The sequence below is a fragment of the Aeromonas sp. MTB genome (assembly GCF_056632455.1).
In genome coordinates this window covers 1278872-1394214 of the sequence record NZ_CP147026.1, presented here as the reverse complement: position 1 = coordinate 1394214, position 115343 = coordinate 1278872, and the positions used below count along the sequence as shown (strand labels likewise).

At 59.5% G+C, this 115343-nt stretch carries 97 protein-coding genes, 1 tRNA gene, 1 other RNA gene and 2 riboswitches (1 of these 101 cut by a window edge); of the genes, 42 read left to right on the top strand and 57 right to left on the bottom strand.

Going from position 1 to position 115343, the window contains the following annotated elements:
- Window positions 1-190: the 5' end (the start) of a 3,4-dihydroxy-2-butanone-4-phosphate synthase gene (ribB, locus tag WBR25_RS06530; RefSeq protein WP_206901512.1), read on the bottom strand. 464 nt of this gene lie to the left of the window's left edge; 190 of the gene's 654 nt are visible here — the first part of the coding sequence; its start codon is at window positions 188-190; the stop codon falls past the left edge of the window.
- Between the two features lie 104 nt (window positions 191-294).
- A riboswitch (FMN riboswitch) is annotated at window positions 295-451 on the bottom strand.
- Window positions 452-710: 259 nt separating this feature from the next.
- Here ribB and purU point away from each other — a divergent pair.
- Window positions 711-1547 (top strand): formyltetrahydrofolate deformylase, encoded by an 837-nt coding sequence (gene purU, locus WBR25_RS06525; protein WP_479749590.1) that lies wholly within the window; start codon window positions 711-713, stop codon window positions 1545-1547.
- Between the two features lie 79 nt (window positions 1548-1626).
- Here the strand turns inward: purU and WBR25_RS06520 are convergent, their stop codons facing one another.
- Both WBR25_RS06520 and cls read right to left on the bottom strand, forming a co-directional pair.
- A complete protein-coding gene (locus tag WBR25_RS06520) occupies window positions 1627-2889 on the bottom strand; it encodes a DUF945 family protein (RefSeq protein ID WP_479749589.1) in 1263 nt (420 codons plus the stop codon).
- A gap of 107 nt (window positions 2890-2996) precedes the next feature.
- Window positions 2997-4478 (bottom strand): cardiolipin synthase, encoded by a 1482-nt coding sequence (cls, locus tag WBR25_RS06515; RefSeq protein WP_005334350.1) that lies wholly within the window; start codon window positions 4476-4478, stop codon window positions 2997-2999.
- Between the two features lie 97 nt (window positions 4479-4575).
- Between cls and WBR25_RS06510 the strand changes: the two genes are divergently transcribed.
- The gene (locus WBR25_RS06510; protein WP_005353308.1) at window positions 4576-5118 is read left to right on the top strand and encodes a YceB family lipoprotein; all 543 of its coding nucleotides are present in this window, start codon (window positions 4576-4578) and stop codon (window positions 5116-5118) included.
- A 5-nt stretch (window positions 5119-5123) separates the two neighbouring features.
- Here the strand turns inward: WBR25_RS06510 and WBR25_RS06505 are convergent, their stop codons facing one another.
- The gene (locus WBR25_RS06505; protein ID WP_041980377.1) at window positions 5124-5564 is read right to left on the bottom strand and encodes a GNAT family N-acetyltransferase; all 441 of its coding nucleotides are present in this window, start codon (window positions 5562-5564) and stop codon (window positions 5124-5126) included.
- Between the two features lie 328 nt (window positions 5565-5892).
- Here WBR25_RS06505 and WBR25_RS06500 point away from each other — a divergent pair, with 328 nt between their 5' ends.
- Window positions 5893-6642: a lytic transglycosylase domain-containing protein gene (locus WBR25_RS06500; RefSeq protein ID WP_421268728.1), complete on the top strand. Its 750-nt coding sequence runs from the start codon at window positions 5893-5895 to the stop codon at window positions 6640-6642.
- Window positions 6643-6734: 92 nt separating this feature from the next.
- Here WBR25_RS06500 and aqpZ read toward each other — a convergent pair whose 3' ends face one another.
- The gene (gene aqpZ, locus WBR25_RS06495) at window positions 6735-7424 is read right to left on the bottom strand and encodes an aquaporin Z (RefSeq protein ID WP_005334357.1); all 690 of its coding nucleotides are present in this window, start codon (window positions 7422-7424) and stop codon (window positions 6735-6737) included.
- A 270-nt stretch (window positions 7425-7694) separates the two neighbouring features.
- On the bottom strand, window positions 7695-7907 hold the full coding sequence (locus WBR25_RS06490) for a DUF1653 domain-containing protein (protein ID WP_005334366.1): 213 nt from the start codon (window positions 7905-7907) through the stop codon (window positions 7695-7697).
- A gap of 381 nt (window positions 7908-8288) precedes the next feature.
- Between WBR25_RS06490 and WBR25_RS06485 the strand changes: the two genes are divergently transcribed.
- Complete coding sequence (locus WBR25_RS06485) at window positions 8289-9503, top strand: pyridoxal phosphate-dependent aminotransferase (RefSeq protein WP_479749588.1); 1215 nt, start codon at window positions 8289-8291, stop codon at window positions 9501-9503.
- Window positions 9504-9566: 63 nt separating this feature from the next.
- Here WBR25_RS06485 and WBR25_RS06480 read toward each other — a convergent pair whose 3' ends face one another.
- The 6 genes from WBR25_RS06480 to WBR25_RS06455 form a co-directional block, all read right to left on the bottom strand.
- Window positions 9567-11042 (bottom strand): YfcC family protein, encoded by a 1476-nt coding sequence (locus WBR25_RS06480; RefSeq protein WP_193859987.1) that lies wholly within the window; start codon window positions 11040-11042, stop codon window positions 9567-9569.
- Between the two features lie 162 nt (window positions 11043-11204).
- Window positions 11205-12398: an enoyl-ACP reductase FabV gene (fabV, locus tag WBR25_RS06475; RefSeq protein WP_005361765.1), complete on the bottom strand. Its 1194-nt coding sequence runs from the start codon at window positions 12396-12398 to the stop codon at window positions 11205-11207.
- Between the two features lie 150 nt (window positions 12399-12548).
- Window positions 12549-13136 (bottom strand): histidine phosphatase family protein, encoded by a 588-nt coding sequence (locus WBR25_RS06470; RefSeq protein WP_279486819.1) that lies wholly within the window; start codon window positions 13134-13136, stop codon window positions 12549-12551.
- Between the two features lie 153 nt (window positions 13137-13289).
- Complete coding sequence (locus WBR25_RS06465; protein WP_005334376.1) at window positions 13290-13943, bottom strand: helix-turn-helix transcriptional regulator; 654 nt, start codon at window positions 13941-13943, stop codon at window positions 13290-13292.
- Between the two features lie 64 nt (window positions 13944-14007).
- Complete coding sequence (locus tag WBR25_RS06460) at window positions 14008-15297, bottom strand: L-cysteine desulfidase family protein (protein WP_479749587.1); 1290 nt, start codon at window positions 15295-15297, stop codon at window positions 14008-14010.
- 22 nt (window positions 15298-15319) lie between these two features.
- On the bottom strand, window positions 15320-15703 hold the full coding sequence (locus WBR25_RS06455) for a Rid family detoxifying hydrolase (RefSeq protein ID WP_005344164.1): 384 nt from the start codon (window positions 15701-15703) through the stop codon (window positions 15320-15322).
- Window positions 15704-15954: 251 nt separating this feature from the next.
- Between WBR25_RS06455 and WBR25_RS06450 the strand changes: the two genes are divergently transcribed.
- The 3 genes from WBR25_RS06450 (at window position 15955) to WBR25_RS06440 (ending at window position 20016) form a co-directional block, all read left to right on the top strand.
- Complete coding sequence (locus tag WBR25_RS06450) at window positions 15955-17250, top strand: SLC5/6 family protein (RefSeq protein WP_005334398.1); 1296 nt, start codon at window positions 15955-15957, stop codon at window positions 17248-17250.
- 203 nt (window positions 17251-17453) lie between these two features.
- The gene (locus tag WBR25_RS06445; RefSeq protein ID WP_479749586.1) at window positions 17454-19460 is read left to right on the top strand and encodes a methyl-accepting chemotaxis protein; all 2007 of its coding nucleotides are present in this window, start codon (window positions 17454-17456) and stop codon (window positions 19458-19460) included.
- 268 nt (window positions 19461-19728) lie between these two features.
- Window positions 19729-20016, top strand: coding sequence for a hypothetical protein (locus WBR25_RS06440; protein ID WP_108613157.1), 288 nt, complete (start codon window positions 19729-19731; stop codon window positions 20014-20016).
- A gap of 80 nt (window positions 20017-20096) precedes the next feature.
- Here the strand turns inward: WBR25_RS06440 and WBR25_RS06435 are convergent, their stop codons facing one another.
- Window positions 20097-20285: a hypothetical protein gene (locus WBR25_RS06435; RefSeq protein ID WP_005334402.1), complete on the bottom strand. Its 189-nt coding sequence runs from the start codon at window positions 20283-20285 to the stop codon at window positions 20097-20099.
- A gap of 234 nt (window positions 20286-20519) precedes the next feature.
- Here WBR25_RS06435 and WBR25_RS06430 point away from each other — a divergent pair, with 234 nt between their 5' ends.
- Together WBR25_RS06430 and WBR25_RS06425 are read left to right on the top strand one after the other, a co-directional pair.
- On the top strand, window positions 20520-22517 hold the full coding sequence (locus WBR25_RS06430; protein WP_479749585.1) for an alkyl/aryl-sulfatase: 1998 nt from the start codon (window positions 20520-20522) through the stop codon (window positions 22515-22517).
- Window positions 22514-23038: a hypothetical protein gene (locus WBR25_RS06425; protein WP_371178069.1), complete on the top strand. Its 525-nt coding sequence runs from the start codon at window positions 22514-22516 to the stop codon at window positions 23036-23038. The genes WBR25_RS06430 and WBR25_RS06425 overlap by 4 nt, the downstream gene beginning before the upstream one ends.
- A 67-nt stretch (window positions 23039-23105) precedes the next feature.
- On the opposite strand, the gene WBR25_RS06420 is transcribed toward WBR25_RS06425, so the two are convergent.
- Window positions 23106-24325 (bottom strand): IS3 family transposase gene (locus WBR25_RS06420; protein WP_479749584.1). Its coding sequence is split into 2 segments (ribosomal slippage): window positions 23106-23977 and window positions 23977-24325, totalling 1221 coding nucleotides; the frame shifts between segments, so codons are not numbered across the junction.
- Between the two features lie 122 nt (window positions 24326-24447).
- A complete protein-coding gene (speA, locus tag WBR25_RS06415) occupies window positions 24448-26349 on the bottom strand; it encodes a biosynthetic arginine decarboxylase (RefSeq protein WP_164537221.1) in 1902 nt (633 codons plus the stop codon).
- A 1014-nt stretch (window positions 26350-27363) separates the two neighbouring features.
- Between speA and pepT the strand changes: the two genes are divergently transcribed.
- A complete protein-coding gene (gene pepT / locus WBR25_RS06410) occupies window positions 27364-28587 on the top strand; it encodes a peptidase T (RefSeq protein WP_479749583.1) in 1224 nt (407 codons plus the stop codon).
- Between the two features lie 202 nt (window positions 28588-28789).
- Entirely contained in the window at window positions 28790-30499 is a 1710-nt protein-coding gene (gene olsF / locus WBR25_RS06405; RefSeq protein WP_479749582.1) for a bifunctional ornithine lipid synthase OlsF, read from the top strand.
- Window positions 30500-30613: 114 nt separating this feature from the next.
- Here the strand turns inward: olsF and WBR25_RS06400 are convergent, their stop codons facing one another.
- The 4 genes from WBR25_RS06400 to WBR25_RS06385 form a co-directional block, all read right to left on the bottom strand.
- The gene (locus WBR25_RS06400) at window positions 30614-30922 is read right to left on the bottom strand and encodes an Rdx family protein (RefSeq protein ID WP_019445942.1); all 309 of its coding nucleotides are present in this window, start codon (window positions 30920-30922) and stop codon (window positions 30614-30616) included.
- 76 nt (window positions 30923-30998) lie between these two features.
- Window positions 30999-32123 (bottom strand): adenosylhomocysteinase, encoded by a 1125-nt coding sequence (locus tag WBR25_RS06395; protein ID WP_479749581.1) that lies wholly within the window; start codon window positions 32121-32123, stop codon window positions 30999-31001.
- Between the two features lie 182 nt (window positions 32124-32305).
- Window positions 32306-33043, bottom strand: a complete 738-nt coding sequence (locus tag WBR25_RS06390; protein WP_479749580.1) for a hypothetical protein — start codon at window positions 33041-33043, stop codon at window positions 32306-32308.
- Entirely contained in the window at window positions 33043-33603 is a 561-nt protein-coding gene (locus tag WBR25_RS06385) for a YceI family protein (RefSeq protein ID WP_005334411.1), read from the bottom strand. The genes WBR25_RS06390 and WBR25_RS06385 overlap by 1 nt, the downstream gene beginning before the upstream one ends.
- 109 nt (window positions 33604-33712) lie before the next feature.
- Between WBR25_RS06385 and WBR25_RS06380 the strand changes: the two genes are divergently transcribed.
- On the top strand, window positions 33713-34615 hold the full coding sequence (locus WBR25_RS06380) for a LysR family transcriptional regulator (RefSeq protein ID WP_040065176.1): 903 nt from the start codon (window positions 33713-33715) through the stop codon (window positions 34613-34615).
- A gap of 41 nt (window positions 34616-34656) precedes the next feature.
- Here the strand turns inward: WBR25_RS06380 and WBR25_RS06375 are convergent, their stop codons facing one another.
- Window positions 34657-35085 (bottom strand): hypothetical protein, encoded by a 429-nt coding sequence (locus WBR25_RS06375; RefSeq protein WP_335812984.1) that lies wholly within the window; start codon window positions 35083-35085, stop codon window positions 34657-34659.
- Window positions 35086-35152: 67 nt separating this feature from the next.
- Between WBR25_RS06375 and WBR25_RS06370 the strand changes: the two genes are divergently transcribed.
- Window positions 35153-36883: a formate--tetrahydrofolate ligase gene (locus tag WBR25_RS06370; protein ID WP_479749579.1), complete on the top strand. Its 1731-nt coding sequence runs from the start codon at window positions 35153-35155 to the stop codon at window positions 36881-36883.
- Window positions 36884-37008: 125 nt separating this feature from the next.
- Here WBR25_RS06370 and WBR25_RS06365 read toward each other — a convergent pair whose 3' ends face one another.
- Window positions 37009-38664, bottom strand: coding sequence for a methyl-accepting chemotaxis protein (locus WBR25_RS06365; RefSeq protein ID WP_479749578.1), 1656 nt, complete (start codon window positions 38662-38664; stop codon window positions 37009-37011).
- 411 nt (window positions 38665-39075) lie between these two features.
- Window positions 39076-39732, bottom strand: a complete 657-nt coding sequence (gene folE, locus WBR25_RS06360) for a GTP cyclohydrolase I FolE (RefSeq protein WP_005334419.1) — start codon at window positions 39730-39732, stop codon at window positions 39076-39078.
- Between the two features lie 308 nt (window positions 39733-40040).
- Here folE and moeA point away from each other — a divergent pair, with 308 nt between their 5' ends.
- Window positions 40041-41267: a molybdopterin molybdotransferase MoeA gene (gene moeA / locus WBR25_RS06355; protein WP_279487259.1), complete on the top strand. Its 1227-nt coding sequence runs from the start codon at window positions 40041-40043 to the stop codon at window positions 41265-41267.
- Complete coding sequence (gene moeB / locus WBR25_RS06350; RefSeq protein WP_279486807.1) at window positions 41264-42019, top strand: molybdopterin-synthase adenylyltransferase MoeB; 756 nt, start codon at window positions 41264-41266, stop codon at window positions 42017-42019. The genes moeA and moeB overlap by 4 nt, the downstream gene beginning before the upstream one ends.
- A gap of 70 nt (window positions 42020-42089) precedes the next feature.
- Here the strand turns inward: moeB and WBR25_RS06345 are convergent, their stop codons facing one another.
- The 16 genes from WBR25_RS06345 to moaA all read right to left on the bottom strand — a co-directional run bounded on the left by WBR25_RS06345 (window position 42090) and on the right by moaA (window position 55002).
- Window positions 42090-42866 carry an alpha/beta fold hydrolase gene (locus tag WBR25_RS06345; RefSeq protein ID WP_416014117.1) on the bottom strand — a complete coding sequence of 259 codons (777 nt, stop codon included), beginning with the start codon at window positions 42864-42866 and terminating at the stop codon, window positions 42090-42092.
- 91 nt (window positions 42867-42957) lie between these two features.
- Window positions 42958-44061: a molybdenum ABC transporter ATP-binding protein gene (gene modC / locus WBR25_RS06340; RefSeq protein ID WP_274160341.1), complete on the bottom strand. Its 1104-nt coding sequence runs from the start codon at window positions 44059-44061 to the stop codon at window positions 42958-42960.
- Complete coding sequence (gene modB, locus WBR25_RS06335) at window positions 44058-44738, bottom strand: molybdate ABC transporter permease subunit (protein WP_005361814.1); 681 nt, start codon at window positions 44736-44738, stop codon at window positions 44058-44060. Before modB ends, modC begins: the two co-directional genes overlap by 4 nt.
- A 111-nt stretch (window positions 44739-44849) precedes the next feature.
- Complete coding sequence (gene modA / locus WBR25_RS06330; protein WP_107685091.1) at window positions 44850-45578, bottom strand: molybdate ABC transporter substrate-binding protein; 729 nt, start codon at window positions 45576-45578, stop codon at window positions 44850-44852.
- Window positions 45579-45665: 87 nt separating this feature from the next.
- Window positions 45666-46139, bottom strand: coding sequence for a molybdopterin synthase catalytic subunit MoaE (moaE, locus tag WBR25_RS06325; RefSeq protein WP_064340972.1), 474 nt, complete (start codon window positions 46137-46139; stop codon window positions 45666-45668).
- Between the two features lie 2 nt (window positions 46140-46141).
- On the bottom strand, window positions 46142-46387 hold the full coding sequence (gene moaD / locus WBR25_RS06320; RefSeq protein ID WP_179902149.1) for a molybdopterin synthase sulfur carrier subunit: 246 nt from the start codon (window positions 46385-46387) through the stop codon (window positions 46142-46144).
- On the bottom strand, window positions 46384-46908 hold the full coding sequence (moaC, locus tag WBR25_RS06315) for a cyclic pyranopterin monophosphate synthase MoaC (protein ID WP_479749577.1): 525 nt from the start codon (window positions 46906-46908) through the stop codon (window positions 46384-46386). The genes moaD and moaC overlap by 4 nt, the downstream gene beginning before the upstream one ends.
- 9 nt (window positions 46909-46917) lie before the next feature.
- Entirely contained in the window at window positions 46918-47424 is a 507-nt protein-coding gene (gene moaB, locus WBR25_RS06310) for a molybdenum cofactor biosynthesis protein B (RefSeq protein WP_005344126.1), read from the bottom strand.
- Between the two features lie 242 nt (window positions 47425-47666).
- A complete protein-coding gene (locus WBR25_RS06305; protein ID WP_107685087.1) occupies window positions 47667-48257 on the bottom strand; it encodes a cytochrome c3 family protein in 591 nt (196 codons plus the stop codon).
- 11 nt (window positions 48258-48268) lie between these two features.
- A complete protein-coding gene (locus WBR25_RS06300) occupies window positions 48269-48724 on the bottom strand; it encodes a nitrate reductase cytochrome c-type subunit (protein WP_106842664.1) in 456 nt (151 codons plus the stop codon).
- Window positions 48724-49599, bottom strand: coding sequence for a quinol dehydrogenase ferredoxin subunit NapH (gene napH, locus WBR25_RS06295; RefSeq protein ID WP_479749576.1), 876 nt, complete (start codon window positions 49597-49599; stop codon window positions 48724-48726). Before napH ends, WBR25_RS06300 begins: the two co-directional genes overlap by 1 nt.
- The gene (napG, locus tag WBR25_RS06290) at window positions 49596-50333 is read right to left on the bottom strand and encodes a ferredoxin-type protein NapG (protein ID WP_479749575.1); all 738 of its coding nucleotides are present in this window, start codon (window positions 50331-50333) and stop codon (window positions 49596-49598) included. The genes napH and napG overlap by 4 nt, the downstream gene beginning before the upstream one ends.
- A gap of 16 nt (window positions 50334-50349) precedes the next feature.
- Window positions 50350-52839, bottom strand: coding sequence for a nitrate reductase catalytic subunit NapA (gene napA / locus WBR25_RS06285; protein WP_479749574.1), 2490 nt, complete (start codon window positions 52837-52839; stop codon window positions 50350-50352).
- Between the two features lie 101 nt (window positions 52840-52940).
- Window positions 52941-53195: a chaperone NapD gene (locus tag WBR25_RS06280; protein WP_026035134.1), complete on the bottom strand. Its 255-nt coding sequence runs from the start codon at window positions 53193-53195 to the stop codon at window positions 52941-52943.
- A 29-nt stretch (window positions 53196-53224) separates the two neighbouring features.
- Entirely contained in the window at window positions 53225-53767 is a 543-nt protein-coding gene (gene napF, locus WBR25_RS06275; protein ID WP_088869499.1) for a ferredoxin-type protein NapF, read from the bottom strand.
- 239 nt (window positions 53768-54006) lie between these two features.
- The gene (gene moaA / locus WBR25_RS06270) at window positions 54007-55002 is read right to left on the bottom strand and encodes a GTP 3',8-cyclase MoaA (protein WP_100653337.1); all 996 of its coding nucleotides are present in this window, start codon (window positions 55000-55002) and stop codon (window positions 54007-54009) included.
- Window positions 54990-55130, bottom strand: a riboswitch (molybdenum cofactor riboswitch). Its footprint overlaps the gene before it by 13 nt.
- A 78-nt stretch (window positions 55131-55208) precedes the next feature.
- On the opposite strand from moaA, the gene narQ reads away from it, so the two are divergent.
- The 3 genes from narQ (at window position 55209) to WBR25_RS06255 (ending at window position 58238) form a co-directional block, all read left to right on the top strand.
- Window positions 55209-56921, top strand: a complete 1713-nt coding sequence (narQ, locus tag WBR25_RS06265; RefSeq protein WP_245095403.1) for a nitrate/nitrite two-component system sensor histidine kinase NarQ — start codon at window positions 55209-55211, stop codon at window positions 56919-56921.
- Window positions 56921-57559 (top strand): two-component system response regulator NarL, encoded by a 639-nt coding sequence (gene narL / locus WBR25_RS06260; protein ID WP_005334471.1) that lies wholly within the window; start codon window positions 56921-56923, stop codon window positions 57557-57559. The genes narQ and narL overlap by 1 nt, the downstream gene beginning before the upstream one ends.
- Window positions 57560-57662: 103 nt before the next feature.
- Window positions 57663-58238 (top strand): LON peptidase substrate-binding domain-containing protein, encoded by a 576-nt coding sequence (locus WBR25_RS06255; protein ID WP_005334473.1) that lies wholly within the window; start codon window positions 57663-57665, stop codon window positions 58236-58238.
- 249 nt (window positions 58239-58487) lie between these two features.
- Here WBR25_RS06255 and WBR25_RS06250 read toward each other — a convergent pair whose 3' ends face one another.
- Complete coding sequence (locus WBR25_RS06250) at window positions 58488-60584, bottom strand: hybrid sensor histidine kinase/response regulator (RefSeq protein WP_479749573.1); 2097 nt, start codon at window positions 60582-60584, stop codon at window positions 58488-58490.
- Window positions 60585-60615: 31 nt separating this feature from the next.
- On the bottom strand, window positions 60616-61800 hold the full coding sequence (locus tag WBR25_RS06245) for an FIST signal transduction protein (RefSeq protein WP_247823141.1): 1185 nt from the start codon (window positions 61798-61800) through the stop codon (window positions 60616-60618).
- Window positions 61801-61913: 113 nt separating this feature from the next.
- Here WBR25_RS06245 and WBR25_RS06240 point away from each other — a divergent pair, with 113 nt between their 5' ends.
- Entirely contained in the window at window positions 61914-62828 is a 915-nt protein-coding gene (locus WBR25_RS06240; RefSeq protein WP_040065206.1) for a gluconeogenesis factor YvcK family protein, read from the top strand.
- Between the two features lie 39 nt (window positions 62829-62867).
- Here the strand turns inward: WBR25_RS06240 and WBR25_RS06235 are convergent, their stop codons facing one another.
- From WBR25_RS06235 to lpcA, 3 genes are all read right to left on the bottom strand, one after another.
- Window positions 62868-63203: an Hpt domain-containing protein gene (locus WBR25_RS06235; protein WP_021229360.1), complete on the bottom strand. Its 336-nt coding sequence runs from the start codon at window positions 63201-63203 to the stop codon at window positions 62868-62870.
- Between the two features lie 290 nt (window positions 63204-63493).
- Window positions 63494-64303: a class II glutamine amidotransferase gene (locus WBR25_RS06230; RefSeq protein WP_005353514.1), complete on the bottom strand. Its 810-nt coding sequence runs from the start codon at window positions 64301-64303 to the stop codon at window positions 63494-63496.
- A gap of 164 nt (window positions 64304-64467) precedes the next feature.
- A complete protein-coding gene (gene lpcA, locus WBR25_RS06225; protein ID WP_005334485.1) occupies window positions 64468-65046 on the bottom strand; it encodes a D-sedoheptulose 7-phosphate isomerase in 579 nt (192 codons plus the stop codon).
- 255 nt (window positions 65047-65301) lie between these two features.
- Here lpcA and fadE point away from each other — a divergent pair, with 255 nt between their 5' ends.
- Window positions 65302-67758 carry an acyl-CoA dehydrogenase FadE gene (gene fadE / locus WBR25_RS06220; protein WP_479749572.1) on the top strand — a complete coding sequence of 819 codons (2457 nt, stop codon included), beginning with the start codon at window positions 65302-65304 and terminating at the stop codon, window positions 67756-67758.
- A gap of 181 nt (window positions 67759-67939) precedes the next feature.
- Window positions 67940-69214 carry an amidohydrolase gene (locus tag WBR25_RS06215; RefSeq protein ID WP_479749571.1) on the top strand — a complete coding sequence of 425 codons (1275 nt, stop codon included), beginning with the start codon at window positions 67940-67942 and terminating at the stop codon, window positions 69212-69214.
- An 80-nt stretch (window positions 69215-69294) separates the two neighbouring features.
- Here WBR25_RS06215 and WBR25_RS06210 read toward each other — a convergent pair whose 3' ends face one another.
- Together WBR25_RS06210 and WBR25_RS06205 are read right to left on the bottom strand one after the other, a co-directional pair.
- A complete protein-coding gene (locus WBR25_RS06210; RefSeq protein ID WP_005334494.1) occupies window positions 69295-69642 on the bottom strand; it encodes an RnfH family protein in 348 nt (115 codons plus the stop codon).
- On the bottom strand, window positions 69635-70069 hold the full coding sequence (locus tag WBR25_RS06205) for an SRPBCC family protein (RefSeq protein ID WP_005334496.1): 435 nt from the start codon (window positions 70067-70069) through the stop codon (window positions 69635-69637). The genes WBR25_RS06210 and WBR25_RS06205 overlap by 8 nt, the downstream gene beginning before the upstream one ends.
- Before the next feature lie 169 nt (window positions 70070-70238).
- Here WBR25_RS06205 and smpB point away from each other — a divergent pair, with 169 nt between their 5' ends.
- From smpB to fdhF, 5 genes are all read left to right on the top strand, one after another.
- The gene (smpB, locus tag WBR25_RS06200; RefSeq protein ID WP_005334498.1) at window positions 70239-70727 is read left to right on the top strand and encodes an SsrA-binding protein SmpB; all 489 of its coding nucleotides are present in this window, start codon (window positions 70239-70241) and stop codon (window positions 70725-70727) included.
- A gap of 166 nt (window positions 70728-70893) precedes the next feature.
- Window positions 70894-71253, top strand: a transfer-messenger RNA (tmRNA) gene (gene ssrA / locus WBR25_RS06195).
- 295 nt (window positions 71254-71548) lie between these two features.
- The gene (locus WBR25_RS06190) at window positions 71549-75793 is read left to right on the top strand and encodes an ATP-binding protein (RefSeq protein WP_479749570.1); all 4245 of its coding nucleotides are present in this window, start codon (window positions 71549-71551) and stop codon (window positions 75791-75793) included.
- Window positions 75786-76997, top strand: coding sequence for an EAL domain-containing response regulator (locus tag WBR25_RS06185; RefSeq protein ID WP_005353540.1), 1212 nt, complete (start codon window positions 75786-75788; stop codon window positions 76995-76997). The genes WBR25_RS06190 and WBR25_RS06185 overlap by 8 nt, the downstream gene beginning before the upstream one ends.
- A 522-nt stretch (window positions 76998-77519) precedes the next feature.
- A complete protein-coding gene (fdhF, locus tag WBR25_RS06180) occupies window positions 77520-81686 on the top strand; it encodes a formate dehydrogenase subunit alpha (protein WP_479749569.1) in 4167 nt (1388 codons plus the stop codon).
- Window positions 81687-81781: 95 nt separating this feature from the next.
- Here the strand turns inward: fdhF and WBR25_RS06175 are convergent, their stop codons facing one another.
- From WBR25_RS06175 to WBR25_RS06165, 3 genes are all read right to left on the bottom strand, one after another.
- Window positions 81782-82639 (bottom strand): aldose 1-epimerase, encoded by an 858-nt coding sequence (locus WBR25_RS06175; protein ID WP_479749568.1) that lies wholly within the window; start codon window positions 82637-82639, stop codon window positions 81782-81784.
- The gene (locus WBR25_RS06170; protein WP_033136275.1) at window positions 82636-84087 is read right to left on the bottom strand and encodes a sugar porter family MFS transporter; all 1452 of its coding nucleotides are present in this window, start codon (window positions 84085-84087) and stop codon (window positions 82636-82638) included. Before WBR25_RS06170 ends, WBR25_RS06175 begins: the two co-directional genes overlap by 4 nt.
- Before the next feature lie 81 nt (window positions 84088-84168).
- Window positions 84169-87447: a DUF5107 domain-containing protein gene (locus WBR25_RS06165; protein ID WP_479749567.1), complete on the bottom strand. Its 3279-nt coding sequence runs from the start codon at window positions 87445-87447 to the stop codon at window positions 84169-84171.
- A 119-nt stretch (window positions 87448-87566) separates the two neighbouring features.
- Here WBR25_RS06165 and WBR25_RS06160 point away from each other — a divergent pair, with 119 nt between their 5' ends.
- Window positions 87567-88763, top strand: coding sequence for an ROK family transcriptional regulator (locus tag WBR25_RS06160; RefSeq protein WP_235695653.1), 1197 nt, complete (start codon window positions 87567-87569; stop codon window positions 88761-88763).
- Window positions 88764-88802: 39 nt separating this feature from the next.
- Here WBR25_RS06160 and WBR25_RS06155 read toward each other — a convergent pair.
- Together WBR25_RS06155 and WBR25_RS06150 are read right to left on the bottom strand one after the other, a co-directional pair.
- Window positions 88803-88878 (bottom strand) — tRNA-Thr (locus tag WBR25_RS06155).
- Window positions 88879-88967: 89 nt separating this feature from the next.
- Window positions 88968-89708: a phosphatase gene (locus WBR25_RS06150; protein WP_201998000.1), complete on the bottom strand. Its 741-nt coding sequence runs from the start codon at window positions 89706-89708 to the stop codon at window positions 88968-88970.
- Window positions 89709-90176: 468 nt separating this feature from the next.
- Between WBR25_RS06150 and psrA the strand changes: the two genes are divergently transcribed.
- From psrA to ruvC, 5 genes are all read left to right on the top strand, one after another.
- Window positions 90177-90830, top strand: coding sequence for a TetR family transcriptional repressor PsrA (gene psrA, locus WBR25_RS06145; RefSeq protein ID WP_005334507.1), 654 nt, complete (start codon window positions 90177-90179; stop codon window positions 90828-90830).
- Window positions 90831-90878: 48 nt separating this feature from the next.
- A complete protein-coding gene (locus WBR25_RS06140; protein ID WP_479749566.1) occupies window positions 90879-93218 on the top strand; it encodes an acyl-CoA dehydrogenase in 2340 nt (779 codons plus the stop codon).
- Between the two features lie 167 nt (window positions 93219-93385).
- Window positions 93386-96448 (top strand): efflux RND transporter permease subunit, encoded by a 3063-nt coding sequence (locus WBR25_RS06135; RefSeq protein ID WP_479749565.1) that lies wholly within the window; start codon window positions 93386-93388, stop codon window positions 96446-96448.
- 15 nt (window positions 96449-96463) lie between these two features.
- Window positions 96464-97513, top strand: coding sequence for an efflux RND transporter periplasmic adaptor subunit (locus tag WBR25_RS06130; RefSeq protein ID WP_206901444.1), 1050 nt, complete (start codon window positions 96464-96466; stop codon window positions 97511-97513).
- A 115-nt stretch (window positions 97514-97628) separates the two neighbouring features.
- Complete coding sequence (gene ruvC, locus WBR25_RS06125; protein WP_005334512.1) at window positions 97629-98150, top strand: crossover junction endodeoxyribonuclease RuvC; 522 nt, start codon at window positions 97629-97631, stop codon at window positions 98148-98150.
- Window positions 98151-98292: 142 nt separating this feature from the next.
- Here ruvC and WBR25_RS06120 read toward each other — a convergent pair whose 3' ends face one another.
- Together WBR25_RS06120 and malX are read right to left on the bottom strand one after the other, a co-directional pair.
- Window positions 98293-99483: a MalY/PatB family protein gene (locus tag WBR25_RS06120; protein ID WP_479749564.1), complete on the bottom strand. Its 1191-nt coding sequence runs from the start codon at window positions 99481-99483 to the stop codon at window positions 98293-98295.
- Window positions 99484-99570: 87 nt separating this feature from the next.
- Window positions 99571-101142, bottom strand: a complete 1572-nt coding sequence (gene malX / locus WBR25_RS06115; protein ID WP_115522584.1) for a maltose/glucose-specific PTS transporter subunit IIBC — start codon at window positions 101140-101142, stop codon at window positions 99571-99573.
- Between the two features lie 280 nt (window positions 101143-101422).
- Here malX and WBR25_RS06110 point away from each other — a divergent pair, with 280 nt between their 5' ends.
- From WBR25_RS06110 to WBR25_RS06085, 6 genes are all read left to right on the top strand, one after another.
- Window positions 101423-102460 (top strand): Mal regulon transcriptional regulator MalI, encoded by a 1038-nt coding sequence (locus tag WBR25_RS06110; protein WP_103252222.1) that lies wholly within the window; start codon window positions 101423-101425, stop codon window positions 102458-102460.
- A 252-nt stretch (window positions 102461-102712) separates the two neighbouring features.
- Window positions 102713-102976: a hypothetical protein gene (locus WBR25_RS06105; protein WP_042656185.1), complete on the top strand. Its 264-nt coding sequence runs from the start codon at window positions 102713-102715 to the stop codon at window positions 102974-102976.
- 533 nt (window positions 102977-103509) lie between these two features.
- A complete protein-coding gene (locus WBR25_RS06100) occupies window positions 103510-105048 on the top strand; it encodes an ATP-dependent nuclease (RefSeq protein ID WP_479749563.1) in 1539 nt (512 codons plus the stop codon).
- Between the two features lie 277 nt (window positions 105049-105325).
- Window positions 105326-105616, top strand: coding sequence for a GNAT family N-acetyltransferase (locus WBR25_RS06095; RefSeq protein WP_235666684.1), 291 nt, complete (start codon window positions 105326-105328; stop codon window positions 105614-105616).
- A gap of 87 nt (window positions 105617-105703) precedes the next feature.
- On the top strand, window positions 105704-106231 hold the full coding sequence (locus WBR25_RS06090; RefSeq protein ID WP_129503569.1) for a P-loop NTPase family protein: 528 nt from the start codon (window positions 105704-105706) through the stop codon (window positions 106229-106231).
- On the top strand, window positions 106231-106497 hold the full coding sequence (locus tag WBR25_RS06085; protein ID WP_129503568.1) for a hypothetical protein: 267 nt from the start codon (window positions 106231-106233) through the stop codon (window positions 106495-106497). The genes WBR25_RS06090 and WBR25_RS06085 overlap by 1 nt, the downstream gene beginning before the upstream one ends.
- A gap of 40 nt (window positions 106498-106537) precedes the next feature.
- Here the strand turns inward: WBR25_RS06085 and WBR25_RS06080 are convergent, their stop codons facing one another.
- From WBR25_RS06080 to WBR25_RS06060, 5 genes are read right to left on the bottom strand one after another with little or no spacing between them, the layout of a single operon-like run.
- Window positions 106538-107029, bottom strand: a complete 492-nt coding sequence (locus WBR25_RS06080) for a Dps family protein (RefSeq protein ID WP_005334596.1) — start codon at window positions 107027-107029, stop codon at window positions 106538-106540.
- A gap of 4 nt (window positions 107030-107033) precedes the next feature.
- Window positions 107034-107471, bottom strand: coding sequence for a PaaI family thioesterase (locus WBR25_RS06075; protein WP_234784134.1), 438 nt, complete (start codon window positions 107469-107471; stop codon window positions 107034-107036).
- Window positions 107472-107487: 16 nt separating this feature from the next.
- Window positions 107488-107862, bottom strand: coding sequence for a carboxymuconolactone decarboxylase family protein (locus tag WBR25_RS06070; protein WP_267528431.1), 375 nt, complete (start codon window positions 107860-107862; stop codon window positions 107488-107490).
- Window positions 107863-107866: 4 nt separating this feature from the next.
- The gene (locus WBR25_RS06065; RefSeq protein ID WP_479749562.1) at window positions 107867-108853 is read right to left on the bottom strand and encodes an SLAC1 anion channel family protein; all 987 of its coding nucleotides are present in this window, start codon (window positions 108851-108853) and stop codon (window positions 107867-107869) included.
- A gap of 35 nt (window positions 108854-108888) precedes the next feature.
- Window positions 108889-109392, bottom strand: coding sequence for a NifB/NifX family molybdenum-iron cluster-binding protein (locus WBR25_RS06060; RefSeq protein ID WP_479749561.1), 504 nt, complete (start codon window positions 109390-109392; stop codon window positions 108889-108891).
- 758 nt (window positions 109393-110150) lie between these two features.
- Here WBR25_RS06060 and WBR25_RS06055 point away from each other — a divergent pair.
- The 4 genes from WBR25_RS06055 (at window position 110151) to WBR25_RS06040 (ending at window position 115320) form a co-directional block, all read left to right on the top strand.
- Window positions 110151-112058, top strand: a complete 1908-nt coding sequence (locus WBR25_RS06055; RefSeq protein WP_479749560.1) for a PTS fructose transporter subunit IIABC — start codon at window positions 110151-110153, stop codon at window positions 112056-112058.
- Window positions 112059-112622: 564 nt separating this feature from the next.
- Window positions 112623-114029, top strand: a complete 1407-nt coding sequence (gene uhpT, locus WBR25_RS06050; protein WP_005334609.1) for a hexose-6-phosphate:phosphate antiporter — start codon at window positions 112623-112625, stop codon at window positions 114027-114029.
- 218 nt (window positions 114030-114247) lie between these two features.
- Window positions 114248-114553 (top strand): PTS fructose transporter subunit IIB, encoded by a 306-nt coding sequence (locus WBR25_RS06045; RefSeq protein ID WP_005334611.1) that lies wholly within the window; start codon window positions 114248-114250, stop codon window positions 114551-114553.
- On the top strand, window positions 114553-115320 hold the full coding sequence (locus tag WBR25_RS06040; protein ID WP_479749559.1) for a PTS sugar transporter subunit IIA: 768 nt from the start codon (window positions 114553-114555) through the stop codon (window positions 115318-115320). Before WBR25_RS06045 ends, WBR25_RS06040 begins: the two co-directional genes overlap by 1 nt.
- Window positions 115321-115343 lie beyond the last annotated feature (23 nt).

Here is a 115343-nt window from a genome sequence, read left to right as displayed (position 1 = left end):
CGGAGCACTCGCGGATCATCAGCGCCATCTGTTCATTGGTCATGGATTCGGCGGCGAAAATGAGGTCGCCCTCGTTCTCCCGATCTTCATCGTCGGCCACCAGCACGCCGCCTCCGGCACGCAAGGCAGACAAGGCCGCTTCGACACGGGCAACGGGATCACCGAATTCACTGAGTAGAGACTGATTCATGGTAAAACTCCTAAACAAGACAAGGACCAGAATCAGGGCATGGAAAGGCAGACAGAGATGGGCATGCGGCGGCCAGCCCACAAGGGCCAACACGGCAAGGTCTGTCTTATCCTCTTTCATCCGGACTATGACCGTCGGCTCCGGCATCTCACCGGATCTGCTGACCCCGACCCGGCAATCAGCCAAGTCGGGCGCTCGCGGGCTCCCCGAGTCAATCGGGATACCGCCGGTGGGGAATTGCACCCCGCCCTGAGAATAAGCGCAGACAGCCTAAAGAAAAACGGTTGCAGATACCAGCCAAAATCCCCCGCAGGCTGAAAAGCGTTTCAACATTGCGCCCGGGATCCCGCTCTGCGGCCCACTCGCCAGCGCGAGAGGCTATGACTGGCGAATTTCTTTATGGCTCGGATCGGTTTATGGCATAGTTCCCGAAACAAAAAAACAGGGCCCGAAAAGAGAGCCTGAACAACGCTGCCGGCGCAGACAGCAGCGCCAACACCACAAACGGAAAATGACAGAGATGGAAAAGAAAATACTGCTCACGGATTGCCCGGATGCCAAAGGGCTCATCGCCAAGATCACCAACATCTGCTATAAGCACCAGCTCAACATCATCAAGAACGATGAGTTTGTGGATCACGAGAATGGCCGCTTCTTTATGCGTACCGAGCTGGAGGGGCGCTTCAACGACGAAACCCTGCTGGCCGACCTCGATGATGCCCTGCCCACCGGCGCCCAGCGCCGTCTGGTCAAGGCGGGCAAGAAGCGCATCGTCATCCTGGTGACCAAGGAGACCCACTGCCTCGGCGATATTCTGATGAAGAACTACGCGGGCGCGCTGGATATGGATATCGTTGCGGTGATCGGCAACTACGATACCCTGGCCGAGCTCACCGGCAAGTTCGATATCCCGTTCCACACCGTCAGTCACGAGGATCTGAGCCGGACCGAACATGAAGAGCAGGTACGCGCCATCATCGACAGCTATGAGCCTGACTATGTGATCCTGGCCAAGTACATGCGGGTGCTGACCCCGAGCTTCGTCGAGGCCTATCCGCGCAAGATCCTCAACATCCACCACTCCTTCCTGCCCGCCTTCATCGGTGCCCGCCCCTACCGACAGGCGTTTGATCGCGGCGTCAAGCTGATCGGTGCCACCGCCCACTTCGTGACCGACGACCTGGATGAAGGCCCCATTGTCGAACAGGACGTGATCCACGTCGGTCACGCCTTCAGTGCGGACGACATGGCCAAGGCGGGTCGGGATGTGGAGAAATCGGTGCTGAGCCGCGCGCTGGAGCGGGTACTGAACGAGCGGGTGTTCGTCTACGGCAACAAGACGGTGGTCTTCAAGTAATCCGCCCACATGGCTCGTATGCAAACGCCAGAAACAACAACGGCTCCTGCGGGAGCCGTTGTTGTTTCTGCGCCGAGTGTCAGAGCGGCAGATCGTTTACCGTCACCGCGCCCTTCTCCAGCTTCAGCTCGGAGGTCAGCGCTTGCTTGTCGGCCTTCAGATAACCCATCAGGGTCAGCTGATCGAGCATGGGGGCCAGTTGCGGCACCGCCTTGCCCAGCTTGTCGCTGAGGCTGGCATGCAACACGCCGGAGAGGGCCTGCATCCCCGCGTCGCTGTTGAACAGCTGCTCCAGCGAGGTGGAGGCCAGCTTCACGTCCCCCTTCATGGTCACCGCCTCACCGTTGAGCTTGGCGCTGAGATCGGCCAGTTCAAGGGTCGCGCCACGTTTGAGCATCTTGTCCAGCGCCTGCTGGATAGCGGCATCTTCAACTCCCTTGCCACCGGCGGCCTGCAGCCCCTGATACCCTTCCAGATCCAGACCGTTGAGGTTGAGCGCCAACTTGCTGTCGGTCACCGCTAGGGTGTCGGTCTCGTTCTCCAGATCCAGCTTGGCAATTTTCATCTGATAGCTGCTGGAGAGGGTCTGGGCATCATCACCGGTCAGCTGAGTCTCGGTAGTCATCCCCTGCAGGGCAACCTTGACGCTGTCAGGCAGTTGTACCGTGAGGGCCGAGAGGGTCATCTCGCTCTGGGGCGAGAGGAGCACACCGCTGATCTCGGCAATGTCGGCACTCCCTTTCAGATCGGCCAGCACCAAGTCCATCTTGCTCTGCTCTTCGTGAACTGTCATCCCCTGCCAGGTCATGGTGAGGTGACCATTCCCCTCCAGATTGCCGTGGAACTCGCCGCTCAGAGGCAGGAAGCTGAACTCGTCCAGCCCCTGTTTGATCTTGAATTCATTGGCCCAGAAACGGCTGCTGTTACCCTGGGTCCAGAGACTGGTGACCGACTCCAGACCGAGTTCCCACTGCTCCATGCCCAGTGCAGTGAAAACCGGCGCTAGCGTGCCATTATGGGTATCGAGCAGGAAGTGGCTCTTGATGTAGAGCGGCAGGAGCTGGCTCTTGACCACAAGTTGCAACTCGATGGGCTGACTGCCCTCCAGCTCGCTGTCAATGGCAGCCAGTTCCTCCGGCGTCACCACGACCTTCAGGATCCCGTCACGGGTGAAGAGGTTGCTGCTGCCCGGCAGCCACTGCATGTCTAGCCCGCTCTCTTTCTCCACCTTGGCGATCTGTTCCGCCATGATGTTGTCGAAGCTGTTGCCCGTGTACCAGCACGCAGCCAGACCACCACCTACCAGTGCCGCACCCACGGCGAGGGCCACTATCTTTTTCATATATCCATGTGTCTCCAGGGAGTTGTCACTGCACTCTACGGGGCGGACTCGGGGCTAGGCAAGTCCAATCAGATGGCGAGTCCACTTTCTTGCGGCTCGCAACAACATCACAGCAAGGGGCTGAAGAGATAGAAGATGTTCTCCATCGCCTTCTTGTACCAGGGGCGGGCCTGCCATTGGGCCAGGGTCATCGGGGTGGCTTCCGCCATATAGCCCTGTACCAGCCGGGTCATCTGGGCCACGAACGAGGGGTTATCCACCAGCAGGGTCACCTCGAAGTTGAGCCAGAGGCTGCGCCGATCCAGATTGACCGTCCCCACCAGCGCGAAGTCATCATCCACCAGCACGCTCTTGGTATGGAGCAGACCGGCATCGTAGCGGTAGATCTCCACCCCGGCCGCCAGCAGCTCCTCCATAAAGGCGTTGCAGGCGTAATTGGCCATGATGGAGTCGTTGCGTGCCGGCAACACCAGCTGCACCTGCACTCCGCGCGCCGCTGCCGAACTGAGTGCGGCCGCCAGCGGATCGTCGGGCACAAAGTAAGGGGTCGTCAGCACCAGATGGCTGCGCGCCTGATAGATGGCCAGCAGCAGGCTCTGCTGGATGCAGTCGCCGCCGACGAAGGGGCCGGACGGGATCAGCTGGGCGCGGTAGTTGGTCTGGGGCCAGGCTTCCGGCTCATGCTGCAGACTGTCGAGCAGCCGCTCGCCGGTCTCCATCTCCCAATCCCAGACGAAGATCGACCACATCAGCGGCACCATGGGCCCCTGCACCCGGATCATAATGTCGACCCACTGGCCGACCCCTGCATCCTGCTTGAAGAAACGGGGATCCACCATGTTCATGGAGCCGGTGTAACCCACCCTGTCATCGATCACCACCAGCTTGCGGTGCATCCGCAGATCCTGACGCTGGAACAGAATGCGCCAGGCGCCGACCGGCAGCACCTCAACCAGCTTGACCCCCGCCTTGCGCAGCTTTTTGGGCCAGTGGGAGCGGAAGAACTGTTTACTGCCCACCGAATCAAGCAGCAAGCGACAATCCACGCCGCGTTGCGCCACTTCAATGAGCGCCTCGCACACCTCGTCGGCATCACCGCCCGGATGCCAGATATAGAACTCCAGATAGCAGGAGAGCGTCGAGCGACGGATATCCTGGGCAATCTCGCGCAAGATCCAGTCCGGCCTGTTGAGCAAGGTCATGCGGTTGCCAGAGAGCATCGGCATGGCGAGCCGTCCCTGGATGAGATCGTGCAGCGGCTGTGCCTTGGCGCCCACTTCGCAGCAGTGCTGCGGGAACAGACGGGCCAGTTGACGGATCCAGATGGCATAAGGGCGATACATGGCCTGGGCGCGCTCGGCACGGCGGCGCCCCAGCTTTATTTCACCAAACAGCACATAGAAACCCACCCCGGCAAACGGAATGGCATAGATCAGCGCCAGCCAGGCCAGCGACACCCCGATGGGACGGCGTTTCATCACCACCCGAAACGACACACCGGTGACAATCACGGTATGAAAAAGCAGTAGCAGCCAACCCAGAAAACGGGAAAACAGCAGTTGAAGATCGTGTTCCAGACCGTTAAACAACGGGGACTCCTTCTAATCGACAAACAGCGCGGTGGGCAGACCCCAACCGGCCAGGATGGTATGCTGTAAGGCAAATCCATTCTATCAGGTCGCACGCATGATCCTGCAATCTATGCTGCTCAGCCTGGCCATGCTAGGCCAAGGCTCATATGACATCAATGAGCAACAGATAAACCAGTACCTGCAATCTCAGGTGCAAGTCGACAAACAGCTGGAGCTGCCGGGCATCATCAAGGCCCATGTGACGCTTGAGCAGAGCGATGTCCAGATCGGTCGCCAACGCCCCGATACCGCCCGGGTCTATGGCAAGGGCAAGCTCAAAATCGCCCTGCCAGACAATACCGAATATGACGCCCGCCTGCAGATGACCTATGAGGCGAGACCCCGCTATGACAAGAGCCAGAGCGCGCTGTTTCTCGATAACATGAAGCTGGTGGAGTACAAGCTGGAGCCGGAGGCGGCCGAGAAGAAGTTCGGGCTGATGCTCAACATGCTGCTGCAGAGTATGGAGAAGCGGCTCGAGACCAAACCGGTCTACAAACTCAATGACAAGGATCCGGATCAGGCCTGGCTGAAGGAGAATCTGCTGGGGCTGGAGCTGTCACCGGGCAAGATCCACCTGCTGACCAAACCCCGCTAAACCGCTCAATTCAGGAGGGGCTGGGTGGTATCCCGTACCAGCAGCTCCACCTGATAACCCTGCTGCTGCTGCCGCTCGTAGAGGGAGAAGAGCGACCCGCTCAATTGATTGAGGGGCATATCGGCAAACCCGGCCTTGAGATAGAAAGGCTTCTCGAAGGGTAGCGCCTGACAGACCACAGGTTTGTCCAACAGACCGTGACAGGCGTGCTGCAGCAGCCGTGATCCCAATCCCAGCGACTGGTAGTGGGGCAACAGGCGAAAGCCGCACAGATGGTAAAACTCCTCCTCGTCCCGCAACCGTACCGCCCCCACCAGCCAGTGAGCATCACGCACGACAAAGATCCGCTCGGCCAGATCCGGCACATAGTGGGAAAACGTCGTCTCGTAATAGTCCCTGATTAGGGAGAGGTCGGCGTCGCAGTACTCTTCGAAAGTGAGTTCCATCGCCAGCTTGCTTGTCACAGACAAATCCTTTGATAATCAGTTATTAGTGCCAGATACGGTGCGCTAATCCGACCACATGACGCCAGCACGATAGCATGCCTTTCGTCAACAAAAAAGCGGGCGTCATGGGCAGCTTGCTTACCGGGTAGAAGAGGCCATGACCCACCGCCTGACTGCCAAAACCGTGCTTTATGATGACAATCCTTTATTGCGGCGGATACTTTGATCCCGGTCACCGAATCGGATCATTTGCCCCCTGTTGGCCGCTTGTTCTGCCCTCGTCATGATGCTTTACTCAACATGGTCATCACAAGAAGGAGTATTAGGGTTGAAAGCATGGATGCTGGCAGGCCATATGTTGTTGATCCCCCTGAGCGGATGGAGCCAGACTCCCCCTCCCGCGGAGGTGATCTTCCTGACCGCAGCTCCCTCCCCCTTGCGTCCGGTCAAAGATGCCACTCCCGCCTCACAACCCGACACCGCTCAAACAGCGGCAGTCGCCACCAACGGCAAGAAGCAGATCCAGGTCTATAAATCGGTGCAACAGAACGGGGTGGTTCGCTACTCCGATATGGCACCCGAAGAGGGCCATTACGAGCTACTGCTGTTCAATGACTGCTTCGCCTGCGATCCCAAATCCAGCGTCAACTGGCAGACCACAGGGCTGTTTCTCTATGACTATGCCAGCACCATCAAGGCGGCCGCCAAAACCTATCAGGTTGAGCCGGCGCTGATCCGGGCGCTGATCCATGCGGAATCCGCTTTCAATCCGCTGGCGGTCTCCCGCAAGGGGGCGATGGGGCTGACCCAGCTGATGCCCGCCACAGCGCGGGAGCTGGGGGTCGGCAATGCCTTGCTGGCGGAGCAGAATATCTTCGGCGGGGTGAAATACCTGGCGGGACTGCTCAAGCAGTATGACGGCAACGTGGCGCTGGCGACCGCGGCCTACAACGCAGGCGCGGGCGCCGTACAAAAACATGGCGGTATCCCGCCCTATGCGGAAACCCGTGCCTATGTGGAGCGCGTCCAGCTCCTCCACCTGCGCTACAAAGAGATGCTGCAGGCCAAAGGGCTCTGAGGTTAGCCTCGGTTAATGCTCTTTTCTCGCCCCTCCAGAAACAAAAAACACGCCCGCAGGCGTGTCGATACCACACTTTGTTTCGCAAATGATTACTTCTGCTCAGTCGCCACCAGGCGATAAGCCAGCGCACCCAGAATGGCACCGACAATCGGGGCAACCCAGAACAGCCACAGCTGGCTGATGGCCCAGTCACCGACAAACAGCGCAACACCGGTACTGCGGGCCGGGTTGACCGAGGTATTGGTCACCGGAATGCTGACGAGGTGGATCAGGGTCAGGCACAGACCGATGGCGATCGGCGCGAAACCGGCAGGCGCACGGCTATCGGTGGCGCCCATGATGACGAACAGGAAGAAACCGGTCATCACCATTTCGCATACGAGTGCGGCAGTCAGACTGTAACCACCCGGAGAGTGCTCACCGTAGCCGTTGGAAGCAAAACCGGCAGAGAGATCAAACCCGGCCTGACCGCTGGCAATCACGTAAAGCACGGCAGCGGCGGCAATGCCACCCAACACTTGCGCCACGATATAAGGCAGTACACCGGATGCCGGAAAACGACCACCCGCCCACAAACCGACGGTCACGGCCGGATTGAGGTGGCAACCGGAGATATGGCCGATGGCAAACGCCATGGTCAGCACAGTCAGACCGAAAGCCAGCGAGACCCCCAGCAGACCAATCCCGACGTGAGGGAAGGCCGCAGCCAGCACGGCACTGCCGCACCCGCCCAATACCAGCCAGAAAGTGCCCATAAACTCAGCAGCAACAGGTTTCACATTATTTCTCCCATTTGAGATAACACCGAACAAGACCCGAGAAGGGCCCATGCTTGAACAAGCGCAGCATTATGGGAGTGTGAGTCCAGATTGCGAACCCGGCAGGCAGAGCTCATTGAATGTGATATTCGTCACAATTAGTTGATTAGATAAGGGATTTATCATTAAGACAGCCAGCTGCACATCTGATACCCAAGGGCGTCATGCGACAACTTGTGACACCATTTAGCTCGAGTGCTCATCCCTTGAACGATAAAAACGGAGGCGTGGTCAGTCTCCTGCCGGGGCAAAACGGCTGACGACCTGCCCCTGATGCTCAATCCACTCCATAAACATGGCAACGGGACGGGCATAGACCTGACCATCCTGCTCGGATTGATAAATGACCAGCTGCTCCTGGGTTTCGGTATGCAAAGCCAGGGCAAGCACTTGATAGTAACCCCCCTTGAAGTGACGATAGCGGCCTGGAACGGGTGCTTGCATGGGAAAACCTCACAGAAGTGAACGCCGATGAGCGAACCACATAAAGATGACACCATGGGTGCCAGTCAACTCATCGAAAAGGGGGACGAAGACGATTATTTACACAAGCCAATCGTGCCACAGGATCCGGATATTGCAACACAGTCAGGCAGCTTTGTTAATTCGTTCCCCATGTTTCACTAGTTAACCTTGGTTAGCACCAAAGATCGTGCTGAATTTAACGTTCTAGCAACCCTGTTTTAGGGCTAAAAATCAGGGAATTCTTCTAAAAAGAGGATTGTTCTAGCATTCAATTCTGTGAAGAATAGGGGAAAAGAAATTTGATACTAAAAATCGCCTTTTTCGCCAACGCGTCCCTGTGGGGAAGGAATCACACTCACCATGTTCACAATCGACAAGTCGCACAAGCTCGACGATGTCTGCTATGACATCCGCGGCCCGGTGCATAAAGAGGCTCGCCGTCTCGAAGACGAAGGCCACCGCATTCTCAAGCTCAACATCGGCAACCCGGCCCCGTTCGGCTTTGATGCGCCGGAAGAGATCATCAAGGATGTGATCCTCAACATGCCGCTGAGCCAGGGCTACTGCGACTCCAAGGGGCTCTTCTCTGCCCGTAAAGCGGTGATGCAGTACTACCAGCAAAAAGGGATGCGCAAGGTCGATATCGACGACATCTACATTGGCAATGGCGCCAGCGAGCTGATCGTGATGGCGATGCAGGCACTGCTCAACAATGGCGACGAGATGCTGGTGCCCTCCCCCGACTACCCGCTCTGGACCGCCGCCGTCACTCTCTCCGGTGGCCATGCGGTGCACTATCGCTGCGACGAAGGGGCTGACTGGTACCCGGATCTCGGCGATATCCGCGCCCGCATCACCCCGCGCACCCGCGGCCTGGTGCTGATCAACCCCAACAATCCGACCGGTGCCGTCTACGGCAGCGAGTTCCTGCTGGAAGTGATCGAGATCGCCCGCCAGCACAACCTCATCATTTTCGCCGACGAGATCTACGACAAGATCCTCTACGACGATATCTCCCACACCAGCGTCTGCACCCTGTGTGACGATGTGATGGTGGTGACCTTCAACGGCCTCTCCAAGGCCTACCGCGCCTGCGGCTTCCGTCAGGGCTGGATGGTCATCACCGGCCCCAAAGGCCGTGCCCGCGGTTATATCGAAGGACTGGAGATGCTGGCCTCCATGCGGCTGTGCGCCAACGTGCCGATGCAGCACGCCATCCAGACTGCGCTTGGCGGCTACCAGAGCATCAACGAGCTGATCCTGCCGGGCGGTCGCCTGCGCAAGCAGCGGGACAAGGCATGGGAGCTCTTGAACGAGATCCCTGGGGTCTCCTGCGTCAAACCCAAGGGGGCGCTCTACATGTTCCCGCGCCTCGACCCCAAGGTGTATGACATACGCGACGATCAGAAGATGGTGTTCGACCTGCTGCAACAGGAAAAGCTGCTGCTGGTGCAGGGCACCGGCTTCAACTGGCCGGCGCCGGATCACTTCCGGCTGGTGTTCCTGCCCCGCGAAGAGGAGCTGGAGGATGCCATCGGCCGCCTCGCCCGCTTCCTCAAGGGCTACAAGCAGTAAGCAAAGCTCATGAAAAAGGCTCCCGCGGGAGCCTTTTTGTTATCTGTCGTTGTATCCGTGCCATCAGCCGTGCAGCAGGGCACCTGCCACCAGCACAGCCATGGTGATGAGGGCTACGCCGATGATAAAGGGCAACACCCAGCGCACAAAGCGATCGTAGGGGATCTTGGCGAGCGCCAGACCCGCCACCAGATGGGCGGCGGTAGGGGCGAACAGGTTGATCCAGCCGGAGGCGGACTGATAGGCGGTGATCACCAGATCCCGGGAGATGCCGGAGAAGTCAGCCAGCGGCCCCATCAGCGGCATGGAGACGGTCGCCAGCCCCGAGGTGGAGGGGATGAAGAAGCTCAGGATGATGTGCACCAGATAGGCCATCAGGATGAAGACCGACGAGGAGAGCCCGGTCACCAACCCTTCGGCCCAGTGTAAAATGGTGTCGATGATGACGCCCTGCTCCATCACCACATAGATGCCGCGCGCCACCGCTACCACCAGCGCCACCCCGATAAGATCCCGAGCGCCGCTGAGGAAAGTCGCCACATAGTTGGACTCCGGCATCCGGTTGATTAGCGCGATCAGAATGGAGGCGCTGAAGAACAGGGTGGATAGCTCGTCAAACCACCAGCCAAAGGTGGGCAGCACGTCGATCCCCAAATCCGACCAGGGCACCACCGCATAGATCATCAGCAGGAAGGTGCCGAAGAAGACCAGCATGGTGAGCTTCTGCTTGCCGGTGAAGGCGAGGTTGCCACTCTTCATCTGGGAGAACTCGTCGTCATAGGTGATGTCGGCCAGCACGGAGCGGGATTTGTCCTGCTGCACCTGCTTGGCGTAGCGCATCACGAACCAGGAGGCAAAGATCACCAGCAGCAGCCACTGGATGACCCGCAAACCGATCCCTTCGCCGATGGGGATACCGGCAAAACCGGAGGCAATACCTGTGGCAAACGGGTTGACGGTGGAGGCGAGCACCCCGACCCCGGAGCCGAGCAGGATGATCCCCGCCGCCACCATGCGATCGAAGCCCGCCGCCATCATCACCGGCACGATCAGCGCCCAGAAGGCCACCGTCTCCTCTGCCATGCCGAAGGTGGAGCCGCCGAGAGCAAACAGGGCGATCAGCACCGGGATAAGCAGCCGCTCACGCCCGGCAAAGCCGCGCACAATGGCCCCCACCCCGGCATCGAGCGCACCGCTTTGCATGGTCACCGCGAGAAAACCACCGATGATGAGCACGAACAGCGCCACATCGGCCGCCTTGTGAAAGCCCTGGATGGGCGCCTTGAGCACCTCGAACACCCCCTGCGGGTGGGCGGGTAACTCGGTGTAGCTGCCAGGCACCGGCAACAGCCGCTCGTCGCCGCTGTAGTCAGCCACGGCCGCTGCCGCCACCGGCTGCTGGGTCTTGGCGGTGACATAGTCATATTTGCCCGCTGGCAGCACCCAGGTCAGGGCGGCCATCAGCGCGATGATGATGAAAAGCAGGGTATAAACAGTGGGGAGTTGGCGCTTCTTGGACGCCTCGTTTGGAGTGGTCATAGCTTCCGTACCTCGGCAATGCCGTCTGTGATCCGATCAGCGCAAGACTAGCGGGTTTGATATGGGAAAAAGGTGATCGCTGATAATAAAATTCCGCAAATTAGCGGAATGTTTGCCAAAAAAACAGGGCCCCGCGGGGCCCTGTTTTCACTTGAGTCAGACTCAGAGCTCGACCACGTCGAATTTCACGTCCGGATTTACATCCGCATCGTAATCGACCTCATCCAGACCGAAACCGAACAGGCGCAGGAACTCCTGTTTGTAGCCGGTGTAATCGGTCAATTCTGAGAGGTTTTCGCTGGTGATGGATGGCCACAGGTCGCGGCAGGTCTGCTGCACATCTTCGCGCAGTTCCCAGTCATCCATGCGGATGCGAGCCTGATCGTCCAGCGCCATGTCGGACGCGTAGAGACGGGTGCGCATCATGCGATCTACCTGCTCCATGCAACCCTCGTGAATGCCCTTCTCCTTCATGATCTTGAAAGCCATGGAGATATAGAGCGGCATCACCGGAATGGCGGAAGAAGCCTGGGTCACCACGGATTTGAGCACGGCCACGTGAGCGGTGCCGCCCTTGGCAGCCAGATCGCCACGGATGGCTGCAGCGGCGCGGTCCAGATCTTCCTTGGCGCGGCCCAGAGTGCCATGCCAGTAGATTGGCCAGGTCAGATCGGTACCGATGTAGGAGTAGGCCACGGACTTGGCGCCGTCAGCCAGCACGCCTGCATCACGCAGGGCTGCCATCCACAGCTCCCAATCCTGACCGCCCATGACGGTGATGGTGTTCTGGATCTCTTCCTCGTTCGCCGGCTCGACGGTGGCGGTGATGATCTGATCCTTGTTGGTATCGATGGCGGTAGTGGTGTAGACCTCGCCGATCGGTTTGAGGGCAGAGCGCACCACTTCGCCAGTTTCCGGCATCTTGCGCACCGGAGAAGCCAGGGAGTAGACCACCAGATCAATCTGACCCAGATCCTGCTTGATAAGCTCAATCACCTTGGCGCGGCACTCGTTGGAGAAGGCATCGCCGTTGACGCTCTTGGCGTAGAGGCCCGCCTCTTTGGCTGCCTTGTCGAAAGCGGCAGAGTTGTACCAGCCAGCGGTACCTGTCTTGGACTCGGTGCCCGCCTTTTCAAAGAAGACGCCGAGGGTGGCGGCGCCGCTACCGAAGGCAGCCGCAATCCGGGAGGCCAGGCCATAACCGGTGGAAGCGCCGATCACCAGCACCTTCTTGGGACCATTCTCGATGGTGCCCTTGGCCTTGGTATAAGCGATCTGGCGACGAACATTGGCTTCACAACCGACCGGATGAGTGGTGGTGCAGATAAAGCCGCGAACCTTGGGTTTGATGATCATATGGGGTCTCGGATCCGTTTAATGGATGAAATCGGGGCATAAGATACCTCATCTTGCCGCGATAAGGTGCTCTGATGTGTTGAACTGCGGCAAAAATGGGCACCCGAAGGTGGCAATCATGGTCCATGCCATGGTGCCACCTCACGGCAACTAGCAAGCAATGCGAGTGATGTGGCCATCCTGCAGCTTATAGAAGGCATCTTGCGGCAACTCCTGTGACCAGGTCGCCTCATAGTCGAGATCGGCATAGACGCCACGCAGCATGGCACCGAGCAGACCGTGGGAGATGACGATGGCCCGCTCGGCGATGGCAGGATCCTGCAACCACAGGTGTGCCCGGCGCTGAATGCTCTCGAAGCTCTCGGCCCCCGGAGCCTGCAGATACCAGTCCCCTTTGCCGGTATCGAGCTCGGGGTGGGCAAGACGCAACGCCGGGATCTGGCAGCTCTCCCACTCCCCCATCCCCAGCTCCATCAAGCGATCGTCCCAGATGATGCGATCCGCTGACAGCCCCAGCTGCTCGCACACCAGCAGCGCAGTCTGACGGGCGCGACCGAGCGGGCTGGCATAGACGGTCCAGCGGGCGGGATCCGCCAACTCGTCGGCAAGGCGCCGCCCCATGGCGATGGCTTGCGCCTCCCCCTTGTCGGTCAGATCGGAGTTGCAACGCCCCTGCAGACGCTGCTCGGCATTGAAGCGGGTCTGGCCGTGGCGCAGCAGATAGATGAGTCGAGACATGATTTCTCCAGCACGTTCAGAGAGATAGAAAAATAAAGGGGACGATGATAGCAGATGAGCCCGGTGGATGGCCCAAACAGACGTGTAAACGCAGGCGTAAAAAACGGGTCAGTGCCGACCCGTTTGCTATCAATTTGGCCAGAGTGAACCGGCTCAGCCCTTCTTGATCTCCCGCAGATAGCGGTAGATGGAGTGGACCGAGATCCCGAGCTGGCGCGCGGCAATCTGGGCGCTGTCTTTCAGTTCGAAGATCCCCATGTCGTGCAACTGGTTGACGATGACCCGGGTCTTCTGGGACGGAGGCACCGCCTCGTTGCCACGCACCTCGGCACTGACGGTGTCGATGGTGCTGTTGAGCGCTTCGTCGATGTTGCGGGCGAACACCTCCGGGGTGGCATGGCTCTCGTGGGGATGCATGCACTCCGGCATCATGGTGCGCAGCACGGATTGCAGCGGAGCATCCATGTCGCTGTTGATGCAGAGCAAGCCGATGGCCCTGTGCTCCCCGTTGCGGATCACGGTAGTAATAGAGCGCAGCGTCTTGCCGGTGGCGCACTTGGTCATGTAGGGGCTGGAGATATCCTGCCCGCTCTTGAGCTTCATCATCGCCAGGTTGGTGATGGGGGCGCCGACACTGCGGCCGGTGATATGGCCGTTGGCAATCTTGACGATCGAGGGATTGCGCGCATCCAGACTGTGGAGCAGCACTTCGGTGTGCTGACCATACATGGCGGCGATGCCATCCACAATGTTCTCCATCGACTTGAGGATCTCAAAATCGCTCGGACTCAACTCTTGCAGCTTCACAATGGGACCTTTTTGCAAGGGTTGCTGCCGGACAATGGGCGCCGGGCAGCAACCGACAGGGACATCAGGCGGACATGATATCAATAATGGTGCTGTCTGTGGCAGACATGCCCTCCTTCACCATCTGGCCGACGTTGCGGATGGTCTGATCCACGTCGCCTGCGACGATCCCCTGCCCCGACACCGAGTGGCTGTTGAGGGCCATCAGGAAACCGCGCACCGCCGCACCGGAGGAAGTACTCACCTTCATGGCGCAGGAGGCCTTCGCCCCGTCACATACCATACCGGCACTGTCGCTCAGCACGTTCTGGATGGCGAAGCAGGATTGCTCGAAGCTGCCGCCCGCCAGATAGACCATGGCCATGGAGGCGGCCGCGCTGGTCACTGTATTGCCACAGAAGGCCGACAGCGGCGGATAGTGGGACTTGATATAGATGGCGCCCAGATGGCTCATGATGAGGGCGCGAGCCAGCTGCTCTTCGCTGGCCGCAAAGCGCTCGGCAATCACCATCACCGGAATGGTGGCGGCAATGCCCTGGTTGCCGCTGCCAAAGTTGCTCATGGCTGGCAGGGTCGCGCCCCCCATACGGGCATCGGAGGCAGCCGCCGTCATCATCACGATGCGGTTCATCACATCCTCGCCGATAAGACCGGCATTGATGTTCTGCTGCATGGTGCGCCCGATCTCGAGACCATAGGGGTTGTTCATCCCCTCGGCAGAGAGCTTGCCGTTAAGCTCGGAGGCTTTGAGGATGAACCTGATCTGCTCGAACTCCACCTGAGTGGCGAACTCGTAGATGGCGGCGATGCTGATATCGACCCCGTCGCAGATGGCACCGGTGGCACCGCCCTGGCTCTGATCGGCGGTGAAGGTCACCTCGCCATCGCGGCGCTGCTCGACGATGCGGGTATGGCCGCCGCAGAGGGTCACTTCGGCGCTGTGCTCTTCACCCTTGTCATCAGTGCCATAAACGGTCACGCGGCAGAAGATAAACTCGGGGGCGGCGGTGCGGCTCACCTGCACCTTGCCGGCATCGATCAGCTGCTGGGCACGATCCACCTGTTCTGGCTGGATCGCGGCCAGCACCTCCAGCCCGGCATCGGCGTTGCCGCCGATGGCACCGGCCGCGGCCGCAATGGCCAGACCGATCTTGCCGGTGCCCGGCACATAGACACCCATCGAGTTTTTATAGAGATTGTCCGACACCGCAACCTCGAGGCGACCGGGCTCACAGCCCAGTTGCCGGGTGGCGACAGCCGCGGCATAGGCGGCGGCGATTGGCTCGGTACAACCCAGCGCTGGTTTGACAACCTGTTGAATAATCTGCAGATACTGCTGCCACGCTTGTTTCATCACTTGAACCTTTTTATCAGCATTAACGAGCGATATGGGCGATCGCTTCCACTTCAACCTTGACGCCCATCGGCAGATCCTTCACTGCGAAGCAGCTGCGCGCCGGACAATCTTTCTGGAAATAGGCTTTATAGACCTCGTTGAACGCGGCAAAATCGCTGATCTCGGCGAGGTAGCAGGTAGTTTTGAGCACGGTATCCAGCGAGCCGCCAGCGGCTTCCAGCACGGATTTCAGGTTTTCCAGTGACTGGCGGGTCTGGGCGGCAATGCCCCCTTCCACCACACCACCCTGTTGCTTGCAGACCGGCAACTGACCGGAGGTAAAGATGAGGTCGCCATAGGCAGTGCCGTGGCTGTAGGGACCGATAGCGTCAGGTGCCGCTGCTGCTGTGATGATGCGTTTCATATAGCCACTCCTGTTTGTGCAATTTTTTTTGCAATCATGAATCTCATTCCGTTCAACATTATTTGCTTTTTATTTTATCCATTCAACAAAAAGATACAAAAATGGCGTTTAAAGGCACCTTTCGGCCTCAATATAAACCGTGATCACCATCCTGATTTGAACAAAAGTACTCTTATGGGCATTGTTTATGACAGTTTCATTCAACTATATTTGCGCCGCTTTCCCACATCCCTACAAAAAAGAAGGTTTTAATGGACGCGCATAGCACTACACTCGCCAGCCCCGTGATGGGCACGCTGGAATGGAAAGAAGCGGTTCGCTTCGACAGCACCGACTGGGGCTGGATCATCATGAGCATCGGCATGGCCATCGGCGCAGGGATCGTCTTCCTGCCGGTACAGGTGGGTCTGATGGGCTTGTGGGTCTTTCTGCTCTCGGCGGTGATCGGCTACCCCGCCATGTATATGTTCCAGCGCCTCTTTATCAACACCCTGGCCACCTCGCCGGAGTGCAAGGATTACCCCAGCGTCATCACCGGCTACCTCGGCAAGAACTGGGGTGTGCTGCTCGGCGCGCTCTACTTCGTGATGCTGGTGATCTGGGTCTTCGTCTACTCCACCGCCATCACCAATGACAGCGCCTCCTTCTTGCAGAGCTTCGGCGTCACCGACGGCCTGCTCTCCGAAAACCCGCTCTACGGTCTGGTGCTGATCTGCGGTCTGGTGGCTCTGGCCTCGCGCGGCGAGAACCTGCTGTTCAAGATCTCCACCTTTATGGTGCTGACCAAGATCAGCGTGGTCGCAGTGCTCGGCCTTATGATGGTGGACAAGTGGGATGCGGCCAACATCACCGCCATGCCCGCCGCCGGTGACTGGATGAAGGATGCTATCATCATGCTGCCCTTTACCCTCACCTCTATCCTCTTTATCCAGAGCCTGAGCCCCATGGTGATCTCCTACCGCTCACGGGAAAAGTCGCTGGAAGTGGCCCGCTTCAAGGCGATGCGCGCCATGAATATCGCCTTCGGCATTCTGTTCGTGGTGGTGTTCTTCTACGCGGTCTCCTTCACTCTTGCCATGGGCCACGATCAGGCGGTCAAAGCCTCTGAAGAGAACATCTCCGCGCTGGCCATGGTAGCCCAGGGGATGCCCGGCCAGACCCTCAAGCTCCTGAGCCTCACCCTCAACATCTTTGCGGTAATGACCGCCTACTTCGGCGTCTATCTGGGCTTTCGTGAAGCCTGTCAGGGGCTGGCAATGAACCTGCTGCGCCGCGTCATGCCGGAAAACCGCATCAACAAAGGATTGGTAGGCAAAGGGATCATGGTCTTTACCGTCATGCTCTCCTGGGGTGCCATCGTGCTCAACGCACCGGTACTGAGCTTCACCTCCATCTGCAGCCCCATCTTCGGCATGGTGGGTTGCCTCATCCCGGCCTATCTGGTCTATCAGGTACCGGCGCTGCACAAGTACAAGGGCACCTCCCTCTACATCATCATCGTCACCGGCCTGCTGCTCTGCGTCTCGCCCTTCCTGGCGTTCAACTGACGGTTGCAGGCGGATATCCCCTTATCGACCGCGGGTCACCTTCGGGTGGCCCGTTTTCTATTGGCTCGGCTGACCGCGCCCCCGCCCGGAAGTAAAAAGCCAAGGGGATCACAACTTGCAACCGGCCATCACCCAAGGGAGGCCGCTCGGAGTACTATTCAGGCAACACGAATCACGCCCGCACTCAGGTATCGAGGCTTAACATGAAATGGATTTTCAACCCCGCCATCCGGCTGGGCAATCAGCTCTCCTTCAAATACAAATTCCTGCTCTGGTCCTGCCTGATGCTGCTGCCACTGGCCTACAGCATGACCAATCTGCTGGGGCGGCTGCAGGATGACAACGTCCAGGCCAACCGCGAGCTGGCGGGAGTGGTCAATCTCACCCCCGTGCCCGCTATCGAGCAAGCCCTGCTCACCCATCGCAATCTGGTGACCCGTCACGCCCATGAGGTGGATCCGGTCGGTGATGATCAGGTCAAGGCAGCCGCGCAAGCCGTTGATCAGAGCCTGCAAGCCTTTGCCGACACCCGCCAGAACAACCCCTCCTTTGAGGTGATCCAGCAGGGCTGGGCCGCCCTGCAGAGTGAAGCGGGCAAGCTGGAAGTGGAGCAGAGCAACCTGCGCCACGACAAGCTGCTGACCGAGGTGCGCCACCTCTACAAGCACATTACCGCCAGTAGCAGCCTGATCCAGGATCCGGCGCTCGGTACCTACTACATGGTGATCCTCGCCAGCGAGCGGTTGCCGCAACTGCGCGACCTGCTGGCCCAGGTGCGGGATCGCGCCGCCACCATCGCCGATTTCGGCCTGTTTCAGGCCGAGGGTTACAGCGGCCTGCGTTTTCGTCTTGATCTTATCAGCGCCACCCTGCAGGAGCTGGAGGCCGATCTGACCCTGCTCTACCAGATTGAACCGGCCTACCGCGCCGAGCTGGGTCAGCAGACCGATGCTCTGATACAGCTGGTGCGTCAGGGGGTCGAGACCATGGAAAACAAGATGATGAAGGATCAGCTGGTGCAGCTCTCCACCAAGGAGGTGCAGGCACTGGGGGATAAGATGGACGAGGCTATCACCGCGCTGGCAGGCCAGGTACGCCAGCGGCTGGAGGCCGACCTGCATCAGCGGCTGGCCGCCAACCAGCGCCACTTCTGGTGGGTCACCGCGCCGCTGACCGTCAGCTTGCTGCTCTACCTCTACCTGATGATCGGTGCCTATCTCTCCCTGCGCGAAACCGTGGGGCGGGTGCGTGATATTGCCGCCCGGGTCAACGCCCAAGATCTCAGCCAGCATATCGAGATCGTCGGTCAGGACGAGCTGGCCGCCATCAGCCGGGATTACAACGTGACCCTGGAGACCCTGCGCACCCTGATGCTGCGGGTGCGTGAAAATGGCGTCACAGTAGTGGAGAGCGCTACCGAGATCGAAGCGCGCACCTGCCGCTCGCAGGAGGTCATTGCCGATCAGCAAGGGGAGACCCATCAGGTCGCTACCGCCATCAAGGAGCTGGCCGCCACCTCACAAGACATGGCGGGCAACGCCCTGCAAGCCGCCCACATGACCCAGGAGGCGCAGAACGTGGTCGGTCAGGGAGAGGATGTGGTGGATCGCACCATCAAGGCCATCGATCATATCAACCGCGAGGTGCTGCGCACCGCCGACACCATAGGCCAGCTGGAGCAGCAGTGCAGTCAGATTGGTGGCGTCATCAGCGTGATCCGCGGTATCGCCGAGCAGACCAACCTGCTGGCTCTCAACGCCGCCATCGAAGCGGCCCGGGCCGGTGAGCAGGGTCGCGGCTTTGCGGTGGTGGCCGACGAGGTACGCTCTCTTGCCAACCGCACCCAGGGGGCCACCGTCGAGATCCAGCAGATGATTGAACAGCTGCAATCCGGCGCCCGCGCCTCGGTCACCGCCATGTCGGCGGCCAGCCATGAAGCGCAGGAGGGGGTCGGGCTGGCGCAGGAGGCAAAACAGGCTTTCGGCGCCATCACCGAGAAGGTGGATCGGATGGTCGATACCAACGCCATCATCGCCAGCGCTATCGAGCAGCAGGGCGCAGTGGTCAACGAGATCGAACGCAACGTGGTGCGCATCTCCGATGGCAGTGACGAGGCGCTGCAAGTGGCCAACGCCGCCCGCGATGCCGCCCGCCAGATCCACCAGCTCACCGAACAGCTGCGCGCCATGGTACAGAGCTTCGTGCTGTAACAGAGCGCTGACAAGCCGGGCTCAACGTGAGCCCGGCATTATCCCGGTCTCGCCCCTGCCTACAACGTCTGAGTTGCACGGATCATCCAGAAAATCTCTGCGCCCCACTTGCCGGGCAAACGCCAACAAAGTAGTCTCGAACGAAAACAAAATGCGGCATTCCCGACACGCACTCTCGATGATGTTAAGGGAAACCAAGCCGTCTGCGAACCACAGATTAAAACCAGCGTCACGTCATCTATCACCCGCTTCAAGCGAGGATTTACCCATGGCCAGATACCAGTTTTTTACCATTCCGGCATCCAATCGGCAGCAATACACCTTTATCGACATGGCATCTCCGACTTTTCTGAGTGAAAAGGCGGCACTGCTGACCCAAGGATTCGAGGTGGAGGAGGACTTTATTGACGCGACCAGCCCACGGGAGGCCGTCGAGAAGTACCAATCCAATTTTCTCTATGTGGCGGATGAGATAGGCAAGTCCGATAGCAGCTACGCCGCGGCCGTCGCCATGCTGGAGATTGGCAAGGGGTTATTGGGCAATAAAAACCGCTGAGATAAGGTACAGCGGTGAAGAGTGGTGGCCATCGTGGCAACGCGCCCGATGGCCATATGGCAAGATATCAATTCGGTAAGTCAGAAGCGCCCCAGCTGTTGGAGCATCTCGATCAGCTCCTCTTCGCTGCTCGGCTCATAGGCCAGCTGAAGGCTCGGCGCGGCGCCTCCCATCAGCATGTAGACGTTGGTGCTGCAGTGGTCGTAGTGATACCACTTACCGTCGATACAGACGTCGGTATAGCATCTCGGGTCCCTTTTCAGTTCCATATGCACATCCTTTTGTTACATCCCATCAACATCACTCTGACCGTAAAACAACCCGCTGCGACCTATCTTGATACAGATCAAGATGTGCAACGGCAGTGCTCCTGCGGGCGCAATTCCTGCTGTTTTCCTCCCGGATGGCGTTGTGTAGCGCAAGTCCCCCTTTCTTCTCTTCCCTGACTTGAGCCTGACTACACTTAGCCCTGTCGACCCACACCACCATCTGGAGTCATACCGATGAAACCGAGGCTTTCCACCCCCACGATTTTCTCGCTCTTGCTCTGTGGCGCACTGCTTGTGCAGCCTGCTCTTGTGCAGTCGGCCAAGGCCGCCATCGACCCCAAGCCTGCCAGCGAATTTACCATCAAGGCAAACCAGCAGGTGCTCACCACCCTGCCCTTCAATGACAAGCAGGATTTCGAGGATGCCCAGCGTGGCTTTATCGCCAAACCGGAGACCCTGATCATCAAGGATGACAAGGGCAACGTGGTGTGGGATCTGGAGCAGTACAAGACCTACATCGGCCTCGACAAGACCGCGCCGGACAGCGTCAACCCCAGCCTGTGGCGCAATGCCCAGCTCAACATGCAGTACGGCTTGTTCAAGGTCACCGACAAGATTTACCAAATTCGCGGCTTTGATCTCTCCAACATCACCTTTATCGAAGGCAACAAGGGCTGGGTGGTGTTCGATCCGCTGATCTCCCCGCAAACCGCCAAGGCGGCGCTGGCCTTCATCAACAAGACCCAAGGGGAGCGCCCGGTCACTGCGGTGGTCTACAGCCACTCCCACGTGGATCACTACGGCGGTGCCGCCGGTCTGTTCAACTCGCTGGACGAGGTGAAAAAGAACGGCGTCGAGATCATCGCGCCGGAAGGATTTACCGAACACGCGGTGTCGGAAAACGTCATCGCCGGCAATGCCATGGCCCGCCGCGCCGTCTACATGTACGGCGCCCTGCTGCCGCGCAACCCGCAGGGGGGCGTCAACGGCGGTCTGGGGCAAACCACTTCCACCGGCGTGCCCTCGCTGCTGCTGCCAACCCGCTTTATCACCAAAACCGGTGAGACGCTGACGGTCGATGGCGTCAAGATGGTCTTCCAGATGACCCCGGGCACCGAAGCCCCGGCCGAGATGAACACCTGGTTCCCGGACAGCAAAGCATTGTGGATGGCCGAAAACACCACCAACACTATGCACAACATCCTCACCCTGCGCGGCGCTCAGGTGCGCGATGCGCTGAAGTGGGCCAGCTTTCTCAACGAGACCATCGAAACCTGGGGTGATCAGGCCGAGGTCAAGTTCCAGAGCCACCACTGGCCACGCTGGGGCAATGCCAATATCGTCGACTACTTCAAAAAGCAGCGGGATCTCTACAAATACATCCACGATCAGTCGGTGCGCCTGATGAACATGGGCTACACCGGCGAGGAGATCTCCGAGCAGATCACCCTTCCCCCCGAGCTCAACGACTTCTGGCCGAACCGCGGTTACTACGGCACCCTGCGCCACAACAGCCGCGCCATCTATCAGCGCTATATGGGCTGGTACTCCGGCAACCCCTCCGATCTCGACAACCTGCCCCCAGAAATGGTCGGCCCCAAATATATCGAGTTCATGGGGGGCGAGCAGGAGGTACTGAAAAAAGCCAAAGCTTCGTTCGACAAGGGGGAATATCGCTGGGTAGCAGAAGTGCTCAAGCATCTGGTGTTTGCCAACCCGAACAACACAGAGGGCAAGCTGCTGCTGGCAGATGCACTGGAGCAGCTGGGCTATCAGGCTGAATCCGGCCCGTGGCGCTCCGTCTATCTGCAAGGCGCCTATGAGCTGCGCAATGGCGTTCCCAATGTTGGCGGAACAGTCACCGCCTCACCGGACACCATCCGGGCCATGAGCCCCAGCATGCTGTTTGACTATCTCTCGGTGCGCATTAATCCCGAGAAAGCGGCGGGCAAGAAGATGGTCATCAACATGGCGTTCACCGACATCGGGGAGAAACATACCCTGAGTCTGGAGAACTCGGTGCTCAACCACACAACCCGCTATGCCGCCAAGCCTGATGTGACCATTACCCTGAGCAAGAAGACGCTGGATGATATCCAGCTCGGTCAGGGCACCATGGAGCAGAAGATCGCCAACGGCGAGATCAAGATCGAGGGTGATCAGCAGAAGTTCAGTGACTTCATCAGCCTGCTCGACAAGTTCAACTTCTGGTTCAACATAGTGACGCCATGATGCAACGCACCTTGCGCGCATGCATGGTCCTGCTCTGCCTCATCCCCAGGATGGGGCAGAGCTGTGGTTATGATGCCCTTTATCCCAATCCGTTCGAACAGAGCTGGCCGGGGACGGTCAATATTGCCATGGCGACGGCGACTGCGGTGAGCCGTGAGCAGTTACCCCCCTTGGCAGCCCTGACAGGCGAAGCCGGCTTCTCCCGTAGCCAGGCATGGCTCCAAACCCTCAAAAGTCGACTCCAGCAGGCAGGGGTAGGTGGCGGGATCTCCATCCTGCTTATCGACTCAGGACTCTGGTCCAGAGTACGAGGCAAGGAGTCCCTACTGCTCCAGTTGCACACCAGCGGCCCAAACCCCAAAGACCGGGTGATGCTGCTGAGTGAAGCCGCCATCAACGCCATGTTGAATGGGTCGCTCACCATCGAGCAGGGACTGCAATTGGGTATTGTGGAGCTGCAAAGAGACGACAATCAGCAGTTGCAGCGAGATCTGCATAAGGCGCTGAGCTCGCAGACCTGACCACCACAGGAGAAACAGTGTCTAGTCCTGAAATAGGTTTACACATTTTCAACTAGCATTTTTCTACTCAGAACCCTCTATGTACCGCATCGGGGGTTCTGTATTTCAACGCATGATGCGGCCGCTCCGCGTTGTAAATATCCACCGCTTCACGCACCATTTCCCGCGCTTGCGTCAAATCCTGCGGGCTTTGCAACAATAACTCTCCTTTCAAAATCCCGTTCACCCGCTCCGCCAACGCATTCTGGTAACAGTCATACCCATCCGTCATCGAGCATTTCACCCCGTACCGTTCATGTAATGACTGATACAGCCCCGAGCAATACTGCACGCCGCGGTCCGAGTGATGGATTAGCTCCCCGCTGCCACGTCGTTGCTTCAGCGCTTTCTTGAACGCCATCGCCACCGACTCGGCGTGCATCCCTTCGTGCACGTGATGGCCCACTATCTTGCGTGAGTACGCATCCGTCACCAGGCTCAGGTACAGCGGTCCGCTCCTGGCGGGCAGATAGGTGATATCAGCGACCCAGACCTGCTCCGGGGCCACCGGCGTGACCTGCTCTGGCCCCGCCTTGAGCAAGTTGGGATGACGGTAGAAACGGTGAAAACTGTGGGTGGTCTTGTGATAAGCCCGTCTGGGTGGCACCAGCAGGCGGTGCTCGGCCAATATCCGAAACAACCTGTCCCGCCCGACCTTGAGCCCGCCATCATCCTTACCCTGGAGCAGATAATGCAGCTTGCGAGTACCCACCCGAGGTTGTCGCAGTCGAACCTGACGCACAAAGCGCACCACCTGCAGCCCTTGAGCATGGCGCTCGTCGGCGACCCGATTGCGCTTGTAGTAAGCCTGCCGGCTTATCCCCAGAAACAGGCAAGCCCTGACGATGGTCAGCTTCTCGACTTGCCGCTGCGAGAGGACTTGCCGGGTCGCTTTTTTACGATGGAGACGCCGTAGTCATTCTTCAGTACATCGACGACGACCTCAAAGAACTGGGCCTTCTGGCTCATCAGCGCCAGCTGTTGCTCAAGTTCCTTGATGCGCTGTTCTGGCGTCTGGTTGTCGGGGTCAGGCATGGTGATGCTCCTGCCGGCACGTACAGAAGCCCCCTGGCTCCAATCTTGCCGACCATGTTTACGTAACCATACCAGAATGGTCGAATTGCCCTGAATGCCATATCGGGCTTGTGCTTGCTGGCAACTGAGCTCGCCTTTTTCAATCTGCTCGACCAGTGCCAGTTTAAAAGTCAGTGAGTAATCGCGCTGTGTTCGTTTCACACCTTGTCCCATCGGGTTCTCCATGTATTGGGGGGAAAGGTGTAAACCATATTCAGGACGGGACACAGATAGGACAAAGGGAGGCAAATGCCTCCCTTTTTTATGCCTTCACGGCGAACGTCAAGCGCGGGCGCTTATTCGTCTTCCAGATAAGCGTAGCCTTGCAGGCCCAGCTCCAGCTCGTCGAGCAGGGCTTTGCGAGTGGCATCGTCCAGCGCCGGGTGAGCGGCGATCCGCTGGTAGTTCTCGCGGATCACGGACGGGTCGATGTTGACGTAACGCAGCAGCTGGTCGACGGTGTCGCCGCGCACCACGTTGCGAATGTCCATCTTGCCCTCTTCGTCCAGCCACACTTCTGCGCAGTGGGTGTCACCGAACAGGTTGTGCAGATCGCCGAGGATCTCCTGATAGGCACCGACCAGGAAGAAGCCGACGTGGCACTCTTCGTTCTCGCCGTAGACCGGCATTGGCAGGGTGCTCTCGACCCCCAGACCGTCGACATAGTGCTCGACCTGACCGTCGGAGTCACAGGTGATATCCATCAGGATACCGCGACGGCTAAGCGGACGATCGAGACCAGCCAGCGGCATCACCGGGAATACCTGACCGATACCCCAGGCATCCGGCAGGGACTGGAACAGGGAGAAGTTGGCAAAGCACTTGTCCGCCAGCTTTTCACTCAGCTCGTCAGCCAGCGCACGGTGGTTGCGGTTGACCGGATTGAGCATCTCTTTGAGTGCCAGACAGGTGTTCTGGTGCAGCATCTCGGCCCAGGCACGCTGTTCAAGGTTCAAGAGGCCCATGGTGTACTGGGTATTCACGTCACCCAGATCAGCCACCGAGTCATGGAAGATCTCCAGCAGGGAGGGATCTTCGCCGCGCAGATCCAGCCAGCCTTTCCACATGTTCTGCAGAATGGTCGGTGCATCTTCGTCCGGCGCGCTGATGTCGTTCATCTCCACCCCTTCGGCACCAATGATATTGGTGACCAGCACGGCGTGGTGGGCGGTCAGGGCACGGCCAGACTCGCTGATGATGGTCGGGTGCGGCAGGTCGAACTCGCGGCAGACATCGCCGATGCCCCATACCACGTTGTTGGCGTACTCGGAGAGGCTGTAGTTGGCGGAGCAGTGGCTCTGGGAACGGGTTCCCTCGTAGTCCACACCCAGGCCGCCACCGACGTCCACGACTTCGATGTTGGCACCGAGGCGACGCAGTTCAGCGTAGAAACGGCCGCACTCGCGGATGCCGCCCTGAATATCGCGGATATTGGCGATCTGGGAGCCCAGATGGAAGTGCAGCAACTGCAGGCAATCCAGCTTGCCCAGCCCGCGCAGACGCTCGATCAGCGCCAGGATCTGGGAGGCGGAGAGACCAAATTTGGACATGGAGCCGCCACTCGATTCCCACATGCCGGAGCCGGTGGAAGCGAGCTTGGCACGCACCCCGATGTTGGGCTTGATGTTGAGACGAGCTGACTCGTCCAGCACCATCTCCAGCTCGGAGGGCTTCTCCACCACGATGTAGACCTTGTGGCCCATCAGGTTGCCCAAGAGGGCGTGGCGGATATATTCGCGGTCTTTGTAACCGTTGCAGACGATCACCGAGCCTTGCTCATGGTGATGGGACAGCACGGCCAGCAGTTCCGGTTTGGAACCAGCTTCCAGGCCAAGCCGGGGCTTGTCGCTGTAGGACTGGCTGATGGTCTCGATGACACGACGCTGCTGGTTTACCTTGATCGGGTAAACGCAGAGGTAGTCCCCTTCATAGCCTGACTTCTCGATGGCCTGACCAAAGGCGTTGAACAGCGCATCGACCCGACTCTTGAGAATATCGGGGAAGCGCAGCAACACGGGGGTGGTCAGCCCGGACTGACGCAACTGTTCAATGGCGTCAGAGAGCACGATATGCGCGTCAGGGCGTGATTTGTCGGGGGCGACGGTCACATGACCGGCGTCATTGATATTGAAAAAACCCGCACCCCAGTAGGGAACGTTGTAGACCTTCAAGGAGTCCTTGCTGGACCAGTTAGTCATGGGCTATGCCTCGCAAATGAGCGACCCAAAGTCGCCTTCGTTACCCTCAATCACATCCAGACCATCTAGTGCAGAGTACGGCGAGCGCTGCCATCACGAGACGCAGCCACCCAAACCAACACTTTGCACATCGCGGCAAGCCAGAGGCTGCCTGGTGGATCTTGGGGAAGTAACGAGTCTTGATGTGGGGCTGGTGGCTTTACATCAAGCTCAACGGTATGCGGTGCCACTATGCCGTAGCGCCGCGGTACTTTGATGACAGACGACATCAGCCACGCCGTCAGTTCATCATTCGGCAGCGATCCCGACAGAAGGAGAGGGTTCCAAGGAAGAGAAGCGAAGGCGCCAGCACGCATGCGTGTTGATAGACGACAACAACCACAGCCCACCTCACCGTCAGTGACCGCCCATGACAAGGGAAGATGATGAGCCGGTGGCCCACTCGGTCAAATGAAGGATGAGAGTCTGTTGTTCTCCCTGATACCGGAGCCTAACCGGTATTAAAGAAACCATTCCCCAGCAGTGTCTGTCGTTTCTGCGTGCCTCGCCCTATAGGCGTATGATCGGTCGGGTTTCTGGCGGCTCTGCCTGCTTCAGGGTTGCCCTTGGATCGGCGCGGAGTGTACACACTTACCGCGGGCAGTGACAATAAAAAATAGTGTTCAAAATCCCCTTTTAATAAGTCGATCAAATCTTGCTGGCGAGCAGGCGGGCTCTGGGATGGCGCAGGTTATGCGACAGCCCGGTTTCCCCTTGAAAAGTGTGTGAAAACGCCATGATTGGGCTGACGCCTTGCTGTGCGGTCGCTGAGGGGAATTTGGCCGCCACCGCCAGCGCCTAAATATCGCAATAAATGCCACATTTATGCGATCTCCCTCCCGGACGTTGCCCCGCTCGCCGCACATTCGCCGCTCTTCCCTTGCGTCAAAAAATGGGAAAAACCTGCGCTGACGCAATGAGTGCCCCGCACGGATTGGCCACAATGGCCGCTCACAATCGGTTAGAGGCTGACTAATGGATACCCTGCTTGAGCGTTTTCTGCGTTACGTAACTTTTCATACCCGCTCCGATGAGACCAATCCAGCCTGCCCCAGCAGCGAAGGCCAACTGATCTTTGCCCGCGCCCTGCAAGAAGAGATGAAGGCGCTGGGGCTAACCCGGGTCACCCTGGATGAGCACGGCTACCTCACCGGCTGCCTGCCGGGCAACCAGCCGGACGCCCCCGCTATCGGCCTGATTGCCCACATGGATACCGCCGACTACGAGGCGGAGCACGTAGTACCGCAAATCATCGAAAACTATCAGGGCGGCGACATCTGCCTTGGCAAGGGTGACGAGGTGCTCGCCATCCGTGACTACCGCTTCCTGAAAAACTACCTGGGTCAGGATCTCATCACCACCGACGGCACCACCTTGCTTGGCGCCGACGACAAGGCGGGTATCGCCGAGATCCTCACTGCCATCGACCACCTGCAGGCCCACCCCGAGATCCCACGTGGCGATATCTGGGTCGGCTTTACCCCGGATGAAGAGATCGGCCGCGGCGCCAACCTGTTCCCGCTGGAGAGATTCCCGGCCAAGTGGGCCTATACCGTGGATGGCGGCGAACTGGGCGAGCTGGAGTATGAAAACTTCAACGCCGCCAGCGCCACAGTTCGTTTTATCGGCAATAACGTCCACCCCGGCACCGCCAAGGGGAGCATGATCAACAGCCAGACCCTGGCCACCCGCTTCCACGCCGCCATGCCTGCCGAGCAGACCCCGGAGTGCACCGACGGGTATGAGGGCTTCTTCCATCTGGCGCAGATGAGCGGCACAGTGGAGGAGAGCACCCTGCACTACATCATCCGTGACTTCGACGACGAGCACTTTGCCGCACGCAAAGCCGAGATGCAGAACCGGGTGGCCGCCCTGCAGGCCGAGTATCCGAAGGCCCGCATCGAGCTGACCCTGACCGACAGCTATCGCAACATGCGCAGCCAGATTGAGCCGCACATGCATATCGTCGAGCTGGCCAAGGCCGCCATGGAGGCTGCCGACGTGGTGCCGAAGATCAAGCCCATTCGCGGCGGTACCGATGGCGCCCGCCTCTCCTTTATGGGTCTGCCCTGCCCCAACCTCTTCACCGGTGGCCACAACTTCCACGGCAAGCACGAGTTCATCCCGCTGCAATCCATGGAGAAATCGGTCGCCACCCTGGTGGAGCTGGTGCGCCTCACCGCAGCCTGGCGCGGTTAATCGATTACCATGACAACCAAGGGGGAAGCCGGTTAACCGGCTCCCCCCTTTCTATCTGGCCATCACCCATCAACAAAGGGAAACCGGGGAGGGTCGCTCAGGAGCAACTGGCTGCCACTGCCATCAAACTGTCATCCCGCTGACATGTCGCGGGAACAGTGTCACATCATGCTGGGAGCAACGGATCGCCGGAGCCCTCCAGATGTTCACTATCGATACCCTGCTGACCCAGCACTTCCCCCGCCTGCTTGGCTACCCCCTGCTCACCCCGTTGTTCAAGCGGCTGCTGGGCTGGCTGCTCAACGAACGTGCCTTTGCCAACTTTGCCGCCCGCTACCCGCACCTGCGCGGCCTCGACTTTGTCGAGCAGGCGCTGACCCAGCTCGATTTCGACTATCGGGTCAGCGAGGCGCAACTGGAGCATATTCCCGCCAGCGGCCGGGTCATTCTTGTTGCCAACCATCCCATCGGCTCGCTGGACGGACTGGCGCTGCTGCAACTGCTCGGTCGCATCCGCCCCGATGTGAAGATCGTCGCCAACCAGCTGCTGGCACAACTCGCGCCGCTGCGCCCTCTGCTATTGCCGGTAGACAATATGGAGGGCAAGACCGATCGACAGGCCATCCTCGCCATGAACGAACACCTCGCCCATGAAGGGGCGCTGGTGATCTTCCCCGCAGGTGAAGTCTCGCGGCTTGGCCTCAAGGGGGTGAAAGATGGCCCCTGGCAGGCAGGCTTTATCAAGCTGGCCCAGCGCACCCGCACCCCGCTGGTGCCCATCCATCTGGGAGGGCGCAACAGCCTCTGGTTCTATCTCGCCTCCTGGCTCAACAAGTCCGCCTCCGCCCTGTTGCTGGTACGCCAGCTGTTTCGCCAGCAGGGGCAGACCCTGCCGGTGACCATAGGAGCGCGCATTCCACTCGGCAGTTTTCAGGATCTGCCCGCCAAGACGGCGGCACGGCTGGTGCGCAACCACCTCTACCGGATTGGCCGTGGCAAGGCGGGACGGCTGCAGACCGAGGCCCCCATCGCCCTGCCGGAGGATCGTCGCCAGCTCAAACAGGCCATCGAAAGCTGCGAACAGCTCGGCACCACCCCGGATGGTCAGGGGATCTACCTCTACCGCCGCCACGAACTGAGCCACTCGGTGATCCTGCGCGAGCTGGGGCGACTGCGGGAGATCGCCTTTCGCGCAGTGGGGGAAGGATCCGGCAAAAGGCGGGATCTCGATGGCTTTGACAACGACTATCACCACCTGATCCTCTGGGATCCGGCCCGACTCGATATTATCGGCGCCTACCGGTTCGCCCCGGTGGCGGAGCTGCTGGCCAGCAAGGGGAAGGATGGCCTCTATAGCCACACCCTGTTCGGCTTTGAGGATAAGCTGCTGCCCCGGCTGGAACAGGCCATCGAGCTTGGCCGCAGCTTTATTCAGCCCGCCTACTGGGGCAAGCGGGGGCTCGATTATCTCTGGTTCGGTATCGGAGCCTATCTGGCCCGCTATCCCCGCTACCGCTACCTGTTTGGCCCGGTGTCGCTCTCCGGCAGCCTGCCGCCGGCGGCCAAGGATCTGCTGGTTAGCTTCTACCGCCAGCACTTTGCCCCCGAGCTGGCGCTGGCCCCCTCCCGCCGTCCCTACCCCGAGACGCAACCTCTGTTCGAGGGGATGGATTACGGCGCCGATCTCAAAGCACTCAAGGCCCGTCTCGACAATCTGGGCTGCGCCATCCCTACCCTCTACAAGCAGTATTCCGAGCTGTGCGAGCCGGGCGGCGTCCAGTTTATGGATTTTGGCATCGACCCCGACTTCAACCACTGCATCGATGGGCTGGTGTGGGTCGATGTGAGCCGGATCAAGTCCCACAAGCGGGCCCGCTATATCGGCAGCCATCTGACCGAGCCGCGCTCATAGCCCTGCTGGCGCCAGGCAAACAGCCAAAGGCAAAAAAGGAGAGAGAGGCCATCGCCTCCCTCTCCTTTCGCTCTCATGCTCAGCACCTTTTCGAGGCGCTCGGCCCATCTGGCGTTACTCGGCCGCCTTGCGATCCGAGTGGCCGAGATCCCGCTCAGGGGCGATGACGTCACGCACCCGCTGCTTGATCTCCTTGGCCTCGGGGAAGCCATCATCCACCACCCGATCCCACACCTGCACCCCACCCACCAGAATGCGGAACTCCCCCTTGCTGGCCGGCACCAGCGCCACCTCCCCCAGATCGCTGTCGAAGGTGGAGAGCAGCTCCTGCGCCAGCCAGGCGGCGCGCAGCATCCAGCGACAGAGGGTGCAGTAGCGGATTTCGATGCGGGGTTTGCTGATCAGGGTTTCAGACTCGGTCATGAGTGACTCCATAAAAAAGCGACAATGGCGGGAAGTGGCGTACCGCTGCCCAATGGCCGATCCCGGTTTGGTCAAATCAGTGCTGATCAACCCCATGAAAATCGACCAGCCAATGGCGGGCAATGGTACGCATCGCCGATTCTGGCAGCTCGAACAGGCCGGGTGCAAGAGGGCCTGCCGCCAGCATCCGGATCCCTTCCATGATCTCCGCCAGCACCAGATAGACATATTCACCAATCACGGCGCCATGGACGAAGTTGACCGCCTCGCCCCGGTTGAGCAGGTAGATCTGGGTACCATCCGGCCGGTTAAGGGCCAGCACATGAGGGCACACCTCTTCGCTCGGCCACGGCAACTGGGCCAGCGAGAAGGCAAACTCGTCGTCGGCCGAGGTGACCGAGGCGACCATGGTGCCTGGGCGCAGCGCCTGCAGATCCGCCAAATCCAGCGAGCCGTTGCCGGTAGAGCAGATCACCAGCTCGGCGCGGCTCAACGCCTCGGCCTTGGTGATCAAGCGAAAACCGTGAGAGAGCGCTTCGACCTGTCGCAGCACATCGGTCTCCACCAGCCCGAGATGGAGGTTGCGACAGCGCAAGTCGCGGGCGATGCTGCGCCCCACCTTGCCATAGCCAAACAGCACGGCTTCGCAGACGTTGAAAGTACGGTTGAGGTTACGAGCCAGCGACTCCGCGGAGTAGACCACGCTCAGACCAATCTGGATATCCTCGGCCTGCTTGAGGGGACTGCGTGCCACCGACACCACCGGGGTCGCCAGCACCTCCTGCTCATAGCGCTGGTGGCCGTTCTCGGTCATCTCCACCACCCCGAGGAAACGGGGGCCGAAGTATTCACTCAAGATCACCTGGGTTTTGGCAAAGTAACCGCCAATATCGAGGATCAGCAATCGTTCGTGGGGGGCCACCAGCGGCGCAATCTGCTGGATGATGCTGTCGGGTTCATTGGTCCAGCGTCGGTTGAGGGGCAGCACCGGATAGTGCTGGGATACCCACTCCAGGGTCGGACCGTGTACCGATTTCGGTTTGGGCAAAATGGCCCCAATCCGTCCAATTTGACCGAGAGCGTCGATAAAACGGGGGCGATCGGGAAGCAGGTGAGTGACCAGCAGAATGCAGAGACCGTCGATACGTCCCTGTCCGGTGAAATGGCGAAAAAACAGATGCTCAGATCCTTGACTGCGCAACTGTGGCCTCCTTATGTGCCGCAAAGCAGGCAAACAGAACCCGGCGCGGCCGGGTTCTGTGTGTGTCCAAATAAAATGAAAATCCTTTTTATCTGAAACACATATGGGGCTCAATCATTATCTGCCAAGAGTATGAGCGAGTATGCAAAAATGACTGTAATTGTCTGTTTTTCATGCAAAAATCAGTACAAAGAAGCAGCAGGCCACACCCACCATAGGCTGAGCCCGGTTCCCGCGGCAGCAAGCAGGATCAGCCCACCCCAACGCACTGGCCACGGTTTGTCACGCAACGCCCACTCCAGCAGCGGCAGCAACCAGACCGGCAGCAACACCACCAGCGGCACCTCCACATATTGCCAGGCCAGCATCTGGACGAAGGCGAGGGCCAGCGCCAGACCGGCGGGTGCTACCTTGATGCCAACAAAGGTGGCAAGCAGGGCGCGAAAGCCGGCGAAAGCGGCCAGCGCACCGGCCAGCTGGGCAATCAGCAGGCTACCATCGATGCCGATCACCAGCGCCAGCCAGATAAAGCCGAGGGCAAACCCGAGCCCCTCGCGGCTGTCACCGCGCAAGGTGCTCCAGCCAAACCAGAGGATGGCGGGCAGTAGCGCCAGCCAGATCCCGGGTTCGCTCGCCAGTACCGATGCCAATCCCTGCCACCACACCAGCGCACTGAACACCGCAAAGAGCAGCAGCGAGCCGCGTTGATCGCTCACCTGAGCCGCGATGACGGGGACCAGCAGGGTTAGTGGCAGCCACTGCCACGCCTTGGCCGGAATACCATAGAGACCGCCGAGCAAGGAGCCCACCAGCCAGAGCGCCAGCGCGCCCCACAGATAACCCAGTCGCGGCCAGCGCCACGATAGCAAAGCGGCTCCCAGAGGAGCCGCCAGGGTTTGCAGCAGAAGTTCCGCGCCCATTACTTGCGCACGCCTTCGACAAACAGGTTGATGTTCATCTCGTCCGGAATGCCGGGCAGCATGTAGCTCACGCCAAAGTCACTGCGCTTGATGGTGGTGGAGGCGTTGAAACCGCTGCGGTAGCCGCCCCAGGGATCCTTGCCTTCGCCAATTTTGACCAGATCGAAGGCCACTTCCTTGGAGACGCCGTGCAGGGTCAGGGTCCCTTTCAGCACGCCTTTATCCTTGGTGCCCTCGTAAGCGGAGCTGACGAAGGTCATCTTGGGATATTGTTTCACGTCGAGGAAGTCCGGGCTGCGCAGGTGTTTGTCGCGGGCCTCGTGATTGGAGTCGACGCTGGCGGCATCCACTTCAAAGCTCGCCTTGGCGGCCGCCGGGTTGGCGTCATCCATGCTGAAGGTGCCGCTGAAGGTGTTGAAGCGACCCACCAGCTCGGAGAAGCCCAGGTGACCCACCTTGAACTGCACTGTGGTGTGCGCCGCATCCACATCGTAATCCGCCGCCATCAGAGGAGTAGCCATAAACAGGCAGGAGGCCAGCAGAGCCTTGGTCATTTTCATCCGTTCGTTCCTTCATCTTGGGGTTCACATCAGTGGTTAAAATGCTAACCTCGTTCTGAAGATGAATAATCAGTGATTTATTAAATTCATTATTTACTGAGGATGGAAAATGGACCAGATCGCCGCCATGCGCACCTTTATCAAGGTGGTGGAGTGCCAGAGCTTTACCAAGGCCGCCAACCAGCTCGGCATCTCGGTCGCCATGGCCTCCAAGCTAATGCAGCAGCTGGAGGAGTCCCTCGCCACCCGGCTGCTGTCGCGCACCACCCGTCAGGTCAATCCCACCGAAGCGGGCCAGTTCTACTACCAGCGCTCCCTCGCCCTGCTGGCGGAGCTGGAAGAGACCCACAGCCAGCTGACTCACCACAACCAGCAGCCCAACGGCACCCTCAAGCTCTCGGTGCCGATGGATTTTGGCTATCTGCACCTCTCCCCCGCCCTGCCGCTGTTTCGCCAGCGCTTTCCCGATCTCAAGCTCGATATCGAGTACAGCGACCGGCGGGTGGCACTGGTGGAAGAGGGGTTCGATCTGGCGCTGCGGATCGGCCACCTCAGCGACTCCTCGCTGGTGGCGCGCCAACTGGCCACCATTCGGGTCGAACTTTGCGCCAGCCCCGCCTATCTGGCGCGCAAGGGCAGACCGGAAAAGCCCGAGGATCTCAAGCAGCACGACTGTCTGATCTACACCCTGACCCAGCCGGAGTGGCACTTCAAACGGGGAAGCGAGCAGCAGAGCATCCGGCCACAGGGGCCGCTGCGGGCCAACAACGGGGTGGCGCTGACCCGCGCCGCTTGTGATGATCAGGGCATCATATTGCAGCCCACCTTTATCGTGGGGGAGGCCCTGCGGTCAGGACAGCTGGTCAGCCTGCTGCCGGAGTGGGACAAGGGAGAGGTGGGACTTTATGCGGTCTATCCGCACCGTCGCTTCGTCTCGGCCAAGGTGCGCTGCTTTATCGAGTTCGTGCAGGAGCGCTATCTCGCCCCGCAACAGTGGGATGCGCCGACCTGATTGCAGAGCGGAGGGTACAGCCTGCTGGTCCGGCTTGAAACCTAACGCTGGTCGGGTGTGGTGGTGGATGCGGCAACAGGGGTGAGCTTGGCTAGCAGACGCTCCTGCTCGGGGTGTAACTGCCAGCGTGGCAAACGGGTGCGGACAACCGACAACTGCTGCTCACTCAGGGCATAGGGGAGCGCCACTTCAATCTCGGGGCAGTCAAACATGGCGGCCAGCTGCAGGATCAAAATGAGGTTTGCTTCGTCGGTCCTGTGCTTGTTGACCCGTTTGCGGATCTCGTGGCGCAGCTGGGTTTCGGGGTCCTGGGTCATCGCCTGCCAGCCGAAACCGAACAACGGCACCAGCGCGCTGACAATCCCCAGCGCCGTCATCGGCTGCTTCGGGGGATGATAGAGTGCGTTGAGATCCAGCCGAACAGGATTCTGACGAACCTCACCCTCACCAAATAAAATCGTTTTCGTCATTGGATTACCCGTTATATTCCACTAGACTGCGCCGCATATTTTACCCCGATATGCCAACGAGGTGCTGATGCTAAGCGATATCGAGATCTCCCGCCAGTCCCCCCGTCTCTCAATCCACGCGCTGGCCGAACGCCTCGCCATCCCCCAGCACCAGCTCAGCCCTCATGGCCACTACAAAGGTAAGCTCAGCCTCGACCTGCTCGCGTCTCAGCCCAAACAGCGCGGCAAGCTGATACTGGTGAGCGCCATCACCCCTACCCCGCTCGGTGAAGGGAAGACGGTGACCACCCTTGGCCTCTCCATGGGGCTCAACCATATCGGCCAGTCCAGCATCGCAACCATCCGCCAGCCGAGCCTCGGGCCGGTATTCGGGGTCAAGGGGGGGGCCGCTGGTGGCGGCCACGCCCAGGTGGTGCCGATGGAGGAGATGAACCTCCACCTCACCGGCGATTTTCACGCTCTGACGGCGGCTCACAATCTGGCGGCGGCAGCCCTCGATGCCCGCCTGTTCCATGAGCGCAAACTCGGCGACCAGTTCACCGCCAAAACCGGCCTGCCGCGGCTCGATATCGATGCTGACAACATTCTCTGGCCACGCACCCTCGACATGAATGACCGCGCCTTGCGCCACCTCACCATAGGTCAAGGTGGCGCAGCCGATGGGGTGGAACGCAGCGATCGCTTCGTCATCACCGCCGCCTCCGAGCTGATGGCCATTCTGGCGCTGGCGAGCGATCTGAAAGACCTGCGCCAGCGCATCGGCCGCATCCAGCTGGCCCGCGACCTGCACGGCAATCCCGTGACCGCCGAACAGCTGGAAGTGGCGGGCGCCATGACGGTGCTGCTGAAAGACGCGCTGCAGCCGACCCTGATGCAAACCACCGAGCAGACGCCGGTGCTGGTGCACGCTGGCCCCTTTGCCAATATCGCCCACGGCAACTCCTCGGTGATCGCCGATCGCATCGCCCTTGGCCTGACCGACTATGTGGTGACCGAGGCGGGTTTTGGCTCCGACATGGGGCTGGAGAAGTTCTTCAACATCAAGAGCCGCCAATCCGGTATTACCCCCGCCTGCGTGGTGCTGGTGGCCACGGTGCGCGGCCTCAAGGCCAACAGCGGCCTGCTCGATATCCGCCCGGGCCAGCCGCTGCCAGCCAGCCTGCAAGGGGAAGATCTGCCGACCCTCAAGCAGGGCTGCGCCAACCTCGCCTGGCATATCCGGAACGCCCGCCGCTACGGGGTGCCGGTGGTGGTCGCCATCAACCGCTTCCCCACCGACAGCGAGGCCGAACTGGCGCTGCTGGCCCATGAAGCGCAGCAAGCCGGTGCCTGTGGCGCGGCCATATCCAACGCCTTCACTCAGGGTGGTGCCGGTGCCAGCGAGCTGGCCCGCGCCGTGGTGGCCGCCTGCGAGCAACCCGGCAAGGTGAAACTGCTCTACCCCGATGAGATAAGCCTCGACGCCAAACTGGCGACCCTGGTGGAGTGCGGCTACGGCGGCCGCGGAGTGCAGCTCTCCGACAGAGCCCGCCAGCAGCTGGCACAGCTCTCTGCCGAAGGATGGGATCACTTGCCCATCTGCGTGGCCAAGACGCCGCTCTCCATCAGCCACGACCCAGCCCTCAAAGGGGTGCCGACCGATTTCGAGATGCCCATCGACGAGGTGAAGCTCTGCGCCGGTGCCGGGTTCGTCTATGCGCTGGCGGGCCCCATCATGACCATGCCGGGGCTGGGCAGTCTGCCTGCTTATCGCCATATCGATATCGATGAAGATGGCGAGATCATTGGACTTAGCTAAAGGTCGATGAGGGGGCTGGCGTCGGCCGATTACGCTTCGCTAATCGACCCTACGATCAACAAACCAGCCAGAAACAACAAGGCCCCGCCAATTGGCGGGGCCTTCTATTATCCATGCATCAACCCTTAGAGGGTGAAGCGCTGGGTCATATGGTGCAGGGTGTTGGCCAGCTTGCTCAGCTCGACGCAAGCCTGGGCGATCTGATGAGCGCCCTGGGCATTCTCGTCAGCGGCATTGTGAATGTTGACGATACTGCGGTTGAGCTCTTCGGTCACCGCATTCTGCTCTTCGGTGGCAGTGGCTATCAGAGTGTTCATGTCGGTGATTCGCACCACGGCACCATTGATGGTCTCGATACTGGTACCGGCATCCCGCGCCAGACCGACGCTCTCCTGCATCTGGTGACGACTCAGCTGCATGGCGTTGCCCGCCTCGGCGGCGCGGCTCTGCAACAGTTCGATCATCTTGCTGATCTCGGCGGTGGAGTCCTGGGTACGCTGGGCCAATGAACGCACTTCATCCGCAACGACCGCAAAACCACGACCCTGCTCACCGGCACGGGCCGCTTCAATGGCGGCGTTAAGGGCCAGCAGGTTGGTCTGACCGGCGATATCGCGGATCACATCCAGCACTACGCTGATGTTGGCGCTGTCGGCCTCCAGCTGCTGCACCACTGTGCCCGCCTGCTCAATCTTGACCGACACCTCTTCGATGCTGGCAATGGAGCTGCGTACCACTTCGCTGCCGGCAGCAGAGGTGCGGGAGGCATCCTTGGCGGCGCTCATGGCATCCGTGGTGTTGCGGGCCACTTCGTTGACGGTGGACTGCATCTCGTTCATGGCGGTCGCCACCTGGGAGACTTCGTTCTGCTGGATGGCCATGCCGCTGGCGGACTGGCTGGAGATGGCGCTCACCTCCTCCACTGCGCTGCTGAGTTGGCTCACGGAGCCGGCGATCTCGCTCACCAGATCGGAGAGGGAACCCTGCATCCGGTTGATGGCGGAACCCAGCTGGCCCAGTTCATCGCGGTTGAAGCGGCTGTCACGGATCCACTGCTGCAGTTCGCCCTGACCCAGATCGCCATTGGCAATACGCTGGGCCTGACGGGCCAGCATGATCAGCGGGTCGCGGATCTGGCGGGTCAATACCACGGAGAGCACCACCACAAGGATCAAACCGAGCACCAACGCGATGGTGACACTCAGATTGGCGGATTGATAAGAGTCGACAATGTCGCTGCGGGATTCAGACGCATAACCATGGTTAATCTGGATCAGGGAGGCCACTGACTTGCTCAGCGCGGTGTAAAGGGGAACCCCCTCCTCAAGGAAGATGCGTTGGGCTTCGGCAAGCTGATCGCTGTCTTGCAGCTGTTTGACTCGCTGGTGCAAGGCGACGTAACGATCCCAGTCAGATTTCACCGTATCGAATGTACGGCGCTCCGCCACATCCTCAGGCCAGATCGTCTTGTCATGGGCAATCAGCTGCTGCGCGATCGAGTTAAGCTGTTGACTGGCAATACTCCGATATTCAGCCCTTTTCAGCGGCTCGGCAGCCACCACGAAATAACCCAGCTCATAACGACGCAACTCACCGAGAGAATCCCCGATCGCACTTGTGCGATTGACCGCAGGCAGGATGCTGTCGGTAAACCGGATGGCAACATCATTCATGTTGCCAAACTGGACAAGGGAAAAACCGCCGATAAAGGCGACCATCAAACCGAGCACGGCAAAGCCGGCGGTGAGTTTTTTGCCTATGGTCATGGTACTGGTATTCATGGGATATCCTGGTGGTCGTTAAATTCGTAGCACTCGTCCGGTTCACGCCCTCTTGGCATGAACTATCTGGCCACCTGTTCAGTGGCGCACCATCCAACCTTGATGAATATCTCTGAATTCCATGAGCGGCAGCGAGAGCCGTGAGGGGGCGCTAGAGTAACCGGATTGTGACGGTTCGGAAAGAGTCTGTCCGGTTACTTTTTGTAAGGTGAAAACGAGGGATTTATCGTACTCGATTAAATATACCGCTCAGATGAATAAATCGAAAAAATGCATAACGTTTGCATAAGGCAAGCCGCGCGGGTCAAGCCGTTGCAGGCCGCCACTCTCATCCGGAACCAATGAAAAACGCCAGCAATGGAGGCTGGCGTCTCGTTTATTCAGCAAGGCGGTTACAAAACAACCGCCATCTTATCCGCGCAGGCCGCCCAGAAATTCGGCCCGGGTATCGGGCTGGGTCTTGAACACCCCGCCGAGGGAGGTGGTGGTGGTATAAGAGGTTGAATCCATCACTCCGCGCGCCTTGACGCAGTAGTGGGTCGCCTTGATGCTGATGGCCACATCCTTGGTACCGAGCAGGGTCTGCAACGCCAGCAGGATCTGCTGGGTCAGCCGCTCCTGCACCTGGGGACGACGGGCGAAGAACTGCACGATGCGGTTGATCTTCGACAGGCCAATCACCTTGCCCCGAGGGATATAGGCCACATGAGCCATGCCGTCGATGGTGACGAAGTGGTGTTCGCAGGTGCTGGTGAGGCTGATATCCCGCACCATGATCATCTCGTCCACCTGCATCTTGTTCTCGATCACCGTCACTTTGGGGAAGGTGGAATAATCGAGGCCGGAGAAGATCTCGTTGACGTACATCTTGGCGATGCGGTGCGGTGTCTCGGCCAGACTGTCATCGGTCAGATCCAGCCCCAGCGTCTCCATGATGGAGCGCATATGGCCTTCGATCTTCTCCCGCTTCTGCTGGCTGTTAAGCTCGTTGGTGACCAGGGGGGTTTCCAGTCCCTGGGCTTCGAGGGCAGCCCTGACCAGCAAGGCTTCCGGACTTAAGGTTGTCATTATCTTCTCTCCCACGCTCAGGGACTGTGAGGGCCGCTCAAGGAGCAACCCCTTATGTTATGGCGGCGTACAGGGCCGACGGTATCGCTGTAATGGTCGCCACACGGGATGTAACGGCCATCTGTTATGGCGGCATAGTAAACGGCCATTGCCGCCAAGATTCAAGTCAACTTGTGCGTCACCTCATACTTTATGGCCATCTCACCCCGTTTCAGCGCCGATTACCCCGAGAATCCTTGAGATAACCTGCCCATCCCCAGGGATTTTTGTGATAATCCCGCCTTCAATCATAGAAAGAGGTCATGACGATGGGATTTGATACCAGCGGACTACTCCCCTTAAGCGATGCCCGGCAAGGGATGCTGGAACAACTCGCCTGCTGCTGCGACAGCGAGCAACTGCCCCTGCCAGAGGCCCTTGGCCGGGTTCTTGCCAGCGACATCGCCTCTCCCCTCGCCGTGCCCCCCTTCGACAACTCCGCTATGGACGGTTACGCCGTGCGCCTTTCGGATCTCACTGCTGGCACCCCGCTCATCATGGCGGGCAAAGCGTTTGCCGGTCAGCCCTATCAGGGCGAGTGGCCCGCTGGCCACTGCGTGCGGATCATGACCGGCGCCCCGGTACCCGCAGGCACCGATGCGGTGGTGATGCAGGAAGAAACGCAGGCCGACGGCGATCGGATCACTTTTCTGGCACAGCCCGAACCGGGCCAGAATATCCGCCGCGCCGGCAGCGATATCGGCAAGGGTGCCTGCGTGCTGCCAGCCGGTACTCGCCTCACCCCAAGAGAGATGCCACTGCTGGCCTCCCTCGGCGTAGCTTCCGTCGCGGTGCGTCGACCGCTGAAAGTGGCCATCTTCAGCACCGGCGACGAGCTCAAACCGGTCGGTACCCCGCTTGCCCACGGCGATATCTATGACTCCAACCGCTACGGCGTGCGGGCCATGCTGGCGCGCATGGGCTGCGACTGCCTCGACCTTGGCATCATCCCCGACGATCCGGCCCAGCTGCGCGCCGCCTTTATCCGCGCCGACGAAGAGGCCGATGTACTCATCACCACCGGCGGCGTCTCGGTAGGGGAAGCGGATTTCACCAAACAACTGCTGGACGAGCTCGGCGAGATCGGCTTCTGGAAGCTCGCCATCAAACCAGGCAAGCCATTTGCCTTCGGCCGCCTGCCCCATGCCTGGTTCTTCGGCCTGCCGGGCAACCCCGTCTCCGCCATGGTCACTTTCGATCAGCTGGTGCAACCGGCGCTGGCCAAGCTCGCAGGTCAACACTTCGAGCGGCCACTCCAACTGCAAGCCATTGCGGCCGAGCCACTCAAAAAGAGCCCGGGCCGACTCGACTTCCAGCGCGGCATACTGAGTCAGGGGCCAAACGGCCTCGAGGTGCGCAGCACCGGCTCGCAGGACTCCGCCGTGTTCAGCTCCCTGTCGCGAGCCAACTGCTACATCGTTCTTGAACGGGAACGGGGCCGCGTCGCCGCGGGCGAGACGGTGACCGTGGAGCCATTCGGGGGATTGCTGCTGTGAGCGAGATCCTGAGCGACGCCGAACTGCTGCGCTACAACCGCCAGATCATCCTCAAATCCTTCGACTTCGAGGGACAGGAGGCGCTCAAGCAGGCCCGTGTGCTGGTGATCGGCGCCGGTGGCCTTGGTTGCGCCGCCAGCCAGTATCTGGCGGTGGCCGGGGTTGGCCAGCTCACCCTGGTCGATTTCGACAAGGTGGAGCTCTCCAACCTGCAGCGTCAGGTGCTGCACAACGATGAGCGCATCGGTCACTACAAGGTGGACTCAGCAGCGCAATCGCTGCGTGCCCTCAATCCCTGGCTCAACGTGGAGACCCACGCTGCCGTGGCCGATGAGGCGCTGCTCGATACCCAGCTGCCCCGACATCAGCTGGTGCTCGATTGCACCGACAACCTGGCCATTCGCAACCTGCTGAATCAAAAGGCACGCCAGCACAGGGTGCCGCTAGTCAGTGGCGCCGCCATCCGGCTGGAGGGACAGCTGTGCAGCTTCACCTGGCAGGAAGATGAGCCCTGCTACGCCTGCCTCAGCGCCCTGTTTGGCGAGCAGGCCCTCACCTGTGTCGAGGCGGGAGTGCTCGCCCCCGTGGTGGGGCTGGTGGGCAGCCTGCAAGCACTGGAAGCTATCAAACTCTTGGCAGGCATGGGCAAAAGCTACAGCGGCCGCCTGCTGATGATCGACAGCCTAAGCGGCACTTTCCGCGAGATGAAGCTGCCCAAGCGCCCCGACTGCCCCGTCTGCTCCCATCCTTGACGCAAACGGGATCAAAAAAGCCGAACCCTGTGGTTCGGCTTTTTGGTACCTGCACCTAACAACCCCTTCCTCAATGGGTCGTGAGGATCCGTTGCAACAGGTGATTAAAGCCCGAGGGATCTTCCGCAGGCCAGGCGTGGTGGCCGTTGGGGGTGTGGATGGTGGCGTTGGGCAGGGCGGCAAACTGCTCTACCCGTTTGGCCAGCGGCAGGTAGTCGTGACTGGTGGAGATGATGGCCACCGGCTGCCAGATGGAGCCTAGCCGGGCGCGCACCGACCAGCCGGGTAGTGCCTCCAGCAGCGCCTTGTAGGTTTTCTTTTTATTGCGCACGAAACGCAGTCGGAAGGTGTGGCGCACCTGTGCCAGATCCGGGCCCGGGAAGAGCTCGCGTCCCAGCCACCAGGCGAGGGGGCGCATACCGAACCAGCGCAGCCACTTGAGGCGCTGGGCATAACGCTCCTGCTCTTTGGGGGTCTCCAGCAGAAACTCGCTAAAGCCATTGACCAGCACCAGCCCCTGCACCTTGTGGGGCAGTTGCAGCGCCAGCTCCAGCGCCACCATGGCCCCGAGCGACAATCCGACAACCCAAGCGGGCTCCGGCTGCTCGTCGAGCCAGTTCACCACATCGGCTGCCAGGGTCGCCACATCGAACGGCCCCTCCTGCATGCTCTGACCGTGGCCGCGCAAGTCCAGCGCCACCACCCGGTAGTGTTCGGAAAACCGTTCGATCTGCGCCTGCCAGTCGAGGCTCGAGGAGCCCAGCCCATGCAGCAGCAACAGCAAAGGGCCCTCCCCCGCACTGCGCAGGGCAAGGCCGTTGAATTTCATCACCTGATTGCGGCGCATCAGTGTATTGCCTCTCGACTCATCACCTGAACCATCTCTTGTTGTTATGTCACCCGTGGTTATCCTGCCACGTTATCAGCACGGCGCCCAATCAACCCTCGCTGACCAGACTCACCGCCTTGATATAAGCGTAGATCTGCTGCTCCGGCGCCAGTGCCAGCCGCCTGGCGGAGCGGCTGGTGATCCGGGCCAGCAGTATCTGCTCACCCAGCGCCAACTGCAACAGGGTCTGGCCGGGGCGCACCTCGCGCACCGCCAGCAGACGGGTGACGAGACAGTTGGAGAGACTGGAGTGCTCGATAGGTGCTGTAGCAATCACCACATCGCGCCCCGCCACCTTGATCTGCAATGGGCCGCTCTCATCCGGCACATGGGTCATGGTAACCCGCAGCCGCTGCTCGCCGAGTTGCAGGGTCGCCATCTGCTCGTCATCATCGTAGTGAGAGAGGGTCGCATCCAGCATCACCCCGGCATCGTCACGGCTGGCGAGCGACAGGTCGGTACGGGCGAAGATTTCGCTCGGCCGTCCCTGCGCCTCCACCCTGCCACCTTCCAGCAGCACCAGCTGATCGCAGAGCAGGCTCACCTCCTCCATGGCGTGGCTAACGAAGATCATCGGGATGCAGCTCTCCTGCTGCAACCCCTTGAGCACATGGGCCTGATGGATGCGGCTGCGCCGATCGAGCGCCGAGAAAGGCTCATCGAGCAGCAACAGATCAGGCTCGGCCAGCAGCGCCCGCCCCAGCGCTACCCGCTGGCGTTGACCGCCAGAGAGGGCATGGGCAGGCTGCCCCAGCAGATCGGCAAAACCGAGCCGAGCCGCCAGCGCTTCGGGCTGCCAGCGCCCTCGCCCCTTGCGGGCCGCCAGTTGCAGATTGCCGAGCACCGTCAGATGAGGGAAGAGGCGCGAGTCCTGAAACACCAACCCGATCCGGCGCGCTTCGGGCAACAGCGCGGCGCACTCCCGATCGCGCCACAGCAAGCGATCCCCGTTTTGGCGATCGAGCCCGGCGATGATGCGCAGCAGGGTGCTCTTGCCGCAGCCGGAGGGGCCAAACAGGCCGAGGATCCCCCCCAGTTCGAGGGTCAGTGCGCAATCGAGGGTAAAGGGGCCAAACTCGCGCCGGGCATGGAGGCTCAGGGCATGACTGCACGAGGCATTGCTTGGCGAAGAAATAGTGGCTGGCTGGTTCATCCAAACACTCTCCGCTGTCTGCGCTGAAGTACCCCGTAGACCAGCACCAGCATCACCAGCGAGAAGGCCATCAGGCCGCCCGCCAGAATATGGGCGTTCTGATAGTCCATCGCCTCCACATGATCAAACAGGGCGATGGAGAGCACCTGGGTTTCGCCGGGGATATTGCCGCCAATCATCAGCACCACGCCAAACTCCCCCAATGTATGGGCAAAGCCAAGGGCCGCCGCCATCACGAAGCTGGGCAGGGTCATCGGCAAGATGATGTGGAAGAAGCGCTCCAGCGGGCCGAGCCCCAGGGTCGCAGCGGCTTCCAGCTCCTTGTTGCCCATGTTGACGAAGGCGGAGGTGAGCGGCTGCACCACGAACGGCAGCGAATAGAGGATGGAGGCAAACAGCAGGCCGAGAAAGCTGAAGGCAAGCGGGGCACCAAAGGTGTCGCGCCACCAGGCGCCGAAGCCATATTCAGGGGAGAAGGCGAGCAGCAGATAAAAACCCAGCACAGTGGGGGGCAGCACCAGCGGCAGCGCCACCAGCGCCTCAACCAGCGGCCGCAGGCGGTTCTGACTGCGCGACAGCCACCAGGCCAGCGGCGGTGCCAGCAACAGCAAAATCGCAGTGGTGCAGGCCGCAAGCTTCAGGGTGAGCCAGACCGCCAGCAGATCCCCTTCACTCATTGCCGACCTCCCGGTTGATAAATGCCCCCAACGGCATGGTCTCCATCCTTATTGCAAAGAGTGGCCGACCCGAAGGCCGACCACTCAGGGTATTGCGTCAGCCCCATCCCCTTATTGAGGCAAGGCATAACCAGCTGCCTTGATCTGCGCCTGACCCGGCCCCTTGAGCCAGGCGACCAGCGCCTCGACCGCGGCGCCTTTCTTCAATACCAGCCCCTGCTGCTCGATGGGGGGATAGAAGCTCGCAGGCACTGCCCAGGCTTCGCCGGTCTTGCCCGCTTCAACCAGATTGGCCCAGGCGACAAAGCCCAGCTCGGCATTGCCAGTGTCGACAAATTGCCAGGTCTGGCCGATGTTGGCGCCGGTCAGCAACCGGTACTGCTTGGGATCGATCTTGAGATGGGTGAGGGTCGCCATGGCGGCAGCACCATAGGGAGCTGTGCGGGCATTGGCGATGGCGAGGTTGCCTTTCCAGCTGCGCAGGGTCGCCTCGTCAGGGGCCGGCCCCCCCTTCTTCCACAGCCCCAGCTGGCCGATGGCGTAGGTGAAGCGATCGCTCCCCTTGCCCTCTTTTTCCAGCTTCTCGGGGGTCGCCGCATCGGCGGAGAGGAAGAGATCGAACGGTGCGCCGTGACTGATCTGGGTGTAGAGCACTCCGGTGGCGGCAGACGAGATGGCCAGGGTGTGGCCGGTCTTGGCGGTAAACTCCTTGCCAATACGATCTATGGTTCCCTTGAAGTTGGCAGCCACAGCCACTTTCACTTCATCGGCCTGCACGGCACCGGTATGCAAGGTGGCGGCGCAGACGCCGGCGATGACAACAGATAACAGCGGTTTCATTCCCTTTCTCCTGATGGGGCCCGCACATCCGCGCCCCTTGGCGGGGCCGTGGTTCCCGTTGAACCTGCGCCCCTCGTGATGAACAGGTCAGGCTTGCCAGCGGGCGGCGGCGGCGTTGTCGCTCTCCTTGGCCTCGACCCAGCGTTGCACACCCTCGGCGGTCAGCTCTTTTTTCCAGAACGGCGCCCGGGTTTTCAAGAAATCCATGATGAAGTGACAGGCGTCAAAGGCGGCGTCGCGGTGGGCACTGCTCACCGCCACCAGCACGATCTGATCGCCAAGCCACAACTCGCCGATACGATGAATGAGGGTACACTCCTGCAGCGGCCAGCGGCGACGGGCCTCCTGCACGATATCGGCCAGCGCCTTCTCGGTCATACCGGGGTAGTGCTCGAGGGCCAACCCCTTCACCTCCTCCCCCTGATTGAAGTCGCGAACCTTGCCAACGAAGGTGACGATGGCGCCACTGTCGGGGCGGGTGGCTAGGCGGGCATATTCGTCCGCCAGCGAGAAATCCTCCCGCTGCACCAGAATGCGATCGGTCATGGTTGCCTCGCTCATCCTTAACCTCCGGTCACCGGTGGGAAGAAGGCCACCTCATCGCCATCATTGATGGGGGTGTCGAGGGACACCAGGGTCTGATTGACCGCGACCAAGAGTTTGCCAGCTTCCAACGCCAGCGCCCACTTGTCGCCGCGCTCACAGAGCGCAGCGCGCAGTTGTTCGGCGGTGGCGTAGTCGCAGGGCAGGTTCAGCTCGTCACACGCTACCAGCTCTCTTACTTGCGCAAAAAAGAGTACCTTGATCATGCTTGTTCCCCGCTCGTTAACCCCAACTGAAAATGGCCGGACTTGCCGCCCTTTTTCTCTACCAGCCGCACCTGTTCGATCACCATGTCCTTTTGCACCGCCTTGCACATGTCGTAGATGGTCAGCGCCGCTATCGACGCGGCGGTCAGCGCCTCCATCTCGACACCAGTCTTGCCGGAGAGCTTGCAGAGGGTGCGGATATGCACCCGATTCTGCTCGGCCAGCGGCACTATCTCCACCTCGACTTTGGTCAAGGCCAGCGGATGACAGAGTGGGATAAGATCGGAGGTCTTCTTGGCGGCCATGATGCCTGCGATGCGGGCGGTAGCGAACACGTCCCCCTTGTGGTGCTGGCCGCTCAGGATCAGCGCCAGCGTCTCGGGGGCCATGGCAACAAACGCCTCGGCACGGGCTTCGCGCTCGGTCACCTGCTTGTCGGTCACATCCACCATATGGGCTTCACCGCTCTGGTTCAGATGCGTCAGGTTGGGCTGGGTCTGCTTGGTATCGGTCTGGTTCATCACTTGCTCTCAGAGGTGGGAGACAAAGTTGCACGGCTTGGTGCGGGCATCGAGCTGATCGCGGATCAGTTGCTCCCAACCCAGCTGGCAAGCGCCGGTGGAGCCGGGCAGGCAGCAGATCAGGGTGCGATTGGCGAGTCCCGCCAGCGCACGGCTCTGCATGGCGGAGCCTTTAATCTCGGCAAAAGAGAGTTGACGGAACATCTCGCCAAAACCCTGTACGGTGCGCTCGAACAGCACACCGACCGCTTCCGGCACCCGGTTCTGTTCGTTGAAGCCGGTACCGCCGTTAATCAGTACCACCTGCACCCCCTCATCGGCGATCCACTCGCTCACCCGCGCGCGGATGCGAAACAGGTTGTCCGGGCAGAGCGCCCGATCGGCCAGCTGATGGCCCGCGTCGGTAAGGGCCGAGACCAGATAGTCGCCCGAGCTGTCATCGGCGGCGGTGCGGCTGTCGGAAACCGTCAGCACGGCGATCTTGAGGGGAATAAATGCGTTGTGTTTCTGTCCCATCGGGCAGCTCCTTGTGGCTATGGGCCGTCAACGAGGCAGGAAGAGAAGGGGTATGAGAGGCCAGCTGTCAGAGCACAAAAACGGACGCAGACAGGGGTGACCAACTTGCTCAAGCGTGTGACGGCGGGCTGATTCTATCAAAGGTTTCACGAGATATGGGATTTAAAAGACACACAAATCTGATGCTTGTCCCATATATGAACAAAACGCAGGCCGGGTAAACCCGGCCTGTCGTCGCAGGATCAGAACCCTTTCACCCCGGTCATGTCGGGCAGCTGGTGAGCGATCCCCTTGTGACAGTCGATGCAGGTGCTTTCACCACTGGCCAGATTGGTAGAGTGCATCTTGGCGGCACGCTGCCCCTGCAGGGAGAAGTCCATGTACTCGAAGTTGTGGCAGTTGCGGCACTCGCGCGAATCGGTCTCTTTCATTCGTTGCCACTCCCGCTCCGCCATCTCGCGTCGGTGCGACTCGAACTTCTCGCGGGTATCCACCTTGCCGGTGATCATGCCCCACAGCTCCTTGGAAGCCTGCACTTTGCGGATGATCTTGTAGGTCCACTCATGGGGCACGTGGCAATCCGGGCAGCTGGCCCGCACGCCGGAGCGGTTGGCGTAGTGGATGGTATCGCGGTACTCCTCGTACACGTTGTCCTTCATCTCGTGACAGCTGGTGCAGAAGGCCTCGGTGTTGGATGCTTCCATGGCGGTGTTGAAGCCACCCCAGAAAATCACGCCACCGAAGAAGCCCATCAGCAGGATGACCCAGAGAGCAGCCTTCGATGGTGACTTGAAGGTGGTCCACAGACGCTGGATAAAGCCGGGTAATTTCATCTATGGATTCCTCAGTTCAGCGCTTCAACCGGTTTAAAGGTATTTTCCACCAGCGGCTTGGCATCCGCTTGCGGCACATGGCACTGCAGGCAGAAGTAGCGACGCGGCGACACTTCACCCAGGGTCAGGCCGTCGCGGGTCTCGAAGTGAGTCGGACTGATCTTGGGAGCCTTCATGGCGCTGGCATTCTTGAAGCTGTGGCAAGCCAGGCACTTGTTGACCTTGGTGTCCACCTCATAGTTGCGAATGTCGTGGGGGATCAGCGGCGGCTGATGCATGTACTGGCGATCGTAGGGCGCACCATCCTTGCGGAAGTTTTTCAGGGGCGCGGCGGTGGCATCGGTCACCAGATCGGTGGTGCCACGCTCGGACTTGAGGCCACCGGTACTGTTGGTGATCTCGGGGGCCGCTGCCATCAAGGATCCCGCCATCAGGCAGGCCAGCATTGCTCCAATCAGCTTTTTCATTATTTGTTCTCCGACGTTTTTTCTGCCTTGACGGCAAAACCTACAGTGATTTCAAAAACTTGTTCCGCGCAGACATCGATGCAGCGGCCACAGTTGGTACACTCCTGAGCCGCAATCAAGGGCCCGTGACCGCGCTTGGCACCATGAACAGGCCCGCGCAGGATGGGACGCTCCGGGCAGACCGCATAACAATCCATGCAGTTGTTGCACCGCTCGCGCCCCTTGGCAGAAATCTTGATAAATCCGACCCGGTTGACCAGGGCATAGAAGGCCCCCACCGGACAGAGATGACCGCACCAGCCCCGCTCAACCACGAAGAGATCGAACAGGAACAGCGCTGCAAGCAGGGCCCAGCCAGCCCCCATGCCAAACAGCAGACCACGCATGGCGAGTGACACCGGATTGACCAGCTCCCACGCCATCACCCCGACCACCGCTGGCACCACCAGCACCATGGCCAGCAGCCAGTAGCGGGTCGCACGGCTGAACTGGCCATTGCCCTTGAGGCCAAGTCGCCCCCGGAGCCAGGCTGCGGCATCCGTGATGAGGTTGACCGGACAGACCCAGGAGCAGAACACCCGCCCCCCGACCAGCCAGTAACCGGCCAGCACAATGGCAGCCCCCAGCCAGAGGGTGGTGATGGGCCAGTGACCCGCCGCCAGCGACTGCAACAGCGTGAGGGGATCGGTCAGCGGCACCGTCTCCAGCAACAGCGAGCTGGAGAGGTTGCCCTTGAGGATCCAGATACCCGCCAACGGCCCCAGCAAAAACAGCCCGAGCACGCTGAACTGACTCAGCCAACGCAGCAGCAGGAAGCGATGGGAACGCCACCACCCCAGCTTGATGCGCGCCTCTTCCCCCGGATAACGACTCATAACCCCTCCGGTTTGCGGGTGGGCAGGGTGAGCCTGTCGCCGATGAGCGACTTGTTCCCCGCCTTGGCCTTCTCTTCCCAGCCGAGCCTGTAGTGATGACCCAGCTCACCTTTAGCGAGCTGGCGTGGCACCACCTTGATGGCGGCCTCCTCCAGCACGCAGGCATGCTCGCACTTGCCACAGCCGGTGCAGACATCGCTGTGTACCGTGGGCAGGAACATGGCGTGCTTGCCGGTACGCAGGTTATGCTGCAGCTCAAGAGTGATCGCCTTGTCAATCAGCGGGCAGACCCGATAACAGACATCGCAGCGCAGACCCAGATAGTTGAGACAGGTCTCGTGATCGATGAGCACTGCCACCCCCATCCGGGCCTGATCGATGTCGGTCATCTGCTGATCCAGCGCCCCGCTCGGACAGGCCACCACACAAGGGATGTCATCACACATCTCGCAGGGCACGGCACGCGCCTTGAAATAGGGGGTGCCGGTGGTAACAGGGTCAAACAGCCGGGCGAGCTTGAGGGTGTCGTAGGGGCACGCCTCAACGCAGAGCCCGCAACGCACGCAGGCGCTGAGGAACTCTGTTTCATCGAGAGCGGCGGGCGGACGCAGCGCCTGGGCAGGCACGGCTTGTGCCTGCTGGCGGGCCACGCCACCGAGCCCCACGCCAAGCAGGCCCACACCGCAGGCCCCCTTGGCCATGTCGGCCAGAAACTGGCGACGACTACGACTCATCTCGCACTCCCCCTCCTTAAGCCTTCATCACCTTGACGGCGCACTTCTTGTAATCGGTCTCTTTCGAGAGCGGATCGGTGGCGTCCAGGGTCAGCTTGTTGACCAACTGGCTCGCATCAAAGAAGGGCATGAAGACCAGTCCTTTCGGCGGACGGTTGCGACCACGGGTCTCGACACGGGTCTTCACCTCGCCACGGCGGGAGGAGACGATCACCTCTTCACCACGACGCACGCCGCGAGCCTTGGCATCGTCCGGGTGCATGAAGAGCACCGCATCCGGGAAGGCGCGATAGAGCTCGGGCACCCGACGGGTCATGGTGCCGGTGTGCCAGTGCTCCAGCACGCGGCCGGTGGAGAGCCACAGATCGTACTCCTGATCCGGCGACTCGGCAGCGGGCTCGAACGGCAGGGCAAAGATGACCGCCTTGCCATCGGGCTTGCCATAAAAACGCACCCCCTCGCCCGCTTTCACATAGGGGTCGAACCCTTCACGGTAGCGCCACAGGGTCTCTTTGCCATCTACCACAGGCCAGCGCAGACCACGGGCTTCGTGGTACTGATCGAACGGAGCCAGATCGTGACCGTGGCCACGACCGAAGGTGGCGTACTCTTCGAACAACCCTTTCTGGACGTAGAACCCGAAGTGCTCGGCTTCGTCGTTCAGCATCCCCTTGCTCTGCTCTTTCGGGAACTGGTTGACTTGACCGTTGGCATAGAGCACATCGAACAGGGTTTTGCCCTTCACTTCCGGCATCTTGGCAATCAGCTCAGCCGGCCACACTTCCTCGACTTTGAAGCGCTTGGAGAACTCCATCAGCTGCCACAAGTCGGACTTGGCCCCTTCCGGCGCTTTCACCTGCTGATGCCAGAACTGGGTGCGGCGCTCGGCGTTGCCGTAGGCCCCCTCTTTCTCCACCCACATGGCGGTGGGCAGAATGAGGTCAGCGGCCTGGGCAGTGACGGTCGGGTACGGGTCGGAGACCACGATGAAGTTGCGCGGATCGCGATAGCCAGGCAGGCGATCGGTATTCATGTTGGGGCCAGCCTGCATGTTGTTGTTACACATCACCCAGTAGGCGTTGAGCTTGCCGTCCTTGAGCATGCGATCCTGCAGCACGGCGTGGAAACCCACCTTGTCGGGAATGGTCCCCTCCGGCAGTTTCCAGATCTGCTCGGCAATGGCGCGGTGCTTGGGCTCGGTCACCACCATGTCGGCAGGCAGACGGTGGGCAAAGGTACCCACTTCACGCGCGGTGCCACAGGCAGAGGGCTGGCCGGTCAATGAGAAAGGACCATTACCCGGCTCGGAGATCTTGCCGGTCAGCAGGTGGATGTTGTAGCAGAGGTTGTTGGCCCAGACGCCACGGGTATGCTGGTTGAAGCCCATGGTCCAGTAAGAGACCACCTTCTTGCCCGGATCGGCATAGAGCTTGGCCAGCTTTTCCAGCTTCTCTTTGGAGACGCCGGAGAGCTTGGAGACCGACTCCACATCGTAATCCGCCACGAACTTGGCAAACTCCTCGAAGGTCATCGGCGTGGCATCGCCGCTGTCCGGGTTCTTCGCTTTCTGCTGCAGCGGATCGGTCGGGCGCAGGCCGTAACCGATATCGGTGACCCCCTTCTTGAACACGGTGTGCTTGTTGACGAAGTCCCAGTTCACCTTGTCGTTCTGGATGATGTAGTTGGCAACATAGTTGAGGATCGCCAGATCGGTCTGCGGGGTGAACACCATGCCGTTGTCCGCCAGCTCGAAGCTGCGGTGCTCGAAGGTCGAGAGCACGTGCACCTGCACATCCGGGTTGGAGAGACGGCGATCGGACATCCGCGACCAGAGGATGGGGTGCATCTCGGCCATGTTGGAGCCCCACAGCACGAACGCATCGGCCTGCTCGATATCGTCGTAACAGCCCATCGGCTCATCCATACCGAAGGTACGCATGAAGCCAACGACCGCAGAGGCCATGCAGTGACGGGCATTGGGGTCAATGTTGTTGGAGCGGAAACCGGCCTTCATCAGCTTGGCTGCAGCATAGCCTTCCCAGACGGTCCACTGGCCGGAGCCGAACATGCCGACGGCGGTCGGCCCCTTCTCTTTCAGGGTCGCCTTGAACTTCTCGGCCATGATGTCGAACGCCTGATCCCAGCTGATGGGGGCGAAGTCGCCATCCTTGTCGAACTGGCCGTTCTTCATCCGCAGCATCGGCTGGGTCAGGCGATCCTGGCCGTACATGATCTTGGAGAGGAAGTAGCCCTTGATGCAGTTGAGGCCACGGTTGACCGGCGCATCGGGGTCGCCCTGAGTCGCCACGACCCGACCATCCTGAGAGCCCACCAGCACGGAGCAGCCGGTACCGCAGAAGCGGCAGGGAGCCTTATCCCAATGGATGGCCGTCTTGTCGGTACTGGTGATGAGATTGGCTGCCAGCGTGGGGGCACTGACACCGGCCACGGCAGCGGCAGCTGCCACCGCGTTGGCCTTCATAAAGTCGCGTCGACTCAGCTTCATGGCATATCCTCACATTGCTTATCGCGTAATAGTTGTCGAATCTGTCGAACGGGAGCCAGCCATCAGCGGCAGAGGGCACGCCCGGCATCCCATCACTCTTTTCAGTGACTGCCCAGTTCATCAAACTGGTGGTAAATCAGGGCGGCAGAGAGCACGCCCGGCATCGCCTGTATCGCATCAATGGCCGCCATGATCGGCCGCTGGCTCGGACCTTCCAGGGTCACGACCAGCTTGCCCTCGTCACTGACGGCGTGGATCTCGGCCCCTTCAAGGGCGCCAATCTGCTCGGCGAGCTGATGGCGCAATGGGGGCTGGGTCAGCACCACCAGACTCGATACATGGAACTCCTGATCCATTGTGGCTTCTGTGTCACACGGCTTCTGACTCATTCTGACTCCTGCTTGAGGGTGGGCTGGCTCGCACCACCGGATGGGGCGGCTCGCCCGTCGACCTTGATGCTGCCAACTGGACAATCCTGCACACAGGCGCCGCAGCCATTACAGCGATCCGGCTCGACCGTCGGGGTGGGCACACGCCCCAGCACCGGAATAAAACGAATGGCATTGGGCTCACAGCTGTCCTGACAGCGCTGGCAGAACACCTGACCATTGGCCAGACAGTTGGCCTCGATATGGGCCTTGTAGTGCCAGGGGGACTCGCTGGTCGGGCGAAACACAGGCGCCTTGCAGACCGTGGCGCACTCGGTGCAGAAGGTGCATTCACCACGCTGGAAATCGACCACCGGAAAACCACCCTCGCCATTCACCAGGATCTGCTCCGGACAGGCCGCCAGACAGTCCCCGCAGCGGGTGCAGTCGGCGACAAATGCCGACCAGTTGACTGACCAGGGCAACTGCACCGGCGGTTCGGCAGTTCTCAGCCGCCCCCGGAACAGGCCGCGGCGGGCAAGATCGATCTCATCCGGCATCTTGACTCCTGTTCTGGTGAAAAAGGGGACAGTGCGAGTCCATGATTGGCATTCTTGATACCAATTATAAGAGTGGGTGTATATTGCGGCCCTGACAAGGTAAGGGATATACCACCAGGGAGATAAACAGGGGGGATTCTTGCGCCAGATCAAAGCCTTGCAGCGCAATAAAAATGGAGGTATCGGTTAAAATACCTCCATGTGAGGATTGCTATTTAATCGTTGGCGATTTTTTGCGGTTATCCGCCGATCGAGGCGAGATGAGGGGTGATGCCGGCATTGCCCTCATGGAGACGATGGGTGGCACTCTTGCCCGCCAGTGCCGCGCGAATGCGCTGTTGCAGCTCATCAGATTGTGCATCTGCGCCGAGCAGATCCCGCAGGTCGATACCGTTGTCGCCAAACAGGCACAGATGCAGCTTCCCCAGCGAGGAGACCCGCAGCCGGTTGCAACCGGCACAGAAATCTTTGCTGTAGGGCATGATGAGCCCCACCCCACCTTGCGAATCGGGGTGCATAAAGACCTGCGCCGGACCGTCATCCGTGCCCCGCAACTGCTGCACCCAGCCGCTCTCCAGCAAGCGCTGTTTGATCTGCTCGCCGCTGACATGGTGGTCACGAAACAGGGTATCCATCTCGCCGGTCTGCATCAGCTCGATAAAGCGCAGCTCGATGGGCTTGTACCTGATCCAGCCCAGAAAGGCATCAAGCTGGTAGTCGTTGAGCCCCTTGAGCAGCACAGCATTGATCTTCACCGATTTGAAACCGGCGGCCAGTGCTGCTTCGATCCCCTCCATCACCTCGGCCAGCTTGTTCTCACCGGTGATCTGGTGAAACTGGCGAGGGTCGAGACTGTCGACACTGACATTCAGCGCGTTGAGTCCGGCATCAAACCACTCCTGAGCCCGCTCCTTGAGGCGATAGCCGTTGGTGGTCATGGCGACCTTCTCGATACCCGGGGTGGTGGCAATCACCTTGACGATCTCGGTGAAATCGCGGCGCAGGGAGGGCTCGCCCCCCGTGATGCGCACCTTGCGGGTGCCCATGGCGGCAAAACCGCTGACCACGCGGCGGATCTCGTCAATCGAGAGAAAGGGTTGACGCCCCGCTTTGTGACCTTCCGGGGGGCGATAGCCGTCAGGCAGGCAATAGGTGCAACGGAAGTTGCACACATCGGTCACTGACAGACGCAAATAGTAAAAACGACGGGAAAAACCATCTTCAAGTGGCAACATAAACACCTTTCCAAATACGGGAGGCCAGGGCATTTCTTTCCTGACCCTTACAGCTCGAACGTCGGCTGACGGCTGGTTTCCCCCTATCGCTAGGACTTAGGCAAAACCGCTCGGAGTTCATCTAGTTTTTCGATGCTAACACAAGTTGGAGTACACTCCCACGCATCTTGCGGGGTCCTTATCACTATTCAGAGGTGCGCATCAGTATGGGAAAACGGTTCAGGGTCCATTCGGTCAGCAGTGCCATTGGCCGCGCCATGGTGTTGATCCTCTTCATGGCCAGCCTGATCGCGCTGGTCGCCATGGTCACCCTCTTCTACTCGGTACCCGATGCCAAGGCGATCAACCTCTCCGGTTCGCTGCGGATGCAGGCCTACCGGATGGCCTACGAAATCGAGCGGGGCGACAGCGTGTTGGGGCGCCTCTCCCAGTTTGAAGAGACCCTGCACGCCGAAGAGCTGCAGGAGACCCAGCGCTGGATCACTCCTGCCTCCCTGCGTCGCACCTATGGCGAGGTGCTCGGCCAGTGGCAGGTGATGCGCCAGCACATCGAGGATCGCACCCCCAGACGGTACACCGATAACACCGAGCAGTTTGTGGCGGCCATCGACAATTTCGTCAATCAGATGCAGTACCACGTGGAATTCAAGGTGCGGATGCTGGCACTGGCGGAGGGGCTCGGCCTGCTGGCCATCATCACCATCGCCTGGTTCACGGTGCGCTTCACCCGTCAGCAGGTGGTCGCCCCCCTCAACCAGCTGGTCTACTGTGCCCGCCAGATCCAGCGGCAGGATTTCGATCTTCAGCTGCCCGCCCACGGCGAAAATGAGCTGGGGGAGCTGTCGCGCGCCTTCGTCACCATGGCCGACGAGCTGGGCAAGCTCTATCGGGAGCTGGAAAACAAGGTGGAAGAGAAAACAGCCAAGCTGCAGCAGGCCAATGACACCCTCTCGTTTCTCTACTCGACCGCCCAGAAGCTGCACGCAGCCCCGCTCAGCACCCGTACCCTTATCAAACTGCTGGACCGCGCCGCCGCCCACCAGCATATCGACCATATCCGGCTGACCCGCTTCGAACACAACGCCATGCCGGTCTACATCTCGGGGCGCACCGGCTGGCCCGGCGATCTCGATGCGGTCGCCAGCTTTTATCTGCAGATGGATGAGCAGGAGTTCGGCCGCCTCGACATCATCAGCCAACACCCCATCGATGAGCGGTTGATTAAAAACTTCACCATGCTGCTGGCTCAGGTGCTGCACAAAGACCAGACCCTGCTGCAACAGCAGCGACTGCTGTTGATGGAGGAGCGGGCGGTGATCGCCCGCGAGCTGCACGACTCGCTGGCGCAGGCCCTCTCTTATCTCAAGATCCAGTCCACCCTGCTCAAGCGCTCTTACGCCAAGGGGCTGCATGACAAGGCGCAGGAGGCGATGCAGCAGATCGACGAGGGGCTTAGCAATGCCTATACCCAGTTGCGCGAACTGCTCGGTACCTTCCGTCTCACCATTGGCGATGCCAATCTGGGGGAAGCGATCCGCGTCATGCTTGATCAACTGCAGCCTCAAACCCAGGCCGAAATCCGGTTCCATTACGGGCTGGCCGACAACGACCTGGAGGCGGGCCAGCATATCCACATTTTGCAGTTGATCCGTGAGGCAGTGCTCAATGCCATCAAACATGCCAACGCGCAAGTGATTGATGTTAGCTGTGAGACCCTCGCCAGTGGTAACATTGAGGTTCAGATTTCAGATGACGGTGTCGGGATCGGACTCGCCAGCTCGGCGATCAACCATTACGGGTTGAGCATCATGAACGAGCGCGCCAGCAAACTGCACGGTCTGCTGACCATCAACGAGCAGCAACCACAAGGCACCTGCGTGCATCTGACCTTTCCCACCAGTCTAGCGAGAGACGCCTGATGGACGAGATGAAATACACAGTTCTGGTCGTAGATGACCATCCCCTCATGCGCAAAGGGATTGTGCAGTTGCTGGCTCTGGAAGAGAACATGGAGGTGACCGGTGAAGCCTCCAACGGCACAGATGCCGTGGCGCTGGCCAAAGAGTCCGAGCCGGATCTGATCCTGCTCGACCTCAACATGAAGGGGCTCTCCGGCCTCGATACCCTCAAGGCGCTGCGGGCCGAAGAGATCACCTCCCGGGTGGTGATCCTCACCGTCTCCGATGCCCGTCAGGATGTGGTGGCTTTGCTCAAGGCCGGTGCCGACGGCTACCTGCTCAAGGATACCGAGCCTGATCTGCTGCTGGCCCAGCTGGCCGACGTGATGACCGGCAAGCAGATCCTGAGCGAACCGCTGCGCCCCTATCTCGAAAACATCTACGAGCTGGATCACCTGCAGCAGAAGCTGGAAAGCTTAACGCGTCGCGAAATGCAAATCCTGCGCGAAATTGCAAAAGGCCTCTCCAACAAACAGGTCGCCTCGGTACTCCATATCTCCGAGGGAACGGTCAAGGTTCACGTGAAGAGCCTGCTGAAGAAACTCGAGGCGCAAAGCCGCGTGGAAGCGGCTGTCATGTATCTGGAGCAGCGCAATTAAGCGCCCTCAACCGCCCGAAAAGCCACCCTCCGGTGGCTTTTTTCATTCTCTGGCACAGTCGCTGCATTGTCATATTCAGCAACTACTCAATGGAGGATGGAACATGAAACTACAACCTTTGGCACTGTTCCCCTTGCCTTCCCACATACTGCCGGGCGGCAAGCTTCCTCTGCGTCTGTTCGAGCCACGCCACCTGCAGATGCTCAAGGAGTCATTCATCAACGATCAGGGCTTTGGCATCGTGATGGAAGAGTCGACCACCTCGGGACAATCCGGCCGCATTCTGCCGGTGGGCACCCGGGTCAAGGTGACCGACTTCTACACCCTCAATGATGGCCTGCTGGGGGTGACGGTGCTAGGACTGGAGCGCTTCTGTATCCACGAGATGGAAACAGACGAGATGGGCCTGCGCCGGGCCAAGGTGGAGATGCTGCCCAACTGGCCGAGCACCCACTCAGATTTCAACGACAAGCTGCTGGTCAATCGCCTGCGGGAAGTATTCGAGCAGTATCCGGAGCTTGATGAGCTCTATCCGGACAAGCGCTTTGAAGATGCCGCCTGGCTCTGCCAACGCTGGCTCGAGATATTGCCGATGCCGATTTATGAAAAGCAGATGCTGATTGCCAAACAAAACAGCGAAGCAGCCCGTAAATTCCTGCATCGCCTGATTTCACAATGACAAAAACAGCGTTGCAAAATGCAATTATTCCAACAATGAAAATGTGAAATTCGCATTTTGCGAGTGAGTAGGAACGCAGAACGCCATAACAAGAGAGAGCCGCTGCGCTAAACGGCCAAAATTGGACACAAAAGAGTCCTGAAAAAGTTGGCACAGATTTTTCATATAGATTGATACAACCCGATTTATCCCGTGCTCTCTTCAGTATTTGCTGAAGAACTGGTCAACCCACAAAGTTGACCATTTTTTTTATCCGCGCGTCGGCAACCGCTGACCAAAGTGACGCTGCAAACACTCTCTCAACCGTGACAAGGTGATAGGCTTGGCGAGAAAGTCATCCATCCCCTGCGCCAGACAGCACGCCTTGTCCTCCGCCATCGCATTGGCCGTCAGGGCAACGATTGGCATAGTGCATCCCAACTCACGCAAGCGTCGGGTCGCTTCCAGCCCGTCCATCAGGGGCATCCGCATATCCATCAGGATCAGATCCGGGAGCTGCTCATCCACCTGCGCCAGCGCCTCCAGACCATTGGCTGCCAGCCGTACCTTGCCCACCAGTTTTTGCAGCATCAGCGACACCACCAACTGGTTCACCGGGCTGTCCTCCACCACCAGCACATCCAGTGGCAGCAGTACCGAAGCCCCCTCCTCCCGCTGCGGCTGGCTATGGCAAGGCAACGCCATGCCAGGCAGTTCGAACCAGAAACAGCTTCCCTTGCCCGGCTCGCTCTTCAGGTGGATCTCTCCCCCCATAAGCGTCACCAGACGTTTGCTGATGGCAAGACCTAGGCCAGTACCGGAAAAACGCCGGGTGGCCGAGTTGTCGACCTGGGAGAAGGGTTCAAACAGCAGCGCCTGATCCGCATCGGCGATCCCGATCCCGGTGTCGGAGACCGAGATCAGCAGCTTCTCATCCTGCCAACCCAGGTGCAGTGTCACCTGCCCCTGTTCGGTAAATTTGAGGGCGTTGTCCAGCAGATTGCCCATCACCTGAGACAGACGCATCGGATCCCCCTGCAACTCCCGGGGGACCGACTCATCGACCCGATAAACCAGCGCGATCCCCTTGGCGGTCGCGCGAGCTTGCAGCGGCTCGACCAGAGATTGGCAAAGCTGGATGGGTTGCAGGGTCTCGCAGTGAAACACCAGGGTTTGCGACTCGATTTTCGAAAAATCGAGCACGTCGTCGATGATGGTTTGCAGCAATCTGGCCGAGTGGGTGGCATGGCGCAGCAGGCTCTGTTGCTCCGGCGCCAGCTCGGCATGCTGCACCAGATCGAGCATCCCCAACACCGCATTCATGGGCGAACGGATCTCGTGGGTCATCATGGCCAGAAACTGGGACTTGGCACGGTTGGCCGCTTCGGCCTCATCCCGTGCCCGCGCCAGCTCCTCTTCACGGCGGATCTGGTTGCTGATATCCCGGGCAGTGCCGCGATAACCAATAAACAAGCCATCATGGTCAAAGCAGGGCTCGGCGCTCACCTCCATCCAGCAGGGGCCGTGTTGCAGCGCAACCTGCATCCGCACCCCTCGCACCGGCTGGCGCAGCTCCAAAAGCTGCAGGTATTTCTGGGCATCGCAGCTCTGCTTGTTGCAGACGTAGTCATAGAGGGTCGGCCGGGTCGCCTGCGGGGTCATCTCATCCAGATAACCCGGCTCTGAGGCATAACTGAGGCGATGCTCGGCATCTGTCTCCCAGAACCAGTCAGAAGCCATGGCGGCGAAGCTGCGAAAACGGCGTTCGCTGGCCTGCAGTGCCTCGGTTTTTACCGCGACCTGCTCCTGCAAGCGAGCCCGATAGGTGATGTTGACCAGCGCCTGGGCGATGAGCGGACGGCAACGCTCCATGGCGGCCTTGCTGGTGAGATCGAAGGTGCCCGCCCGAGCGTGGCGGCAGATGAGGGTAGCGGTAAAACCGGGGGCCTGCAGCCCGGTCAGCATCACGCTGGCCCAGCCCGGCTCGCTCGCCAGCGGCGCAAGCTCGGGCAGCTGGGCGGGATCGTAAATCACCAGAGTTTCACCCGAGATGGCGCGGGCAAATGCCGGGGTCATGCGCCAACTGCGGGCTGATAGCATTGGCTCGGTACTGAGGTGGGTACTTCCCTGCTCCCCTTCCCAGGCCACCACATCAGCGTGCTCAAAGCCGATAAAGGGTTTGAGCACCTGGATAAGGCTCTCCAGCACCTGCTCCAGCGTCTTGGCATCGGCGAGGGTGGCAACGCCCCCCAGCAGAGTCTGGGACTCGTGACGATACTTGGCCTCGCGCTCGCGGCAACGCATAAGGTCGACCAGCGTGGTCTGCAATTTGTCGCCGAGGGCTTCCAGTTCACTGTTGCCAATCATCTTGTTGCCTGCTCTGTTATGTTCTGCCGACTCAACGGGTCAGGAAAATCACGCTCGATACCATCAGGTTGCCGTGGGCCAGCTCGCCATTGGGCAGCCGCCCCTGCTCGCCGAAGGTAAAGGGGGTGATAAAGGGGATCTTGCCGAGGCGAGCCTGGCTCTGCTCGACAAATTGGCACAACATATCACCTAGCGCCAAACGGCAACCAGCACAAAAGATGATGAGAGCGCCGATAGGCTGCAATTCCACATCGACCCCATACCCTGGCTCGACGCGCATGGCATTGAGGCTGCGCTGCAACAACCCTTCCTGACTGCTGTACATCAACAGCAGACGCTCCCCTTGCACCACATCGGTAAAGAGCCGCAGCCCGCCCTGTTCGGTCACAGCTTCAGGATGGGAGAGTTTGTAGTAAGGAATGCCATCCAGCGCTCCCACCTGACGAGCCAGCGGGGTGAGCGTGGTCTCGCGCAAAATAGCCCCCACCGGCCAGGGCTGCTCGCGCCCGCACCAGCGGGCATAGACCTCGGCAGCAGGCTGGTGATCGATGGTGAGTACCTCCCGCCCGTTGCAGGCTGTTATCTCGCCGCTGAATTCGGCAGGCACATAGCCCGAGTGAAACTGAAAAGCGAGCTGGCAATCAGGATAGAGCACCGCCAGACCGATGCCATCCTGACTCACCGCCTCATCCCAGCAGAGCTGCCAGTCACCGCTGACACTGCTATCAGCCGCGGATCCACCGACCACCGGCACCGAGGCACCGAGTTCGGCCTCAATACCGGCCAGCAGCCCCTCTTCCTTGCCGGGACTGGCATGAAACAGGATCAGCTGGGGCAGCTCGCCCGGCCGACCACAGTCGTTCATGGCTCGGCGCAGCAACTGCCGCACATCCACCCCGTCACCGTTGGCACCGGCTACCCCGAAGGCCCCTTTCTCATCGTACAGAGCAGCAACGGCCAGCCCATATCCGTCTCGGGCGTGGTGTCCCATCTCGGTCATGACACCACCGCAAGAGCTGCACCCAAGCAGGCGGGTCGTCGGGAACTGGCGTTTGAGCGCGTCGCGCAGTATCGCCCCCTCATGGGCTTGGGTAAAATAGAGTAACAGCAGGGAGGGGGCCTGATCGGCATGGTGGCGCAGCTGCGCGCAGATATCTTGGGCCGCCAGCGATGAATTCTGGGCGAGGGAGTGAACGGTCAGAAATTTCAACACCATCTCCTTGTTTTATCGAATGGCTGCCTCAAGCAAAAATCATACCTTTATCAAACAATTATCTCGCTTCGCTTGCTAACATAGCGGTCAACTGAGACCAATAACAGGACGCCCATATGTGGCAAAAAAACATCAATGACTTCGATCGGGTCGTTGCCATCGGTGGTGGCCATGGCATGGGACGAGTGCTTTCGTCCCTCTCGTTTCTCGGTCAACGGCTCACCGGCATCGTCGCCACCACAGATGATGGTGGCTCGACCGGACGCCTGCGCAAGAGTCAGGAGTGCATCGCCTGGGGCGATCTGCGCAACTGCCTGAACCAGCTGGTGACCGATCCCAGCATCGGCAGCCTGTTGTTCGAATACCGCTTCGCCGGCAAAGGCGAGCTGGCGGGCCACAACCTTGGCAACTTGATGCTGCTGGCGCTCGATAATCTCTGTGTCCGTCCTCTTGATGCTATCAAGCTGATCAGTGACATGCTCAAAATCGAGTCACAATTGCTACCCATGTCTGAATTTCCCACCGACCTCTGCGCCCATATGGAGTGTGGCACCCAGATCCTGGGAGAGGTATCCATCGATCAACTGGCAACACCGCCCCTCTCCCTCGGCCTGATGCCGGAAGTGCAAGCGACCCGGGAAGCGGTGCTGGCATTGCAGCAGGCGGACATGATCATTCTGGGGCCGGGCAGTTTTCTCACCTCCATCATGCCGCCACTGCTGCTGGCCGAGATCGCCCAGGCCATCAACGAGAGCAGCGCCATGCTGGTTTTCGTCTGCAATCTGGTGGCGGAGAACGGTCCTGCCAGCCAGCTGGATCTGATGAGTCAGTGTCGCTGGCTGGAGTCCCGGGTCGGTCAGGGTCGGCTGGATGCCATCCTGGCCCCACAGGGCGCGAGTGATGCGGGGGACTGGCAAGGGCGTGTGATCGAAGCCGAGCTGGGCGAGCTTGAGCTGCCCCATCGGCACGATCGGTTGAAGCTGAAACTGGCGCTGGACCGGATCATCCAGCAACTGCTCAACCAGCGTTAGGCAACGGTCACGGCGCCCCGGCATCCCTGCATGGCGCCGTTAATGATAATCGGCAAGAAACGCGAGCACCTGGGGCAAGGAGGCCTCCAGCAGTTGCAACTGGCGCTCTGCCTCGGCCACATCGGCCTGCTTGCTGGCCATCTCCAGCGCCATCACCTGCTGATAACTCGGTATGGCGCCGTAGCTGCCACAGGATGATTTCATGCTGTGCGCCACCCGAGCCAGCGCCTCCCACTCTCCCTGTTCATAGAGGGGTCTGAGCTGACTCAGCTGCTCGCCCACCTCTTCAATAAAGACTGCGATGACCACGGGCAGCATATCCGGACCGATATCCTCTGCCAGCTGCTGCAACACCTTGCGATCCACCCACTCCATGCGAGGCTCCTCCAGAACGGTATTCAAACAGACCATACTATAGATAGTTTTCGATGTCGTGGCTCACGACCAGGCAGTGATGAAGCACCCGATTGGATGGCTCAGGGAATAAAGTGGAAAAAATGTGATCAACATCGAAATAGCGATGCTGAAACGCCCGTCAAGACAACAACCTGATTGCCACAAATTAACAATTGATCAACACTCAATTCCGTCAGAGTGATGATGCTCAGCAACACCTCTCATCCCTTTTGCCTTTTATGGCTGCTGCGAAGAACCAGGGTAGGTATCTACCCTGGTATTTTTTTATCTTGCTCAAGCGCGACCTGGTTGGTCGCCACTCGCTCCCCCATGCGAAACAGATTGAATTCGCCGGGCGCCATTTTGACCCAATTCTCATTGCCGGTCAGCGGACGGGTGGTGATCAGGGTGACCACATCGTTGGGGGTGGTCTCCCTTTGAAAGTCGATCACCACCTCCTCATCCAGCAGGCTCGCCTCGCCAAAGGGCGCGCAGCGGGTCAGCCAGTGCAGATTGTTGCTGCAGTAGCTCATCACATACTCCCCGTCCGAGAGCAGCATGTTGAACACCCCGAACGCTCTGAGCTCGTCACACAGGGTGGCGAGATAGCGAAACATGGCGGGAAAGTTGGCCGGACGCTTGGGATATTTTTGCTCCAGCCGATCGAGCAGCCAGCAGAAGGCGTGCTCGCTGTCGGTATCCCCCACCGGCCGGTGGCGGCCGGTTGGCAGCTTCTTGTAGCCGGTCAACTGACCGTTGTGGGCGAAGGTCCAGTAACGGCCCCACAGCTCACGGGTAAAGGGGTGGGTATTTTCCAGTGACACGCAGCCACGGTTGGCTTGCCGAATGTGGCTGACCACGGCGCAGCTCTTGATGGGCAGCGCCTGTACCAGTCTGGCGATGGGAGATTGGGCGCTGGGCTCGGGATCCTTGAAGGTGCGAAAGCCCTTCCCCTCGTAGAAGGTGATCCCCCAGCCATCCTTGTGGGGCCCGGTCTTGCCGCCGCGCAGCATCAACCCGGTAAAGCTGAAGCAGATATCGGTCGGCACATTGGCACTCATGCCGAGCAGTTCGCACATATCCGGCAGACTCCTTTCATGATTTGGCTTGTGTCATGTTCGACCAGCACGCTGGTTCGACAGACCGCAGGGGAAGGCGCAATCCCTTCCCCTGTGACTGGCAACAACCGGCAGATGGCAAACCATGCAACCGGTGATGCCCTTGTCTGGTGACGATGGCCTGATTACTTGGCCATCTCTTTTTCGACCAGCTGGATCAGGATGTGGATCACCTTGATGTGCACTTCCTGAATACGGTCGGCATAGCCAAAGTGCGGCACCCGGATCTCGACATCCGCCAGACCTGCCATCTTGCCGCCATCCTTGCCAGTCAGGGCGATCACTTTCATCCCTTTGGCGCGGGCCGCTTCGATGGCTTTCAGGATATTGCCGGAGTTGCCGCTGGTGGAGATGCCAAGCAGCACGTCGCCACGGCGGCCGACCGCTTCTACGTAGCGGGAGAAGACATAGTCATAGCCAAAGTCGTTGGAGACGCAGGAGAGGTGGCTCGGATCGGAGATGGCGATACCGGCATAACCTGGGCGGTTCTCGCGGTAACGACCGGTCAGCTCTTCGGCGAAGTGCATGGCGTCACAGTGGGAGCCACCGTTGCCACAGGAGAGCACCTTGCCCTCTTCTTTGAAAGAGTCGGCCAGCAGTTTGGCGGCCGCTTCGATGTTTTTCAGGTTCTGCTCATCAGCCAGGAAGGCCTGCAGCACGCTGGCAGCTTCGGTCAGTTCATTGCGGATCAATTCTTGGTACATGATGTCTCTTCCACTGTTTTTAGTGTGCGTGTAGATCGCGGCTATTCTCGCACAAGCGAATCGCACAGTCGCCCCCCTGCGAGCCACAGCGCTGGCGGCGCGTGAGCGTTATGGGGATCACAGAGAGAAGGTAATGAAGATGTAAACAGCTTGATAACTTTGTGCGTATGAATTACAACAGGGGCCATATCCAACAGGTCAGACCTCTGGATCAGTTACGCCACGTTGGCAACCTAACCACGCAAGGAGCAAGCAATGACGACGACCCTCACTCTGCTCGGGGTGATCCTGGTTATCGGAGCCCTGGCCTATCGCCGGGCATCCCTGTTCATCTCCACCCTGGTCACCGGCGCCGCCCTGGTGCTTGGCACCATCTATGGTCATGTGCCCTTGCTGGTATGGGCGCTGTTCGCGGTGATTGCCATCCCGCTCAATCTGGTGGAATTTCGCCGCAATCAAATAACCAAGCCGCTGTTCAAGATCTACAAATCGATCATGCCGGAAATGTCCCGCACCGAGAAAGAGGCGATTGAAGCGGGCACAACTTGGTGGGAAGCCGATCTGTTCGCGGGCAACCCGGACTGGAAAAAACTGCACGCCATCCCGGTCAGTGCCCTCTCTGCCGAAGAGCAGGCCTTTATGGATGGTCCGGTCGAGGAAGTGTGCCGCATGGTGAGCGACTGGGAAGTGACTCACGAGCGCGCGGATCTCTCCCCCGAGGTGTGGCAATACCTGAAGGACAACAAGTTCTTCGCCATGATCATCAAGAAGAAATATGGCGGTCTGGAGTTCTCGGCCTACGCCCAGTCCTGCGTCCTGCAAAAATTGTGCGGCGCCAGCGCCGTGCTCGCCTCCACCGTCGGCGTACCCAACTCGCTGGGCCCGGGCGAACTGCTGCAGCACTACGGCACTGACGCGCAGAAGGATTACTACCTGCCCCGCCTGGCGGTAGGTAAAGAGATCCCCTGCTTCGCCCTGACCAGCCCGGAAGCGGGTTCTGATGCCGGCTCCATCCCCGACTTCGGTATCGTCTGCAAGGGCGAGTGGGAAGGAAAAGAGGTTCTCGGTATGCGCCTCACCTGGAACAAGCGCTATATCACGCTCGCCCCTATCGCCACGGTCTTGGGTCTCGCCTTCAAACTGCGTGATCCGGAACACCTGTTGGGGGACGAGGAAGAGCTTGGTATCACCTGCGCGCTGATCCCCACTCACATCAAGGGTGTCGGTATCGGCCGTCGCCACTTTCCGCTCAACGTGCCGTTCCAGAACGGTCCGACCCAAGGCAAGGATGTGTTCGTCCCGCTCGATTTCATCATCGGTGGCCCGGCCATGGCCGGTCAGGGCTGGCGCATGCTGGTCGAGTGTCTGTCGGTCGGTCGCGGCATCACCCTGCCCTCCAACAGCACCGGCGGCGTCAAGATGCTGGCCCTAGCGAGCGGCGCATATAGCCGCATTCGTCGCCAGTTCAAGCTGCCCATCGGCAAGATGGAAGGGATTGAAGAGCCGCTGGCCCGCATCGGCGGCAACGCCTACATCATGGGCGCCGCAGCCAACCTGACCGTGACCGGTATCGACCTTGGCGAGAAGCCCTCGGTCATCTCCGCCATCGTCAAATACCACCTCACCGACCGTGCCCAGAAGTGCATCATCGATGCCATGGACATCCACGGCGGCAAAGCCATCTGCATGGGCCCCAACAACTATCTGGCCCGTGGCTATCAGGGTGCCCCCATCGCCGTTACGGTGGAAGGGGCCAACATTCTGACCCGCAGCATGATCATCTACGGTCAGGGCGCTATCCGCTGCCACCCGTATGTACTGCCGGAGATGCTGGCTGCCAGCCATCCCGACAAGGAGCAGGCGCTGAAAGATTTCGACAAGGCAGTATTCAGCCACGTCGGCTTTGCCATCAGCAACCTGGTGCGCAGCTTCTGGCTGGGTGTGACCGGCGCTCGCTTTGCCGCGGCCCCTTACAAGGATCAGACCAAGGGCTACTACCAGCAGCTCTCCCGCCTCTCGGCCAACCTGGCGTTCCTGTCAGACATGGCGATGGGTACTCTGGGTGGCGAGCTCAAACGCAAGGAGCGGGTTTCCGCCCGCCTTGGCGACGTGCTGAGCCAGCTCTATCTGGCCTCCAGCGCCCTCAAGCGCTATCAGGATGAGGGACGCCAGCAGGCCGACCTGCCGCTGCTGCACTGGGCACTGCAAGATGCCATGTTCAAGGCACAAGAGGCGATCGACGAGCTGCTGCGCAACTTCCCGAACCGCTGGATTGGTCTGGCCCTGCGCGCCGTGGTGCTGCCGCTTGGCCGTGACCTGAACCGTCCGTGCGACAAGCTGGACCAACAGGTTGCCCGTCTGCTGCAAACCCCGAGCGAGACCCGCAGCCGCCTGGCCAAGGGCCAATACCTGACTCGCGAAGAGGGCAACCCCTTCGGTCTGCTGGAGCAGGCGCTCGATGACGTGCTGGCCGCCGAGCCGCTGTTCGAGAAAGTCTGCAAGAGCGATAGTATCAAGCGTCCCTTCATCGCGCTGGACAAGGTGGCCGACATTGGCCTGGCCGCTGGCGTACTGACCCAGAGCGAAGCCGAGCTGCTGCGCCGCGCCGAAGTAAGTCGCCTGCGCACCATCAACGTCGATGATTTTGACCCCATCGATCTGGTGGCCAACAAGAAGCTGTTTGAAGCCTCCGCTTACCATCACGCGGCCTGATAACCAGCTATCGACAACGCCTCCCTTGTGGAGGCGTTTTATTATCGGCAATCATCCCCATTCACGACCCCCTATTGCCCCAACTTGCACGCATAGCTCCCCCGACCAGCTGCTACCCCCGTGTGGTCAGCCGGGAAAAAAGGCACAATAGCCGACAAATCGAATCACCAAGGAAGCCAAGATGACCCTTGAGCACCTGATCCTGTGGCGCCGCGACCTGCACCGCCTGCCGGAAGCCGCCTGGAAAGAGTTTCGCACCACCAGCCTGATTGCCCACCACCTGAGCGAGCTCGGTTATCGCATTGTGCTTGGCGACAAACTGCTGGCCAGCAATCTGATGATGGGCCGTGATGTGGATGTGGCGGCCGAGAAGGCTCGCGCCCGTCGTCAGGGAGCCCATCCCGACTGGCTGGAGCGGATCGGCGATGTCACTGGCCTGATGGGAGAGCTGGATACCGGCCGTCCCGGTCCGACCCTGGCCTTTCGCTTCGATATCGACGCGGTGGAGGTGGAAGAGTCCGACGCCGAACAGCACCAACCGCAGCAAGAGGGTTTTGCCTCCCACAACAAGGGGTGGATGCACGCCTGCGCCCACGATGGCCACACCGCCATCGGCATGGGGCTGGCCAGCCAGCTGATGGCGATGAAGGAGCAGCTTTGCGGCCGCATCAAGCTCTTCTTCCAGCCCGCCGAAGAGGGGTGCCGCGGTGGCAAGGCGCTGGCTGCCGGTGGCGCACTCGATGACGTGGATGCCCTGCTCTCGCTCCATATCGGTATTCACGCTGGCAGCGGCGAGCTGGTGATCAATCCCACCGAATTTCTCTGCTCCACCAAGTTCGACGTCCACTTTATGGGCACCGCCGCCCACGCGGGGCTCGAACCCAATGCCGGCAGCAATGCGCTGGCAGCCGCCTGCATGGCCACCACCGCCATGCTCGGTATTCCCCGCCACCGCGACGGCATGACCCGCATCAACATCGGCCAGCTTCACGCTGGCAGCGGCCGCAACGTCATTCCCGATCATGCGGAGCTGCGCGGTGAAACCCGCGGCGCCGATAGCGCGCTCAACGACTACATGTTCAGTCAGGTACAGCGCATCGTCGAAGGGACTGCCCTCGCCCACGGTGTCACCTACCGCATTATCAAGCAGGGCGAGGCCATTGCCCTCGACAACAGCCCGGCACTGCAGGCCGAGCTGGCGGCGCTGGCCCGCAAGCAGGGGCTCGCCACCATCCAGACTCGCCGCTTTGGCGCCAGCGAAGATGCCGGTTTTCTGATGGAGCGGGTGCAAAAGCAGGGGGGCGAAGCGGCTTACCTCATCCTGGGGGCCGATCTGGCGGCGCCGCACCATCACAACGAATTCGATTTCGATGAGCGGGTGATGCAAAGCGGGGTCGAGCTGCTGGCCGCCTGGGCACGCGCACGACTGGGTGTGGCAGAAGCAGCCCTCTCTTGATATCCCCTCGGCAAGCTCACCGGCTAACGGGATCAAAAAAGGCGCCTCGGCGCCTTTTTTCTGCAAGAAAAACCTGAGCACTACTCGCGGTGCTTGCGATGCACATCGGGGCGACCACCGGTCACGCTATCGGCTCTCCCCTCCTCTTTGGCCTTCTCGGCCCGCTTTTTGCGCATCTCGCGGGGATCGGCGATGAGCGGGCGGTAGATCTCGATACGATCGCCGTCGTGCAGCGGCTCGCTCCCTTTCACCGGGCGGCTGTAGATACCGAACTTGTTGACCGACAAGTCAATCTCGGGGTGCTTTTGCACGATGCCGGACTGCTCGATGGCCGCCAGCACGCAAGTCTCGGGCGCCACCCTCAGGGCAATCACCGTCTGCTGCTGCGGCAAGGCATAGACAACCTCGATATTGAGCTGGTCAGACACCGTAGACCTCCTTCGCCCGGTTGGAGAAGGCGGAGACCATGGAGCTCACCAGATCGCGGAATACCTGACCAAAGGCCACCTCGATAAGCTTGGAGGTAAACTCGAAATCGAGATCAAACTCCACCTTGCAGGCGTCGACATCGAGCGGGGTAAAGGTCCACCAGCCCGCCAGCTTGCGGAACGGGCCATCCACCAGCTCCATCCTGATCTGACGGTTCACATCCAGCTGATTGCGGGTAGTAAAGGTCTTGGCAATCCCCGCCTTGGCCACATCGACCGACGCCATCATGTAGTCATCGCCAGCCTCGTGGACACGGCTGCCGACACAGCCGGGCAAAAACTGCGGATAGGCATCCACATCGTTAACCAACTTGAACATCTGTTCTGCACTGAACATCACCAGGGCACTGCGCGTAATTCGGGGCATGGCTTTTCCTCATCCAATCGGCGCGATTTTATCACCATGTTTGGGGTTGTGGAGGTAAAACCTCAGCCAAACCGCTCAGAAAGCCACCACTTGACCTGCTGCGCGTTTTACAGCCGTCCCTGCCTACGTATAATACGAGCCTCCTAGTCATTGCCGGAAATCGCCCGTCATGAGCAAAAAAAACAGTAAAAACAAAGCCGGGTCCAGCACCATTGCACTCAACAGAACCGCGCGCCACGAATACTTCATCGAAGAGAAGATCGAAGCGGGTCTGTCCCTGCAAGGGTGGGAAGTCAAATCCCTGCGGGCGGGCAAGGCCAACATCAGCGAAGCCTATGTCATCTTCCGCGATGGCGAGGCCTATCTGTTCGGCTCCAGCTTCCTGCCACTGCAAGCGGCCTCCAGCCACGTGGTATGTGACCCGACCCGCACCCGCAAACTGCTGCTGAGCCGTCGTGAACTCGACAAGCTCGAAAGCCTGATCGCCCGTCAGGGCTACACCATAGTTCCCCTCGCCCTCTACTGGAAACAGTGTTGGGTCAAGGTCGAGATCGGCCTGGTGAAGGGCAAGAAAGAGCACGACAAGCGCGAAGATACCAAGGCCCGCGAATGGGATCGGGAAAAAGCGCGCATCATGAAGAACAAGCATCGCGGCTAACCTGCGACTGGCAGGATCAGGACGTCAGTTCACCTTCCCCCGGCGCAGCTGGCTCTTCAGGCTCAGCTGCGTACAATAAATCGGCAAACAGACTGGTTGCCAGAGGGAATGGGTATCAACGCCTTGCTATGACAGCATTTTTGCGTACAATCGCAATTAACAACTTGGGGCTGATTCTGGATTCGACAAGATTCACGAAACCCAAGGTGCATGCCGAGGTGCGGTAGGCCTCGTTAATAAACCGCAAAAAAATAGTCGCAAACGACGAAAACTACGCACTAGCAGCTTAATAACCTGCATAGAGCCCTTCTACCCTAGCTTGCCTGTGTCCTAGGGAATCGGAAGGTCATCCTTCACAGGATCGTGTGGAAGTCCTGCTCGGGGCGGAAGCATTAAAACCAATCGAGCTAGTCAATTCGTGGCGTGTCTCTCCGCAGCGGGTTGGCGAATGTAAAGAGTGACTAAGCATGTAGTGCCAAGGATGTAGTAATTTTGGACGGGGGTTCAAATCCCCCCAGCTCCACCAAACGTTTGGAAAGGGCCATCTCGTAAGAGGTGGCCCTTTTTATTTGTCCATGTCCATGTTGTTTACCGATATCAAACTGGTTGGATTTTTTTTCCAATATCCCCTTGAACTGGCCTTTGGCAAAAAAAATCAGGCGCATCACCGCGCAGGCTTTATCATCAGGTTGCCATCCCGGTACTAGCCGGACTCACAGCCGCACAGTGGCATGTCGTGGCCCAATATTGAGTAAATTGAAGTTGGCCGCTGCATTTTAATGCACTTACAATATGCGCCCAATTCTGTTGGATTCCTTCTGATGCTCCGCCAATGTGATCGTCTATTCCTGTTTCTCCTGCTACTGCTCTGGGGCGTGGCGGCGCACGCCATTACCAGTCTGAATGAAGATGAGTTTGATCTGTCTGAACGCGCCTGGCTGTCATCACACCAGGAGTTGGTCATCGGCATGCCGATGATGGGTGACCCTCCATACAGCTATAAGGATGCAGATCAACGTTTTACCGGCCCAGTCCCCGATATTGCGCAGCAGATTGCCAGAACGCTCGGGTTGACCCTGCGCTTCAAGGTTTACCCCTCCTACGTGGATGCGCTGACCGGGCTTGACCACGGCGCAATCGACATGCTGGTGAACGACCAGCCAAGCGAACAATGGCGATCCAATATTGTCTCCCTCCCGTTTTTGCTCTCCATGCCGCGCGGCGTGCTGCTCAACAATGGCAAAACGAAGTTGTCACGACAGGATGCCCATGGTTTGCACTGGGTATGTGTCACGGGAGTCAATGCTGGCAGTGAATTGAAAAAACTGGGATTTCCCCGTGTGACCGAGGCAGAGAGTCGCAGCGAAGCAGCCTTTATGCTCAAAAAGCGCATGGCTGACGCCTATCTTGCTGACATGCCGTCACTGGTGATGGTAAAAGATCAGCACCCCAAGGCTGGTTTCACCATTGCCACCCCGGAATGGATAAGCGGCACGTCTCTCTCCATCAATATGCACAAGAGCGCCCCGGCACTGGTCAGCCTGGTGAGCAAGGCATTCAACGAGATACCGGTTGAAGATCGTCGGCATATGCTGGCCGCCACCACGACTCGCCAACATGCGGACTCAGGAGCGGTTAAGTCTGTCCCGTTTACCCCTGAGGAGCAGGAGTGGCTCAACCAGCATCCTGAGCTGACTTACGGCGTCTCCCCGGACTGGACCTCCATGAGCGAGTTCAATTACCGGGGCAGGCTGGTCGGTTATGTGGCGGACCTGATGGCGCTGATGCAGCAAGTCTCCGGGCTGAAGTTCTCTCTGGTTCGCACCAATAGCTGGGGGGAAACTCAGAACCTGCTGAAGTTGCGGCAGATCGATTTTATTCCGGCCATCTCCCCCAACCACGACCGCGGCCAGTTTGCGCTGTTCACCCCCGGCTATCTGTTTGTCGATCGGGTCGTTATTGCCCCCAAACGCAGTGCTGATATCACCGATCTCTCACTGCTGCGAGGGAAACGGGTCGGCATGGTACATGGCTCGCTGGATAAAGATCTACTGACCAACATTGGCGCCCATCCGGTAGAGGTCAACAATGACAACCGCTTGCTGGAGCTGCTGGACACGGGCGATGCCGACTACGTGATGGTCACTCTGCCATCCGTCAACAAACGGGTGAGCGAACGCTATCAGGTGGTCTATGCCGGCAAAGACTTGCGCCTGCCGGTCGCCATGGCCACGCGCAAAGATCCCATGCTGCAGCGGATCCTTACCAAGGTGCTTTATTCGATACCGCCGGAGGAGCTCAATAAAGTGGAGAGACGCTGGCTCTCCATGAGCGTGCAGACCGGTATCAATAACGAAACAGTGCTGTTCTGGTTCGTAATGAGCGGCGCGGCAGCCACCCTGCTGTTTACCCTGTTCTGGGCCTGGAACCGTACCCTGAAACGGGAGATCGTGCAGCGACAACGGGCCGAGAAGACGCTCAATGAACAGTTGGTTTTCATCCAGACCCTGCTCGACTCCCTACCCAATATGGTGGCGCTGCGGGATCGCGATCATCGCCTGACCCTCAGCAACCGGGCATACCGCGAGCTGTTTGTCGGTGATGGGGAAGAAGGTGATCGCTGGGGCTATATGACCGAGGACGAGCGGCAACAGATGCTGCGCGAGGAGCGTGCGGTCTGGGAAACCGGCGAGATCTTCCAAGGATCGGGTTATACCCAGCGCGAGGGGGATGTTCCCCTGCACGTGGTCTACGTCAAGTTGCCCTATCGCGCAGCAGACGGCGCGATTCAGGGGGTGCTGACGGTATTGACCGATGTCAGTGCCCTCAAGGCCGCCGAAAACAAGGTGCGGGAAGTGGAGGGCAGGCTGCGGGACATCACCGACAGCATGCCGGGTCTGGTCTATCAATATCTCTGGCAAGGGGCCGGCAAGGGGAAATTCCTCTATCTGTCCCAGGGGGCCAGCGACATTCTCGGGATGACCCACCAAGAGTTGATGGCAGCCGAGTCTGGCGGCGTGATCCTCGGCTTGAACGATGAGGCTATGGCAACCTTTATCGATAAGGTGGCCAAACATGCGCAAACCCTTGAGCCGCTCGATATGGAGGTGCTGGTGCCCTCTGTTCAGGGGGAGCGCTATATCCAGATCCGCGGCAACTTTGTGGCGCAACAGGGCCATGATCGCCTGCTCAACGGCGTGGTGCAGGACATCACCGCCATCAAGCAACAGGAGCATGAGCTGCGTGAGGCGCGCGCCGCGGCCGAGCAGGCGATGCAGGCTCGCAGCCTTTTTCTGGCCACCATGAGCCATGAGCTGAGAACCCCCATCTCGGGCATGCACGGCATGCTGGAGCTGCTGCGCATGAGCGAGCTCAATGATGACCAGCGCTATCTGCTGCGCAATGTGGAGAGCTCGGCCAACCACCTGCTCTATCTGGTCAACGATATCCTCGACTTTTCCAAAATCGAGGCGGGTCAGCTGCACCTCAATCGCCAATCCTGCCGTCTACAACCCGTGGTGTGCGATGTGATCCGCGGCCATGCCGCACTGGCCTACAGCAAGGGGCTGAAGGTCACGCTCCAGTGGGAGGATCAACTCCCCGACCTGGCCGATATCGATCCGGTCAGAGTGGGCCAGGTGGTCTCCAATCTGCTCAACAATGCGGTGAAGTTCACCGAGCAGGGCGCCATTTCGATCCAGGCCAGCTATCACGACCAGCAGCTGGTTATCGCGGTGACGGATACCGGCATCGGCATCGCCGAAGAGAAGCAAGCACTGCTCTTTACCCCGTTCGAGCAGGTGGAATCCGATATCAATCGCCGCTTTGGTGGCACCGGTCTGGGCCTGGCCATCTGTGATCAGCTGGTGAAGAAGATGGGCGGCACCCTGACGGTCAAGAGCCAGCTCGGTGAAGGAGCCTGTTTCCGCTTCAGCATCCCGCTGCTCAATGGCCTGTGGGAACCACCCGCACTGGCGGGCAGCGAATGGTGGTGGCTGGGTAGCGATGCCGCCTTGCAGGCCACCATGGCACGGCTCGGCGCCCGGTTAACTCCCCTCGATATCCACCAGCTCACCGCCGATCTCGACGGCCTGCTGTTGGCGGAAGAGGCCGCGCTGGAGCCCAGTATGGGGAGCGATTGGCACACCTTGCTACAGTCCGGCACTCTCAAGGGGGTCATCCTCTCCCCTCGCGAAGCGTTGCGGGGACGCATGGGCTCGGAGAACTGGTGGCGCCTCGGCCAATCCCCCCTCTATCCGGATCTGTTGCTCGAAAGCTGCCGCGAGCTGATCACCGGGCGAGCCGTGACCCCCCATGCCGCCAGCATCGAAAAACTGGGCGGGCGGGTGCTGGTCGCCGATGACCATCTGGTCAATCGCGCCCTGCTGACCCGTCAGCTGGCGATTCTGGGGGTGGAGTGCGAGGTAGTGGAAGATGGCGAGAAGGCATTGCGCGCCTGGCAAACCCGGGATTTCGCCCTGCTGATCACCGACTGCCACATGCCGCACATGGATGGCTACACCCTGACCCGCCACCTGCGAGAACAAGGGGAGCAGGCCCCCATCATCGGCGTCACCGCCGATACCTCGGAGGAGGCGGCAGTCAATATGACGGCAGCCGGCATGAACGGCATGCTGTGCAAACCCTATTCGCTGGAGTCACTGCGCCAGATGCTGCTGCGGTGGTTGCCCGCGACTACGATCACAGAGAAAGTGCCCGCACGACAGGCCATCAATCTCGACATGATCGGTCGCTGGCAAGATCTGTTTGGCGATGAAGAGATTGCCAAAAGCATGGCAAGGGAGTATCTGGCCTCCAACCGGAAAGATTGCCACGCTATGATGAGCGCGCTCTCCTCCGATGATAGCCAGGAGCTGGTGGAGATCGCCCACCGCATCAAAGGGGCAGCCAGAATGGTCGGGGAGCTCTCCCTGGCCGAGCAGGCGGCGCAACTGGAATCGGCGGCCCGCCTCAAACAGTTGAGCGAGCTCGCGCTGCTGACACAGAGAGTGGAAGAACAGATGAACAATATTGAACGTGAAATGGGATTGTGGCTCGATGAGTAGAACGGCAGACGAGTTGGTCATCATGGTGGTCGAGGATCACGGGTTTCAACGCAAGACCCTGATGCACCAGATCCGGGCGCTCGGTTATCAGCAACTGCTGGAGGCCGCAGACGGCATCGAAGCCCTGGCGCTGTGCCAGAGCCACACTGTCGACATCCTGTTCTGCGATCTGCGGATGCCCGGCATGGATGGCATGGCGCTGCTGCGCCGCCTCTCGCTGGGTGGCTTTCGGGGCGGCATCATCCTCTCCAGCGCGCTGGAAGATGACGTGGTGGAGGCCGTGCTGCGCATGAGCGCGGCCTATGGTCTCCATGTGCTGGGTCGCATCGAGAAACCCTCCAGCCCGCAGCGGCTGCGCCAGTTGATCGACTCCTGGGCCCCCAAGTCGGCCCCCTCGGGCAAGGACGATGGCCTCGTCCTCTCGGTGGACGAGCTCAAACGCGCCCTCGACAACGACCAGTTGCTGCCCTGGTATCAACCCAAGGTCGGCTTTGCGTCCGGCCAGTGGGTGGGGATGGAGGCGCTGGCCCGCTGGCAGCATCCGGAATATGGGCTGATCTCCCCCGGCATGTTTATCCCGCTGGCGGAAAATAACGGCCTTATCGATCAGCTGACCGATGTCATCATCAACAAGTCGCTGCAGGATTGCCATCTGTGGGGACAGACCGGTCTCTCCCTCAATCTGTCGATGAACCTCTCAACCACCTCGCTGATTGAGGGAGATCTCTGCCACTTCCTGATCAACCAGTGCCAGCGCTGGGGCGTCAATCCCGAGCTGATCACCCTGGAGGTGACCGAAAGCTCGTTTGTCGAGGATATCGGCAAGGCACTGGAGGTGCTGACCCGGCTGCGGATGCACGGCTTTGGCCTCTCCATCGATGACTTCGGCACCGGCTACTCCTCGATGCAACAGCTGGCGCTGCTGCCCTTTACCGAGCTCAAACTTGATCGCTCGTTTGTCGATCGCTGCTATGCCGATCCCTCCCGTCTGGCCATTATCGAATCGAGCATCGAGCTGGCCCGCAAGCTGGGGCTGAAATCAGTCGCCGAAGGGGTGGAAGATGTGCAGACCTGGCAACTGCTGGCCAAGCTGGGGTGCGATATCTGCCAGGGCTTCTTTACCGCCCGCCCTATGCCACGCAGCGAACTGCAGCATTGGCACCAGATCTGGCAAGCCCGGCTCCCCACCCTGATATCCGGCTGATCTCCCGCGACCAACCCTTTGGGCCAACAGCGCGCCGATCGACAACGTGAATGGCCGCCTTCAAAGGTGGCCATTTTCTTTGTGTCAGGCTCGCCACTCACGCATGCCCGCCCCCGATCCACCAACCTTTTATCCAACCGAGTGCCCCCTTTGCTCTGCATGCGCCGCATGCCTTGAGTCACCATTTATGCAAAATAAGTTGCATCACAAATGGTGCTACTGGCGGATCACGCCTACCGCGAGCGAGAGCAGCCTCTCTTCTACCAGACGCATAAACTGACAATAAGACAATGAATTGCCTGCTGTAACAGGAATGGTTCTCAACGATGCGCCGAGCCGATGAGGTAGACAAGACAACCTGAAATCGTTTTCTCTTTTGAACAATAAGCTGTCTAAAATCAAATAAAGTTGTAAATAATCTTTGTTATGGTGAGCGTATAGCAAGCGGCCTCCCTGTCGCTTCCCCTGCTGGCTCCGCCAGATGCAGCATTTTCTGCGCCTTGAAAGCGAGTTTATGACGCCATGATCACCATCACCCTCGATGGGGCTCAGTTGACGGTTGACCCGACCAGAACCCTGCTCCAGATAGCCAAACAGCACCAGACTGATATCCCCTCCCTGTGCGGTGACAACACCAGCGGCCCCAAGACACCCTGCAATCTCTGCGTGGTCGAGATTGCCGGTCTTGGCATCCGCCGCGCCTGCGAGACGCGCCCCGAGGCAGGGATGGTGATCACCAGCCAAAGCGATACCCTGCGCGCCCACCGCCAGCAGGCGCTCGGCCGCATCCTCGCAGATCACTACGCCGATTGCGAAGCCCCCTGCCAGCGCGCCTGTCCGGCCGGGGTGGACATTCAATCCTATCTGCACCATATCGCCATGGGGGATCACGAAGCGGCGATGGCCGTCATCAAGCAGACCCTGCCGATGCCCCTCTCCATCGGCCGGGTCTGCCCCGCCTTTTGTGAGGCACAGTGCCGCCGCGCGCTGGTGGATGAACCGCTCGCCATTCGTCAGCTCAAACGTCACGCCGCCGATCTCGATCTGGCCGAGATTGCCCCCTATCAACCGGCAAAGAAGCCCGCCAAGGGCAAGCGGGTGGCCATTATTGGCAGCGGCCCGGGTGGCCTCACCTGCGGTTACTATCTGGGTTACGAGGGGTTCGAGGTCGATCTGTTCGAGGCGATGCCCGAAGCGGGTGGCTGGCTGCGCTACGGCATCCCCGAATACCGGCTGCCCAAGGCGATCCTCGATCAGGAGATCGACCTGATGTGCCAGAGTGGCATGCGGATCCACACCCAGCAGCGACTGGGCCACCAGATCACCCTCTCGGCACTGTGCCGCGACTATGATGCGGTCTGTCTGGCGGTTGGCGCTTCCAAGGCGGTGCCGATGGATTACCCGGGCAGCACCCTGGCCGGTTGTTATCTCGGGGTCGATTACCTCAAGGATCGGATGCTGGCCAAGCGGCTCACCACCGGCAAGAGGGTTGCGGTGATCGGGGGTGGTAATACCGCGATCGACTGCGCCCGCACGGCGGTCAGGCTGGGCGCTGAAACCACCCTTATCTATCGCCGCACCCGCGCCGAGATGCCCGCCGAAGCCTACGAAATCGACGAAGCGGAGCAGGAAGGGGTGCGCTTTTTGATGCTCACCAATCCGGTAGAGAATCTGGCCGATGAGGCTGGTCGCGTCTGTCAGGTGCGCCTCGAGAAGATGGCTCTCGGCGAGCCGGACGCCTCCGGTCGCCGCCGCCCGGAGCCCACCGGCGAGTTCTTCCTTGAAGAGTTTGATACCGTGATTGCGGCAGTGTCGCAGCAGCCGGATCTCAGCTTTATGGAAGGGGAGCCCCTCACCCTCCCCTTCACCCGCTGGCAGACTTTAGAGTCCCACCCCGAGACCATGCACAGCGGCCACGGCAACCTGTTCGCCATAGGCGATCTGCGCCGCGGGCCCGCCACCGCCATCGAAGCGGTCGCCGATGGTCGCAAGGCCGCGCTGGCCATCGACCAGTTCCTTCACGGTGACATGATCGATCCGGTGCGGCCCTTCAACGCCTGCAAGGCACCCACACTCAAGCAGGTCGATCCCGCCCAGTTTGCTCACCTGAAAAAAATCGCCCGCACCATCATGCCCCATCTGGCAGATAAGGAGCGCGAAGGGAGCTTTGCCGAGGTAGAGCGTGGCTTAAGTGACAGCGATGCCCGCAACGAAGCCAGCCGCTGCCTAGAGTGTGGCTGTCAGGCCAACACCAATTGTGCACTGCGCGACTACGCCACCGAATACAAGGTCGAGCAGAGTGCTCTCGACACCAGCCAGTGCCAGAAGTTTGCAGTGGATAAAAGCAGCGAATTTATCGTGTTCGATGCCAACCGCTGCATCGGCTGCGGCCAGTGCGTACAGACCTGTGGTGAGCAGGCGGTACAGGGTGTGCTGTGCTTTGCCAAGAACAGCGATGGCACTCTCTCGAACCGGCCACAGTTCGACACGGGACTCTCGATGGGCGACTCCCACTGCGTGCAGTGCGGCGCCTGCGTACAGGTCTGCCCCACCGGCGCCCTGGTGGATGCCCGCGACAAGTCACAGGGGCGCACCGAACTGCTCACGCCGGTCAATACCATCTGCACCTACTGCGGGGTCGGCTGCGGCGTCACCCTCTATGTCGATGAGGCGCGCAACCGCATCCGCTATGTGGAGGGGAACCGCAACTCACCGGTCAACCAGGGGCTGCTCTGCGTCAAGGGACGCTTCGGTTTTGACTTTATCCAGAGCGAGGAGCGCCTCACCACGCCGCTTGTCCGCAAAGATGGCAAGCTGGTGCCCGCCAGCTGGCAGGAGGCCATCGCCCTGGTGGCCGAGCGCTTCACCGCACTGCGCAAACGCTATGGCAGCGATGCGCTGGCGGGTTTTTCGTCGGCCAAAACCACCAACGAAGAGAACTACCTGTTCCAGAAGTTCATGCGCCGGGAGCTGGGCACCAACAATGTGGATCACTGCGCGCGGCTCTGCCACGCCTCCACCGTCACCGGGCTGGAAGCGTCACTTGGCAGCGGCGCCATGACCAACGACATCCCGAGCATCGATCACTCGGATCTTATCTTCATCATCGGCTCCGACACCTCGGCGGCTCACCCCATCATCGGCTCCCATATCAAGCGGGCCGTCACCATGGGCAAGGCGCGGCTGGTAGTGGCCGATCCGAAACGGATCGAGATGGCGGACCATGCCAGCCTCTATCTGGCCCACCGCCCCGGCACCGACGTGATGCTGCTCAACGGCCTGATGCAGCAGATCATCCTGAACAACTGGCACGACAAGGCCTATATCACCGCACGAGTGGAAGGGTTCGAGGCGCTGCAAGCGGAGGTGCTCTCCCCCGCTTATGCACCGGACAAGGTCGCCCTCGTCACCGGCGTACCGGCCGAGCGGGTGATCGAGCTCGCGCGCCTTATCGGCACCGCCGAACGCACCGCCGTCTACTACTCGATGGGGATCACCCAGCACACGACCGGCCACGACAATGTGCGCGCCATCGCCAACCTGCAACTGCTGTGCGGCAACATCGGCATCGAAGGAGGCGGCATCAACCCGCTGCGGGGCCAATCCAACGTGCAGGGTGCCTGTGATATGGGGGCGCTGCCCAACTGTCTGCCCGGCTATCAGAAGGTGGCCAACCCCGAGGTTCATGCCCGCTTCGCGGCCGCCTGGCAGCAGCCAGATTTGCCGCGCACGCCCGGCCTTACCCTCACCGAGACCATAGATGCCGCCTGTGCGGGCAGCATCAAGGGGCTCTATGTGATGGGGGAAAACCCGGTGCTGAGCGATCCGGATCAGCACCACGTCATCGAGGGGCTCAAGCAGCTGGAGTTTCTGGTGGTGCAGGATATCTTCCTCTCGGAAACCGCACAGCTCGCCGATGTGGTGCTCCCCTCCTGCTCCTTTGCCGAGAAGAGCGGCCACTTCACCAACACCGAGCGGCGAGTTCAGCGCATCTCCCCCGCCCTCAAGGCACCGGGCGACGCGCGGGAGGACTGGTGGATCATCCAGCAGATCGCCAACGCCATGGGGGGCGACTGGCACTATCAAAACCCGCAGGAAATCACCGCCGAGATCTGCCAAGTCACCCCGCAATACGCCGGCATCCAGTGGGACAAGGTGGGAGCACAAGGGCTGCAGTGGCCCTGCAACGACGCGGTGCCCGAAGGCACTCGCCTGCTCCACGGCAAGCAGTTCACCCGTGGCAAGGGGGAGATGGTCGCCACCCCGTTCCGCTATGCCGCCGAACTGCCCGATGAGACCTATCCCATCGTGCTCACCACCGGCCGCCTGCTGGAGCAGTTCCACACCGGCACCATGACCCGCAAGACCAAGGGGCTCGACAAGCTGGCTGGCCCGCGGGTGATGATGAGCGTGGCGGACGCCGAGCGGATGGGGATCAGCAACAGTGAGCGGGTGAAGGTCACCAGCCGCCGCGGCAATATCGAACTGCCCGCCTTCGTCACCAAGCGGATGCAACCGGGTGTAGTCTTTATCCCGTTCCACTTCGCCGAAGCCCCGGCCAACCGGCTCACCATCAATGCCACCGACCCCCACGCCAAGATCCCCGAGTTCAAGGTGGCAGCGGTGCGCATCGACAAGCTGACCAGCCAACACACCTCGACACCACAGCCAGAGATGGAGATAGCCTGACCGGAGATCAGGTAACAGGCAGGATAATCCGCAATAAAAAGAGTCACCCGACGGGTGGCTCATTGTGTTCACCAATACCACAAGCCAGATCATTATCAGCCCCCGGACGCCACTGTCAGGGTCATACCGATACTCATGCGGTCACCTCTGGCGAGTAGCCGCAAACCGGGGTGACCGGCCAGGTGGTGGGCATTGGCGGCGTGACTCTGGGGCTCCAGACAGACGAAGCCACTCCCCTCATCGGGCTGGTAGAGCATCAGGAAGTCGCACTCGCTTGAAACCAGCAGCCGTTGCTGGCGGGCAGGATGGTCAAGCTCGGCCTGACCACGCCAGCCGCCGTAACAGTGGTTGAGCCACCCTTGCGGGCGCTGCCACTGGCGAAAATCGAGATGGGGCGCCAGCCTGCTCGACCAGTCGTTCGGCAGATGATCTGCTCCCTCTTGCCAGACGCCGCTCGCCAGAAAACGGATGCGGGTCTGCTCGTCGCGCCAGAAGAAGGGGTGAAAACCCGCGCCGTAGAGACAGGGGCTCTCCCCGAGATGGGTCAGGCTGATCCGCGCCACCAGGCTCGCCCCCTGCAGCCGATAGTCGATCTCCGCCAGATAGTGAAAGGGACCATTCTGGCTGTTGAGCTGCAAAGTCACCGAGCTGTCGGTCAACGCCACCGGTTGCCATCGCTGTAGCCAGCCATCCCCATGCAAAAAGAAATCGGGATCGAGCTCGCTCGCGGGCAATGCACACGCCTCTCCCCACAGCTCGAACAGGTTGCCTGCGACCCGGTTGGCCAGCGGCAACATGGGAAACAGCGCGCTCTGGCCGGGATGCCAGGGCTGCGCCGGGTCAGTGTCGCGCAACAGCGGGCGCCCCTGCTCATCCTCCAGCCCCAGCAGACAGGCCCCTTGTGTTGAAACCCGCATCCGAAGATGCGGGTTGCCCAATGTGTAAACCGTCATGCCGAGGCGCTCGCCTTGGTCGGCGTCAGTTCGACCTTGCCCTGGGCCAGTTGGGCTTCCAGTGCCTCCAGCGTCACCCCTTTGGTCTCAGGCACCTTGCGATAGATAAAGATGAGACCGGCAAAACAGATAAGGCCATAGAGCAGGAAGCTGCCCGCAGCCCCCAACCCGGCATTGAGCAGCGGGAAGGTGTAGGTCAGCACGAAGCAGGCGATCCAGAGCGCCAGCGTACCGGCCGACATCGCCAGCCCACGCACCCGATTCGGGAAGATCTCCGAGAGCAGCACCCAGGTGACCGGCGCCAGCGTCAAGGCATAGATGGCGATGGCCGCCAATACCAGCAGCAAAACCGGCAGCCCCAGTACGCCTGTGGCGTAGGCCGCCGCCATCATGCCGTAGATAATGGTCAGTCCCGCCGAGCCAATCAGCATCAGCTTGCGGCGGCCAATTTTGTCCACCATGGGCAGCGCGATCAGGGTAAACAGCAAGTTGATAAGACCGGTGGCGACGATGGATTTGAGGGTGCTGTTGATGTCAAACCCGGCGGAGGCAAAGATTTCCTGCGCATAGTTGAAGATGACGTTAATGCCGCACCACTGCTGGAACACCGCCAGCACAATCCCGATGATGAGGATCGGCCGCACCGAGGGTTTACCCAGCTCCGCCAGCGACACCTTGTGGGTCTCGCCCACCAAGGTCTGACGGATATCGGCCAGGGTCTGCTTGGCATAGGCATCCCCGCCAATCTTGCCGAGCATGCGGGAGGCTTTCTCATACTGACCATCTTTGGCCAACCAGCGCGGCGACTCCGGCACGAAGAACATCAACACCAGAAACGCCAACGCAGGTACCAGCTCGGCACCGAACATCCAGCGCCAGCCGGACTGTCCATTCCAGGTCGCCAGAATATCGGCCTGAGTGGCGTTGCTCGCCACCGGATCGGCGATCATCAGATTCACCAGCTGAGCCGCCAGCACCCCGATGACTATGGTGAGCTGGTTGATGGCCACGAACTTGCCCCGCTTGTTGGCCGGGCTGATCTCGGCGATGTACATGGGCGAGAGCGCAGAGGCCAGACCGATGCCGATCCCGCCGATGATGCGATAAACCACAAACAGATCGAAGTTGCTGGCCGCAGCCGTGCCCCACGCCGAGATGGTGAAGAGGATGGCGGCCAGGATCAGCGGCTTCTTGCGACCAAAGCGGTCGGCTGACCAGCCGGAGATGGCGGCCCCCAGCACGCAGCCCACCAGCGCCGAGCTCATGGCCCAGCCGGACTGGGCCGGATCCGTGATGGCAAAATAGGCCTCATAGAAGGGCTTGGCCCCGCCAATCACGACCCAGTCATAACCAAACAGCAGGCCACCGCAGGCGGCCACCAAACAGATCATCCAGATGTAGCTCATATTGAGCCCATTCGTATCCAATTGATTTTTCGTGCGTTCCATGACTCATCCTTTCTATCTTGTCGATTGTAGGGTGCAGTGGCGCCCCTCACCGTGGCGGGGCGCCGGTTTTTGTTATGAGAGTTATGAGTGGAGTGACAGCTCGCGGCAGATCAGGGCAAAGAGGTGTCCCTTGTCGTGAGCCGGGTTAAGGGTGAGCAGCTCTCGCAAGGTCTGTTCACCACCATCCCGCTGACCCAGCCCCAACAGACCGAGTGCTCTGACCAGCAGACAGTGCTGGCGATGTTTGTGCTGCGGGTCGTCATCCAGCACGATGAGATCCGGCAGTGAGACGGCGAAGAAGTCCGCCTCGATCGACTCGCCCATCGCCTGCTCGGCCCAGCCGACCATCCCTTCAAAGAGACGCTGCGCCTCCGCAACCCGACCAAGACGTGCCAGCGCCATACCCTGATAGAAGAGATAATCCACCGGCTGATCGTTGTAGTAGCGGCTGGCCCCCAGCGACCCCTGACCCAGACAGGCAAGTTGCAGGCACTGGGCCGCCAGACTCTGGTTATCACAGGCCAGATGGCAGAGCGCCAACAGGTAATGGATATCGTTGTCGGTCTGCCCAACCAGACGTCCCTCCCCCAGATTGAGGGGGTAGTGCAACGCCTGTTGCAGCAACGGAATAGCCTGCTCGTGGCGTCCCTGAATCATCAACGCCAACGCCCGGCGTTGCTGATTGATGAGGTACTGACCGGTCACCTTACCCTCGCCCCCCTCCCAGGGGTGGAATTCGCGCAGCCGCAAGATCTCTGCCGCCGCCTCCAGCTGGCCGGTGATGTGATAGAGACTGAGCAGTTCGGCGGTCAGGTCGTCGCGCTTGAGGACCACCTCACGATGCGCCTCCAGCAGCGCCAGCCGCTCGTTTGGCGCCATGGCGCAGCGCTTGTGCAGCTGATCCAGTTCAAACAGCAAACGGGCATCATCCGACTTGAGGGCAAAGGCCCGGCTCAAACACTGCTCGGCCGCCACCGGATCGCCGCTCTTGTTGAAGTGATAGATGCCAAGGTTGCGCCATGCCGGGGCAAACCCGGGCGCCTGCTCGCACACCTGCTGCCACAGGGCAATGGCTTGCGGGTAGCTGCGCTTGCTGTAGTGGAAGCAGCCCAGCAGGTAGCTGGCAAACCAGCTGTGTGGCAGTTGCGCCAGCATGGCCACCTCGCCAAGGGTATTGGGGAAGCGCACCTTGCGGCCAAAGGCCTGCTCGGCTCGCGCCAGCAGGGCATCCTGCGCCTCACCTTCCAGCAACAATGCAGCCTGGAACAGCAGCGGCAGGGTCTCCTCCACCGGCAGTGTTGAGAGCAGTTGCTGCGCCAGCTCGGGGCGTCCCAGCGCCAGCAGATCACTTGCCAGGAAGCAGAGATTCACCCCGCGCCCGTTGCACAGGGTGCGCAGCGCCTCGAGATCGGTCGGCTGCTCGCTTGCAAGCCAGCGCAAGAAGGCCAGCTGATAGTGAAGTGGATAACGAACGCGCTGCTCGTCGATATAGGCGATGGCCGCCTCCTGCTCACCAGACTCCAGCAGCGCCAACCCCTTGAGGGCGATAGCGCCGTAGTGGGTACCGTTGACGGCGAGGCTGCGCTCGACAAATTGCAGCGCTTGCGAGGCATCCCGGCGCACCATGGCGATACGGGCCAGCCCGAAGAAGCCACTGTCGCGGCAGTTACCGCTCCAGGTCGCCTTGTAGAAGTCATCGAAGGCGGCATCGAACTGCCCCAAACGTTCCTCGATATGGCCACGCAGCAAGCTCGCCTTGCCACACTGGGGGTTCTTGTTGAGGCGATGGGCACGGACCAGCGCCTGATTGACGTAGGTCAGCGCCTGCTCATAGTTGGCGCGGTTGTACTCCAGCGTTGCCAGCGCCAGGTTGCAGCGATAGTCGCCGCCATCGAGCTCCAGTGCCCGCAGGTAGTAATCAAAGGGCGAACGGCTGGCGTGCAGATACTGCTCAAGATGCTGGCCGATGAAGTAGAGCTCGTCGACCGAGTCGAGATTGACGGCGGGCTCCGGCGCGGTGGCAGGATCAGGCAGGGCTTCGCCCGCGGGCTGATGCTCGAGATAGCTCAGGATCGGCTGGCCCTGCTCATCCAGCAGACGTACCTGCAAGCGTCCCTCGCTGGTGATGGCCTGCGGCTCAAGCCAGGCCTGACCCGGCTGCAGATCCAGAGGCTGCGTAAACAGTACTCCGCCCTCGTCGCTTACCTCGAAACTGGCCCCGCGAATTGGCGCCACCGCATAGACCCCGCAGACGAGGCCGTCATCGCTGCGCTCCAGCTTGATGGCGGCGCGGGTGTTGGCGTTTTGCAGGGTACCGAGGGTGTTGTAGGGCAGGAAGTTCTGCACAAACACCTTCTCCTCCCCCGCATCCAGCCAGGTAAAGTCAGGCTGGTTGTCGGTATAGACCCCGGTCATCAGCTCGATGTAGGGGCCGTTGTCATCGGTCAGGTTGCGATCCCAGGCCAGACCGAAGTCACAGTTGCCCCAGCTCCACTGCTTCTTGCCCGGCGAAACGTGGTGATCCGCCACGTGCAACAGGCCGCCCTGCTCGTCATGGCAGTAGGCACCGACGAAGTCGTAGTCAGACTTGTCCGCCATGTAGGAGGTGGGCACCGGAATATTGCGGTAACGGGAGATATCGACCCCGGCGGAGTAGTCCACCTTGTAGTAGGTGCCGCGGGCGATGGGGAAGGCGCTGACGTCGCGCTTGCCGTGATCGTAGACGGCGGTCACATCGGGCGGGAAGACGCTCTGGTGGGCATCGCCCCCTTTCACCGCCGGGTTGGACCACCAGAGGAAGTGGCGCGGCGTGTCGTTGCCGTTGAACACCTTGCCAGTGATCTCGATGAGCGCCTTGTCGGGATAGAGGGTGAAGCCCGCCATCACCTGCAGACCACGCATCGGCTCCACCTCGCCGAGCCAGACGGTCTTGGCGCCGCCCTCCCGCTCCGTAATGGTGAAGTCCACCGGCATGAAAGTGGTGGGTCTGTGGTGCTGCGGCCAGTTGAACTCGATGCCGCCGGAAATCCAGGGCCCCACCAGCCCCACCAACGCCGGTTTGATCACCTCGTTGTAATAGACGAAGTCGCGATTCATCACCTTGTCGTAAGCTCGGTGGATACGGCCACCCAACTCCGGCAGCAGCATCACCTTGATAAAGTCGTTCTCCAGCCAGACCGCCTGATAGGACTTCATCTGCTTCTGGCCGGTGAGGGTGTCGATCACCCCATAGGGATAGACAGCCCCCGAGGAGCCCTGATAGACCCGCTTCTCGAGAAACATGGGGTTGGGATCTTCGGCGCCTACCTCGTAGGTCGGCAGTGAGATGGTCTCTACCCAGACCTTGACATCAGCTCTCATTAATCTCGCCTCACTCAACATTTGTTAGTAAAGTTTTCAGTGAGACCAGATTAGAATGGTTAAACCTGCATTAATTGCTGAAAGATCACGCAATACAGTAAGCGGAGTTTAGTGAAGCGATGAGCATAGGGTTGAACAACCAGAAGGTCCGCCACCACAACAAGCAGGTGCTGCTTGCCCTGCTCTATCAGTTAAAAGAGGCGAGCAAGTCCACCCTGGCGCGCCACTGCGAGCTCTCCATTCCGGCGGTCAGCAAGATCCTTGACGAGTTGGTGGCCGATGGCGCCATCAGCCACAGCGATCAGAACCTCTCCCTGCGCGGCATCAATGGCGGCAGCTACCGCATTGCCAGCGGCCAGGGGGCCATTCTTTGCCTCAATATCAGCCCCACCCATCTGGAGAGCATCCTGGTGGATAACCTGATCACCCCGCTGGATGAGTTCAGCGACCAGAAGATTGCCCCACAAACCCCTGATGAGCTGCTGCACCTGATTGAAGCGCACTACTACCAGCACAAGCGCCGCCACAAGGGACTGGCGATCCGGCTGGCCTTGGCGGTACACGGTCAGGTCAACCCGGCGACCGGGGTATCACAAACCATGCCGCAAGCACCCTGGCACGCACCGGTCGAGCTAAAGTACCTGCTGGAGGAGCGGCTGGGTTGCGAGGTGATGGTGGATAACGACTGCATCATGCTGGCGCTGGCCCAGAAGTGGCAGGACCGGGAAGGGAACGGGGATTTTTGCGTCATCAACGTCGATTACGGTATCGGCTCGGCCTTTATCATCAACGACCAGATCTACCGGGGCGCCCTGTTTGGCAGCGGCCAGATAGGGCACACCATCATCAATCCGGACGGCAGCGCCTGTGCATGCGGCCGCTATGGCTGCCTGGAGACAGTCGCCTCGCTGTTTGCCATCAAGAAACGGGCCCGGGTCTTTCTCAAACAACAAGCCAGTGCCGACAACCCGGCGCAGACTGGTGTAGAGCTGGATACCGCCCAACTGCTCACGCTCTACCATCAGGGGGATGCCATGATCCGCGCCCTGGTGGACGAAGGGGCCCGCGCCATTGGCCTGAGCCTCTACAACTTCCTCAATATCCTCAATATCAACCGCATCTGGCTCTATGGCCGCAGCTGCCACTTTGGTGAAACCTGGCTGCAAACGATCGTCAGTCAGACCGGCGCCAACCCGTTCGACTGCAGCGATGCGGTCAACGCCACCCATATCCGTTTCGGCCAGCTCAGCCGCACCCAGCAGGTGATGGGGATTGGCTATCTCTATGTGGAGCGAGCCTTGGCAAAAGCCATGTAAAAAGGGCAGGTTTCACAAATGAAACCTGCCCTCACGATCTGGTGCCGATAAGGGGAATCGAACTCCTGACCTTCGCATTACGAATGCGCTGCTCTACCAACTGAGCTATACCGGCTTGTTACTCTCCACATTCATAAAAAATGATCGGCAAGTCAATTGAGCCAGCTCGATTTTATGAGTTGGCTCATGGTGTTAGAGCACGATTTATAGATCGACAAACTCGGGGATATGGGCCCGGCCGCGGCTTTCGAGGAAATCGAGCAGAGCACGGGGGGAGCGCACCAGGATCCGCTCTTGCGGGAAGCCCGCTTCGGTCACCAGACGGTGGCAGTGGTCAAAATCGCCAAGAGTAAATGCCACGTGGGAATCGGAGCCGAAGGTGAGATAGGCCCCCAGATCTCGCGCAGCTTCGACTATGGCACGGCAGTTGCCTTCGCTCCCCGGGCGGGAATGAATGAAGGAGGAGTTGTTGACCTCCAGCGCCACCCGATAGTCGGCCGCCGCCTTGACCACCGCCTGAATGTCGATGGGAAATGCGGGGTTGCCCGGGTGGCTGATCATGTCGACCCGACCACTCTTGATGGCGTTGATCATCGCCTGGGTATGGGTTGCCTGATCGCAGGGAGGGAATACCTGCTCATGAAAACCCGCCATGATCATGTCGAGGCGCGACTCATAGCGCTCGGGAAAATCGATCTCCCCCTCCAGGTTTTTGATGTTTGCCTCGATACCCCGCAGGATCCCTACCCCATCCACCACTCTTGGCAATATCGGCAAGTTGGCAAAGTGCCAGACATGAGGGGCATCGGCCATCTCGGGCCCGTGATCCGTGGTAGCGAACAGCTTGATCCCCTTGGCCCTGGCTATCGGCAGATAGTCGTGGATGGTGCTGTAGGCATGGGTGCTGGCAATGGTGTGAGTGTGGGTATCGACCGGGTACTTCATCTTCTCTCCCCTCATATTTTGAAAGGGCAGCATAGCAAAGAGCGGTAGCTTGGGCCACGCCAGTGCTTGCCACACTTTGTCACAAAATACCGCGAAGCTGACATAGTCTGAGGGGCTCTGGCTGGCATACTGCCCCCGTCGATACATGCCTGAACTCGCATCGACAGTTTGCCGTCAGGATGACGCGAACTCACTTTCCCCACCGTCGCGCCCTGCGGCGGTTTTTTTTGCCTGCAAACCGCAAACCGGTAACAGACGCGCAAAAAAAGGCCCAACTAGCATGGTGCAGGTTGGGCGAGACTTAATGTTTAATTGCAGTGGCATAGATATAGAGTCCTGCTTTTTGACTAAGTTCCGCCCACTTTGCTTTTTTCATCGAAAAACATTCTGCTAACACTCATTCACATTCTCTTGACACTTCGCGTTATGAAACGTACTTTTTAAACATTCGTTTAAGTGAGGTGTCCAGTGAGTAAAATCGATACCAAAAACCGTATTCTCGACGCCGCTGAAGTGCTGTTTGCCGAGCGGGGATTCGCCGATACCTCTTTGCGTCTGATCACCAGTGAAGCCGACGTTAATCTGGCGTCGGTGAACTATCACTTCGGCTCCAAGAAGGAGCTGATCCAGGCGGTACTCGACCGCTATCTGAGCCTGTTTATGCCCGATCTCGATGCGCGCCTGCGGGTACTGATGGAGCAGGAGCAGCTGACCCTGCTGCAACTGTTTGAAAGCTTTGTCGAGCCGCTGATGAAGCTCTCGGCGGTGCGGGCCAACGGCCCGGCCATCTTCATGCAGTTGCTGGGACGCGGCTATATCGACAGCCAGGGCCACCTGCGCCGCTTCATCACCGCCCACTACGGCCCCATTTTACAGCGGATCACCCAGGCCATCTCCAAAGCCAATCCTGCCCTGTCGCCGGCAGATCTCTTCTGGCGCCTGCACTTCACTCTGGGCACCGTCGTATTCACCATGGCCTCTGCCGATGCGCTGCGCGACATCGCCCTGGCCGATTTTGGCCAGCAACTCGATGTGGAAGGGCTGGTGCGCAACGTTATTCCTTATCTGGCGTCCGGAGTCGGGGCGCCCGTGGAGTCGACCAGGCTCTCCCTGGCCGTGTAACAACCAACAATAAATCAACGGAAACAGTGAAATAGAAGGAACTTCGGTATGATCACATTGCTTGTCCTGCTGGTGCTGGCGATAGCCGTTGTGCTCGGCGTACCCTCCATCCGTAAAAAGGTGGTAACCCGTCCGGTGTTCGGCATCTTCAAAAAGATACTGCCGCCCTTGTCAGCTACCGAGCGGGAGGCCATGGAAGCCGGCTCCGTCTGGTGGGATGGCGAGTTGTTTCGCGGCAACCCCGACTGGAAAAAACTGCACGGCTACGGCAAGGCTGAGCTGACCGCAGAGGAGCAGGCCTTTATCGACAATCAGGTCGAAACCCTGCTCGCCATGGTTGACGACTTCAAGATCGTCAATGAAACCAAAGACCTGCCAGAGCCGGTGTGGGACTATCTGAAGAAGGAAGGCTTCTTCTCCCTGATCATCCCGAAATCCTACGGTGGCCGCGAATTCTCTGCGATTGCCAACTCCACCATCGTCACCCGTATCGCGACCAAGAGCCTGAGCGTGGCGGTCACCGTCATGGTGCCGAACTCTCTCGGCCCGGGTGAGCTGCTAATGCACTACGGCACCCAGGCCCAGAAAGATTTCTGGCTGCCGGGGCTGGCCAATGGCAAGGAAGTGCCCTGCTTCGCCCTGACCGGGCCGGAAGCGGGCTCCGATGCGGGCGCCATTCCTGACAAGGGGATCGTCTGCATGGGGATGCACAAGGGTGAAGAGGTGCTGGGTATTCGCCTCAACTGGAACAAGCGTTACATCACCCTGGCGCCCCGCGCCACCGTGCTGGGGCTGGCGTTCAAACTCTATGACCCGGAAAAACTGCTGGGTGACAAGGAAGAGCTCGGCATCACCTGCGCCCTCATCCCCACCAGCCACCCGGGCGTGCGTGTCGGCGATCGCCACTACCCCATGGGTCTGGCGTTCCTGAACGGCCCGACCTTCGGCAAGGATGTGTTCATTCCGCTCGACTGGATCATCGGCGGCCCGGATTACGCCGGCCGTGGCTGGCGCATGCTGGTCGAATGCCTCTCCGCCGGTCGCGGCATCTCGCTGCCTGCCCTTGGCACCGCTTGCGGTCACATGGCGAGCCGCACCGTGGGCGCCTACTCCTACGTGCGCAAGCAGTTCGGCATGTCCATCGGCAAGTTTGAAGGAGTGCAAGAGGCGCTGGCCCGCATCGGTGGCCTCACCTATCAGCTGGAAGGGGCCCGTCGCATGACCGCAGGTTCGCTGGATTTGGGTCAAGCACCGGCCATCGTCACCGCGATATCCAAATACCACATGACCGAGATGGCGCGACAGATCATGGATGACTCCATGGACATCCACGCCGGTCGAGCCATCCAGCTGGGCCCGAAAAACTACACCGGCTACGCCTACATGGGCATTCCGGTCGCCATCACGGTGGAAGGGGCCAACATCCTGACCCGCAACCTGATGATCTTCGGGCAGGGGGCTACCCGCTGCCACCCGTACGTCTTTGCCGAGCTGGAAGCGGCGGCCGATACCGACGTGGAACGCGGTCTCGAGAAGTTTGACGCCCTGCTGATGAAGCACATCGCCTTCGGCGCCGGCAACTTCTTCGGTTCCCTGTTCCAGGGGCTGACTCTGGGTCAGTTCAACAGCGCGCCGGTAGCCGGTGAAACCGCCCGCTACTACAAGCAGCTCTCCCGAATGAGTAAAGGGCTGGCCCTGTGCGCCGACGTCTCCATGCTGATGCTGGGTGGCGATCTCAAGCGCAAGGAGATGATCTCCGCCCGTCTGGGTGACGTGCTGAGCCATCTCTATCTGGCCTCCGCCACCCTCAAGCATTACGAGGATCAGGGCCGCATGGTCTCCGATCTGCCGTTCGTGCAGTACGCGGTGGAGCGCAACCTCTACCTGATTGGCAAGGCGTTCGAGGGCTTCTTCCAGAACTTCCCGAACAAGGTGGTGGGTGCCGTGCTCAAGCGCGTGGTGTTCCCGTTCGGCGTCGGTTACAAGATGCCGGCCGACGATCGCTGCCACGCCATCTGTCTGGCCATGATGAAGCCGGGCGAGTTCCGCGACCGTCTGACCGCTCTCTGCTATGTCGGCAAGGACGATGCGGATCCGGTCGGCCTGATGGAGCGCGCCTTCCAGGCCATGGTCGCTGTGCAGCCCTACGAGAAGAAGCTGGTGCAGGCCCAGAAAGAGGGCAAACTGCCCCGCAAACTGGCTCTGCCGGAGCTGGTTGCCGCCGCGCTGACCGGTTCCATCCTGAGCAAGGACGAAGCGGACAAGCTGCTGGCCGCCGATGCCCTGCGCTACGAAGCGATCCAGGTAGACAACTTCGCCCCGGGCGAGCTGGAAGGCTTCTCCCAGCAAGCAAACAAGCAGCCAAACAAGGTCGAGCACGCAGCCTGATCCCTTGGCAAACCAGTACCAAACCGGCCCTCGTGGCCGGTTTTTTTGTTTGTTAACCATGCATTTACAAGCCGGGAGAATTCCAGTTAAATGCTTGAGTCCCTGTTGCAGGGGCTTTGGAAGCAAGGCCAGCGGAATGGCCGATAACAACAACTCAGGAAGAGTGAATGAACCTCGCCAAAACGGCGATCGAACGCCCCATCTGGGTGGCGGTCTCGATCGTGCTGATTTTCCTGCTGGGCCTGCTCAGCATCCGGGGACTGCCGATCCAGCTGTTCCCCGACATCGACCGTCCACACCTCAACATCTCGGTGAGCTGGCGTTCAGCCTCGCCCCAAGAGATGGAGTCGGAGATCACCGACCCCATCGAGCAGGAGATGCAGGGGGTTCAGGGGCTCAAGAGCCTTGTCAGCAACAGCTATCCCGGCTTTACCGAAATCGACATGGAGTTTGCCCTCGGCACCGACATGCAACGGGCCCAGCTCGATGTGATTTCGCGATTGAACCGGGTCTCGGGATTGCCGGACAAGATTGGCGGCCCCTACGTCAACAACTACAGCAGCAACGATACCCTCACCTTCTTCTTCATCCAGCAGCTGCCCGGCGCCAAAGGGGTGATCGATGACCATCAGGCGCTGATCGAGGCGCGGGTCAAACCCGAGCTGGAACGCATCGAAGGGGTCTCGACGGTCGCAGTCGAGGGGATCAACGAGCGCCAGATCCAGATCCGCTTCGACCCCTATCGCGCCGCCGAGCTGGGGGTGGAGATCCCGGTGCTGGCCAGCCGGGCCACCACCGGCTGGGACGTGTCGGCCGGTACCCTCGACATCGGGCGCTGGGAGTACAAGCTGCGCTTCGCCGGTCGCTATGATGTCGAGACGCTGGGGGACAAGGTGGTGGACTGGCGCGATGGCCTGCCCATCTATCTGCGGGATGTAGCAGAAGTAAGGGTGGCCCGGGAAGAGAACCCGGTGCTGCGGATCCAGAACGGCAATACCGCCATCGCCGCCCAGATCTTCAAGGAGAGCGGCGCCAATGCCCTGGCCTCCCTTGAGGCGATCAAGGCTCGGGTGAACGAGCTCAACCGCGAGGTGCTGGAGCCGGTCGGGCTGCACATGGAGCAGTCGTTCGATGCCTCCCTCTACATCAATCGTGCCGTCAGCATGGTCACCGCCAACCTGGGGCTCGGGGTGCTGCTCTCCTGTGCCATCCTCTGGCTCTTCCTGCGTCAGCTCAAGGCGACCCTGATGATTGCCCTCGCCATCCCCATCAGCATCATGCTCACCTTCTGCCTGCTCAAGGTGATGGATCGCACCCTCAATATCATCTCGCTGGCGGGCATCGCCTTTGCCGTCGGCATGGTGCTCGACGCCGCCATCGTGGTGCTGGAGAGCATCTACCGGCGCCACGAGCGGGGGGATTTGAGCAAGGCGGAGGCAGCGCTTGAAGGCACCCGTCAGGTGTGGACGGCGCTGGTCGCCTCCACCCTCACCACGGTCGCCATCTTCCTGCCGGTGCTGCTGCTCAACGATGTGGAGGGTCAGCTGTTTGCCGATCTGGCGCTCACCATCGCCTGCGCCGTGACGGTCTCCATGCTGGTCGCCGTCATCGTGCTGCCTGCGGTGGCGGCGCGCTGGATGGGACATGAAACGCTGACCGATCCCTATGAGTCGCTGTGGCAGCGCACTACCCATCACGTGATCCGCTGGACCTCGACCTCACGCCAGCGCTGGACGGTCATCACCCTGATGATGAGCCTGCCGGCACTGGCCACCTGGGCGCTGCTGCCCAAGATGGACTATCTGCCGGACGTGAAACGGGACGCGGTAGATGTCTGGATGAACTTCACCCCCGGGGTCAATCTCAAGGCCCAGCGCGAAGAGGTGATCGATACCCTGATCGCCCGCCTCGCCCCCTACATGAAGGGGGAGAAAGAGCCTGCCCTCAAGAACTACTACATCTTGCGCTACCCGGGGGGCGCCCAGATTGGCGTGCGACCCAAGGACGAGACCCGCATCAAGGAGCTGGAGAGCCTGTTGATGAAACAGCTGCTGGTGGGTATTCCCGACACCCGGGTGTTCGGCGGTCAGGGGTCGCTGTTTGGCGGCTTTGACAGCGAAAACGGCGTCTCCCTGCTGCTGCAGGGAGGCAACCTGCCCGAGCTCTATCAGGCGGCCCGTGCCAGCATGGGGATCCTCAGCAAGGACTTGCCGGGAGCACAGATCCGGCCCGAGCCGAGTCTCGACTTCACCGCCCCCGAGCTCAAACTGGTGCCGCAAGATCGGCGTCTGGCCGAAGTGGGTTGGGATCGCACGCCCCTGCCCACCATCATCCAGACCTTTGGCGACGGCTTGCGGGTTGGCGAGTATTTCGACGGCGAAGATCGGCTCGACATCATGCTGATGGGACAGAGCTCCGCCAATCCGGACGAACTGAAGGCTGTGCCGCTGGCCACCCCCTCCGGACGCATCGTTCCCCTTGGCGAGCTGCTACGGGTAGAGCACGACATGGGCCCGGCCAGTATCTTCCGGGCCGATGGGCGGCGCAGTATCAGCCTGCAGATAGCCCCCCCGGCGGGCATGACAATGGAGCAGGTGATCGACACCCTGAAAAACCGCAGTTTTGCCGCCATCCGCCCCCTGCTGCCCGCTGGTGGCGAGCTGCGCATTGCCGGCAATGCCGACAGCCTGCAACAGGCGCTCGACAATCTGGGGACCATCTTCCTGTTCGCCGTGGTGATCCTGCTGGTGCTGCTGTGGGGGGTGTTTGCCTCCCTCAAGGATGCCATGCTGGTGCTGCTCACCCTGCCCCTTGCCTCGGTTGGCGGCGTGCTGGCGCTGCAACTGAGCGGGCTGCTGGTGCCGCTGCCGATGGACCTGCTCACCATCATCGGCTTTGTCATCCTGCTGGGACTGGTGGTCAACAACGCCATCCTGCTGGTGCATCAGACCCGCACCGCCGAGCGGGACGGCATGAGCCGCCAGCTGGCGGTGGCCGATGCCCTGCAAAGCCGGATGCGTCCCATCGCCATGACCAGTCTCACCAGCATCTTCGGCATGCTGCCGCTGATGCTGAGCCCAAGCGAGGGGAGCGAAATTTACCGCGGGCTCGCCACCGTCATTGTTGGCGGCATGAGCTGCAGCACTCTGTTTACCCTGATCCTGTTGCCTGCCTTCCTGCGTCTCGGGGAGCAGGTGGCGATCCCACAACCCCTGCGCCAGCGGGCCTGAGCAAGGAGCTCATCGATGACACATATGATTACCCGAATGTTGGCTGGCGCTGTGCTGATAGCAGGCAGTGCGCTACCGGTATTGGCCGATCAGGGCAAGATGGTGACCCTGGCGGATGTGACCCAAGGGGATGCGGCCGCCAATATCTGGGTCAGCGGCACGGTGGCGAGTCGCCAGCAAGCGGCGCTCAGCGCCGAAGTGAGCGGCCGGGTGGAGTGGATCGCCGAATTTGGCAGCCGGGTCAAAAAAGGAGATGAGCTGCTGCGCCTCGACAGTACGGCGCTGCGCCTCTCGCTGGAGCAGGCTCGCGCCGAGCAGGCGAAATGGCAGAGCAACCTGCGCTTCGCTCGCGCCGAATCCCAGCGGATCACCCGGCTGCACCAGCAAAAGAGCGCCTCCCAAAGCCAGTACGACAAGGCCAGTTATGATGTGGAGCAGGCCGCGCTGGCCGAGCGGCTGGCCGCCATACAGGTGAACCAGATTGAAGAACAGCTGCGCCGCAGCCACATCTATGCCCCGTTCGATGGGGTGGTGAACAACCACTTCATCCAGCCCGGCGAGCATGTGGACGCGGGCGAGCAGGCGCTGGAGCTGGTCAACCCGGATCAGCCGGATATCCGCCTGCAGGCCCCCATCTTCTGGGCCCAACAGCTGGCGCCGCAAACCCGGCTGCGGGTGGAGGGGGAGCAGCTGAGCGGTCACGGCGTCTATTACCAGCGAGCCGCCAGCGCCGATCCCAAGTCGCGCCTCATCGAGCTGCGCCTCAAACCGGAAGCGGGCACCTTCATCATCGGCTCGCCGGTGCGGGTTGCCCTGCCACTGGGGGATCAACAGAGCATGCTGCTGCCCCGGGACGCCCTGGTGCTCGGCACCGATGGCAGCGTGGTCTATCAGGTGGCGAGAAGCGGCAAGGCGCTCAAGGTGAATCGGGTGCCGGTCACCGTGCTGTTTGGCGACAGCCAGCAGGTGGCGGTGAGCGGCGCCCTCAAGCAGGGGGACCGGGTGGTGGTACGCGGTGCCGGCAGCCTGCAGGATGGCGACACCATAGCGCTGTTCAAGGGGTAGCCACGCCTGACACCGGCTGGCCAATCTTTGCCCGCTTGACCCGGGATATACAGCCAAACGGTCCACAGTTTGCTATCTTGGCGGCCATCACTCGCGTTTAGAGCAATCAACACCCATGAGCATTATTTTGGGCATCGATCCGGGTTCGCGGATCACCGGATACGGGGTTATCCGGGTCGTGGGCGGCAAGGCCGAATACTTGGGCTCTGGCTGCATCCGCACCGATTGCGGCGAGCTGCCGGAGCGCCTCAAGCAGGTCTATGACGGGGTATGCGAGATCATTACCCAGTTCAAGCCCACCGAGTTTGCCATCGAGCGGGTCTTTATGGCCCGCAACGCCGACTCGGCCCTGAAACTGGGGCAGGCCCGGGGCAGCGCCATCGTCGCCGCGGTCAACGCCTATCTGCCGGTGAGCGAATACTCTGCCACCCAGATCAAGCAGGCGGTGGTCGGCACTGGCGGCGCCGCCAAGGAGCAGGTGCAGCATATGGTGACCCATCTGCTGAAACTCTCCGCCACCCCGCAGGCGGATGCAGCAGATGCCCTCGGCGTCGCGCTCTGCCACCTGCACACCCGCCAGAGCCTGATCAAGATGGCCGGCCGTGCCAGCAGCTCGGTACGTGGCCGCTATCGCTGAGCCCTTATGTCGCCCACGGCTCATCTCGGTATCGCTAAATAAAAAACCGCCCCGGATCTCCGGGGCGGTTTTTTATATTTCCCCACATAACGGGGCCATCACTGATGGCCCCGTTTTGTTTCTCATGTTGAATGGATTTGCTCTACACCACCTTCCCCAGTGCGCCGATCAGGGCGTCGAGTCCTTGGTCAACCTTCGAGCGTGGGCAACCGACGTTGAGGCGGATATAGCCTGTGCCTTCCGGGCCGTAGGTGTCGCCGCGCATGATGGCGACACGGTATTTTTCCACCAGCAAGGCTTGCAGCGCATCCATCCGCTCGGTCGTGTCGATGCCAAGGCCGTTCAAGTCAATCCAGGCGAGATAAGTTCCCTCGGGCACCCGATAGTCGATGGCGGGGAAGGCTGCGTTAAGCCGCGCCGCCACCTGGGCGAGGTTGCCGTGCAGATAGCTTTTCAGGGCATCGAGCCAGGCTCCGCCTTCCCGATAGGCGCTGATATGGGCCAGCACCCCGAGGATGGGCGGCGATGAGAGGCCGTGGGCCGCCTTGAGCCGTTGCAGATAGGCGGCCCGCGCCTCGGCGTTGGCGATAAAGGCGTAGGCGCCGCCAAGGGCCGGAATATTGAAGGATTTGGATCCAGAGCTCACCAGCGCCCAGGCATCGTCCGGCGCCACCTCGCTCCACGGCAGGTAGCGAGCAAAGCTCACATCCATATGGATGTCGTCCGAGATGACCTTGACCCCGTGACGCTGGCAGATGACGGCCATCCGGCAAAGTTCATCCCGCGTCCAGACCCGGCCAGTGGGGTTGTGGGGGCTGCAGAGCAGCAAAATCCGGCAATCGGGACGGGCTGCCTGTTGCTCGAAGCAAACCCAGTCGACCTGATAGCTCCCTTCTGCTTTTTTGAGCGGACATGGCAGCAGCACCCTGTCGTTGGCAGCCAGCATATTGCCGAAGGCATCGTAGGCGGGGGTATGCACCAGCACACCCTCCCCCGGCGCCGACCAGAGGCTCACCAGCTGGGCAATCACATAGATGACCGAGGGGCCGTAGACCAGCGCCTCTGGGTCGAGGCTCGCCCCGTAGCGGTGGGCAAACCAGTTGCTCACCGCGCCTTTGAAGTCGTCGTGATTCCAGCGGCTGTAGCCAAAAACCCCGTGCTCAAGGCGGGTTGCCAGCGTCTGGCGAATGCAGGGGGCGGTCGCGAAATCCATGTCGGAGATGGTAAAGGGGAGCAGGTCGGCATGACCAAAACGGTCGGCCACATAGTCCCACTGGGTGCAGTAGGTGCCGTGGCGGTCGACCACGCGGTCGAAGTCATAAATATCGTGCATGAAGTTTCTCCCTCCATAAACAGGAGACATATTGTGAGAGGCAAACAAGGGGGGCTTGCGCCCCCCGTTCGGTTCTTATTGGCCGGTTCAGGCCCCCATCAGGCTCTGCAGCTGGTTTTTCACCAGATGCACCTGCGGGCCAATCACCACCTGCAGGTTGTGCTCATCGAGCTTGATCACCCCGATGGCACCGTTCGCTTTCAATACCTTGTCATCGACCCGGCTCATGTCCTGCACCGACATCCGCAGGCGGGTGATGCAGTTATCGAGCGCGAGAATGTTATCGGCGCCGCCCAGGGCGTTAAGGATGATTTCACCGTTGTAACCGCTGTTGCCGGCCTTCTTGCCTGCGGGCTGGGCAGCCTCGCTGGTCTCGATTTCACGACCGGGAGTTTTCAGGTTAAAGCGCACGATGGCGAAGCGGAACACGCTGTAGTAGATGGCAAACCAGATAGCGGCCGCGACCGGCACCAGATACCACTTGGTAGCGGTGCCTTGCAGCACGCCGAACACCAGAAAATCGATGAGGTTGCCGTCAGTGTTGCCGATGGTGACGCCGAGCAGCCCCATGGTCATAAAGCCCAGACCGGTCAGGATGGCGTGAATAACGTAGAGCACCGGCGCCACGAACAGGAACAGGAACTCGAGCGGCTCGGTGATGCCCCCGATGACGCAGGCCACCACACCGGAGACCAGCAGCGCCTTGATCTTGCCGCGATTTTCCGGGCGGGCGCAGTGATACATGGCGAGCGCCGCACCCGGCAGGCCGCCGAGGAAGGCAGGCATCTTGCCCTGAGAGAGGAAGGAGGTGGCAGAGACCGAGAAGCCGGAAGTGTCGGCGCAGGAGAGCTCGGCGTAGAAGATATTGAGGGCGCCGCTCACCTCGTGACCGCATACCAGCTGGGTGCCGCCCGCTTCGGTAAAGCGGATCAACGCCACCAGAATGTGGTGCAGGCCGAGCGGTAGCAGCAGACGCTCACCGGTACCGAACAGGAAGGGGCCGAAGGGACCAGCGTGGGAGATGAGCGCCCCGATACCGTTGATACCGGCCGCAAACCAGGGCCAGACGAACGGCACAACCAGACCGACGACACCCAGCACCAGCGCAGTGATGATGGGCACGAAGCGGGCACCGCCGAAGAAGGCGAGCGCATCGGGCATCTTGTAGGTGTAGAAACGGGCGTGCAGCTTCGCGACGATCACCCCGACGATGATAGCCCCCAGAATCCCGGTGTCGATGGAGCTGATGCCGAGGATTGATTTCACTCCGTAGGCCTTCTCCGCCGCTGCGTCACCGATGACGTTGGCCACGGTCAGGTAGAAGTTGATGGAGAGGTTGAGCGCCGCATAGCCGACGAAACCGGCAAAGGCCGCGACCCCCTTCTCTTCTCGCGCCAGCCCGAGCGGAATGGCCACCGCAAACATCACCGGCAGGTAGATAAAGGCCACCAGCCCCACCTTGGTCATCCAGAGGAACAGCAGTTGCAGCACGGTATTGTCGAGGAAGGGCATGCTCTGCTTGACCGCATCGCTGGTGAGCGAGCTGCCGACACCGAGCAGGATGCCCGAGAAGGCCAGCAGGGCGACCGGCAACATAAAGGTCTTGCCGAGGCTCTGCAGGAACTCCCAGATGGTGGATTTGGCTTGAGGCTTGGCCATGAAACGGCTCCTTGTGAATAGACAGCAATATCTGCGGCTGCCCTCCCCCGCTCGAGGCAATCTCGAAGCAAAAGGCGCGGGTCAGCATCAGGTTTTGCCGAATGATAAAACGTTTTATCAATTTACAAGTGCCGACAGGATCACAGAATAAGGGGGCTGGCTGTCAGCAGGATCCAAATTTGTGAGCCGGATCGGCCCAATGGTGATGTAACGTTTCACTTGAGCATCTGAGCAGGTATGCTGGGGCCTCGCTTTCAACTGTCCGTCGTCCGTTCGCCCTATGTCGCCCAAATCCCTCTCTGCCAAAGCAACCAAGATCACCGATGTCGCCCAGCGGGCGGGAGTGTCGGTCACCACCGTCTCCATGGTGCTCAACGGCAAGGGGCGCATCTCGCCGGCCACCGCCGAGCGGGTGCAACAGGCGATAAAAGAGCTCGACTACGTGCCCAACAGCGCCGCCGCCAACCTGCGCAGCCAGCAATCCAATCTGGTGGGGCTGATCCTGCGCGACATCACCGACCCCTTCTATACCGAGGTGACCGCCGGGGTGAGCGAGGTGCTGGAGCAGCAGGGCTATCTGCTGTTTCTGACCCAGTGCGGCCACAGCCCGGAGCGGCTGCAGCAGAGCATCCACTCCCTGTCACGGCAGGGGGTAGCGGGCATCATCTTCAATCCGGTGCGCGGCGCGGCGGCCAAAACCCTGGAGACCCTGCTCGATTCCGAGCTGCCGGTGGTGTGCGCCGCCCGCTCCTACTATCGCGATGACGTGGACTTTATCGGCCCCGACAACACCCACGCCGCCAAGCAGGCCACCACCTATCTTATCGAGCAGGGCCACCGCCATATCGCCTACGTCGGCGGGCGGGCCGACTCCCTCACCCGCGCCGAGCGGATCGGCGGCTACTGCGCCAGCCTGCTGCAATATGGCCTGCCCTTCAAACCGGAGTGGGTACTGGAGTGCGAGCGCACCCAGCGCAGCGCCGCCGACACCATCGCCCAGCTGCTGCACCAGCACCCCAAGGTGACCGCCGTGCTCTGCCACTACCCCGAGGTGGCGCTCGGTGCCATCTATGGCGTCGAGGCGAGCGGCCGCACCGTGGGCAAGGACAACTACATCGGCCAGCAGGTGGCTCTGCTCGGTTTTGACGATGTGGCGGAGGCCGAACTCACCTCCCCCGCTCTCACCTTCGTCAGCTCACCGGCCCGCGAAATCGGCCGTCAGGCGGCAAAACGACTGCTGACCCGAATGCAGCAGCCCGAGCTCGCCCCCAACCGCCATATCATCACCCCCAATCTGCAAAAGCGGGAGTCGGCTTGAGCTGGCAAGGCTGACCCATCTGCAGCAACCCGAGCTCGCCCCACCCGCCATATCATCACCGCTCACCAGCAAACCGCAGAAGCGGGAACCGGCCTGAGGCGCACGGTTGCAACGCGCGGGCAAGGGGCTATCGAGGTCAAGTAGTAAAGAAGGGGCGCAAAACGTGAGCCTGCTCACTGCGCTGGCAAGGAAAGATTGAGAGCCAAGTGGAGAGGAATATGATGGGCACCCACTCTCTTCACGAGCCCCTTTATGAGCAACCCGCACGACCAGAACCCGCCAACTGAAATCCATCGCTGTGACAAATGCAGGGAGCGCACCCGCCATATCGTGGTATTGGTGCCACGGGATCATAGCCAGGATGTGATGCCCAAAGACCCGCGCAAAGCCTTCTGGCAAGCCTTTCGTTCCAGCAGCCTGACCAATGCGGTCTTCGGCCAGACCCTCGCCTATCAGGCCACCCATGTAAAACATCTTATCTGCGAACGCTGCGGGGAGACGTTTCTGGAGTATTGAGTGTCTGTTTCCTCCAGCAAGGGGGCGAAGTGCTGCCTGCGGTCACTGTGCCAAGTGGGCGGATAGCTGCCGCTTAATAAGTAATTAATTGATATTTTGCAGGTTTTCGCTCAACCACGGTTTTACGCTGCCCCGCTCTCGACTAACATGCTCCACTTGGCAACCACTCTTGCAGAGATAACCCTGTGCAGCCGTTTCGCCATCCACCACATCGCCGGATAACCGCAGCAGGCTGGAGGCTGTAATCCACGGGCGGTAGCGTGAGTGTGCCCTCCTTCTCCTGCATTGGATTGCTCAATATAGTGGCGATCTGAGCGCAAAAAATGACTCTGCTATAACGGGATATCCCGCTTATATTCTCTATCCAGAATGTTGATGGCTTTAATAACGGTTATGTTTACAACCATTTTCTGCGACGGTTAAAGTCGATATAAGGAGCTGGATAATAATAAAAATTAAAAATCATATATCTTACCAAAAATCCCGATCACCACCCTCAATTTACACTTACAATACATTAACGCACAGATAAAATGAAAATAACAAAGATTACGATTAACTCAATTAGAAGATTAAATGTAAACATTAATAACTCTCTTGAGGAACTGTGTTTTGGCGAGAAAATAAACATATTAATTGGTGAAAATGGTTCAGGAAAATCCACGATAATTGATATGATACATAGTTTAAAAAAAATGAGTGTCATATCAAGTTTACCAAAAGAAAACCCATTATCTAGAACATCTCCATATTTTAAGGTAGAATTCAGTGATGGTAGCAAAATATCTATTCTTTACCACCCAGCCCCACATCCGGCTGACCCATTAAAATATGTTCACTGCGACATAATCAAAAATAATAAAAAATTATTTTCCTCCAATATATCAAAATTTCAAGTAGATATAAACGAAGATCTTTTAAAAGAAATATCACTTGGTATGGATGACATTATTTATTATAAAAATACATCTCCACCAGAAATAACAAACCCAGATGAGGCATATATTAACGAGCTGAACCTTATAAATGAAAAGCTAAATGGATATTATGATAGAGCATCTGATGATGAATTCACACCTGTGAATACAAACAACATTATTCTAAGTAATGATGGGCTTGTTGAGGCATGGTTAAAAGAAGATGTTGACATGCCAAACATCATTCCCGTCTCTTGGCTACCTTTTGGTTGGAGAAAATATGCGGAAATTACGTCATACATCCAAAAATTGAAAAGAGGTAGTATATGCCTATTAGAAGAGCCAGAAATACATTTACATCCAAGACTACAAAGATTGTTGATTGATAGAATCAATACAATATGCAATGAAAATGATATTCAAATTTTTATTTCAACTCATTCACCGACGCTGATCAATGTTGATACAAAAGATAACTTGTCTATATTTCATGCAAGAGGTGGGGCAATTCGAGCATTAAAACATGAACGTATATTACTAGCTGAGTTAGGATATAGACCATCAGATATATTCCAATCAAACTGCATAATATGGGTTGAAGGCCCATCAGATAGAATCTATATAAAGCATTGGATAGAGTGCATTGACAATCGTTTGATTGAAGGGAGTGATTATAGCTTTCTATATTATGGCGGAAAGAACCTGAGCCACTTCGATATTAATGAGTCTGAAAGCAATGATTTCATTTCAATATTAAAAATCAATCCAAACTCTTTTATAATTATGGATAGTGATTTTAAGAGTTCGGATGACCAGTTAAATGACACCAAATTAAGAATTATATCTGAGTGTAAGAAATCATCTATAAGACATTGGGTAACTGATGGTAGGGAAATTGAAAATTATCTAAATCCATTACATTTAAAACATGCCATATCAAGTGTACATAAAAGTTTCACATCTCATACTGAGGAAGGAATGTGGGCTAATCTAATGAAATACAAGACTGGTGATAATCAGCGACTTGCGAACAAGGTCAAAGTTGCAAAAAAATACATATCAAGTGTAGTTCTAAATATATCTATTGAGCACCCATCCCTGATACCTAAAATAAAAGAACTATGTGATTTCATTATTAGCTCAAGATATTCATGATTTCATGTCGCTATATTATTAATTTAGGGGCATTATATAGCTAATTGCATTCGAATGCCCGCATAATGAAGTCTACCTTCCAGCCTTTATATATTCTGTTACCGAGCAAGCTGTGCAATTCACTTCGTTCATTGCAGCCTACGGATGCAGAGTATTTTGTCGCCATCTCGCAAGAGAGCAAATATCAGCGGTTTTACAGTGAATCAGATTGTGACCCGGATAAATATCCAGACTGTTTATTGAACAGGCGAATGAGCCCCCTCGCACCGCCTATCAATTGGTCATCGAGTACAAGGCAAACAGGGGATTTATTGGTACAGTTTACCTGCGTCTTGAAGCGGATAATCAGGCATCGATGGGATGTGGTATGGCCCGAGAATATCAGAGGAATGGACTCATACATGAAGCCGCCCACGCCTTGATGAACCTTGGTTTTCGCGAATTGGGCGTACACCAGATCTATGCAGAAACCATCAGCCAGAATCGCCCTGCGATTCGGTTATGCAAGGCGTTGGGTATGAGACAAGAGGCCCATTTTCACGAACATCGTTTCTTCAAAGATCAGTAGTGGGATACCGTGGTGTTGGCCATCCTTCAGAGCGAGTGGCAACCGATATAGTCACCAGCCAATTGGGTATTTGAAGAGCACTCATAGATGAAACGAATACTGATTATTGGCAACTCGGGATCGGGCAAGAGCTGGTTGGCGGCTCGATTGGCTGAGGGGTTAACTATCCGCGAGGTCAATCTCGATACCATCGTCTGGCAACCGGGCGGGTTTAACAAAAAACGGCCCCAGCATGAGATTGACCATGCCATTCAAACACTTGCTCAAGAGCCATCATGGGTGGTCGAAGGGGTATTTGGTGCCCTGGCCGAGCAACTGCTTGATGCCGCTGATACCCTGCTCTTTCTGGATCTCGACTGGTCGGTATGCCGTGATTCACTGCTATCGCGCGGATCACAAAGTGCCAGGCAACGGGATGCAGTGGCAGCGGAAAAGAACTTTCAACAACTGCTGGTGTGGGCATCGGAATATGGGCAGCGAGCTGGCAAAAGCTCCCGCCACTTCCATCGCGAGCTGTTTGATCGATTCCCAAACGACAAGCACCATTTCACGACTCGTGAAGCGGTAAATAGCTATCTCACTCAACTGACCGTTAACAGCTACCAGGAAACTTGATGGAGCAATACAAACAGACTCCAAAACCTGACCATATGTTTTTCAGAAAATTTATATCCTATCTGGCTATTACCATGCCTATCGGCCTGATCCCGGAATTTATTCGGCAGGACTTTCATCTGGATTTGCTCTCATGGCAGGAGGGCGGCCGCCTCACTCTGATCATGATTGGCGTCGCGGCGGCAATGGCGGGAGTTGACTGGCTCGTGCATCGCTATCGAACCAAACGACAGCAGCCAAAGGGCCCGGTTGGACCAAACAGGTAAGGGAAGATCGGGCTGCCAAAGATATGGCAGCCCCGTGCCATCAGGAGAGCATGCTTCTTAGCATCCAGGCGGTTTTTTCATGAATATCGATGCGCTGGGTCAGCACATCGGCGGTGGGCTGGTCATTGACGGCATCGACCAGATCGAACAGTTTTCTGGCGGTTCTCGCCGTGGCTTCTTGCGCCAACACCAGATGTTTGAGCATTTCACTGGCACAGGGCACCCCTTCGACCTCCTCAATGGAGGAGAGACGGACAAACTCCTTATATGTGCCGGGAGCGGGAAAGCCCAATGCGCGGATCCGCTCGGCGATAACATCCAGCGCATTCCACTGCTCGGTGTATTGATCCATAAACATATTGTGCAGGCTGTTGAACTGCGGGCCAGTTACGTTCCAGTGAAAATTGTGGGTCATCAAATAAAGGGTGTAACTATCGGCAAGCAGTGCCGACAATCCATCTGCAATTTTCTTGCGATCGGCGGCTGAAATACCGATATCCATTTCTGGTAAAACCACACTCTCTTTTTTCATCACGCTAACTCCTGTTATTGGCTTTCGGCTTGATAAATTTGGCCGATGCTTTTGCAACAATCATCCCGCCGACCGACGCTACGGCATTCAGACGATAGATACCGTGACGCTGGTCGACTATTCTGGCCGAGAGCGCTACTTTGCTGCCGATATCGATGGGAGCAATAAAACGAACGGTCAGCTCCGCTGTTAATCCTCTTATTCCCCGTTGCAGCAACGCATGTGTCATCACCGCATCGAGCAGGGTGCTGGTCATGCCGCCATGCAAAATATCGCTGTAACCCTGATGGCGCTGGTCGGCAATAAACAGCCCTTCCGTCGTCCCTTCCTCCCCCTGATAAAAGCGAATTCCCAGTGAATCCGGGTTATGAGTGCCGCACACCATGCAACGGGCGTGGGACATCATGGTCTGTTGATAGTTCTCTGATTGATATTCATCCACTTGATCTGTTCACTCGCTATTTGGTCACTCGCATGTTGAGAACAGAGTGCCAGGAGAGCAGCTCTTCGATGGCGGCATGTGCCTGGGTGCCATAGATGATGGAGGGGCCGCCTCCCATCAATACCGCGACATCCACGGTGGCAATGAGTTCCGCTCGCGAAGCACCGGCCTTCACGGCCCCGGCAACATGGGCGGCAATGCAGCCATCGCAGCGGGAAGCAATACCAATACCGAGGGCGATCATTTCCCGATATTTCAACGCCAGCGCCTCGTCCTCTTTCATAACGGCTTTGTGCAGCGCAATAAACGCATTCATGGTATCCGGGCTGCTCTTGCGATAAGCAGAGCCAAGCTGGTGTTGTTCTTTATTGATATCTCGATAATTTTTCATCACGTTATTTCTCCGGTGTGAAAATCTCACCTTTATAGAATGACTGCACTGTCATGCTGATTAACCAGATGATCAATACAATCAGGGCACACACCACTATTTTGGCCAGATAAAATGGAATGATATTCCCGGTTGCGTCGGCAAACATGGCCGAGGCTGCGGAAAATGCCGCCAGTGGAAATGAGTACGCCCACGAAGAGAGAAAAAATTTCAGTTTCAAAAAAGTGAGGGTGTTGTACATCAGCAAGATAAATACAAACAGCGCAAAATAATAAATGACATGGGCAAACAGGTCGCTGGAGCTGGCTATTTCGCTATACGAGATAAATCCGATGGAAGGTGGTGCCAGCAGAATAAACATGGTGGGCATCAGCTTCTCGGGCAGGCTCTCATGAAAGAACAGCCGATAGAGCACTATGGTCAGCAGAGAGAACCAGAAAATAAGGCCAATGCTGAAGAAGAACAGGCTGATCTCGTGAAAGCCAAGCGGCATGCCACCCAGGGGCACCACGATATTGCCGACAATCGGTATAAACCATGCCGGGTTGGTGTGGGTGATTGTGAAATGGTCGCGATGGATCCAGTTGCTCATGATGTAGAGGGTGAAGAGCAGCTGCAAGCTGGCTCCCACCGACCAGAGGGCCAGCGCTGCATCATGCCAGCTGGCCCAGTAGGCGGATTGCAGCAGCAAGCTGATTGAGATGGTCGGGAAGAAATTGATCCTGACCGGGTGTTTCAGCTCATGCCGGAACTCGTCATTGTGTCTGAGGATTTTCCAGCCATACATCGCCAGAAACGTCACAAGTAGCAGGGATGACAAGACCCCGAACAGGAACCCTGCCGACTGCAACAGCAGCAGATCCGGAAATGCCTTGCGACAGGCAATCGCCGCCCCCGTCAGCCCCATGATGATTGAAAACAGTGTGACAGGCATATGTGCAATCTTGGTTATGGAGGGGATTTGCTTACCCTCTTGATTCAGGTTTTCCATCAACGTTCCCCTCCAGTTCGGCCTAGCGGTTGTGCTTACTCTTCACAACATTTTTTGTGGTTGCGCTGACGGTTACCCTGACAGCCCTGCTGTTGTCCGGAGGCTGACTTGCAGCCCCCCCCTTTGCCAAGGCGGCCACGGGGAGCGCATTGACGGCTTCCCTTGCCGTGATGGCCAGCCCCCTCGGCGCAGCGCGATGCACTGCCTTGTTCAGCGGATGTCAGCTCGGTCAGATTGCCCGACTCATTGCTCAGCATGTCGGCCATAGCGAGACGCCCCTGACTGCCCTGATAGACGGCAAGCCCACTGCCCAGCAGCTTGCCAAGCATCTTGCTACCAATATTTTTCAACACGATACGACGGGCCCCCTGCGCCTGAAGCAGCTCCGCCAACGCACTTTTGCACTCGTTGCCTGCCACCGGGTTGGCGATTTCTGCCAGGGTGCTCCCCTGTTCATCTACGAATACAAAGCGCTCTGCCTTGGCAAAATGTCCTGCGATATGGTCGTCATTCATCGGAATGGCTGTGATGATGGTCATTTGACCTCCTGCTATCACTGTTGATATTCCGGCCCTGCCCCTTGCCACTCTGCATTCGTCCCCTTGTTCAGGATCTTCCCGCAGGCTTGCCGGTTGGCATGGCCATGTTCCCAGCCTCTTGCAGCAACCAGATGAAGAGCCGTACGCATCAACTTTTACTGGTTTAGTCACGCATCATTCGGCTCGATAAGCGTCTGATCATGATGCTGCCGTAATTGGCATATGCCATGTATACGCTCAGTTTATGGCATATGCAACAAACTATTTTTTCCAACGAAGAGGTTTAGGGACTCATTAAAGCTCGCCCTGGCATCATTCCAGTGCGCGCCAATCCGCTATCAGCGAGGACAAAAGGCAGGGGGAGAAATGGCGCATAAAAATCCTAATCCGCCCGGCGAAATGGCGACTTTTTGTGAGAAGGGTCACATCTGATGGCGCCGTTTAACCACATATAAATCCAGACCATGCTGATGATTAATTTATTGATATGGCGCATTACAAACCTGATGGCGAGCCTGGCATCAATACATTTATCTGTTTTTAAAGAAAAAATGGATGGCAGACTGAAAATGGCGAGTCCTGCCTGAAAACGGGATCTTCATCACATCGCGTTTTGCTTCGCACAAAAATCCAGTGATTAGCACATTTGTCCGATAGGGAGGGGGCAGGCGAGCCGCGATAATGATCAGGTCATTTTTATCCAGTACGTCGATACGTACTCACGCATAGCTTCCGTCACCGGAAGCGGGGAGAGCGCCATGATAACCACCTTGATCAATGAACATCTGATCAACCTCGATTTGAAAGCGACGCGTAAGGAAGAAGTCTTCACCGAGATGGCCCGCCTGCTGGCGTCGCAAGGCAAGGTCAGCGACGAGCAGGCCTTTATCAAGGCTCTGTGGGCCCGTGAAGAGCTGGGCAACACCGGCTTTGAAGAGGGCGTGGCCCTGCCCCACGCCAAGAGTGCGGCGGTATGCAACCCGGCGGTCGCCATCGGCATCAGCCGCAACGGCATCGAGTACGGCGCCGAAGATGGCAAGCCGTCCCATATTTTCTTTATGATCGCCTCCCCCGATGGCGGCGCCAACCACCATATCGAGGTGCTGGCCGAGCTCTCCGGCAAGCTGATCGAAGAGGGCTTTATCGCCAAGCTGCTGGCGGCCAACACCCCGGCCGATGCGCTGGCACTGCTGCTGGCCAAGAAAGAGGAAGCGGCTGCCGCACCTGCGGCCAACAAGGGGCTGATCATCGGTGTCACCGGCTGCCCGGCCGGTATCGCCCACACCTATCTGGCGGCCGAGTCGCTGGAGCGCGCCGCCAAGGAGCTCGGTTATGAGGTGAAGGTGGAGACCAACGGCTCCATCGGCGTCAAGAACAGCCCGACCGCGGACGAGATCGCTCGCGCCACCGCCATCGTGGTGGCCTGTGACAAGCAGGTGGACATGGCCCGCTTCGCTGGCAAGCCGCTCATCAAAACCGGCGTCAAGGCCCCCATCAAGGATGGCAAGGGTCTGATCGAGCAAGCCCTGAAAGCCCCCGCCTACGTGGCTGGCAAAGAGGATAAAAAAGGTGAAGAAAAGAGCGCGGGTGGCAGTTCCGATCTCTATCGCTACCTGATGAACGGTGTATCGCACATGATCCCGTTCGTGGTGACCGGCGGTCTGTTGATTGCGCTGGCACTGGCCATCGGCGGCAACCCGACCCCGAGCGGCATGCAGATCCCGGAAGGGAGCATGTGGAACCAGATCCTCAACGTGGGCGTGGCCGCCTTCACCCTGATGATCCCCATTCTGGCGGGCTATATCGCCTACGCCATCGGTGACCGTCCGGCACTGGCACCGGGCTTTATCGGCGGCTGGATCGCCAACAACGGCAGCTTCTACGGCGCTGACGCCGGTACCGGCTTTATCGGTGCCATCATTGCGGGCCTGTTGGTCGGCTATCTGGTGCGCTGGATTGCCACCCGTCAGTACCACAAGATGGTGCAACCGCTGGTGCCGATCCTGATCGCCCCCATCGTCGGGTCGCTCTTTATCGCTGCGGTATTCATCTTCATCATCGGCGCCCCGATTGCCGACATGATGACCGGCCTCAACGCCATGCTGCTCTCCATGAGCGGTGGCAGTCTGGTGCTGCTGGGTATCGTGCTGGGTGGTATGGCCGGCTTTGATATGGGTGGCCCGGTCAACAAGGTGGCGTTCCTGTTCTCGGTCGGCATGATCGCATCCGGTCAGACCCAGTTCATGGGTGCCATGGCCTGCGCCATCCCGGCTGCGCCCCTTGGCATGTCGCTGGCGACCGTGCTCGGTCGCAAGCTCGGCATCTTTGACGAGTCTGAAATCGAAGCGGGCAAAGCCGCCGGCGCCATGGGTCTGGTGGGGATCTCCGAAGGGGCGATTCCATTTGCCGCCCGTGATCCGCTGGCCGTTATCCCGGCCAACATTCTGGGCAGCATGACCGCAGCTGTGATGGCCTTCCTGTTTGGCATCACCAACAGCGTTGCCCACGGTGGCCCCATCGTGGCCCTGCTGGGTGCGGTCAACAAGCCCCTGCTGGCCCTGCTCTGCATGATCTGCGGTGCCATCGTCACCGGAGTGGTGGCGGTTGCCCTGAAAAAACTGCGGGTCAAAAAGAGTGATGAGGTAACTCTGGCCAAGGCGGCCTGAGTCCCCCCTCACCATCGAGGCTCCTAGAGCATAAAAAGAGGCCACCCCACGGGGTGGCCTCTTGTTTTTGGGATGGCAGGCGGGCCGTATTTCCCAATATCGCCCCCGAGAAATAGTGGTCGATAAGCACTCTTCCTCGTCGCTCCCCTTTCCTTTCCCTGGCTCCCTTCTGGCCTCTCCCCTCCTCAACCCAGCACTCGCACAGAGCGCCAAACTGGCTGAAATGGCAGCAATCCGGCGTCAGCGGTGTGATGTTTCTCACGCTTTGTCCGCGAAAGCGCAAAAACTAGGAAAATTTCCTAGCCCCACTAGGGATGGCTCTCAAGCCATTTTTTGCCCCTCTTATTAGAGTCACCTCACCTGATGTCGTGACCCGCACCGCGATGGGCAATGCGCCCCGTTATCCCGTGCCGGGCCCGGGTTTATATGGATGGAGCGTCGAGCGCAGCAACGGCTGACAGCCCTGACGTCCCGTTCCCCCTTCCGTGGCGTGACCTCGAACAACCTATCTACAAATGAGGGGCGCGGCGGAAATACCGTCTATCTCGCAGAGGATGAACGAAGATGTTGAAATTGCTCCAACAGGTCCGGGTCCCCACCCTCGACCTGCCGGTCGAAGCCCGGCGCAAGCTCTGGTTCAAGCCGTTTATGCAATCTTATCTGGTTGTATTTATTGGCTATTTGACCATGTATCTGATCCGCAAGAACTTCAACATTGCGCAAAATGACATGATCCAGGAGTACGGTCTCTCCATGACCGAGCTTGGCATGATCGGCCTTGGCTTCTCCATCACCTACGGGGTGGGCAAGACCATCGTCTCCTACTACGCCGATGGCAAGAACACCAAGCAGTTCCTGCCGTTGATGCTGATCCTCTCCGCGCTCTGCATGCTGGGCTTCAGTGCCAGCATGGGCGGCACAGGTTTCAGCCTCTACTTCATGATCTTCTTCTACGCCCTGAGCGGATTCTTCCAGAGCTGTGGCGGTTCGTGCAGCTACTCCACCATCACCAAGTGGACCCCTCGCAACAAGCGCGGCACCTATCTGGGTATGTGGAACCTCTCCCACAACGTGGGCGGTGCCGGTGCGGCCGGTGTGGCGCTGTTCGGTGCCAACTACCTGTTCGATGGCAACGTGCTCGGCATGTTTATCTTCCCCTCCATCATCGCGCTGATCGTCGGCTTTATCGGCCTGCGCTTTGGTAGCGATTCGCCGGAAGCCTATGGCCTTGGCAAGGTGGAAGAGCTGTTTGACGAAGTGGCGAGCGAAGAGGATATCGCTACCGAAGAGCAGAAGCTGACCAAGTGGCAGATCTTCGTGAAGTACGTGCTGCTCAACAAGGTGATCTGGCTGCTCTGCTTTGCCAACATCTTCCTCTACGTGGTGCGTATCGGTATCGACCAGTGGTCCACCGTCTATGCCCACCAAGAGCTGGGCTTCTCCAAAGACGTGGCCATTCAGGGTTTTACCTTCTTCGAAGTGGGCGCTCTGGTCGGCACCCTGATGTGGGGTTACCTCTCCGATCTGGCCAATGGCCGTCGTGGTCTGGTTGCCTGCGTGGCGCTGGCGCTGATCATCGCCACCCTGGGTCTCTACCAGCATGCGACCACCCAGTTTATGTTCCTGGGCTCCCTGTTCACCCTGGGCTTCCTGGTGTTTGGTCCGCAACTGCTGATCGGCGTCGCCGCCGTGGGCTTCGTCCCCAAGCAGGGCATCAGCGTGGCCGATGGCGTCAAGGGCACCTTCGCTTACCTGATTGGTGACAGCTTCGCCAAACTGGGTCTGGGCATGATCGCCGATGGCACCCCCATCTTCGGTCTGACCGGCTGGACCGGCACCTTCGCGGCGCTGGATATCGCAGCCGCCGCCTGTCTGGTGCTGATGGGCTGTGTCGCGGTCGCCGAGGAGCGCAAGATCCGCCGCATCAAGCGCGAACTGAAAGCCGCCGAGCTGGCTGCCCAGACCGCCTGATAGCCATCACAACAGACGCAGATTGTTCAGGGCCACCCACAGGGGTGGCCCTTGTTGTTTGGGGCAACCAGACATCCGACTGGCCCGGCATGAGCCTGCATTGCCGTTCAAGGGACGGGCATATCCCCATCAAGATCCCACTTTTCATATGGACTTTTGGTAAAAGCCCCCCGCTGGCGCTATCTTGTTGCTCCCCTTGCCAGCATCACAGAGAGCAGATGAAGATCGTCGCCGTCACCGCTTGCCCGACCGGTATCGCCCATACCTATATGGCTGCCGATGCCCTGCAAAAAGCCGCCACAGGGCTGGGACTCAAGATCAAGGTCGAGACACAGGGCGCCATGGGCATGGAGAACATGCTGACCGCCCGCGATATTGCCAGCGCCGACCTGGTGTTGATTGCTTCCGATATCGAGATTGAGCAGAAAGAGCGCTTCCTCGGCTGCACCATCCATCAGGTGAGACTGGAAACCGTGCTGCTGGATGCCAACGCCGTACTCAAGGCCCTGCCGATCCCGGCCTGATGCTGACCCGCGAAATCACCTTCTACTGCCAGCAGGGGTTGAGCATCACCCAGGCCAAGCAGTTGAACCGGCTGGCGGGGATGTTCAAATCCACCATCCGCTGTGCCAACCTCACCCGGCGCCAGACCGTTGCCGCCAGCAACCAGCTCTCCCTGTTGACCCTCGCCACCCAGCCCGGCGATCTCTGCCAGTTGCAGATCGAAGGATGCGATGCCGAGCTCGCCCACATGGCCTTCACCTGCTGGTGCGGGGAGCTGGGTCAACCGCTGGTGCGCCCGCGCACCGCCGCGCTGGCGGAGTTGCGACTGGCCAACGCCCTGCCCGACTACCATTTTGCCCTGCGCCAGCTGGCCCACAGCCCCGAACCGCTGACCAAGGCCGAAGCGCTCGAGCATCTGATCGATCTGCTGCCCGCCGAGCTGATCACCGACCGCGCCACACTGACCGCCGCGGTGGAGCGGCGCGAGCAGGTCTCGGCCACCATCATCCGCCCCGGCCTTGCCATGCCCCATGTATTGAGCGAAGGGATCAGCCAGCCAGCGCTGACCCTGCTTAGCTGCAAAGAGCCCATAGAATGGGGCTCTCAGATAGGGCCGGTACAGACCATTATTCTGCTGGCGGTGCCGGTTGGTAGCGGACGGGAGACCCTGCGCCCCCTTACCCGACTGGCGCAGGCGATGATCGACGATGTGGTCAGCCACGCCCTGCTGTTGGCGGGCTCGGCCCCCGCCCGTCAGGCTATCGTGATCGAGAGCCTGCTGAGCTAGGCGAATTGGCTCTGGGCGCTTCT

Bases quoted from the DNA above. Each gene is read 5' to 3' on its own strand.
- WBR25_RS06190 (WP_479749570.1), top strand. From the start codon at position 71,549: ATGCTCCGCCAATGTGATCGTCTATTCCTGTTTCTCCTGCTACTGCTC.
- WBR25_RS06165 (WP_479749567.1), bottom strand. From the start codon at position 87,447: ATGAGAGCTGATGTCAAGGTCTGGGTAGAGACCATCTCACTGCCGACC.
- WBR25_RS06450 (WP_005334398.1), top strand. From the start codon at position 15,955: ATGGACGCGCATAGCACTACACTCGCCAGCCCCGTGATGGGCACGCTG.
- smpB (WP_005334498.1), top strand. From the start codon at position 70,239: ATGAGCAAAAAAAACAGTAAAAACAAAGCCGGGTCCAGCACCATTGCA.
- WBR25_RS06045 (WP_005334611.1), top strand. From the start codon at position 114,248: ATGAAGATCGTCGCCGTCACCGCTTGCCCGACCGGTATCGCCCATACC.
- WBR25_RS06300 (WP_106842664.1), bottom strand. From the start codon at position 48,724: ATGAAAAAGCTGATTGGAGCAATGCTGGCCTGCCTGATGGCGGGATCC.
- moaD (WP_179902149.1), bottom strand. From the start codon at position 46,387: ATGATCAAGGTACTCTTTTTTGCGCAAGTAAGAGAGCTGGTAGCGTGT.
- WBR25_RS06390 (WP_479749580.1), bottom strand. From the start codon at position 33,043: ATGGGCGCGGAACTTCTGCTGCAAACCCTGGCGGCTCCTCTGGGAGCC.
- WBR25_RS06400 (WP_019445942.1), bottom strand. From the start codon at position 30,922: ATGACCGAGTCTGAAACCCTGATCAGCAAACCCCGCATCGAAATCCGC.
- WBR25_RS06370 (WP_479749579.1), top strand. From the start codon at position 35,153: ATGCTAAGCGATATCGAGATCTCCCGCCAGTCCCCCCGTCTCTCAATC.
- WBR25_RS06485 (WP_479749588.1), top strand. From the start codon at position 8,289: ATGTTCACAATCGACAAGTCGCACAAGCTCGACGATGTCTGCTATGAC.
- WBR25_RS06090 (WP_129503569.1), top strand. From the start codon at position 105,704: ATGAAACGAATACTGATTATTGGCAACTCGGGATCGGGCAAGAGCTGG.
- WBR25_RS06520 (WP_479749589.1), bottom strand. From the start codon at position 2,889: ATGAAAAAGATAGTGGCCCTCGCCGTGGGTGCGGCACTGGTAGGTGGT.
- WBR25_RS06240 (WP_040065206.1), top strand. From the start codon at position 61,914: ATGTGGCAAAAAAACATCAATGACTTCGATCGGGTCGTTGCCATCGGT.
- WBR25_RS06305 (WP_107685087.1), bottom strand. From the start codon at position 48,257: ATGAAATTACCCGGCTTTATCCAGCGTCTGTGGACCACCTTCAAGTCA.
- WBR25_RS06455 (WP_005344164.1), bottom strand. From the start codon at position 15,703: ATGAAACGCATCATCACAGCAGCAGCGGCACCTGACGCTATCGGTCCC.
- WBR25_RS06510 (WP_005353308.1), top strand. From the start codon at position 4,576: ATGATCCTGCAATCTATGCTGCTCAGCCTGGCCATGCTAGGCCAAGGC.
- napG (WP_479749575.1), bottom strand. From the start codon at position 50,333: ATGAGTCGTAGTCGTCGCCAGTTTCTGGCCGACATGGCCAAGGGGGCC.
- WBR25_RS06440 (WP_108613157.1), top strand. From the start codon at position 19,729: ATGGCCAGATACCAGTTTTTTACCATTCCGGCATCCAATCGGCAGCAA.
- WBR25_RS06150 (WP_201998000.1), bottom strand. From the start codon at position 89,708: ATGAAGTACCCGGTCGATACCCACACTCACACCATTGCCAGCACCCAT.
- WBR25_RS06120 (WP_479749564.1), bottom strand. From the start codon at position 99,483: ATGCACGATATTTATGACTTCGACCGCGTGGTCGACCGCCACGGCACC.
- purU (WP_479749590.1), top strand. From the start codon at position 711: ATGGAAAAGAAAATACTGCTCACGGATTGCCCGGATGCCAAAGGGCTC.
- WBR25_RS06255 (WP_005334473.1), top strand. From the start codon at position 57,663: ATGAAACTACAACCTTTGGCACTGTTCCCCTTGCCTTCCCACATACTG.
- lpcA (WP_005334485.1), bottom strand. From the start codon at position 65,046: ATGTACCAAGAATTGATCCGCAATGAACTGACCGAAGCTGCCAGCGTG.
- WBR25_RS06135 (WP_479749565.1), top strand. From the start codon at position 93,386: ATGAACCTCGCCAAAACGGCGATCGAACGCCCCATCTGGGTGGCGGTC.
- malX (WP_115522584.1), bottom strand. From the start codon at position 101,142: ATGGCCAAGCCTCAAGCCAAATCCACCATCTGGGAGTTCCTGCAGAGC.
- WBR25_RS06435 (WP_005334402.1), bottom strand. From the start codon at position 20,285: ATGGAACTGAAAAGGGACCCGAGATGCTATACCGACGTCTGTATCGAC.
- speA (WP_164537221.1), bottom strand. From the start codon at position 26,349: ATGACTAACTGGTCCAGCAAGGACTCCTTGAAGGTCTACAACGTTCCC.
- moeA (WP_279487259.1), top strand. From the start codon at position 40,041: ATGGGATTTGATACCAGCGGACTACTCCCCTTAAGCGATGCCCGGCAA.
- WBR25_RS06235 (WP_021229360.1), bottom strand. From the start codon at position 63,203: ATGGAGTGGGTGGATCGCAAGGTGTTGCAGCAGCTGGCAGAGGATATC.
- WBR25_RS06480 (WP_193859987.1), bottom strand. From the start codon at position 11,042: ATGACCACTCCAAACGAGGCGTCCAAGAAGCGCCAACTCCCCACTGTT.
- WBR25_RS06130 (WP_206901444.1), top strand. From the start codon at position 96,464: ATGACACATATGATTACCCGAATGTTGGCTGGCGCTGTGCTGATAGCA.
- moaA (WP_100653337.1), bottom strand. From the start codon at position 55,002: ATGTTGCCACTTGAAGATGGTTTTTCCCGTCGTTTTTACTATTTGCGT.
- WBR25_RS06385 (WP_005334411.1), bottom strand. From the start codon at position 33,603: ATGAAAATGACCAAGGCTCTGCTGGCCTCCTGCCTGTTTATGGCTACT.
- fabV (WP_005361765.1), bottom strand. From the start codon at position 12,398: ATGATCATCAAACCCAAGGTTCGCGGCTTTATCTGCACCACCACTCAT.
- pepT (WP_479749583.1), top strand. From the start codon at position 27,364: ATGGATACCCTGCTTGAGCGTTTTCTGCGTTACGTAACTTTTCATACC.
- narL (WP_005334471.1), top strand. From the start codon at position 56,921: ATGGACGAGATGAAATACACAGTTCTGGTCGTAGATGACCATCCCCTC.
- uhpT (WP_005334609.1), top strand. From the start codon at position 112,623: ATGTTGAAATTGCTCCAACAGGTCCGGGTCCCCACCCTCGACCTGCCG.
- WBR25_RS06250 (WP_479749573.1), bottom strand. From the start codon at position 60,584: ATGATTGGCAACAGTGAACTGGAAGCCCTCGGCGACAAATTGCAGACC.
- moaB (WP_005344126.1), bottom strand. From the start codon at position 47,424: ATGGGACAGAAACACAACGCATTTATTCCCCTCAAGATCGCCGTGCTG.
- WBR25_RS06185 (WP_005353540.1), top strand. From the start codon at position 75,786: ATGAGTAGAACGGCAGACGAGTTGGTCATCATGGTGGTCGAGGATCAC.
- WBR25_RS06070 (WP_267528431.1), bottom strand. From the start codon at position 107,862: ATGAAAAATTATCGAGATATCAATAAAGAACAACACCAGCTTGGCTCT.
- WBR25_RS06085 (WP_129503568.1), top strand. From the start codon at position 106,231: ATGGAGCAATACAAACAGACTCCAAAACCTGACCATATGTTTTTCAGA.
- modC (WP_274160341.1), bottom strand. From the start codon at position 44,061: ATGAACCAGCCAGCCACTATTTCTTCGCCAAGCAATGCCTCGTGCAGT.
- moaC (WP_479749577.1), bottom strand. From the start codon at position 46,908: ATGAACCAGACCGATACCAAGCAGACCCAGCCCAACCTGACGCATCTG.
- WBR25_RS06245 (WP_247823141.1), bottom strand. From the start codon at position 61,800: ATGGTGTTGAAATTTCTGACCGTTCACTCCCTCGCCCAGAATTCATCG.
- WBR25_RS06375 (WP_335812984.1), bottom strand. From the start codon at position 35,085: ATGACGAAAACGATTTTATTTGGTGAGGGTGAGGTTCGTCAGAATCCT.
- WBR25_RS06170 (WP_033136275.1), bottom strand. From the start codon at position 84,087: ATGGAACGCACGAAAAATCAATTGGATACGAATGGGCTCAATATGAGC.
- folE (WP_005334419.1), bottom strand. From the start codon at position 39,732: ATGACAACCTTAAGTCCGGAAGCCTTGCTGGTCAGGGCTGCCCTCGAA.
- WBR25_RS06430 (WP_479749585.1), top strand. From the start codon at position 20,520: ATGAAACCGAGGCTTTCCACCCCCACGATTTTCTCGCTCTTGCTCTGT.
- WBR25_RS06055 (WP_479749560.1), top strand. From the start codon at position 110,151: ATGATAACCACCTTGATCAATGAACATCTGATCAACCTCGATTTGAAA.
- fadE (WP_479749572.1), top strand. From the start codon at position 65,302: ATGACGACGACCCTCACTCTGCTCGGGGTGATCCTGGTTATCGGAGCC.
- WBR25_RS06345 (WP_416014117.1), bottom strand. From the start codon at position 42,866: ATGCGCCGCAATCAGGTGATGAAATTCAACGGCCTTGCCCTGCGCAGT.
- WBR25_RS06230 (WP_005353514.1), bottom strand. From the start codon at position 64,303: ATGTGCGAACTGCTCGGCATGAGTGCCAATGTGCCGACCGATATCTGC.
- WBR25_RS06175 (WP_479749568.1), bottom strand. From the start codon at position 82,639: ATGACGGTTTACACATTGGGCAACCCGCATCTTCGGATGCGGGTTTCA.
- WBR25_RS06080 (WP_005334596.1), bottom strand. From the start codon at position 107,029: ATGAAAAAAGAGAGTGTGGTTTTACCAGAAATGGATATCGGTATTTCA.
- narQ (WP_245095403.1), top strand. From the start codon at position 55,209: ATGGGAAAACGGTTCAGGGTCCATTCGGTCAGCAGTGCCATTGGCCGC.
- napH (WP_479749576.1), bottom strand. From the start codon at position 49,599: ATGAGTCGTTATCCGGGGGAAGAGGCGCGCATCAAGCTGGGGTGGTGG.
- WBR25_RS06215 (WP_479749571.1), top strand. From the start codon at position 67,940: ATGACCCTTGAGCACCTGATCCTGTGGCGCCGCGACCTGCACCGCCTG.
- WBR25_RS06205 (WP_005334496.1), bottom strand. From the start codon at position 70,069: ATGCCCCGAATTACGCGCAGTGCCCTGGTGATGTTCAGTGCAGAACAG.
- WBR25_RS06365 (WP_479749578.1), bottom strand. From the start codon at position 38,664: ATGAATACCAGTACCATGACCATAGGCAAAAAACTCACCGCCGGCTTT.
- ruvC (WP_005334512.1), top strand. From the start codon at position 97,629: ATGAGCATTATTTTGGGCATCGATCCGGGTTCGCGGATCACCGGATAC.
- WBR25_RS06160 (WP_235695653.1), top strand. From the start codon at position 87,567: ATGAGCATAGGGTTGAACAACCAGAAGGTCCGCCACCACAACAAGCAG.
- WBR25_RS06445 (WP_479749586.1), top strand. From the start codon at position 17,454: ATGAAATGGATTTTCAACCCCGCCATCCGGCTGGGCAATCAGCTCTCC.
- WBR25_RS06470 (WP_279486819.1), bottom strand. From the start codon at position 13,136: ATGTCTCGACTCATCTATCTGCTGCGCCACGGCCAGACCCGCTTCAAT.
- napA (WP_479749574.1), bottom strand. From the start codon at position 52,839: ATGAAGCTGAGTCGACGCGACTTTATGAAGGCCAACGCGGTGGCAGCT.
- napF (WP_088869499.1), bottom strand. From the start codon at position 53,767: ATGCCGGATGAGATCGATCTTGCCCGCCGCGGCCTGTTCCGGGGGCGG.
- WBR25_RS06040 (WP_479749559.1), top strand. From the start codon at position 114,553: ATGCTGACCCGCGAAATCACCTTCTACTGCCAGCAGGGGTTGAGCATC.
- WBR25_RS06060 (WP_479749561.1), bottom strand. From the start codon at position 109,392: ATGACCATCATCACAGCCATTCCGATGAATGACGACCATATCGCAGGA.
- WBR25_RS06105 (WP_042656185.1), top strand. From the start codon at position 102,713: ATGAGCAACCCGCACGACCAGAACCCGCCAACTGAAATCCATCGCTGT.
- modA (WP_107685091.1), bottom strand. From the start codon at position 45,578: ATGAAACCGCTGTTATCTGTTGTCATCGCCGGCGTCTGCGCCGCCACC.
- WBR25_RS06100 (WP_479749563.1), top strand. From the start codon at position 103,510: ATGAAAATAACAAAGATTACGATTAACTCAATTAGAAGATTAAATGTA.
- WBR25_RS06490 (WP_005334366.1), bottom strand. From the start codon at position 7,907: ATGCAAGCACCCGTTCCAGGCCGCTATCGTCACTTCAAGGGGGGTTAC.
- WBR25_RS06425 (WP_371178069.1), top strand. From the start codon at position 22,514: ATGATGCAACGCACCTTGCGCGCATGCATGGTCCTGCTCTGCCTCATC.
- WBR25_RS06460 (WP_479749587.1), bottom strand. From the start codon at position 15,297: ATGAAACAAGCGTGGCAGCAGTATCTGCAGATTATTCAACAGGTTGTC.
- moaE (WP_064340972.1), bottom strand. From the start codon at position 46,139: ATGAGCGAGGCAACCATGACCGATCGCATTCTGGTGCAGCGGGAGGAT.
- WBR25_RS06140 (WP_479749566.1), top strand. From the start codon at position 90,879: ATGATCACATTGCTTGTCCTGCTGGTGCTGGCGATAGCCGTTGTGCTC.
- WBR25_RS06505 (WP_041980377.1), bottom strand. From the start codon at position 5,564: ATGGAACTCACTTTCGAAGAGTACTGCGACGCCGACCTCTCCCTAATC.
- fdhF (WP_479749569.1), top strand. From the start codon at position 77,520: ATGATCACCATCACCCTCGATGGGGCTCAGTTGACGGTTGACCCGACC.
- olsF (WP_479749582.1), top strand. From the start codon at position 28,790: ATGTTCACTATCGATACCCTGCTGACCCAGCACTTCCCCCGCCTGCTT.
- WBR25_RS06380 (WP_040065176.1), top strand. From the start codon at position 33,713: ATGGACCAGATCGCCGCCATGCGCACCTTTATCAAGGTGGTGGAGTGC.
- WBR25_RS06065 (WP_479749562.1), bottom strand. From the start codon at position 108,853: ATGGAAAACCTGAATCAAGAGGGTAAGCAAATCCCCTCCATAACCAAG.
- WBR25_RS06110 (WP_103252222.1), top strand. From the start codon at position 101,423: ATGTCGCCCAAATCCCTCTCTGCCAAAGCAACCAAGATCACCGATGTC.
- modB (WP_005361814.1), bottom strand. From the start codon at position 44,738: ATGAGTGAAGGGGATCTGCTGGCGGTCTGGCTCACCCTGAAGCTTGCG.
- WBR25_RS06280 (WP_026035134.1), bottom strand. From the start codon at position 53,195: ATGGATCAGGAGTTCCATGTATCGAGTCTGGTGGTGCTGACCCAGCCC.